Annotated in this window: 98 protein-coding genes and 1 pseudogene (2 of these 99 running past the window's edge); 42 read left to right on the top strand and 57 right to left on the bottom strand. The window is 68.8% G+C overall.

What is annotated here, in order from left to right; genetic code table 11:
* Positions 1-336, top strand: partial view of a ribosome small subunit-dependent GTPase A gene (rsgA, locus tag JRI60_RS42905; protein ID WP_204221847.1) — the final stretch only. It extends 720 nt beyond the left edge of the window; 336 of the gene's 1,056 nt are visible here — the last part of the coding sequence; the start codon falls outside the window, past its left edge; it ends in the stop codon at positions 334-336.
* Positions 337-347: 11 nt separating this feature from the next.
* Here rsgA and JRI60_RS42910 read toward each other — a convergent pair whose 3' ends face one another.
* The 8 genes from JRI60_RS42910 to JRI60_RS42945 all read right to left on the bottom strand — a co-directional run bounded on the left by JRI60_RS42910 (position 348) and on the right by JRI60_RS42945 (position 10,403).
* Positions 348-692 carry a hypothetical protein gene (locus JRI60_RS42910; RefSeq protein WP_204221848.1) on the bottom strand — a complete coding sequence of 115 codons (345 nt, stop codon included), beginning with the start codon at positions 690-692 and terminating at the stop codon, positions 348-350.
* Between the two features lie 457 nt (positions 693-1,149).
* Positions 1,150-2,532 carry a WS/DGAT/MGAT family O-acyltransferase gene (locus tag JRI60_RS42915; protein WP_204221849.1) on the bottom strand — a complete coding sequence of 461 codons (1,383 nt, stop codon included), beginning with the start codon at positions 2,530-2,532 and terminating at the stop codon, positions 1,150-1,152.
* Positions 2,533-2,549: 17 nt separating this feature from the next.
* Positions 2,550-3,341, bottom strand: a complete 792-nt coding sequence (locus JRI60_RS42920) for a hypothetical protein (protein WP_239470061.1) — start codon at positions 3,339-3,341, stop codon at positions 2,550-2,552.
* A 43-nt stretch (positions 3,342-3,384) separates the two neighbouring features.
* A complete protein-coding gene (locus JRI60_RS42925; protein ID WP_204221850.1) occupies positions 3,385-4,380 on the bottom strand; it encodes a methyltransferase domain-containing protein in 996 nt (331 codons plus the stop codon).
* A 172-nt stretch (positions 4,381-4,552) separates the two neighbouring features.
* Positions 4,553-5,509: a hypothetical protein gene (locus JRI60_RS42930; protein ID WP_204221851.1), complete on the bottom strand. Its 957-nt coding sequence runs from the start codon at positions 5,507-5,509 to the stop codon at positions 4,553-4,555.
* A gap of 106 nt (positions 5,510-5,615) precedes the next feature.
* Positions 5,616-8,693 (bottom strand): aminotransferase class I/II-fold pyridoxal phosphate-dependent enzyme, encoded by a 3,078-nt coding sequence (locus JRI60_RS42935; RefSeq protein WP_204221852.1) that lies wholly within the window; start codon positions 8,691-8,693, stop codon positions 5,616-5,618.
* Between the two features lie 9 nt (positions 8,694-8,702).
* Positions 8,703-9,875 (bottom strand): FAD-dependent monooxygenase, encoded by a 1,173-nt coding sequence (locus JRI60_RS42940; protein ID WP_204221853.1) that lies wholly within the window; start codon positions 9,873-9,875, stop codon positions 8,703-8,705.
* Positions 9,876-9,911: 36 nt separating this feature from the next.
* Positions 9,912-10,403, bottom strand: coding sequence for a hypothetical protein (locus JRI60_RS42945; protein WP_204221854.1), 492 nt, complete (start codon positions 10,401-10,403; stop codon positions 9,912-9,914).
* A gap of 276 nt (positions 10,404-10,679) precedes the next feature.
* On the opposite strand from JRI60_RS42945, the gene JRI60_RS42950 reads away from it, so the two are divergent.
* Positions 10,680-11,387, top strand: a complete 708-nt coding sequence (locus tag JRI60_RS42950; RefSeq protein ID WP_204221855.1) for a hypothetical protein — start codon at positions 10,680-10,682, stop codon at positions 11,385-11,387.
* Positions 11,388-11,394: 7 nt separating this feature from the next.
* Here JRI60_RS42950 and JRI60_RS42955 read toward each other — a convergent pair whose 3' ends face one another.
* Positions 11,395-11,808 (bottom strand): hypothetical protein, encoded by a 414-nt coding sequence (locus tag JRI60_RS42955; RefSeq protein WP_204221856.1) that lies wholly within the window; start codon positions 11,806-11,808, stop codon positions 11,395-11,397.
* A gap of 80 nt (positions 11,809-11,888) precedes the next feature.
* Entirely contained in the window at positions 11,889-12,443 is a 555-nt protein-coding gene (locus JRI60_RS42960; protein WP_204221857.1) for a VUT family protein, read from the bottom strand.
* Positions 12,444-12,536: 93 nt separating this feature from the next.
* Between JRI60_RS42960 and JRI60_RS42965 the strand changes: the two genes are divergently transcribed.
* Positions 12,537-12,959 carry a hypothetical protein gene (locus JRI60_RS42965; protein ID WP_204221858.1) on the top strand — a complete coding sequence of 141 codons (423 nt, stop codon included), beginning with the start codon at positions 12,537-12,539 and terminating at the stop codon, positions 12,957-12,959.
* A gap of 12 nt (positions 12,960-12,971) precedes the next feature.
* Here the strand turns inward: JRI60_RS42965 and JRI60_RS42970 are convergent, their stop codons facing one another.
* Entirely contained in the window at positions 12,972-15,104 is a 2,133-nt protein-coding gene (locus tag JRI60_RS42970) for a M3 family metallopeptidase (RefSeq protein ID WP_204221859.1), read from the bottom strand.
* A gap of 150 nt (positions 15,105-15,254) precedes the next feature.
* Between JRI60_RS42970 and JRI60_RS42975 the strand changes: the two genes are divergently transcribed.
* Complete coding sequence (locus JRI60_RS42975; protein ID WP_204221860.1) at positions 15,255-16,667, top strand: hypothetical protein; 1,413 nt, start codon at positions 15,255-15,257, stop codon at positions 16,665-16,667.
* 195 nt (positions 16,668-16,862) lie between these two features.
* Positions 16,863-16,999: pseudogene (locus tag JRI60_RS42980) on the top strand (IS5/IS1182 family transposase); the annotation flags it as partial.
* Between the two features lie 179 nt (positions 17,000-17,178).
* Here JRI60_RS42980 and JRI60_RS42985 read toward each other — a convergent pair.
* From JRI60_RS42985 to sitA5, 4 genes are all read right to left on the bottom strand, one after another.
* Positions 17,179-18,369: a restriction endonuclease gene (locus JRI60_RS42985; RefSeq protein WP_204221861.1), complete on the bottom strand. Its 1,191-nt coding sequence runs from the start codon at positions 18,367-18,369 to the stop codon at positions 17,179-17,181.
* A gap of 165 nt (positions 18,370-18,534) precedes the next feature.
* Positions 18,535-19,352, bottom strand: a protein-coding gene (locus JRI60_RS42990; RefSeq protein WP_430384330.1) for an IS5 family transposase whose coding sequence is annotated in 2 segments (ribosomal slippage) — positions 18,535-19,010 and positions 19,010-19,352 — 819 coding nt in all. Because the reading frame shifts where the segments join, the coding sequence is not laid out codon by codon here.
* Positions 19,353-19,741: 389 nt separating this feature from the next.
* Positions 19,742-20,095 carry a DUF2019 domain-containing protein gene (locus JRI60_RS42995; RefSeq protein WP_204221862.1) on the bottom strand — a complete coding sequence of 118 codons (354 nt, stop codon included), beginning with the start codon at positions 20,093-20,095 and terminating at the stop codon, positions 19,742-19,744.
* Positions 20,092-21,426, bottom strand: a complete 1,335-nt coding sequence (gene sitA5, locus JRI60_RS43000; RefSeq protein ID WP_430384349.1) for a SitA5 family polymorphic toxin — start codon at positions 21,424-21,426, stop codon at positions 20,092-20,094. Before sitA5 ends, JRI60_RS42995 begins: the two co-directional genes overlap by 4 nt.
* A 165-nt stretch (positions 21,427-21,591) precedes the next feature.
* On the opposite strand from sitA5, the gene JRI60_RS43005 reads away from it, so the two are divergent.
* From JRI60_RS43005 to JRI60_RS43030, 6 genes are all read left to right on the top strand, one after another.
* Positions 21,592-23,154, top strand: coding sequence for an acyl-CoA carboxylase subunit beta (locus tag JRI60_RS43005; protein ID WP_204221864.1), 1,563 nt, complete (start codon positions 21,592-21,594; stop codon positions 23,152-23,154).
* A gap of 111 nt (positions 23,155-23,265) precedes the next feature.
* Positions 23,266-23,907, top strand: a complete 642-nt coding sequence (locus JRI60_RS43010; RefSeq protein ID WP_204221865.1) for a hypothetical protein — start codon at positions 23,266-23,268, stop codon at positions 23,905-23,907.
* 114 nt (positions 23,908-24,021) lie between these two features.
* Entirely contained in the window at positions 24,022-25,536 is a 1,515-nt protein-coding gene (gene accC / locus JRI60_RS43015) for an acetyl-CoA carboxylase biotin carboxylase subunit (RefSeq protein WP_204221866.1), read from the top strand.
* Positions 25,537-25,556: 20 nt separating this feature from the next.
* Positions 25,557-26,066 carry an acetyl-CoA carboxylase biotin carboxyl carrier protein subunit gene (locus tag JRI60_RS54790; RefSeq protein ID WP_204221867.1) on the top strand — a complete coding sequence of 170 codons (510 nt, stop codon included), beginning with the start codon at positions 25,557-25,559 and terminating at the stop codon, positions 26,064-26,066.
* A gap of 21 nt (positions 26,067-26,087) precedes the next feature.
* Complete coding sequence (locus JRI60_RS43025; RefSeq protein ID WP_204221868.1) at positions 26,088-27,749, top strand: acyl-CoA mutase large subunit family protein; 1,662 nt, start codon at positions 26,088-26,090, stop codon at positions 27,747-27,749.
* Between the two features lie 91 nt (positions 27,750-27,840).
* Positions 27,841-28,356, top strand: a complete 516-nt coding sequence (locus tag JRI60_RS43030; RefSeq protein WP_204221869.1) for a YfbM family protein — start codon at positions 27,841-27,843, stop codon at positions 28,354-28,356.
* A 22-nt stretch (positions 28,357-28,378) separates the two neighbouring features.
* Here the strand turns inward: JRI60_RS43030 and JRI60_RS43035 are convergent, their stop codons facing one another.
* The 3 genes from JRI60_RS43035 to JRI60_RS43045 all read right to left on the bottom strand — a co-directional run bounded on the left by JRI60_RS43035 (position 28,379) and on the right by JRI60_RS43045 (position 31,095).
* The gene (locus tag JRI60_RS43035) at positions 28,379-28,771 is read right to left on the bottom strand and encodes an imm11 family protein (protein WP_239470062.1); all 393 of its coding nucleotides are present in this window, start codon (positions 28,769-28,771) and stop codon (positions 28,379-28,381) included.
* A 191-nt stretch (positions 28,772-28,962) separates the two neighbouring features.
* Positions 28,963-29,826 carry an AHH domain-containing protein gene (locus JRI60_RS43040; RefSeq protein WP_204221871.1) on the bottom strand — a complete coding sequence of 288 codons (864 nt, stop codon included), beginning with the start codon at positions 29,824-29,826 and terminating at the stop codon, positions 28,963-28,965.
* A 501-nt stretch (positions 29,827-30,327) separates the two neighbouring features.
* Positions 30,328-31,095, bottom strand: coding sequence for a TSUP family transporter (locus JRI60_RS43045; RefSeq protein ID WP_204221872.1), 768 nt, complete (start codon positions 31,093-31,095; stop codon positions 30,328-30,330).
* A 90-nt stretch (positions 31,096-31,185) separates the two neighbouring features.
* On the opposite strand from JRI60_RS43045, the gene JRI60_RS43050 reads away from it, so the two are divergent.
* The 3 genes from JRI60_RS43050 to yhbY all read left to right on the top strand — a co-directional run bounded on the left by JRI60_RS43050 (position 31,186) and on the right by yhbY (position 35,050).
* A complete protein-coding gene (locus tag JRI60_RS43050; RefSeq protein ID WP_204221873.1) occupies positions 31,186-31,989 on the top strand; it encodes a hypothetical protein in 804 nt (267 codons plus the stop codon).
* A gap of 76 nt (positions 31,990-32,065) precedes the next feature.
* Positions 32,066-34,705 carry a DUF4388 domain-containing protein gene (locus JRI60_RS43055; protein ID WP_204221874.1) on the top strand — a complete coding sequence of 880 codons (2,640 nt, stop codon included), beginning with the start codon at positions 32,066-32,068 and terminating at the stop codon, positions 34,703-34,705.
* A 54-nt stretch (positions 34,706-34,759) separates the two neighbouring features.
* A complete protein-coding gene (gene yhbY, locus JRI60_RS43060) occupies positions 34,760-35,050 on the top strand; it encodes a ribosome assembly RNA-binding protein YhbY (protein WP_204221875.1) in 291 nt (96 codons plus the stop codon).
* Between the two features lie 10 nt (positions 35,051-35,060).
* Here yhbY and JRI60_RS43065 read toward each other — a convergent pair whose 3' ends face one another.
* The gene (locus tag JRI60_RS43065; RefSeq protein WP_204221876.1) at positions 35,061-36,365 is read right to left on the bottom strand and encodes a neutral/alkaline non-lysosomal ceramidase N-terminal domain-containing protein; all 1,305 of its coding nucleotides are present in this window, start codon (positions 36,363-36,365) and stop codon (positions 35,061-35,063) included.
* A gap of 147 nt (positions 36,366-36,512) precedes the next feature.
* Here JRI60_RS43065 and purF point away from each other — a divergent pair, with 147 nt between their 5' ends.
* Positions 36,513-37,907 (top strand): amidophosphoribosyltransferase, encoded by a 1,395-nt coding sequence (gene purF / locus JRI60_RS43070; protein ID WP_204221877.1) that lies wholly within the window; start codon positions 36,513-36,515, stop codon positions 37,905-37,907.
* Between the two features lie 25 nt (positions 37,908-37,932).
* On the opposite strand, the gene JRI60_RS43075 is transcribed toward purF, so the two are convergent.
* From JRI60_RS43075 to wecB, 7 genes are all read right to left on the bottom strand, one after another.
* A complete protein-coding gene (locus JRI60_RS43075) occupies positions 37,933-38,481 on the bottom strand; it encodes a GNAT family N-acetyltransferase (protein ID WP_204221878.1) in 549 nt (182 codons plus the stop codon).
* Positions 38,482-38,540: 59 nt separating this feature from the next.
* Complete coding sequence (locus JRI60_RS43080) at positions 38,541-38,846, bottom strand: hypothetical protein (protein WP_204221879.1); 306 nt, start codon at positions 38,844-38,846, stop codon at positions 38,541-38,543.
* 3 nt (positions 38,847-38,849) lie between these two features.
* Complete coding sequence (locus tag JRI60_RS43085) at positions 38,850-39,248, bottom strand: hypothetical protein (RefSeq protein WP_204221880.1); 399 nt, start codon at positions 39,246-39,248, stop codon at positions 38,850-38,852.
* Between the two features lie 144 nt (positions 39,249-39,392).
* Complete coding sequence (locus tag JRI60_RS43090; RefSeq protein ID WP_239470063.1) at positions 39,393-40,571, bottom strand: phosphatase domain-containing protein; 1,179 nt, start codon at positions 40,569-40,571, stop codon at positions 39,393-39,395.
* Between the two features lie 31 nt (positions 40,572-40,602).
* Entirely contained in the window at positions 40,603-41,592 is a 990-nt protein-coding gene (locus JRI60_RS43095) for an RluA family pseudouridine synthase (RefSeq protein WP_204221881.1), read from the bottom strand.
* An 85-nt stretch (positions 41,593-41,677) separates the two neighbouring features.
* Positions 41,678-42,418, bottom strand: coding sequence for a hypothetical protein (locus JRI60_RS43100; protein ID WP_204221882.1), 741 nt, complete (start codon positions 42,416-42,418; stop codon positions 41,678-41,680).
* A gap of 29 nt (positions 42,419-42,447) precedes the next feature.
* Positions 42,448-43,575 carry a non-hydrolyzing UDP-N-acetylglucosamine 2-epimerase gene (gene wecB, locus JRI60_RS43105; protein WP_204221883.1) on the bottom strand — a complete coding sequence of 376 codons (1,128 nt, stop codon included), beginning with the start codon at positions 43,573-43,575 and terminating at the stop codon, positions 42,448-42,450.
* Positions 43,576-43,669: 94 nt separating this feature from the next.
* Between wecB and kdsB the strand changes: the two genes are divergently transcribed.
* The 7 genes from kdsB (at position 43,670) to JRI60_RS43140 (ending at position 50,655) form a co-directional block, all read left to right on the top strand.
* Positions 43,670-44,398, top strand: coding sequence for a 3-deoxy-manno-octulosonate cytidylyltransferase (kdsB, locus tag JRI60_RS43110; protein ID WP_204221884.1), 729 nt, complete (start codon positions 43,670-43,672; stop codon positions 44,396-44,398).
* 116 nt (positions 44,399-44,514) lie between these two features.
* The gene (locus JRI60_RS43115) at positions 44,515-46,221 is read left to right on the top strand and encodes an ABC transporter ATP-binding protein (RefSeq protein ID WP_204229342.1); all 1,707 of its coding nucleotides are present in this window, start codon (positions 44,515-44,517) and stop codon (positions 46,219-46,221) included.
* Between the two features lie 350 nt (positions 46,222-46,571).
* Positions 46,572-46,805, top strand: coding sequence for a hypothetical protein (locus JRI60_RS43120; protein WP_204221885.1), 234 nt, complete (start codon positions 46,572-46,574; stop codon positions 46,803-46,805).
* 94 nt (positions 46,806-46,899) lie between these two features.
* Positions 46,900-48,528, top strand: a complete 1,629-nt coding sequence (locus JRI60_RS43125) for a CTP synthase (RefSeq protein ID WP_204221886.1) — start codon at positions 46,900-46,902, stop codon at positions 48,526-48,528.
* Positions 48,525-49,355: a 3-deoxy-8-phosphooctulonate synthase gene (gene kdsA / locus JRI60_RS43130; protein ID WP_204221887.1), complete on the top strand. Its 831-nt coding sequence runs from the start codon at positions 48,525-48,527 to the stop codon at positions 49,353-49,355. Before JRI60_RS43125 ends, kdsA begins: the two co-directional genes overlap by 4 nt.
* Before the next feature lie 42 nt (positions 49,356-49,397).
* Positions 49,398-49,976, top strand: a complete 579-nt coding sequence (locus JRI60_RS43135) for a KdsC family phosphatase (protein WP_204221888.1) — start codon at positions 49,398-49,400, stop codon at positions 49,974-49,976.
* A gap of 85 nt (positions 49,977-50,061) precedes the next feature.
* On the top strand, positions 50,062-50,655 hold the full coding sequence (locus JRI60_RS43140; RefSeq protein WP_204221889.1) for a response regulator: 594 nt from the start codon (positions 50,062-50,064) through the stop codon (positions 50,653-50,655).
* A 173-nt stretch (positions 50,656-50,828) separates the two neighbouring features.
* On the opposite strand, the gene JRI60_RS43145 is transcribed toward JRI60_RS43140, so the two are convergent.
* From JRI60_RS43145 to JRI60_RS43155, 3 genes are all read right to left on the bottom strand, one after another.
* A complete protein-coding gene (locus tag JRI60_RS43145) occupies positions 50,829-51,275 on the bottom strand; it encodes an Hsp20/alpha crystallin family protein (RefSeq protein WP_204221890.1) in 447 nt (148 codons plus the stop codon).
* Between the two features lie 182 nt (positions 51,276-51,457).
* The gene (locus JRI60_RS43150; RefSeq protein WP_204221891.1) at positions 51,458-51,652 is read right to left on the bottom strand and encodes a CPXCG motif-containing cysteine-rich protein; all 195 of its coding nucleotides are present in this window, start codon (positions 51,650-51,652) and stop codon (positions 51,458-51,460) included.
* The gene (locus JRI60_RS43155; RefSeq protein WP_204221892.1) at positions 51,652-52,011 is read right to left on the bottom strand and encodes a DUF309 domain-containing protein; all 360 of its coding nucleotides are present in this window, start codon (positions 52,009-52,011) and stop codon (positions 51,652-51,654) included. The genes JRI60_RS43150 and JRI60_RS43155 overlap by 1 nt, the downstream gene beginning before the upstream one ends.
* A gap of 41 nt (positions 52,012-52,052) precedes the next feature.
* Here JRI60_RS43155 and JRI60_RS43160 point away from each other — a divergent pair, with 41 nt between their 5' ends.
* The gene (locus JRI60_RS43160) at positions 52,053-52,883 is read left to right on the top strand and encodes a general secretion pathway protein GspE (RefSeq protein WP_204221893.1); all 831 of its coding nucleotides are present in this window, start codon (positions 52,053-52,055) and stop codon (positions 52,881-52,883) included.
* Between the two features lie 6 nt (positions 52,884-52,889).
* Here the strand turns inward: JRI60_RS43160 and serB are convergent, their stop codons facing one another.
* From serB to JRI60_RS43175, 3 genes are read right to left on the bottom strand one after another with little or no spacing between them, the layout of a single operon-like run.
* Positions 52,890-54,089, bottom strand: coding sequence for a phosphoserine phosphatase SerB (serB, locus tag JRI60_RS43165; RefSeq protein ID WP_204221894.1), 1,200 nt, complete (start codon positions 54,087-54,089; stop codon positions 52,890-52,892).
* Between the two features lie 44 nt (positions 54,090-54,133).
* On the bottom strand, positions 54,134-55,630 hold the full coding sequence (locus tag JRI60_RS43170) for a serine/threonine-protein kinase (protein WP_204221895.1): 1,497 nt from the start codon (positions 55,628-55,630) through the stop codon (positions 54,134-54,136).
* Positions 55,631-55,689: 59 nt separating this feature from the next.
* Positions 55,690-56,445: a TIGR02266 family protein gene (locus JRI60_RS43175; RefSeq protein ID WP_204221896.1), complete on the bottom strand. Its 756-nt coding sequence runs from the start codon at positions 56,443-56,445 to the stop codon at positions 55,690-55,692.
* Positions 56,446-56,548: 103 nt separating this feature from the next.
* Here JRI60_RS43175 and nuoE point away from each other — a divergent pair, with 103 nt between their 5' ends.
* The 7 genes from nuoE (at position 56,549) to JRI60_RS43210 (ending at position 64,813) form a co-directional block, all read left to right on the top strand.
* A complete protein-coding gene (gene nuoE, locus JRI60_RS43180) occupies positions 56,549-57,037 on the top strand; it encodes a complex I 24 kDa subunit family protein (protein WP_204221897.1) in 489 nt (162 codons plus the stop codon).
* 26 nt (positions 57,038-57,063) lie between these two features.
* The gene (gene nuoF, locus JRI60_RS43185; RefSeq protein ID WP_204221898.1) at positions 57,064-58,398 is read left to right on the top strand and encodes an NADH-quinone oxidoreductase subunit NuoF; all 1,335 of its coding nucleotides are present in this window, start codon (positions 57,064-57,066) and stop codon (positions 58,396-58,398) included.
* On the top strand, positions 58,395-58,910 hold the full coding sequence (locus tag JRI60_RS43190; RefSeq protein WP_204221899.1) for an NADH-quinone oxidoreductase subunit J: 516 nt from the start codon (positions 58,395-58,397) through the stop codon (positions 58,908-58,910). The genes nuoF and JRI60_RS43190 overlap by 4 nt, the downstream gene beginning before the upstream one ends.
* A 61-nt stretch (positions 58,911-58,971) precedes the next feature.
* Positions 58,972-59,274: an NADH-quinone oxidoreductase subunit NuoK gene (gene nuoK / locus JRI60_RS43195; RefSeq protein WP_204221900.1), complete on the top strand. Its 303-nt coding sequence runs from the start codon at positions 58,972-58,974 to the stop codon at positions 59,272-59,274.
* Between the two features lie 41 nt (positions 59,275-59,315).
* On the top strand, positions 59,316-61,553 hold the full coding sequence (gene nuoL / locus JRI60_RS43200) for an NADH-quinone oxidoreductase subunit L (protein ID WP_204221901.1): 2,238 nt from the start codon (positions 59,316-59,318) through the stop codon (positions 61,551-61,553).
* Positions 61,550-63,238: a complex I subunit 4 family protein gene (locus JRI60_RS43205; RefSeq protein ID WP_204221902.1), complete on the top strand. Its 1,689-nt coding sequence runs from the start codon at positions 61,550-61,552 to the stop codon at positions 63,236-63,238. Before nuoL ends, JRI60_RS43205 begins: the two co-directional genes overlap by 4 nt.
* A gap of 15 nt (positions 63,239-63,253) precedes the next feature.
* Positions 63,254-64,813: an NADH-quinone oxidoreductase subunit N gene (locus JRI60_RS43210; protein ID WP_204221903.1), complete on the top strand. Its 1,560-nt coding sequence runs from the start codon at positions 63,254-63,256 to the stop codon at positions 64,811-64,813.
* Between the two features lie 1,401 nt (positions 64,814-66,214).
* Here JRI60_RS43210 and JRI60_RS43215 read toward each other — a convergent pair.
* The 5 genes from JRI60_RS43215 to JRI60_RS43235 form a co-directional block, all read right to left on the bottom strand.
* Entirely contained in the window at positions 66,215-67,606 is a 1,392-nt protein-coding gene (locus JRI60_RS43215; RefSeq protein WP_204229343.1) for a sigma-54-dependent transcriptional regulator, read from the bottom strand.
* Positions 67,607-67,647: 41 nt separating this feature from the next.
* Positions 67,648-70,167 (bottom strand): ATP-binding protein, encoded by a 2,520-nt coding sequence (locus JRI60_RS54795; protein WP_204221904.1) that lies wholly within the window; start codon positions 70,165-70,167, stop codon positions 67,648-67,650.
* Complete coding sequence (gene selB, locus JRI60_RS43225; protein ID WP_204221905.1) at positions 70,164-72,080, bottom strand: selenocysteine-specific translation elongation factor; 1,917 nt, start codon at positions 72,078-72,080, stop codon at positions 70,164-70,166. Before selB ends, JRI60_RS54795 begins: the two co-directional genes overlap by 4 nt.
* 24 nt (positions 72,081-72,104) lie before the next feature.
* Positions 72,105-72,689: a phosphoribosyltransferase gene (locus JRI60_RS43230; RefSeq protein ID WP_430384422.1), complete on the bottom strand. Its 585-nt coding sequence runs from the start codon at positions 72,687-72,689 to the stop codon at positions 72,105-72,107.
* A gap of 156 nt (positions 72,690-72,845) precedes the next feature.
* Entirely contained in the window at positions 72,846-73,745 is a 900-nt protein-coding gene (locus tag JRI60_RS43235) for an Hsp33 family molecular chaperone HslO (protein ID WP_204221907.1), read from the bottom strand.
* Positions 73,746-73,966: 221 nt separating this feature from the next.
* Between JRI60_RS43235 and JRI60_RS43240 the strand changes: the two genes are divergently transcribed.
* Complete coding sequence (locus JRI60_RS43240; protein ID WP_204221908.1) at positions 73,967-74,632, top strand: succinate dehydrogenase; 666 nt, start codon at positions 73,967-73,969, stop codon at positions 74,630-74,632.
* 130 nt (positions 74,633-74,762) lie between these two features.
* Here the strand turns inward: JRI60_RS43240 and JRI60_RS43245 are convergent, their stop codons facing one another.
* From JRI60_RS43245 to JRI60_RS43255, 3 genes are all read right to left on the bottom strand, one after another.
* A complete protein-coding gene (locus JRI60_RS43245) occupies positions 74,763-75,281 on the bottom strand; it encodes a single-stranded DNA-binding protein (RefSeq protein ID WP_204221909.1) in 519 nt (172 codons plus the stop codon).
* Positions 75,282-75,461: 180 nt separating this feature from the next.
* Positions 75,462-77,708 carry a D-alanyl-D-alanine carboxypeptidase/D-alanyl-D-alanine endopeptidase gene (gene dacB / locus JRI60_RS43250; RefSeq protein ID WP_204221910.1) on the bottom strand — a complete coding sequence of 749 codons (2,247 nt, stop codon included), beginning with the start codon at positions 77,706-77,708 and terminating at the stop codon, positions 75,462-75,464.
* A 287-nt stretch (positions 77,709-77,995) separates the two neighbouring features.
* Positions 77,996-78,820: a HEAT repeat domain-containing protein gene (locus tag JRI60_RS43255; RefSeq protein ID WP_204221911.1), complete on the bottom strand. Its 825-nt coding sequence runs from the start codon at positions 78,818-78,820 to the stop codon at positions 77,996-77,998.
* A 129-nt stretch (positions 78,821-78,949) separates the two neighbouring features.
* Between JRI60_RS43255 and JRI60_RS43260 the strand changes: the two genes are divergently transcribed.
* Genes JRI60_RS43260 through JRI60_RS43275 form a run of 4 tightly spaced genes read left to right on the top strand, consistent with a single transcriptional unit; the run spans position 78,950 to position 82,714 of the window.
* Positions 78,950-80,497, top strand: a complete 1,548-nt coding sequence (locus JRI60_RS43260; protein WP_239470065.1) for an ABC transporter substrate-binding protein — start codon at positions 78,950-78,952, stop codon at positions 80,495-80,497.
* Entirely contained in the window at positions 80,494-81,405 is a 912-nt protein-coding gene (locus JRI60_RS43265) for an ABC transporter permease (RefSeq protein WP_204221912.1), read from the top strand. Before JRI60_RS43260 ends, JRI60_RS43265 begins: the two co-directional genes overlap by 4 nt.
* Entirely contained in the window at positions 81,402-82,232 is an 831-nt protein-coding gene (locus JRI60_RS43270) for an ABC transporter permease (protein WP_204221913.1), read from the top strand. Before JRI60_RS43265 ends, JRI60_RS43270 begins: the two co-directional genes overlap by 4 nt.
* A 29-nt stretch (positions 82,233-82,261) precedes the next feature.
* Positions 82,262-82,714 (top strand): GNAT family N-acetyltransferase, encoded by a 453-nt coding sequence (locus JRI60_RS43275; protein ID WP_204221914.1) that lies wholly within the window; start codon positions 82,262-82,264, stop codon positions 82,712-82,714.
* Positions 82,715-82,883: 169 nt separating this feature from the next.
* On the opposite strand, the gene JRI60_RS43280 is transcribed toward JRI60_RS43275, so the two are convergent.
* From JRI60_RS43280 to JRI60_RS43290, 3 genes are read right to left on the bottom strand one after another with little or no spacing between them, the layout of a single operon-like run.
* Positions 82,884-84,437 carry a hypothetical protein gene (locus tag JRI60_RS43280; RefSeq protein ID WP_204221915.1) on the bottom strand — a complete coding sequence of 518 codons (1,554 nt, stop codon included), beginning with the start codon at positions 84,435-84,437 and terminating at the stop codon, positions 82,884-82,886.
* A gap of 9 nt (positions 84,438-84,446) precedes the next feature.
* Entirely contained in the window at positions 84,447-85,118 is a 672-nt protein-coding gene (locus JRI60_RS43285) for a hypothetical protein (protein WP_204221916.1), read from the bottom strand.
* On the bottom strand, positions 85,108-86,508 hold the full coding sequence (locus JRI60_RS43290) for a hypothetical protein (RefSeq protein WP_204229345.1): 1,401 nt from the start codon (positions 86,506-86,508) through the stop codon (positions 85,108-85,110). The genes JRI60_RS43285 and JRI60_RS43290 overlap by 11 nt, the downstream gene beginning before the upstream one ends.
* A 235-nt stretch (positions 86,509-86,743) precedes the next feature.
* On the opposite strand from JRI60_RS43290, the gene JRI60_RS43295 reads away from it, so the two are divergent.
* The 3 genes from JRI60_RS43295 to JRI60_RS43305 are packed head-to-tail and all read left to right on the top strand — an operon-like array spanning position 86,744 to position 89,162.
* Positions 86,744-87,265 (top strand): RNA polymerase sigma factor, encoded by a 522-nt coding sequence (locus JRI60_RS43295; protein ID WP_204221917.1) that lies wholly within the window; start codon positions 86,744-86,746, stop codon positions 87,263-87,265.
* Positions 87,262-87,561: a zf-HC2 domain-containing protein gene (locus JRI60_RS43300; RefSeq protein ID WP_204221918.1), complete on the top strand. Its 300-nt coding sequence runs from the start codon at positions 87,262-87,264 to the stop codon at positions 87,559-87,561. Before JRI60_RS43295 ends, JRI60_RS43300 begins: the two co-directional genes overlap by 4 nt.
* Positions 87,558-89,162 carry a caspase family protein gene (locus JRI60_RS43305; RefSeq protein ID WP_204221919.1) on the top strand — a complete coding sequence of 535 codons (1,605 nt, stop codon included), beginning with the start codon at positions 87,558-87,560 and terminating at the stop codon, positions 89,160-89,162. The genes JRI60_RS43300 and JRI60_RS43305 overlap by 4 nt, the downstream gene beginning before the upstream one ends.
* 69 nt (positions 89,163-89,231) lie before the next feature.
* On the opposite strand, the gene JRI60_RS43310 is transcribed toward JRI60_RS43305, so the two are convergent.
* The 8 genes from JRI60_RS43310 to JRI60_RS43345 form a co-directional block, all read right to left on the bottom strand.
* Complete coding sequence (locus tag JRI60_RS43310) at positions 89,232-90,779, bottom strand: hypothetical protein (RefSeq protein WP_204221920.1); 1,548 nt, start codon at positions 90,777-90,779, stop codon at positions 89,232-89,234.
* Between the two features lie 9 nt (positions 90,780-90,788).
* Positions 90,789-91,463, bottom strand: a complete 675-nt coding sequence (locus JRI60_RS43315; RefSeq protein ID WP_204221921.1) for a hypothetical protein — start codon at positions 91,461-91,463, stop codon at positions 90,789-90,791.
* Entirely contained in the window at positions 91,453-92,871 is a 1,419-nt protein-coding gene (locus JRI60_RS43320) for a hypothetical protein (protein WP_204221922.1), read from the bottom strand. The genes JRI60_RS43315 and JRI60_RS43320 overlap by 11 nt, the downstream gene beginning before the upstream one ends.
* 284 nt (positions 92,872-93,155) lie before the next feature.
* Positions 93,156-93,779 carry a TetR/AcrR family transcriptional regulator gene (locus tag JRI60_RS43325; RefSeq protein ID WP_204221923.1) on the bottom strand — a complete coding sequence of 208 codons (624 nt, stop codon included), beginning with the start codon at positions 93,777-93,779 and terminating at the stop codon, positions 93,156-93,158.
* A gap of 46 nt (positions 93,780-93,825) precedes the next feature.
* Positions 93,826-96,024 carry an SBBP repeat-containing protein gene (locus JRI60_RS43330; RefSeq protein ID WP_204221924.1) on the bottom strand — a complete coding sequence of 733 codons (2,199 nt, stop codon included), beginning with the start codon at positions 96,022-96,024 and terminating at the stop codon, positions 93,826-93,828.
* A 193-nt stretch (positions 96,025-96,217) separates the two neighbouring features.
* The gene (locus tag JRI60_RS43335) at positions 96,218-98,164 is read right to left on the bottom strand and encodes a fibronectin type III domain-containing protein (RefSeq protein ID WP_204221925.1); all 1,947 of its coding nucleotides are present in this window, start codon (positions 98,162-98,164) and stop codon (positions 96,218-96,220) included.
* 29 nt (positions 98,165-98,193) lie between these two features.
* Complete coding sequence (locus JRI60_RS43340; RefSeq protein WP_204221926.1) at positions 98,194-99,060, bottom strand: hypothetical protein; 867 nt, start codon at positions 99,058-99,060, stop codon at positions 98,194-98,196.
* A 32-nt stretch (positions 99,061-99,092) separates the two neighbouring features.
* Positions 99,093-100,961 carry a serine/threonine-protein kinase gene (locus JRI60_RS43345; RefSeq protein WP_204221927.1) on the bottom strand — a complete coding sequence of 623 codons (1,869 nt, stop codon included), beginning with the start codon at positions 100,959-100,961 and terminating at the stop codon, positions 99,093-99,095.
* 270 nt (positions 100,962-101,231) lie between these two features.
* Between JRI60_RS43345 and JRI60_RS43350 the strand changes: the two genes are divergently transcribed.
* Both JRI60_RS43350 and dtd read left to right on the top strand, forming a co-directional pair.
* On the top strand, positions 101,232-101,855 hold the full coding sequence (locus tag JRI60_RS43350) for a DUF2378 family protein (RefSeq protein ID WP_204221928.1): 624 nt from the start codon (positions 101,232-101,234) through the stop codon (positions 101,853-101,855).
* A 5-nt stretch (positions 101,856-101,860) separates the two neighbouring features.
* Positions 101,861-102,331: a D-aminoacyl-tRNA deacylase gene (gene dtd, locus JRI60_RS43355; RefSeq protein ID WP_204221929.1), complete on the top strand. Its 471-nt coding sequence runs from the start codon at positions 101,861-101,863 to the stop codon at positions 102,329-102,331.
* On the opposite strand, the gene JRI60_RS43360 is transcribed toward dtd, so the two are convergent.
* The gene (locus tag JRI60_RS43360) at positions 102,315-103,163 is read right to left on the bottom strand and encodes a hypothetical protein (protein WP_204221930.1); all 849 of its coding nucleotides are present in this window, start codon (positions 103,161-103,163) and stop codon (positions 102,315-102,317) included. The two genes, dtd and JRI60_RS43360, sit on opposite strands and share 17 nt — an antisense overlap.
* A gap of 23 nt (positions 103,164-103,186) precedes the next feature.
* Positions 103,187-103,648: a PTS sugar transporter subunit IIA gene (locus JRI60_RS43365; protein ID WP_204221931.1), complete on the bottom strand. Its 462-nt coding sequence runs from the start codon at positions 103,646-103,648 to the stop codon at positions 103,187-103,189.
* A gap of 160 nt (positions 103,649-103,808) precedes the next feature.
* Between JRI60_RS43365 and JRI60_RS43370 the strand changes: the two genes are divergently transcribed.
* Positions 103,809-105,608 carry a glycoside hydrolase family 3 protein gene (locus tag JRI60_RS43370; protein WP_239470067.1) on the top strand — a complete coding sequence of 600 codons (1,800 nt, stop codon included), beginning with the start codon at positions 103,809-103,811 and terminating at the stop codon, positions 105,606-105,608.
* Position 105,609: 1 nt separating this feature from the next.
* On the opposite strand, the gene hpf is transcribed toward JRI60_RS43370, so the two are convergent.
* The 4 genes from hpf to JRI60_RS43390 form a co-directional block, all read right to left on the bottom strand.
* Positions 105,610-106,263 carry a ribosome hibernation-promoting factor, HPF/YfiA family gene (gene hpf, locus JRI60_RS43375; protein ID WP_204221932.1) on the bottom strand — a complete coding sequence of 218 codons (654 nt, stop codon included), beginning with the start codon at positions 106,261-106,263 and terminating at the stop codon, positions 105,610-105,612.
* A gap of 229 nt (positions 106,264-106,492) precedes the next feature.
* On the bottom strand, positions 106,493-107,959 hold the full coding sequence (locus tag JRI60_RS43380; protein WP_239470068.1) for a sensor histidine kinase: 1,467 nt from the start codon (positions 107,957-107,959) through the stop codon (positions 106,493-106,495).
* A gap of 120 nt (positions 107,960-108,079) precedes the next feature.
* Positions 108,080-112,921, bottom strand: coding sequence for a PilC/PilY family type IV pilus protein (locus tag JRI60_RS43385; RefSeq protein ID WP_204221934.1), 4,842 nt, complete (start codon positions 112,919-112,921; stop codon positions 108,080-108,082).
* 143 nt (positions 112,922-113,064) lie between these two features.
* Positions 113,065-114,099, bottom strand: a complete 1,035-nt coding sequence (locus JRI60_RS43390; protein ID WP_204221935.1) for an AraC family transcriptional regulator — start codon at positions 114,097-114,099, stop codon at positions 113,065-113,067.
* Positions 114,100-114,210: 111 nt separating this feature from the next.
* Here JRI60_RS43390 and JRI60_RS43395 point away from each other — a divergent pair, with 111 nt between their 5' ends.
* Positions 114,211-114,365: the 5' portion of a pentapeptide repeat-containing protein gene (locus JRI60_RS43395; RefSeq protein ID WP_204221936.1), read on the top strand. Its footprint extends 631 nt past the window's final position; the window shows 155 of its 786 coding nt (coding positions 1-155); the start codon lies at positions 114,211-114,213; its stop codon lies off the right edge, out of view.

Here is a 114,365-nt window from a genome sequence, read left to right on the forward strand (position 1 = left end):
CACCGGGAGCTGTTCCTGCTGCCCCAGGGAGGCCTCGTCATCGACACGCCGGGCATGCGCGAGCTCGGGCTGATGGAGAACGAGGAGGGCGTGCGCACCACCTTCGTGGACATCGAGGAGCTGGCGGCCGGGTGCCGCTTCAGCGACTGCCGCCACGAGAAGGAGCCCGGCTGCGCCGTCCGGGAGGCGGTGCGCGAGGGGAAGCTCGCCCCGGAGCGCCTGGAGAGCTTCCACAAGCTCCACCAGGAAGTGGCCCGCCAGGAGCGCCAGCGCGATACGCAGACGAAGCGCCCCCCGCGCTCTTCCGCTGAAGCCCAGAAGAAGCGCGGGAGGTGAACGCGCCCTCTTCATCGGGCGCTCCGGGCGTACAGGGCCTGGTCCCGGAGCACCTCGGCCGCCAGGGCCAGCACGGCTCGCGCCTGGACGACCAGCAGCAGGGACAGCACCACGAGCACCACGAGGATGACGGGTCCCCGCTGCTTCCGCGGGAGTTGGGGAATCCCCCTGTGGAAGAACAGCCAGGCGAACAGGAGTGAGAAGCCGGTCGAGCCACCGATGACCGCCGTCTGGAATCGCTCGGGAGGCGCGGCGTTGACGACGAGCGAACCGGCGACCAGCAGGGCCACCGCCGTGGTTCTCACCCTCCGGGACGCGAGGGCATTGGCGATACGTGCATAGGTATCGGGGGGCATGGAACCCTCCTTGTGTCGGGGAAGTGGGGGGGGAAGTCGCGACTGCGTCTTCGCACCGCCCCAGGTCCACGCACGTGCACCGATGCCCATGCTCCCAACGGAAGGGAGAGCGAATCAGGGACGTGTGCCTCGGGCTGAAGTCAGCCGGGCACTGTCCCGAGATGGGAATGGGAGACGAGGGAGAGCCGACAGCCACCCGGCCGCGAGATCAACGGCGACGGTGGTGGGCCTGGGCGATGTCGAAGCAGGCAAGCGAGAGAGAGATACCACCTCCCGCGCCGCCCGCGACACCGAGCAGGTCGTCGAACATCCTGCCGTGGCGACGACCCGCATCAGCTCTCTGTTGCTTGCATGGCATGGCCATCGTCCTCAGGAGAGTCATCCATGAGGAAAGACGTGAAGGCCGGCGTTTGTGAGCGGACTTTTTCTCCGGCTCGCCTTCTCGGGGGAAGAGGGCTCAGTGCAGGGGAGGGGAATGTCCCATCGCCCTCACCGCCTCTGCCAGGGATTCGAGCTCCGCCTCGAAGTCCGCGATGAGCTCCCGCGGCTCGGGCACCAGGCCCGCGTCCGCCGCCACGCCCAGCGTCACATGGCCCGAGTAGCTGAAGATGCTCAGGCCCACCCCCAGCCGCGCCGCCATGGGAACCCAGAACATCACTCCCGCCAGCCTCGCCCCCGCCAGGTACACCGGCCGCCTGGGCCCCGGCACGTTCGTCATCACCAGCGAGGCCTTCCTCCGCATCACCTCCACCGCCGCCCGCTCCACCGGCGCCGGCGCCATCCCCGCCGCCGTCAGCATCCCGAACATCACCGCCGCTTCCGGCGAGCGCTTCAGCCTGTCCATCCGCCGCTTCAGCTCCCAGAGCCGCTCCACCGGCGCCTCCACCCCGAGCGGCAGGGGCAGGAACACCATGCCGAACCGGTTGCCCAGCTCGCGAGGGATGGGCTCGTTCATCGGCCGCAGGTTCACCGGCACCACCGCCCGCAGGTCCTCCGGCGATTGCCCCCGCGCCTCCACGTAGCGGCGCAGCGTGCCCGCCACCACCGCCATCACCACGTCGTTCACCGTGCTCCCGGTGCAGTGGCCGATCTCCCTCAGCTTCCCCACCGGAACCGGCTGGGACCAGGCCACCCGCTTCTCCGCTCCGAGCGCTCCCTTGAAGGGGGATGGTGGGTCCTGCGTCAGCGTCAGCAGCCTGCTCAGCGCCGAGGCCCCTCGGGCCCCCTCCACCGCCATGTCCATGAGCTGGATGGGCTCGGCCAGCAGCTCCGAGCCCCGCTTCCAAGCCGACCGTGTCGAGCCCACCACCGTCCGCGCACCCCGCAGCAGCCGCGCCAGCGCCCCCGGCGTCTCCTCCGCCTCGACCCCCGCGGACTCCGGGCCACCGCCCGCGCGCTCGTCCGTCAGCGACAGCAGCACCCTCGCCAGCGAGATGCCGTCCGCGATGCAGTGGTGCACGCGCATCAGCAGCGCGCCCCCCTCCTCGTACCCTTGGATGAGGTGCAGCTCCCAGAGCGGCCGCGAGAAATCCAGGGGCGTGCTCATGGACGCGCCCACCAGCGCCTCCAGCGCGGCGCGGTCTCCGGGCGCCCGCAGCTCCGTGTGCCGCAGGTGCGCCTCCAGCCGGAAGCCCGGGTCATCCTCCCAGCGGGGCGCCCCCAGCACGCCTCCCGTCACCACGCGCTGCCGGAAGCGCGGGTAGCGCTCCACCAGCCGCTCGCGCACCACCTCCGTCAGCCGCTGCCAGTCCACGGGCTCGTCGAACCAGAGCACCGCCGTGATGACCATCAGGCTCGTGGACTCCTCCATCTGGAGCCACGCCGCGTCCACATGGGACATCCGCTCGGACACTCTTCCTACCTGGTCTCTTCCGGCTTCTGCCGGCGGAACTGGAACGTCTGCTTGGAGGGCGTCTGCGCCGTGAGCGTCAGCGTGTCCCCCTCCACATCATATTTGTAGGGACGCCCTGGCCCGAAGCGCTGTTTCGACAGGCCGATGACGCGGGGCTTGCCACACACCGTCCCCACCGCCTGGCCCGCCTTCGTCTTCAGGTCCAACGTGTCCTTCTTCTCGTCCACCTGGAAGGCGCCCCAGGAGCGGACCTGCAGCTCGTTGCCCTTGCCCAGCGTGGCGTCCTCCAGCTTCGTGCTCAGGACGAAACAGCCCTGGGGCGTCACCTCCAGCCAGCGCTCGTAGTCCGGACGAGGGTTCACGTCCTCCGCGCTCTCGCCACCGATGACCCGGGCCCTCTCGCTCGGCCGCAGGCTCGCCGCCTCCAGCGTCCAACGGCCCACCACCTCCTCGGGCACCTTTCCCGAGCCCACCGAGGCGTCCGCGCACGGATCCGTGGCCTCCTTCTCGGGGCTGGGCGGCGCGGGCTCGAAGGTGCGTCCGCACTGCGACTCGCAGGCGCGGGCCACGCAGGCCGAATCATCCGGGCCGCAGCCGGACTTCTCGGCGCACTGTTCGAGCGACTTCAACGCCTCCTCGCACCCCTTGGCCAGGCAGCGGTCCACGCATGTCACGTCGATGCACCGGGACACGCAGACCCAGTTGGCCGAGCCACACCGACCGGCCAGGGTGCGCGGCTTGCTCGCGGCCGGCTGGCCGCCCTCGGGCGACTGCGCCCCGGCGGGCAGGCTCAGCAACAGGAGGAGCGGAACGAGGCTGGAGACACGCAGGTGGTTACCCTCACTGGAAGCTCCACCGCCATGTGGTGATGTCCGACAGCTCCGGCAACGAGAGCTCCACGTGAATCGTCTCGTAGCGGGCAAAGTCCCGCGGATCCATCCGCAGCAGTAGCACTGGCGTACATGCCCGCTGGCGCTCGGGGAAGGTGTCGAAGGACAGCTCCGAGTCGAAGCGGGACCGGTAGAAGAGGCACAGGCCGTCCATGCGCCCCTCGCGCACCACCGGCCGGGACAGGCGCAGGCGCTGCGGCAGCGCGCCGGCCCGCAGCGTCTCCAGGTCGAGGGCGAAGGCGGGCTCCGGATCGCACAGCGACCGCTCCACGTCCTGGGGCCGGATGAAGCGGGTGAAGTACGCGGGGTCCATCGTGTCCCGCAGCACCTGCAGGCAGCTGAAGTCCACGCTGGGCAGACGCTGGTTCCAGATGAAGGGCAGGCGCGCCTCCTCGCGCAGTTGCACCGGCTCGAAGAAGACCTCGAAGCGGTTGGGCAGGATGCGGCCGCCGCGCGCCAGCACCCGGTCGCGCAGGTTCAACAGCCGGGGCACCAGCCCCGTGTCGAAGAGCGCGTCCCCCACCTGGTCGTGCAGCAGGACGTCCGCCTTCTCCGAGGGCTGGAAACGCGAGCTGTCCGCGCGCACGAACTCGATGTCGGAAAGCCCGTTGCGCCGGGCCACCCAGCGCGCCGTGTCCAGGTTGCGCGAGGCGTCCACCGCGTACAGCCTCCGAGGACCGCGCTTCGCCGCGAGGAAGGCCCGCAGGCCGTTGCCCGTGCCCACGTCCACCACCACGTGGCCGGGCTTCACGTAGCGCTCGATGGCGCGCCGGTACGCCTCCACCCGCTCCGCGTCCACCAGGCCCGAGTCCCGGGGGACCGGGCTCGACAGCTCCGGTGGCGCGCTCACGAGCATGTTTCGCAGCGTCCCCACCAATGGCAGGTGACGCAGTCTCGATTGCAGATCCCCCAGGGCCTGACGCGGCAGATTCCTCAGGTTCGCCATGACATCCCCCCACGGCGCGCGGCGCCGGATTCCCGATCCTCACCAGACCGGAACCCCGGGATACCTGGAATGCACGGAGTCAGGAAGGGGCAGGGCCTCCGACGTCAGCCCAAGGACGTCGAGAGGTTTCGCCGATGAACACTGACGCGCCGCGACAGATTTTCGCGGAAGCTCAAATCCGCACGAGGTTGGTGTTGAGCCACCCCTGGCGCACCTCCGCTCCGCGGAAGGAGGGCATGATCGCATCCGCCCGGGGCCGAGGATTCCAGTTGGCCGGAGCCAGGAAGATGGCGGTCCCGCGCTTCTCACTGTAGGCGCAGGCCCCGTAGGTGGAGATGTTCCACTTGGTCCGGTTGTGCGTGTCGTAGTCCTGCATGTGACGGGATTGCCGGGCCCAGGCCGCATCATAGAGGGTCGTCTGGTCCGTGGTCGGCCAACCCTCGAGCTGGAAGAAGGAGCAGTACGGCTCGCGGCTGGTCGTCCCCACCAGCAAGGAACAGATGAACGGACAGGGATTGGGCGCCCGATCCGTGACGACGGTGTTGGGATAGGCCAGACCGTTGGTGCTCACGACCGAGGCATAGTGGGAGTTACTCGCCCCGCCCTTGAAATGACCGGCGCACGCGGTCTGGAACTCGCCCTGCAGCCGTTGGTTCGCCGTCAGCGCGCTGTCCACGACGACGATGTGCGCGCCGAAGAGGAAGTAGCGCAGGAACTGCCGCACGGCCTCGTAATCCCAGGCGTTGTTGGCACGCAGCGCCACGGTGCTGTACCTCATCAACCGGTACCGGGGGACGGTCCCCCCGTACATCCCATCGGCGATGAAGAGGGGCATGTAGAGGACGAGCTGCCGCTGGCGGATGTACGAGGCCAGGAAGTGGATGAACGTGCGATCGCTCTCCGGGCAGCGATTGTGGAACAGGTTCATCTTGCGGTCTTCGGCGTAGCGCCAGGTCGCGACGAGGCAGTCGAGGATCTGCTCGCTCTCTCCGTTGGTGAAGTCCGCGATGAATTGACCCGCACCGATCGCGGCGTTGAGGGCGGCGACCCCCCGGACACCCACGTTGAAGCAGCTATCCACGAACGCCTGGATGTTGGTGAAGTTGGCATTCAGGGATGTGATGGGCATGTGTCCGTCCCTCGGCCGCGCATGGCGCCAGCTGGCTTTCACCGGATTTTACCACGGGCGCGCCCCACCTGACGGGTTGCATGGCGGAAAGACGGAGGAGCCGCTCCTACTCCGGATCTCGCAGGTCGGCCGCGAAGGCGAGCAACCGCTCCCGTGCCTTCAGCAGCTTCTCGCGGGGAATGGAGAAGACCACGCGCATCCGCGCCGGGTCTCCACACCAGTCCCCGCCATTCACCACCACGTGCGTGCGCGCGTACACCACCGCCGGCAGGTTCTCCACGGTGAGCCGTTTTCCACCCACCTCCCGTCCCAGCCAGGAGGTCACCCTCGGCGCCAGGAAGAGGCCCCCGGCCTCCACCGTCTCGACCCGCCCGTCCTCCGGCAGCGCCTCGGCGATGAGCTCCCGCTTCTCCGCGAGGTCCCTCCGCATGCGCGCGAGGAACTCGCGCAGGGCCCGGTGCCGCTCCGGGTAGAGCAGCTTCCCCTCGGGGCTGCGCGCATAGGCCGCGTAGAGACGCGAGGCCGCCCGCGCCGTGGCCAGGTGCAATGCGCCCGGCGCGCTCTCCCGCACCGCCGCCGCGAGCGCCCGGTCCCGTGTCGCCATCCACCCCACGCGCAGGCCGCCCGCCGCGAACTCCTTCGACAGGCCCCCGAGCACCACCGTCCGCGCGCCGATGCCCGGCACCGTCGCCTCCAGCCCCACCGGACCCTGCACCGTCTCCGCCGTCGGGTTGGTGAGGTTCACCAGTCCGAAGATTTCATCCGAGACGAGCAGGCAGCGTTGCTCCACCACGTACGCGGCCAGCCCCACCAGTTCCTCGTGGGACAGGTAGTACCCGGCGGGGTTGGAGGGCTGCGAGATGACGACCACGTCCGGAGCGCTCGGCCCCCGCCGCGCCTGGAGGGCGGACAGGGGCGCCAGGTCCACCTCGGCCCCGGCGGCCCCCCACGCGGGCCGCAACACGCCGTAGCAAGGGGTGGCCACGAAGACGCGCGGAGCACGTCCCAACATCCGCCGCAGCGCCACGCCCAGGTGGTGCACCAGCGGCCACACCCCGGGCGCGAGCAATACCTCCTCGGGCGAGTAGCGCACGCCCCGCGTCTCCAGCAGGAAGGCCGCCACCGACTCCGCGAGCCCGTGCTGCGTCCCCGAGTCGCGCGGCGCCGCGCACGCCGCCACCAGCCCCTCCATCAACGGTTGCGGCAGGGGGTACTCGTTCTCCCCGTAGTCCAGGCGGATGAGCTCCGGGTCGTCCCCGCGGAACACCTTGGGCGCGAAGGCCGGGAAGCCCGCCAGCCGCGCGATGCGCTTCGAGCGCGGCAGGGGCACCTTCGACTCCGGGCGCGCGGGCGGGGGCCTCGGCTCCGCGAAGGCGATGCGGAAGGTGAGCAGCTCCGCGAAGGTGCGCTCGTAGAACCACTGCACCAGCGTGCTGATGCGCGAGTACGTCACCTCCGCCGCCACCTCCAGGTCCTCCCGCAGGCGCGCCGGCACCGGCAGCAGCAGCGTCAGCTCCCAGTCCGGGAAGACGGCGTTCTTGATGAGCCCGTACAGCACCACCAGGTGCGAGGTGTGCGGCTCGCGCGCGAGGAACTCGAAGAGCGTGCGCGGCTCCACCTCGGCGGTGATGTTGAAGAAGGGGCTCTCGTCGAGCACCACCAGGATGCCCCGCCGCTCCGCCTCCGCGAGGATGTCCCGCAGCTCCGCCATGTTGGCGCGCTCCCCGGGCTCCACCGACAGCAACACCACCTTCACGTCGAAGGCACCCAGCAGCCGGCGGATCTCCCCCAGCGTGTTGTGCGTGACGGTGACGTGCACTCCCGCCTTGGCCAGCACCGGCGCGTACACGCCATGCAGGTTGTGCGACACGAGCACTCCGTCCCCCTCGTCGCAGGTGGCCAGCAGCAGCGAGTACACCGCCTGCTCGCGCTCGGGCGCGACGAAGAGCTCCTCCTCGGCGAGCCGCAGCTCGAAAAAGCGTCCCAGGTAGCGCGCCACGAGCTGGCGCAGACTGAGGTCCCCGGACTCGTGCGCGTACGGAAGGAAGGGCGAGCGGGCCAGACGCTCGGCCAGTCCGGCCACGAAGCCGAGCTGCTCGGGCGGGGAGGCCGCCAGGTCCAGCTCCTCCTGCAACCGGGGCAGGCCCAGGGCCCGCAGGGCGGCGCGCAACGCGAGCGTCTCGCGCGGCAGGGCGAGCCTCGCCTCCCACACCGCCACCTCGTGCCAGATGGGATGACCCGCGGCCAGCCACCCGAGCGCGGTGGCGGCGCGCAGGGGCTCGGGGCTGTGCGCCTCCATGAAGAACTCGAACTCGCGCTGCGTGCGCTGCTCCAGCGCCACCAGGGGGCGGATGTCCGTGTCCGCCGCCTGCATCACCCGCCGCGCCACGCGCACCCGGGTGGTGAAACCGCGCCGGGTGAACATGCGCTCGATGATGGGCCGCCCGGGCCGCCCCGCCAGATTGAGCAGCAGCCGCCCGTCCGGCGCCAGGCGCTCGGGCACCTCGTCCAGCAGCCGCGCGATGAGCCCCAGCCCGAAGTGGTCCTCGTAGACGTTCTGGATGGCGCAGTAGTTGGACAGGTCGTACAGGGCCTGCTCGTCCGCCTGGGACACCTCCGCCGGCAAACCCTCGCCGCGCAGCACCTGCGGGATGCAGCCCACCACGAAGTCCCACGGCTCCGGCCCGGACACCTGGCGCAGCAGGTCGCTCTCCCCGAAGGAGAGCCTCGACACCAGCGCCTCGTCCCCATTGAGCCAGGCGTTGCACCACGCCACGGGCGCCGAGTGGGGATTGAGGTCCACCCCGAGGACGTGCGCCAGCCGGGTGAAGCGGGCCAGCGCGATGCACACCCACCCCGAGCCCGCGCCCACCTCCACCAGCCGCTTGCCGGCGTACTCGTCGAGGGGGACCTTCAGCAGTCCCTCCAGGAAGGTATGGGCCCAGGCCTCGGGCGAGAAGATGGAGGGCAGCAGCAGCAACTCCAGCCGCTCCTGGGAGGAGCCCATCGCCACCACCACCGAGCCGAGCCGCAGGGGCGAGCCCTCGGGCTTGTCCCGGGCGAGCCCGGCCAGCTCCCGCAGCTCGGCGAGGGCGCGCGGGCGACTCTCGGGCACCGCGAGCTGCTCGGACAGGGCGCGGAGCTGCTGGAACGCTTCCCGGGGCGACGCGGGGTAGGTGGCCATGGATGACTCCTAGCCCATGAAGTCGTGAGCCACCACGGGCCGGAGCTGGTTCAGTGCGACAGCGGGCGGAAGGGCCCGCATCAGGAGATCCCTCCCCCAACGCCCCAGCGGATTGCGCAGGTACCGGAGCGCTCCCGCGCGGAGGCTCAGCTCCGCCACGTGGGCCGTGCGGGGTCGACGTCTCGATTCGTAGGCCCGCAGCGCCCGGACCTTGTCGGTGTCCTCGCGCAGCCGTCTGGCCAGCACCAGCGCGTCCTCGATGGCCTGGCACGCGCCCTGGGCCATGTCGGTGACCATCGCATGCGCCGCGTCCCCCAGCAGCGAGACCGGACCGTCGCCCCAGCTCGGCAGCGGCGCCAGGTAGTGGATGTCCGTGCGCAGGATCTCCGCCTCGGGCGTGGCGTGGACCAGGGACTCCACGGGCGCCATCCATCCGCGGACGTGGCTCAGCACCGCCTCCTTGTGTCCTCCCTCGGGGTCACACCCTCCCTCGGGAGCGGCCGTCAGCAGGAACCAGTACATCCGCTTCGAGCCCGACGCACCCGGACCGATGTGACAGATGCCGAAGCGCGCTCCCGGACCGTAGATCTCGAACTGCTCCCCTTCGGGAATCGGGGTGGAGGTGACGTCCACGATGCCACGCCAGGACGTCCTGCCGCCGTACCGGACTCGCACGTCCGGGAACAGCTGCTGGCGCACGACCGAGTGCAGTCCATCCGCGCCGATGAGACACTGGCCACGCACCTGCCTGCCATCGGCGAAGTCGATCCGCACCCCGTCGCCCTCGCGATGGAAGCCCGTGCAGGCGGCGCCTGGGAACACACCGTCCGGCCCGAGCGCTTCGAGCAGCACCCGCATGAGCTCCGCGCGGTGCAGCACCAGGGTGGGCTGTCCCAGCTCGCGGCACAGCACCTCGACGGGGAGGCGGGAGAGCACCTTGCCATCCCAGCGGTGGATCACCGTCTGCCGCCAGGGAGCGCCCAGGGCGGCCACCTCCCCCGCCAGTCCCAGCGCCTCGAGCGCCCGCATCGCATTGGGCCAGAGCGACAACCCGGCCCCGGCGTGCCGCCAGGCCGCGGTCCGCTCGTACACCGCGACATCCAGTCCAGCCTGACGGAGCGCGATGGCGGCGCACAGCCCACCAATGCCTCCTCCAACGATGACGACTCCGTGTGATTCCATGGGTCCCCCCCAGGAACTTCGGAGCCCCACGATAGATCAGGCGCGGCGCAGCACCCGGACATTCACGCCGCCCTCGAGGGGCTGGCTGATGTCGACGCCGATATAGCCTCGCATCCGCAGGTGCGTCTCGGCTTCCGCGAGGGTGCGAAAGATGGTCCAGGGGCTCCTCGACAACGTGGCGACCGTATAGGCCATCATCCGAGGGATGGGACCCGGGATGGCGCACACCACCTCCGTCACCCGGTCCGCCAGCTCACGGTCCAGCTCCTTGAATACGTTCGCGTAGCCGATCCTCGCGTTCACCATCCCCATGCCGTCGTAGAAGAAGCAGAAGGTGCCCTGCTGGTGCTTCAGGGCCTGACGGATCTCATCGCAGAGCGCCTTGGCGTTGAGCTCGTCGCCGTGCTCGGGGTGCTTCACCCTCACCAGATTGCTGGCCACCGGTGGCAGCTTGAGGCTGCCTACCGCTGCTCGCGTCATGAGCGGCCGGTTGAACGCCTCGAGTTCTGACTTGGATGGAGCGGCCATGACATGGCGATTGTACCCACGAGAGCGACACGGACTAGAGCGACACGCGAGATACGAACGTCGGCGGCGGTCAGAACACGGCGAAGTTGGAAAGATGTGCTTGGAGAGGCATCGGTTTTCCAGCGTGCTCCGGGAGAACGGGAAGACACATGGTGGGTGCGTGACGCCACAACGCGACTGGCGTGCATGGAGCCCGCGTTGTGCGCACCATGACACCCGCCCTTCACCCAGCTGCCCTGAGCCCGTGACCACCACCCACTCCGGAGGGGAGGAACCATGAGAAAGAAGAAACAACGGGACGACGGCGCCTGGACCCCCATCCGCGAGAGTCTCGATGACTTCCATCCCGCGCAGCTCGCGGCGCGCCTGCGCGAGTACCTGGTCCCCCGCATCCCCCGGGGAGCGAAGCACCTGGACGAGCGGACGCGCCTGGCGCTCCTCGAAGGCGTCGGCGAGCTGCTCGCCGAGCACGCCGGGGCCTGGTACACGGAGGCCCACGTCCAGCTCGGCAACGAGGTCCTCGGGGACTACTGCCGCTGTCACGGCTTCTTCAACCAGGGCGAACCCCCCGATGTCGGCGTGGAGAGCAACATCCAGCGCATCCTCTCCGCGCTCGGCGCCGCCCATGCGTGGCTGTGCACGCTCGACACGTACTTCCGCTCCCTGGCCCTGCCCCTGGACGAGACGGACCGCGCGGCGGTGCTGTCGGACGCGGTGCGGCGGGTCATCGACCTCACCGTCGAGGCGACCCGCCGCGAGGAGGGCTGGTCCCGCTACGCCCACCAGGCCCTCGGCTGGCTGTTGGAGTCACAGGGCCTCCCCCGGACCCAGCGCATGGATCGGGCGCTGGATACGGTGCTGGTGGGCTTCACGAGCGCGTCCGCGCCCTCCTCCGACGAGGCCCGCCAGGCCGCGGACCTCATCGCCCTGGCGGCGGTGAAGGAGAACCTCCCCCGGAGCTACTCGGACGAAGGCGCCTCCTGAGCGGGACTCAGAGCGTGCTCGGACGCTCCACGTGGAAGGAGGTGGACGTCACCTCCTGCCGCTCCCCATCCCATTCCACATCGATGAGGTAGCGGTACTCGCCCTCCTCCAGGGACTCCCGGAGGATGCGGCGCTCGGTGGACTCCTCTCCCGGATTCAACCGGTTCTGGATGGCCAGGCAGAACTCGTTGTCGATGATCGGCACCGTCTCCCAGGCCGCGCCCTCGTGACGCTGCAGCGTGGAGTAGCAGAGGTTGTAGCCGAGTGGCTGGAGCGACTCGTTGCGCAGCCGCAGCACCACCTCCGAGCCGGCCACGTACGAGTCCAGGTCCGTCTTCAGGACCGCGTTGCCCACCACGGGCGCGCCACAGGCCATCAGCCCGAGCGCCACACTGCCAAGAAACATGTTCCAACGAGGCATGTCGCCCCTCCTCTTCGTTCTCCGCCCGTGAATACGGGTCGTGGAACGAGGACGATGCAAGGCGCGTGCACCCGCCTGTCTCAGGCCGGCTGGATGCCGAGCCGCTCGTCTCTCCGTCGGAGCCAGGCGACGAGCGGCAGCGACAGCAACACCATCCACACTTTTCCCAGCACCTGCCCCATCAGAAATTCGAGGCCGCCAAAGGCGAGCTGGAGGAAGAGGACGCTGTCGACGACGAGGCCCACCACACTGCTGGCGAACACGGCCAGCACCAGCCCGCGCCGTTGCAGCGGCGTGTAGACGGCGAAGTCGGCCAGCTCCGAGATGGCGAAGGCGGACCCGGAGGCGACGACCAGCGGGGGCGGAGCGAGCAGCGCCGAGAGCAGCGCTCCCACGGCGATGGCCAGCAGCGTCCAGTTCTTGCCCAGCCGGCGCTGCACCAGGTCGCGCAGCACGAGGGCGATGCCGACGACGAGGACCCCGCTCGGAGCCAGGATGCCAGGTCCCACGGGGAGCAGGCAGGGTCCGTTGTCCGGACACACCACCCCCACGTGGCCAATCATCCAGTTGGAGAGCGGGATCGAGGCACCGAAGCCCAGCAAGTAGATGAATCCCTCGACTCGACGCTGATCCATGTGCTTCTGCTCCACGACGAACGGATGTCCTGGCATCCGGGGCGCGCGCGGCATAACACGTTTCCCCGGCGCTGTCAGAATGCGCCCCCCCTTATGAAGAACGCGGCCCCGCCCATCTTCGACGACTCGCGCTGGCCCCTGCTGCACCTGCGGTTTCCGAGGGTGCTCTCCGCGATGGAGCACGAGACCTTCCTCGGCACCTTCGCCGACTACCTGCTGCGCTCCGAGAAGCTCTTCCTCTGCATCGACCTGCGCCGGGTCGGGATGGTGCCCATCGAGCAGCGCTGGCGCCAGGTCGAGTGGTTCGAGCAGTACGACCAGCGCCTGCGCGAGCAGGTGCTCGGAAGCGCCCTCATCATCACCTCGCCCGTCATCCGGCTGTCGATCAGCGCCATCATGTACTTCAAGCCCCTGCCCAACCCCTTCGCCATCTTCGCCCGGCCGGAGGAAGCGGAGGCCTGGGCGGCCGAGCGCCTCCAGGAGGCGGGGCTCACCCAGGCCAGTCAGGGGCACTGACGGCGGCGCGCGCTACATCATCGGCGCCGTCGTCTCGAGCTCCTGCGTCTCCAGCAGCCCCGTCTGCTTGAGCAGCGGATGGGTGCTGGGAGCGCGGCCTCGGAAGGACTGGAAGACCTCCAGCGGGTGGCGGCTGCCGCCGAGCGCGAGCACCGTGTCCCGGAAGCGCCGCCCGGTGTTGGCGACGGCCTGGGCGTCGGACAGGCCCGCCTCCTCGAAGGCGGAGAAGGCATCCGCGGAGAGGACCTCGGCCCACTTGTAGCTGTAGTAGCCCGCGGCGTACCCGCCCGCGAAGATGTGGGTGAAGCCGCACAGGAAGCGGTCCTCGGAGAGCGGCTTGAGCACCGTGTTGTCCGCGGCGATGCGCAGCTGCACGTCGAGGACGCTGGGGGCGTCATCGTCCCCGGCGGGGTAGCGGTGGTGCAGTTCCAGGTCCAGCGTGGCGAAGTACACCTGCCGCAGCGTCTGCGTGGCGGCGCGGTAGATGCGCCCGGCGCGGATCTTGTCCTGCAGGGCCTTGGGCAGCGGCGCGCCCGTGTCCACGTGGCGCGCGAGCCGGGAGAGCGTCTCCTCGTGGAAGCACCAGTTCTCCATGAACTGGCTGGGCAGCTCCACCGCGTCCCACTCCACGTTGTTGATGCCGGCGGCCTCGGGGTAGTCCACCCGGGTGAGCATGTGCTGCAAGCCGTGGCCGAACTCGTGGAAGAGCGTCTCCATCTCGCGGAAGGTGAGGAGCGCGGGCTTGTTGCCCACCGGCGGCGTGGCGTTGCAGACGAGGTAGGCCACCGGCAGGCGCAGGCTCCCGTCGGGCTTGCGCTTGCGGTCGATGGCGCCGTTCATCCACGCCCCGCCACGCTTGGTGGCCGGGCGGCTGTAGGGGTCCAGGTAGAAGGCGGCGATGTCCTTGCCCGACTCGTCCGCCACGCGGAAGAAGCGCACGCTCGGGTCCCACACCGGGGCCTCGCCGTCGGCGGCGCGCACCGTGACGCCGAAGAGGCGTTTGGCCGTGTCGAAGAGGCCCTCCAGCACGCGAGGCATCGCGAAGTACGGCCGGAGCTCCTCGTCGGTATAGGCGTAGCGCTCCTCGCGCAGACGCTCGGCCCAGAAGGGCACGTCCCACAGCTTCAGCTCGAGCGAGGCGTTGCCCGTCTTGCGGCGCGCGTACTCCGTCAGCTCGGTGTGCTCATCCCTGGCGCGGGCACGGGCGGCCTTGCGCAGCTCGCCGAGCAACTGCTCGACGGCCTGCACGCCGGGGGCCATCTTCGCCGCCAGGCTCACCTCGGCGAACGAGCCGTGACCGAGCAGGCGGGACTTCTCGCGGCGCAGGGTGAGGACGCGCTCGATGAGGGGGTTGTTGTCCGTGTCTCCCGAGGAGGCGCGGGTGACGAAGGCGCGGTAGAGCTTCTCGCGCAGGTCCGGCCGGCGCGAGTGCTCGAGGAAGGGCACGTAGCTGGGCGCCTCCAGGGTGATGCGCCAGGGCCCCTTCTCGGGGGTGGGCTCGGGGGCACCCTCGGCCAGTCCCTGCCTGGCCGCCTGGGCGGCGGCGGCGAGCGCGCTGGGTGGCAGGCCCTCCACCTCCTCGGGCTTCGTGAGCGTCATGGACCAGGCCTTGTTGGCGTCGATGACGTTGTTGGCGAAGCGGGTGGACAGCTCGGCCAGCTCGCGCTCGATCTCCTGGAAGCGCGCGCGGGCCTCGCCCTGAAGCCCCACGCCGGACAGCTCGGCGTCACGGATGGAGGACTCGACGATGCGGTGCTGGGCGTCGTCGAGCTTCTTCCACTCGGGCCCCTCGCGCAGCGCCTTGAGGGCCTTGTAGAGGGGCTCGCTCTGGCCGATGCGCATGAAGGCCTCGACGACCTCGCCCTCGACGGCGGCATGGGCCTGACGCAGCTCCGGGCTGTTCTGCACGCCCATGAGGTGGTTCACCACGCCCCAGGCCAGGCCGATGGGCTCGGTGATGGCGGACAGGCGAGCAACCGTCTGCTCCCACGTGGGGCGCACGTCGCGCTCGAGCGCGTCGAGGTCGGTGTGCAGGCGCGTCAGCAGCTCTCGGATGGCGGGCTCGACGTGCTCCGAGCGGATGCGGTCGAACTTCGGAAGCGCTTCGTTCTGAAGCAGCGGATTGTCGGATGTAGACGCAGTCATTGCCCTCTGACGTTAGGGCAGCGGCTCGCGGTTGGCAGCAACCGCGAAGGGGAGACCGGGCGGGGCGTCCGGGAGTGCACGCACGGGAACGGACATGGCACGGCACTTCACCTTGACAGGTCACCGGGCGCGCTGCTCTCACGAGTGGCCATGCTCTCCTTCGTTCTCGCGACCACGCTCGCCGCCGCCCCCGCGCCCCGCGCCACCACCGCCTCGGGAACCGTCGTCCACATTCCGCGGCTGGACGCGCTCAAGGGGGTCACCGCCTTCATGGACCGGGCCGGACAGAACGCCGCCCTGATGCGGCCCGTCGTCTGGTTCGCCGAGCTCCACCCCTACCTCTCGCTCGACCCCAGCCAGCCGGAGACCCTCACCCGTGCGGGCATCGACCCCACCGGCCCCATCACCGTCTCCCAGCGCAGCACCGGCCGCATCTCCTGCACGCGACTGACGGACCCCAAGGCCTTTCAGGAGAGGGCCGCCGCGATGCTGGAGTCCGCGGGGAGCAAGGCGGAGGTGAAGCCCACCACCTCTGGAGGCGTCACCACGGTGAGCGTCCCGCGCGAGTCCGGTGGCCAGGCCGGCTATGCCCTCAAGGGCCAGGAGGCATGTGCCTTCGCGAGCTCCGGCGGAGGCTTCGTCGACGATGGGCAGGGTCAGGTGCTGTTGAAGGAGGCCTCACGGCTGGTGAGCAAGGCGCCCAAGGCGGACGCGCGGCTCGCGCAGTTGCCCGGGGTCGCCTACGTGCTCATGCCCGAGCGCGGCATGGTGGTGGGCGTGGATGGCAGCGGCTCCGAGCTGCGGCTGGAGGGCACCGCCACGGAGCTTCCACTGCCGCCCTTCCAGACCGCGGGGACGAGCCCCTACGGCGCGATGAAGCCCGAGGGGATGCTCGTCTCCCGGGCACGGGTGGCACCGTCCGGGGTGGCCCAGGCCGTGGGCGGCGTGCGCGCGAGCATCCAACAGGTGTGCCCCGCCTGCCCTCCGGCCCAGGTCTCCGCGGTGGCTCGCGCGGTGGCCGAGCGCCTCACCGGCAACGTGCTGATGGTGGTGGACAGCGTGAGGTCTCGCCCCAACCTCCGTACGCCCGAGGGCCGCTTCTTCGCTCCGCGTCAGGCGCTCGCCGCCGAGGTGACGGACACCGCGGCGATGAAGGCCGCGCTCGCGCCACTGGCGAAGTTCCCCGGCGCGAGGACGTTGGAGGACGGGTATGCGCTGAACGTGCAGGGGGGTTCCGTCTTCGTCCGGTTGAAGGGCCGGCACCTCGTGCTGGGCAATGACGAGGCGGTGGCCCAGTCGCTCGTGACCGGCCTGCCCCAGGAGGGCGCGAAGCTGCCCCACGCGGTGGACTTCACGGTGGATCCGAAGCGGCTGTCGCGCGGGCTGAACCAGGTATCGCTGATGGACGTGGTCTCCCAGCAGGAGCTCGCCGCCATCTTCGCCGTGGGACTGGAGTTGGGGCCCCTGCTGGCCAACAGCGAGCGGATCTCCGGCTGGCTCGACAGCACCTCCGGCGGTGCTCACCGCTTCTCCTCCACCTGGACGCTGCCGGCTTCGCCTTAGAACGTATCTCGGTAACAGCCAGGAAGCTCGCAGCCTGGGATGTTGGCAGCAGAGCGCGGCTCCAGATAGCCCCTTCTCCAATGGGAAACGAGCGAGGACCTTCGGAGTTTACTTTGTAGAAGATTGGGAGCTGAAGAGTGGGACTGGTAAAGCAGGACGGCTGGAAGATGCCAGACAATCTGAGGGCCAAACAAGATGGAGCCTCTTCTGCCGCCGCGTCCGCCGCCCCCTGTGGGCTGCCACAACCCGGAAGTGGATGACAGACGAGCAGCGGGCGCCATCCCGTTGGTGCGGCGCACGGGCATGAGTGACAGGGGCTGAAGGCAAATGGTAACTGGGACGTCTTCTGTCGCCGAACAGCTGCTCTATCTACCCAGCCCCGTCGAGCCTACTCACCCGGTTAGGCATCCACCCTGGGGGCCTTCACATTCACGAGCGTCATTGCCCAGACCTACCCAGAACCAGTCAGCTCCACCGAGGTCACTATCGAGCAACCTCCAAGCATTAGACATCAGGGCTCATGACGAAAGCCCCTAGCCCAGTTGAGATTTCCAGCCTTTGCAGCTAGATTCTTTAACAACCAATCATACGTGTGAACATCTACCCCCCTGGGCAAAGTATTCGTCGTTTTGTCTGACCATTTATATTGTTCGCTGCCTTGCCGACCAATCAGGACCAGACCCGGCGTATCAATTTCTATGTCCGTGAGCCCAAGGCCGCTGTGTTCCTTAGGACGACGCGCGAAGTCGATGTTGCGTTTTAGCCAGCGCCGCCAGCGCCTTATCCTGGATACAGCAGATGCAAGAGCGGCCTCGTGCGATTCTCTGGCAAAATCTAGCTGTGGGTTTTCCAATTCAACCACAAACCACTCATGGCCCATTGTTGAGTTTTCGCTAATCAGGAAGTCCACTGAAGGAGCCACCGTGAGTTCGGCTCCAGGTATGACGTAGCGACCATGTCCTCCACGGAGATGCTCAATTAGAAGATGCCTATGCTCAACTACGTAATCGCACAATTCGTTTTCGGAACACCGGCTAATCGCCGCAGCAAATTCAGTCACGTCCTCTTCAGTGACACGATCCCACCACACATGGAATTCGCGAAGAGGATCTCCTTCGAGCAAGTCCAAGGCACTGACGATTGTGAAGGGGCTGCCTATTTGAGGGGTGAACTGGGCCGAAAAAGGAGCTTTCTCCAAGAAACGTTCGGGAAACAAATCCTTGGCAGACACAAAACCGTCACTTGATTCATCTGCCCTTCTCTTCTTGGCCTTGAGCAATTCAATAAGTCCAACCTTGCGCTCTATGATGGCGTAGATATCTTCTCTATCCATACCAATGAGCGCCGTGGGCCGACCGACAGGATACGCTTTCCGCGCATCTTCAGTAAACCCTGCGATGCTGACAAAGAGACCACGGGTGCTCTTGGTCTTTGCCTGTACCTTCCCATGAAGCACGAGCAGGTCTTTCAGGTCAGCCGAATCCTGTCGCCATCGCGCTTCGACAAGATACGTCTCGCTGCCCAGAATCAAGCTCCCATCGATTTGTTCGCCAATATTGCGGAAGGACTTGCGTGGCTTCAAGCCGCTCCACTTAAAAAGCTCGTGAAGCCATACCTCAAACAGATAGCCCCGCTTCTGCGTATTCTCCTCCAAGAGTAGTTGTAGAAAAAGATCTTTCAGCTCACTTATTGGGACGGTCATTTCGCGATGCGCTCCGACTCATCTACGCCACTCCAGAGCAGCGTAGTCTTGAAACGAGCCTGCATCAATCTCGTAACTCTCCCGCTTCCCATGTGGTTCAGCGACAACGGGCACGTAAGAGCTCGTTTCAAAAATGGACCTGAGAGGTCAGGTAACATGCCCTGCCTATTCAGGGCCATTTCGTAAATGGCGCTCAAGCACGCGATAGAGAAGGAGGCAGTGGCCAAGGCGAAGGAGTGCCAGGTGCATCTGTGGGTTCCGCTCTTCGCGAATCCGCAGGCGTTTCATCTGGTGGAACCAGTCCAGGGAGCGCTCCACCACCCAGCGATGGCGTCCCAAACGCTCCTTCGACTCCACGCCTCGGCGGGCGATGCGGGGAACGATGTGGCGCTTCCGTAATCCCCGGCGGGTATCGGCATAATCGTACCCCTTGTCGCCGTGCCCTTTCGCCGGACGCCTGCGTGGCCTGCCTCGTGGCCCCTTGATGGGGAGGATGGCGTCGAGGAGCGGCAGCGCCTCGCGCTTGTCGTGCACGTTGGCGGCCGACAGCAAGGTGGCCAGCGGCAGGCCCCGGCGGTCTACGACCAGGTGGTGCTTGCTGCCCGCCTTTCCTCTGTCCGTTGGATTCGGGCCTGTTTGGGCCCCCCTTTTATCGCCCGTAGGCTGCTGGAGTCGAACGAGGCCCGGCTCCAGTCAATGAGCCCCTTGTGCCCCAACTCGTTCAGCAACACCCGCTGGAGCTTCTCGAAGACTCCTGCTCGGCTCCACTTTCGCAGCCTCCTCCAGCACGTCGCCCCGCTGCACCCGAACACCTCGGCTGGCAGGTCTCTCCAGGCGATGCCCGTCCTGAGCACGAAGATAATGCCCCGCAGGCACGCCCTATCGTCGCGCAATGGACGACCTCTTCTCCCTTTGCGGCGATGTCGTGGCAGCAGCGGCTCCACCCTCGCCCACAGCTCGTCCGGGACCAGTTCGCGCCTCATGCTTGCGAGGATGAGCACCAGGTACGTAGAGGGAAGTCTGGATACCTCTGCGGTTCATTTATGAAACAATCCCGGGGAGGCAGGTCAGATGACCTAGGCTCCCTGGTCCATTTTTGAAACGAGCTCTAAGCAGCATCGCGCCACCATCCCCATGCGCTCAGGAACCACACAAAGTGCGAGAGAGCCAATTTCGTGGACTGCCCATATGGTATTACGGGATTACTTCCTCTACGGGCGAAGCACATCTCCAAGGAAAATCCCCTCGGAGCACCGTCCAAGTGACCGGGTAGTAACAGAGCCTGTTTCGGCAAGTGCTGCTCCTAACGGACGGCTCCTCAACAGACAAGGTAGATGGAAAACCTACCGAAACAGATTCCAAATAAGCTTATTCATTCAGGATCTAGCGCCCAGGTACCTTCCTCCCACCGCTTCAACGCTTCGGAGGACTCAAATGCGACCAGTCCCTCTCCCTTCGCGGCCTCCTCCAAGACCGCCTTGGCCTCCGCTGTCCGGTAGCGAAGAAGGAACGAGGCCGCCGTGGTCCTCACATCCACGTTGGGATGCATGAGCAGTACGGTGAGCGCATCTCGCCCGGCATCACCGTGGGCACGTAGCTTCTTGAACGCGGCGATGTACCGATCCGCGTGCTTGTTGCCGGTCTTGGCGTCCCCGCGAAAGATAGCATCCGACTGCGCGGCTACGCTTCGAGCGAACTCCTGGACCAGTTCTTCGAGCTTCGTCACCAGATACCTCTTCTTACGTAATCGATGGCTCGCAGTCCGAATTGACGCTGGGCTTCATAGGATTGCGTGCTCAGCCACTGCCTGACGGTCAGGGTATCCGAACCTGTGATCCTGGGCCGCTTGGACGAATAGAGCGCGCTGACATCCATGTGCAGGCCCTCTTCCAACCGAACGACGTTCTCGGTGTTGTGAATGGCCTCGGAGCCGAACCGGCCGACATTGCGCTGCTCGACAATGTGGTGCCATTGCTTGCCCTCGCCCGCCGGCCCCATGAAGTCCTTGAAGTCATCGAAGGACTTGAAGGCGCGGTGACCATTGGGAAGAACCCAGCCGTCCCTCCCTCCGTTCCGTGCGGCCATCGCAACGGCATTGAGAGGCAGGACAACGCGGATGGAGCCCTCGGCGGCCGAGATGACGACCTTTTCCGTCTCGGCAACGGCCGCGAGCATGCGCACGCCGCCATGTTGCGCCCCCGAGCCCGCGGCCTGCGCGAAGCCAGGCAGCTTCGGCGCCTTGGACATGAGCGCTGCGGTCTCCCCGAGCGCCGCCGTCCCTACCATGACGAGGATGCGCACACTGTTGGGCCCGATGCGCTGGCCGAACCGCTCTCCCGCCTCACGTAGTTCCGTGAAAGAGGTAGCTCGCGCTGAATCCTCCGAGAGCACCATCCATCCTTCGATGAGCTCCCACAACTCCATCCCCAGATAGCCCCACATGAGAACCGCGAAGGCAGCGGCGGCCCCCTTGGACACCGGTTCCGGTGCCACCAGTAGCGCCATGTAGGCCGTGAGGGTGATGCTCACCATGGCCGTCACACGCGCGGGGCTGAGCATGGCTCGCACCTCCGCATCCACACCCTCCAAGGCCGGGCCTACGGCTAACGCCAGCGCAATGCGACGCTTGTCGTCATCTCGCAGGTGTGGACCATCCTCGAAGAGCGTGAGGCAGTCGCCTGGAGTGCCACGCCTTTCGCAGAAGCGCCCGTAGGACCGGGCCAATTCTGACTGCCACGTCCCACCCACCAGGGGTCCAGAGGCCAGCGCCAACCTGCGGCCAGGAAGCAACGGAACATGAGAGGGCGCCAACCGCAGCGGCATCTCCAAAACCAGATGCGCCACGGCGTCCAAGAACTCCGCCTCGCCCACCCGCACCGGCCCGAAACTCGTAGGCAATGCGGCGAAGACCCGCTCATGCTCCCCGAGCGCCACTTCCCGCATAGAGGATGCCCCGGTGGCGCATCCCCCCAGCAGCACGAGCGCCGCCAGCACCAGGACGGGCATCCAGGGACACCGCTGCTGGCCCTCGGGGTATGAGGCGAAACGAGCGAACATGCCGCATTGTGCACTTCACTTGCGGACGTCCGTAAGCGGCGTACACATTTCCCCACATCGCTTGCGGACCTCCGTAAGTGATGCTCATCCATCGCCGTCAACGGCCTCTCGGCACATGCACCCCAGGTGCCCGGCACGGGCCCAATCGTGCTAGATGCGCGCACCATGGACGCAACCTCCGAGAAGGACCCTCTTCGCTCCCGGCTGCAGCAGATGGAGAAGCAGGCCGAGCTGGGCGGTGGCGCTGACCGCATCGCCAAGCAGCACGAGGCCGGCAAGCTCACCGCTCGCGAGCGCATCGACCTGCTACTCGACCCCGGCTCCTTCACCGAGCTGGACAAGTTCGTCACCCACCGCAGCAACGACTTCGGCATGGGCGACAAGAAGATCCTCGGCGACGGCGTCGTCACCGGCTACGGCACCGTCGAGGGCCGTCAGATCTTCGTCTTCGCCCAGGACTTCACCGTCTTCGGCGGCTCGCTCTCCGGCGCCTATGCCCAGAAGATCTGCAAGATCATGGACATGGCCATGCGCGTGGGCGCTCCCGTCATCGGCCTGAACGACTCGGGCGGCGCGCGCATCCAGGAGGGCGTCGAGAGCCTCGCCGGCTACGCCGACATCTTCCTGCGCAACACCCTCGCCTCGGGCGTGGTGCCTCAAATCTCCCTCATCATGGGCCCGTGCGCGGGCGGCGCGGTGTACTCGCCGGCCATCACGGACTTCATCATGATGGTGAAGGACACCTCCTACATGTTCATCACCGGCCCGGACGTCATCAAGACGGTGACGCACGAGGAGGTGAGCAAGGAGGACCTGGGCGGCGCGCTGGCGCACAACCAGAAGTCGGGCGTGGCGCACTTCGCCGCGGAGAACGAGCAGAACGCCATCCTCCTCACCCGCGAGCTGCTCTCCTTCCTGCCCTCCAACAACCAGGAGGACCCGCCCGTCCAGCCGTGCGAGGACGATCCGTTCCGCGCCGACGAGAGCCTCAAGACGGTCGTCCCCAGCAACCCGAACAAGCCCTACGACATCAAGGAGATCATCCGCGCCGTCGTCGACAACAAGCACTTCTTCGAGGTGCAGGAGCACTTCGCCAAGAACATGGTCATCGGCTTCGCGCGCATGAACGGCAAGCCGGTGGGCATCGTGGCCAACCAGCCGGCGGTGCTGGCGGGCGTGCTGGACATCGACGCGAGCGTGAAGGCGGCGCGCTTCGTGCGCTTCTGCGACTGCTTCAACATCCCGCTCCTCACCCTCGTGGACGTGCCCGGCTTCCTGCCCGGTACGGACCAGGAGTGGGGCGGCATCATCACGCACGGCGCCAAGCTGCTCTACGCCTTCGCCGAGGCCACCGTCCCCAAGATCACCCTCATCACCCGCAAGGCCTACGGCGGCGCCTATGACGTCATGGCCTCCAAGCACATCCGCGCGGACATCAACTACGCCTACCCCACGGCCGAAATCGCGGTCATGGGCCCCGAGGGCGCGGTCAACATCATCTTCCGCAACGAGCTGCTCAAGGCGAAGGACGCCAACACCGAGCGCACCCGCCTGGTGAACGACTACCGCGAGAAGTTCGCCAACCCCTACAAGGCGGCCGAGCTGGGCTACATCGACGAGGTCATCCGCCCCGAGGAAACGCGCGCCAAGGTCATCCGCGCCCTGGAGATGCTGAAGAACAAGCGCCAGGAGAACCCGCCGCGCAAGCACGGCAACATCCCCCTGTAAGCAGGCGAGCAGGCAAGGGTTTCTGACACAGAAGTGACAGAACGCCTCCCCGGGGAAATTTTAGGGGGGGCGTTCACGCTTTGAAGGAGCGCACCAGATAAGGAGCCCCTTTTGTCTCAACCCCGCCTCATCCTCTTCCTCGCTGACATCGAAGGCAACCTCACCGCCCTGCGCCAGACGCTCACCCGCGCCTGTGAGGCCGCCAACGTCCCCATGCCGGAGGTCCGCTGGGTCGAGTCCGCCACCTCCCTGGCCGATGCCGGCTGGCGAGTGGCCGAGCTGAAGCTGACCCCCTCTGGTGGCAAGGCCGTCCCCGAGGACCACCTGGACTCCCTCATCCGCTCCGTGGCCCGCGACTTCCGTGACCAGGCCGTCGGCCTCTACACCGACAAGGCCGGCAGCTATGGCCGCGCCTCCTTGAGCGAGCCCGGCCGTCCCTCCCGCTCCCTCGAGGGCGAGTACATTGACGTGGTGCGTCAAACGGCCCGCTGGCTGGGTGTGGAGGCTCCCCTGCTCGGCCGCCTGCTCGATGGTGGTGCCACGGCCCGCAACCTGCTCGCCGCGGCGGTGGACTTCGGCGGTGACGAGCCCCACTCCCCCGCCCCTGCCAAGGGCAAGGGCCAGGGCAAGGCCCGGCACCCGGCGGAGCAGCCCCCGGCGCCCCCCGAGCCGGACGAGGATGACCGCTTCGTCGAGGCCAAGCTGAGCGAGGCCCGCCGGCTGATGGAGCAGTACCTCAGCAGCCGCAAGTAGCCACCGCCGGAGCTACACGCTCCGAGTAGCGCGACGTATCGGCGGCCAGTGCCCGACACCGGGCACCATCGCGCTCGCCCGAGCATGCGCTCCCCTGTGCTAAAGGGAGCGTCCATGCCCAAGATCCGCAAAATCCTCGTCGCCAATCGCGGCGAGATCGCCGTCCGGGTGATGCGCACCTGCAAGGAGCTCGGCATCTCCACGGTGGCGGTCTACTCCGAGGCGGACCGCTCCGCCCTTCACGTCCGCACCGCCGACCAGGCCTTCCTGGTGGGCCCCCCGCCCTCGCGCGAGAGCTATCTCGTGCAGGAGCGGATTCTGGAGGCCGCCAAGAAGGCCGGCGCGGACGCCATCCATCCCGGCTACGGCTTCCTCTCGGAGAACGCGTCCTTCGTGCGCGCGTGCGAGAAGGCCGGCATCACCTTCATCGGCCCGCCCGCCTCGGCCATGGACGCCATGGGCGAGAAGACGCGCGCCCGGCAGAACATGATCAAGGCCGGCGTGCCCGTGGTGCCTGGTACCGCCGAGCCCATCGCCACCATCGAGGAGGCGCGCGCCTACACCGAGAAGATCGGCGTGCCGGTGATGCTCAAGGCGGCCGGCGGCGGTGGCGGCAAGGGCATGCGCAAGGTGGAGCGGCTCGAGGACTTCGAGTCCTCCTGGCGCGCGGCCAAGAGCGAGGCGATGAACGCCTTCGGCAACGACGCCGTCTACATCGAGAAGTACCTCGAGAAGCCGCACCACGTGGAGATTCAGGTGTTCGCCGACCAGTACGGCAACACCATCCACCTCAACGAGCGCGAGTGCTCGGCGCAGCGCCGCCACCAGAAGGTGGTGGAGGAGACGCCCAGCCCCATCCTCACCCCGGAGATGCGGGCGAAGATGGGCGAGGTGGCGGTGAAGGCCGCCAAGGCTGTGGGCTACGTGGGCGCGGGCACGGTGGAGTTCCTCGTGGACGTGCACCGCAACTTCTACTTCCTGGAGATGAACACCCGTCTCCAGGTGGAGCACCCGGTGACGGAGTGGGTGACGGGGCTGGACCTGGTGGCCTGGCAGATCAAGGTCGCCGAGGGCGAGAAGCTGCCGTACACCGAGGCGCCCAGGCCGAACGGGCACTCCATCGAGGTGCGCATCTACGCGGAAGACCCCGCGCGCAACTTCATGCCGAGCCCGGGCCGCATCAGCTACCTGCGCGTGCCGGGAGGCCCGTACCTGCGTGACGACTCGGGCGTGTTCCCCGGGTACACGGTGCCCAACACGTATGACCCGATGATCTCCAAGCTGTCCGTGTGGGCCCCCACGCGGCGCGAGGCCATCGAGCGGGCGAAGCGGGCGCTGAGCGAGTACGTGGTGAAGGGCATCACCACCAACGTGCGCTACCTGAAGGGAATCCTGTCGCACCCGGAGTTCGTCGAGGGTGACTACGACACGAGCTTCCTCACGCGCGAGCACGAGACACTGCTGGGCAAGACGGAGGATCCGCAGCTGACCGAGGCGGCGCTGCTGGCGAGCGTGGTGTACGCGTACCAGCGGGACCAGAAGCGGGCGAAGACCCTGACCCAGGCGCCGTCGCAAGGCGGCAAGGGCGGAATCTCCGCGTGGCGGCTGTCGAGCCGCCGCGGGCGCTAACACCACACGGGACCACTCCAATGCGTTACTTCGCGAAGCTGCAGGGACAGAAGGAAGCGGTGCCGGTGGACATCGAGCCGGCCGGAGAGAACCGCTTCAAGCTCACGCACGGCGGAAAGACGTTCCTCGTGGACGCGCTGACGCTGGACCACGGCGCGGTGTCGATGCTGGTGGACGGCACGTCCTACGGCGTCGAGTTCGACGAGCAGGGCGACGAGGTGCAGGTGCTGGTGCGGGGGCAGGTGACCCGCATCGACGTGGCGGACGAGCGCCGGTTGCGCCTGCGCGCGGGCTCGGCGGCGTTCTCGGTGGAGGGCAAGCAGCTCATCGCCGCCCCCATGCCCGGCAAGGTGGTGAAGGTGCTGGTGAAGCTCGGCGACGAGGTCAAGGAGGGCCAGGGGCTGGTGGTCGTCGAGGCGATGAAGATGGAGAACGAGCTGAAGAGCCCCAAGGCCGGCAAGGTGGTGGAGCTGCCCGCCAAGGAAGGCACCGCGGTGGAGATCAACGCGAAGCTCGTGGTGGTCGAGTAGACGCGACTCCGAGGAAGCGCCATGGCAGACACGAAGGCAGAGAAGGCCCGCTGGAAGCAGAAGACGTACGAGAAGGCCAAGGGAAAGGCCGGCGAGCGCCATCCGGAGTTCCGCACCTCGAGCGGCGTCACGATGGAGCCGCTCTACACCCCCGATGACGTGACGGGGGCGTACGAGGAGAAGCTGGGCTTCCCGGGCGAGTACCCCTTCACCCGTGGCGTGCAGCCCACCATGTACCGGGGCCGCTTCTGGACGATGCGCCAGTACGCGGGCTTCGGTACCGCCGAGGACGCCAACAAGCGCTACCACTACCTGCTCCAGTCGGGGCAGACGGGTCTGTCCGTGGCCTTCGACCTGCCCACGCAGATGGGCCGGGACGCGGACCACGCGCGTGCGCATGGCGAGGTGGGCAAGGTGGGCGTCTCCATCTCCTCGCTGCAGGACATGGAGGTGCTGCTCAAGGGGATTCCCCTGGACCAGGTGTCCACCTCGATGACCATCAACGCCACGGCGCCCATCCTCCTGTGCCTCTACGCGGCGGTGGGAGAGAAGAACGGCGTGGCGCTGGAGCAGCTCTCCGGCACGGTCCAGAACGACATCCTCAAGGAGTACATGGCGCGCGGGACGTACATCTACCCGCCGCAGCCCTCGCTGCGCCTCATCACCAACCTCTTCGCCTTCTGCGCGAAGCGGGTGCCCAAGTGGAACCCCATCTCCATCAGCGGCTACCACATCCGCGAGGCCGGCAGCACCGCGGCCCAGGAGATCGCCTTCACGCTGGCGGACGGCATCGCCTACGTGGACGCGGCGCTGAAGGCGGGGCTGGAGGTGGATGACTTCGCCGGCCGGCTGTCCTTCTTCTTCAACGTCCACAACAACTTCCTCGAGGAGATCGCCAAGTTCCGCGCGGCGAGGCGGTTGTGGGCGCGCATCATGAAGGAGCGCTTCAAGGCGAAGGATCCGCGCTCGATGATGCTGCGCTTCCACGCGCAGACGGCGGGCAGCACGCTGACGGCGCAGCAGGTGGACAACAACGTGGTGCGCGTGGCGCTGCAGGCGCTCGCGGCGGTGATGGGCGGAGCCCAGTCGCTGCACACCAACAGCCGGGACGAGGCGCTCGCGCTGCCCAGCGAGGAGTCGGCGCGGCTGGCGCTGCGCACGCAGCAGGTCATCGCCTACGAGTCGGGCGTGGCGGACATCATCGATCCGATGGGTGGCGCGTTCGCGGTGGAGCGGCTGACGGACGAGCTGGAGGCCAAGGCCGAGGACTACATCCGCCGCATCGACGACATGGGCGGCATGGTGGAGGCCATCGCGAAGGGCTACCCGCAGGGGGAGATCCAGGACGCGGCCTACGAGGCGCAGCGGGACGTGGAGCAGAAGCGCACGGTGGTGGTGGGCGTGAACCAGTTCCAGGTGAAGGAGCCACCGCCGTCGGGGCTGCTGCGCGTGGACGAGGCGGTGGAGCGCACGCAGCTGGAGCGGATGAAGAAGCTGCGGGCCGAGCGGGACAACGGGGCGGCGCAGCGGACGGTGGACGCGCTGCGCAAGGCGGCGGGGAATGCGGACGAGAACCTCATCCCGCTCATCCTGGACGCGGTGAAGGCGTACGCGACGCTGGGAGAGATTTCCGACGCGATGCGCGACGTCTTCGGAGAGCACCGAGAGCACGTGGTGCTGTGAGAGAGCCACTTCCCCTCTCCCTCCGGGAGAGGGACGGGGTGAGGGTATGTCGAATCCCGGGCTCCCCCCGTGACCCGAGCAGGAGAGACGGATGGAAATGCTCTGCACGCTGCGCAGCCTGACGGAGAACCAGCGCCAGAAGCTGCTGGAGCACCCCGACAAGCTCGAGGAGTTCATCGACGACGAAGAGGACTTCGGCGACGCCGAGGGTGCGCGCTTCCTGGACCTCGACATCGGGGAGACGTGGCACGGCCTGCAGTACCTGCTGACGGGCACGGCGTGGGAGGGCAAGGCGCCGCTGGACTTCCTGGTGCGAGGGGGCGAGGACGTGGGCGACATCCCCTCGGACGAGGGCACCGCGCGCGTCTTCACGGCGGACGAGGTGAAGGCGCTCGCCAAATCCCTCGGAGCCCTCACCGAGAAGACGCTGCTGGGACGTTACGACCCGGCGCGGATGCAGGAAGAGGACATCTACCCGGGCTTCTGGGAAGAGCCTCCGCCGGACCTCGACCCGAAGGAGGAGCTGTCGTCCTACTTCGAGGAGCTGAAGAAGTTCACGGCCACCGTGGCGAAGCGTGGCCACGGCCTGCTGGTGTTCATCGGCTGAGCGGACGCGGCGGTGGCCGACGTCACACCTCGACGAAGCGCGTGCCGCTCACGTGCTCGCGCTCCAGTGCCTCCTTGATGTCCTCGGAGACGACGAGGGTCACCACCCAGCCCCAGGTGCGGAAGATGCGCGCATCACCCACCTTCGTCGGGTCGATGCGCAACCGATGGACGGCCCGGTAGGTACCGACCTTGGCGGGCTGACCATCCTCGGGCTTCCAGTAATTCACCTGACCGCTGCGGGCGTCATCGATGCACTTCACCACCCGGGTGGCGTTGAGGATGAAGTAGCGGTCCGGTTGGGATTCAATCTCGACAGGGATGAACTGGACATCCTTCACTCCGAGCCGCTCGAAGATGTCGACGACTCGGGCGTGAGCGACAGGAATGGCGAAAGACGCCTGATCGAGCTCCAAAGGTGTTCCCTGCTGAAGAACTGGAAGGCGGAGTTCCTCGTCGAGATCGAGCCGAATCCCTTCTGTGAATTGCCAGGGGTTGAGTTCTTGCCCTCGCGCGTCAACAGGAGCACCCAGAAACCATCTGTCAGGCACGTACTTGTCATCTACCAGGTCGAAGTATCTCAGCATGGGTTGCGATCACCTCAGCATCAGCGCTTCCGCATCAGAAGCTCGCTCAGCACGGTTCCGGGAGTACAGATCTCCGCTGCAAGCGCCTTGAGTTCTGAGCTCAGGACTCTTCGACACTCATCCACACCATTGCATCCTCGAAGCGCGGTCGAGATCCGTCTGAAGACCTCCGAATGGTACTCCTCGGAATGAGGGCCCTTGTGTCCTCTGACCCGAACGATGTTCTCAGGCGCATCGAGACTCATTCCGGCCTTTTTGAAGAGGGGTTCGAAGACCAATGTCCAGGGTCCTCCACGTACGTTGGAAGCCCTGTTCCGGATGGTGGCGATGTGGTGTCCCGGAACTCCGTCGTCCTCTGAGCCGTCGCTGCAGAGGCTTTCCTGGCGTGCGGCTGAGGCCGCGGTACCACTCGCGATCCCCGTCATGACGAGACTGCCGTCGGCGACTACCTGACCGGAGGAGATGAGGCTGCCATCAGGGAGTCTCGGACCCGAGGGTGCCATGAGCCGCCCTCCCATACCTCCGCGAGGTACAGGAGGCAGTGCTTTCCCCACGGTCCAGCCCGCCACCATCACCAGAATCCGCAACAGCGTCGCTCCCGCTGCCCGGCCGAAGCGCCCCGCGACCGCCTCCAGTTCGGCCAGGGTGCGTGCCTTCCGCGCGTCACGCTCCAGACGCAACAACACGACAGCTGCGTTCCGGATCTCCGCCACCGTGAAGCTCATCATCAGGACGAAGGTCAGAGTTGCCGCCGTCGCCTTGGAGAAGAGCGGTTCCGGCATGGCCCACGCAGCCATGTAGAGGGTCATCGAAACGATGACGCCCGTAACGAAGAGCGGATCGGTGAGAAGAGCCTCCGCGGCATCTCGCACGCCCTCGCCCATGTATCCAGGCGCGAGACGCAATGCGAGACGGAGACGCGCATCCGCCAGTTCACCCAGTGGAGGTAGAGAGGACGCACCGTACCTGGCCGCATAATCGGACCACAACCGGCGCTCCCAACCGGACGGTCCGTCCTCATCGTCCAAGCCATTCGTTTTCTGAGTGAGCTGAAAGACAGCGGGCTGTGCACGAGGCTGGGTGCGGCCGTCATGGAGCACGGAGAGCACGCTCCGCGCCTCTTGAAGGGTGAACTCCCTGGAATGGGGCGCATCCGGAGGGGACTGCACGACGAGCCGCCATCTCCCATCCGGAAGCGGCGTCAGCGCGAAGGGCGCGGGAGACGCTCCCGCCCGGTGCTCCTCCGTGACGGGGCGCACCCACTCCGCTCGAGGCGGCCCTTGCACCCGAGGCCCCGTGCACGCGGACAACACGAGGAGCACCAGCAGACCCGCCCCCACGCGCGAAGGCACACGGCGTTCCTGCCTCGACATGCGGCCTCCCGCCTACCCGACGAGCACGTCTCGGCCCAGCTTGATGACGAGCGCCACCACCACCAGAAGCACCACCTTGCGCACCAGCTTGTCGCCTCCTCGCACGGCCATATGCGCGCCGATCCACGCGCCGGTGAACTGGGCCGCGGCCATGGGCAGGGCCACGTGCCACAGCACCAGGCCCCGGTACGCGAAGAGGCCCACCGCCGCGAGGTTCGTCGCGAAGTTCACCACCTTCGCGTCCGCCGAGGCCTTCGTCAGGTTGTGCCCCAGCAGCCCCGAGAAGCAGATGATGAGGAACGTCCCCGTCCCCGGCCCGAAGAAGCCGTCATAGGTGCCGATGATGAGCGCGATGACCGCGCCCAGCGTCATCATGCGCCGGGCCGGCGGTTCCGGCCTCTCGCCCGGCGGCGGCCCTCGGCGGAAGGCCAGGAAGGCGGCCACTGCCACCAGCAACACGAGCACCACGGGCTTGAGCACCTCGGGGCGCAGCAGCAGCACCAGCGCCGCCCCGAGCAACGAGCCCACCAATCCCATCGGGAAGGTGATGACCGCGAGCTTCCCCTTCACCAGCCCTGCCCGGGAGAAGCGCACCAGCGCCGCGAAGGCGCCGAACACGGACTGGCCCTTGTTGGTGCCCAGGACCACGTGCGGCGGCAGACCGGTCGCCAGGAGGGCGGGCAGCGTCACCAGCCCTCCTCCTCCGGCGATGGCATCCACCACACCGGCCGTGAGGGCCGCGACGCACAACAGGACGATTTCGAGCGGGGTGACGTCCACGAGCGGCCACCTACCACGTCCAAAGCTTGCGCGCGCGGCGACTCTGGGCGTCAATCGGGGTCCCCGCCCCCCGTCGAGGTTCCATCCATCGTGCTCGCGTCCCTCGTCTCCGTGATGACCCTCGCGCTGCTGTCGGCGGCGCCAGTGGACCCGAAAGGACCCACCTGCCGCTCCATCGACGGTCACGTGGCCTGCGGATACCAGTGCAAGTCGGATGGACAGCGCGTCCGGTGCGCCCAGACCCCCCAGGGGTATTGCCAGGTCGTCGATGGCCAGGCCGTCTGCTTCGACCCTCCCCCCCACATCGTCCGCATCTACGGCGACGCGCTGCCCCAGCCCGAGTGCAAGACCATCGACGGGCAGGTCGCCTGCGGCTACCAGTGCGCCACCCAGTTCGGCAAGGTGAAGTGCGCTCGCACCCCGGCGGGCATCTGCTCCGGCCGCAACGACGAGATCGTCTGCTTCGACCCTCCCCCCGAGGTGTACGCCGTCTACGGCCGGGAGACGCCCAAGGCCGAGTGCCGCGGCAATGGCACGGAGCTCGCGTGCGGCTACAAGTGCACCCTCGGCGCTGGCAAGGTGGCCTGCGGCAAGACGCCTGTGGGCATCTGCAAGAGCGATGGCCTCCAGCTCAGCTGCTTCGACCCACCCGCCCAGGCGTTCTGCGCCTGGGGCAAGTCGCTGCCCCCGCTGCAGTGCCAGCTCAGCGACAACCAGCCGGTGTGCGGCTACGGCTGCACCAAGGCCTATTCCAAGGTGGCCTGCGCGGCCACCCCCAAGGGGATCTGCAAGGTGTTCGACACGGAAGTCCACTGCTTCGACCCACCGAGCATCCAGGACGCCGACCCCGCCTGCTTGAGCCTGATCGGCCTGGCCGCGATGGAGGCGCCCTAGGGCGCCCGGCAGCTTGCTTTCCCATGACCCGAGACAGGGGTAGGGTGGCTGACGCACACAAGGAGTGACATCGGAGATGGCGGAGGGAGACGTCCGGCAATATTTCGTGCGGAACGAGACGGGGATGATCTGGGGTCCGCTGGCCCTGCCGACCATCGAGCTGCTCATCGATAACGGCAGCATCCAGGGCCGGCTCCAGGTCTCCGAGGACGGCATCAACTTCGCCTTCCCGGGGCGCTTCCCGCACATCCGCGATGCCTTCCCTCGCGAGATGTGGGGAGACGTCGTGGTCCCCGGCCCCACCACTCCGATGGCTCCGGCCGTGGCACCCGCGCCCACCACCGCGCCCACCGGACCCCAGCCCGCCAGGCCCGCCACTGGAGCCGCGCCGCGAGGGCCCGCCGGAGCGCCCATGGCCGGCCCCGGGGCCGTCGCCGCCTCACGCCCCGGTGTCCCCGTCGCGGGTCCGGGTGTCCGGCCCGCCGCACCTTCAGGAGCCGTTCCTCCCGGGGCTCCCCCGGGGGCCGCCCGCCCGCCTGGCACGACGCTCGCGCCCGGAATGCCCGGAGCGGTCCCCACCGTGGCTCCGCGTCCTGGCGCTCCCGCCGCCGCGCCCCAGCGGCCTCCCGCGCCCGCCACCACCGCGCGTCCCGTCGGGCCCGGAATCCCCACCCAGCCTGCTCCTGGCACTCCTCCACAGGCCGCCGCTCGTCCCGTACCTCCCGGCGCCGCGCCCCAGCAGGCCCCCGCGCCCGCCACCACCGCGCGTCCCGTCGGACCTGGCATCCCCACCCACCCCGCTCCCGCGGCGGCCACGGGCCCGGCGGAAGTGCCTCCCAGCAGCGGACAGCTCGAGACGCACTCGCTCGTGCGCCTCTACGGCCTGCTCGCCGCCGGCAACCACACGGGTCTGCTCACGCTCACCCTCGCCGACGGCACCGTCAGCATCCACTTCCGCAAGGGCAATCCCGAGTTCATCGACTCCTCGCACCCCGAGGACGCGCTGAGCACCTCGCTCCTCCAGGCGAAGCTCGTCACCCCGGAGCAGCTCCAGCAGGCCGAGGCCGCCCGGGGCCGCTTCGGTGGTGAGTTGCTCGCCGCCCTCTTCGGCCTGGGCCTGCTCCAGCCCACCTCCGCCTTCACCCAGCTGGCGCACCGCGCCCAAGCCATCCTCCTCAAGGGCCTGCGCGCCGAGTCCGGCGCCTTCTCCTTCGAGCCCAAGGACCTGCCCCCCGCCAAGGCCATGCCCCTGGGCAACAAGTGGGCGGTGCTGAGCGACCTCGTGCGCCGCCTGCCCAGCGCGGACCTCCGGCGCAGGCTCCAGCCCATCCTTGGCCTGCCGGTGATGAAGTCCAACGGACGCGTGGCCACCGGCGACCTGCGCCTCACCCCTCACGAGGTGCGCGTGCTCGCCCTCATCGACGGAGTGCGCTCCACCGGCCAGCTCCTCACCGACGTCCCCCAGGACGCCGACCACGTGCTGCGGCTCGTGTTCCTCCTCAAGGATCTCGACGGGGTGTCCTTCGCGGCCGTGGCCCAGCGCGCGGCCCCTCCTCCGCCACAGGCCCCTGCCTCGGCGCCCCAGGCCGGCGCGCCCGCGCCTGGACGTGCTGTCACTGCCCCTGGTGTCACCCAGGCCGGCGCACCCGCGCCTGGACGTGCCGTCACCGCTCCTGGTGTCGCCCAGGCCGGTGCCACGCCCCAGGCCGGTGCACCCAACGCTGGACGCGCGGTCACCGCTCCAGGTGTCGCTCCGGCCGGCGCACCCGCGCCTGGACGCGCTGTCACGGCTCCGGGTGTCGCCCAGGCTGGCACCACGCCCCAGGCGCCACGCCCGGCGGCGCCCGCCCCCACCACTCCCGCGGCGAAACCGGCTGCTCCCGCGGCGAAACCGGCCGCTCCCGCGGCGAAACCAGCGGCCCCCGCTCCCGTGGCGAAACCGGCCGCTCCCGCTCCGGCCCCCGCCGCTCCCGCCGCCAAACCAGCCGCTCCCGCACAGGCTCCCGCCGCCTCGGGAGCCACTCCGGGTGCCGACGAGATTCCCGTCCTCCGCGAGCTGGCCGAAAAGCTCAAGGAGCAGAACCACTTCGAGCGCCTGGGCCTGGGGGCGGACACCAACGGCCCGGCGGTGAAGATCGCCTACTTCAAGCTGGCCAGGCAGTACCACCCGGACACCCTGCCGCCCGGCGCGCCTCCAGAGCTGGAGAAGCTCAAGGCCGACGTCTTCGCCTACATCGGCGAGGCCTACCGGACGCTCTCGGACGACAAGGGCCGCGCCGCGTACATCGAGGAGCTCAAGCACGGCGGCGGCAAGCAGGAGCAGCAGGTCGACGTGGAGGCCATCCTCAAGAGCGAGGAGCTCTTCCGCAAGGCCGGCCTGCACATCAAGGCCAGGAAGTTCGCCGAGGCGGTGAAGATCCTCGACGAGGCCATCCAGCTCAACGGCGAGGAACCCGAGTTCTACGCCTGGCGCGGCTACGCCCGCTTCTTCACCTTCGAGGACAAGAAGGTGGCCTACACCGAGGCCTTCAAGGACATCCAGTTCTGTCTGAAGAAGAACGAGAAGGTCGCCTCGGCGCACTACTTCCTGGGTGTCATCGCCAAGCTTTGCGGAGACAACAGCGGCGCGCTGAAGCACTTCCAGAAGACGGTGGAGATTCAGCCAAATCACATCGACGCGCAGCGGGAGATCCGCATGGCGGCGCAAAAGAAGTAGGGTGCGCCACCTCGGGAGCGCCACCGTGGGCTCCCCCACACGAGGAGAAGAGTCTTGCCGTTGACCGGAAAACAGCGCCGCCAGCTTCGCGGGCTGGGACACCACCTGGAGCCGGTGGTCATCGTGGGCCAGTCGGGCGTCACCGAGGGCGTCATCGCCGCCGTCGAGCAGGCGCTGCACGACCACGAGCTCATCAAGGTGAAGATCCACGAGGGTCCAGAGGACCGCCACGAGGCCGCCGAGAAGCTGGCCCAGGGCACCAGCGCCGAGCTGGTCCAGCTGCTGGGCCGCACCGCGCTGCTCTTCAAGAAGCGCGCGGAGGACTCGGAGTTCGAGGACTACTGAGGCAGCGCCCTCAGCGGGTGAAGCCCGCGGCCTGGGCCGCCACTTCCACCCCCGCGCCCAACCTGTCGAGCAGCGCGGGGCCGAAGTACTGGTGACGGGCCTCGCCCTGTCCCGCCGTCACCAGTTCCGGCGTGTCCACGTACCCCACGTAACCGTCCGCCAGTCCCAGCACCCCCGTGGCGCCCGTGCGCCGCAACAGCGCCGACCCCGCCGCCACCGTGGGCTCGCCCGGCAGCAACAGCAGCTCCAGCGGACCCAGCACCAGCGCCCCCACCTCCGCCGTCCGGGAGGACGACGCACACAGGAAGTTGTCCCCCGCCGCCCGCGAGTACGACGGCACCAGCCGCGAGGCGTCTGGCCTCGGCAGCGCCACCTCCGCTCGCGCAAAGGCCAGCCTCGACGTGCCGGCCGCCACCGGCGCCGCTCGCTCGGCCAGCCCCGCCACCGCCCGCGCGTAGGCCGCCGCCTTCTCCACGCCCTCGCCCTCGTCGAAGGACACCGAGACGTTGCCCGCCGCCCCCTGCAGCACCAGCGCCACCCCACCCTTCTCCTCGCGCAGCAAGCTCAAGCGCCCCGGCCAGTCCGGATCCACGAAAGCCCTCTTCCTCGGAACCACCGTGGGGTGCGAGGAGAACACCAGCAGCTCCGCCACGGGCCCGGACGCGCTCCTCAGCACGGCGCGGGTGAGCGTCCCATCCGGGTCCTCTCCACCCGAGCGCGAGCGCACCAGCCCCGGCTCCCGGGCCTCCCCCACCTCCAGCGTGACGTCCGTGAGCTTCGCCGCGGCCTGGTGCAGCGCCTCGCTGGCTCCGGCCACCGCCGCCTCCAGCGCCTGCTTCCGGTACCGCCCGGTACCGGCGAGCTGCGACACCAGCCGCGGGTCATACCCTCCGAAGGACGAGTGCGAGTGCGTGGCCACCACCACCAGCCCCTGGAGCCCCAGGTCGGCGGCACGCTCGCGCACCGCGGCCACGAGCGCGTCGGGCACCAGCAGCAGCTCCAGCGACACCAGCCCCACCTTCACGTCCCCCACGGCCAGCACCACCGCGCGGGCCCTCGGCGGGAGGTCCGCCTGGCTGGCCTCCGGACGAAGAGGCCCATAGCCAGCCACCACCACTGGAAAAGGCGGCTCCAGGTCCACCCTCGCCGCGCCGGCGCGCAGGAGGCCCTCGGCGCGCGCCTGCCCTCGCACCACGGGGGTGCGCTCGCCCCACCGCCCGCACCAGTTCCATGACGCCAGCGCGTACGCGGACCCGAGAGTCAGCACAAACAGGGGAAGCAGGGAACGAAGGAACCGCCGCCAGCGGGGAGACATGGGGGGTGGAAGCCTACCTCCAAGCGGGGAATTCCGGGTGCCCGGCTGCTCGTCCGTTCCTCACATCCCCTGTGGGCGGAATACCTTTGGACGAGGCAACCGTTCTCCAGTTCCGTTCGGCACCCGAAGGGGATAAGGGCAACGCACATGTGCGGGATCTTCGGAATCGTCGGTCACCCGGAAGCGTCCAACCTGGCGTACCTCGGTCTGCATGCGCTCCAGCATCGCGGCCAGGAGTCAGCGGGCATCGTCGCATCGGATGGCCAGAGTCTGCGGGCCCATCGTGAGATGGGGCTCGTGGCGGACATTTTCACCGCGCCGGTGATCGAGCAACTGCCGGGCGGCGCGGCCATCGGCCACGTGCGTTACTCCACGGCGGGCGTCAGCCAGCTCAAGAACGCCCAGCCACTCACGGTGGAGTACGTGGGAGGCCACCTGGCCGTGGCCCACAACGGCAACCTCGTCAACGCGCAGGAGCTGCGCACCTCGCTCGAGGCCGACGGCGCCATCTTCCAGTCGGACTCGGACACCGAGGTCGTCATCCACCTCATCGCCCGCTCCCGGCAGCCCACCTTCGAGAAGAAGGTCGTCGAGGCGCTCTCCAAGGTGAAGGGGGCCTACAGCATCCTCTTCCTCACGGAGAAGAAGCTGGTGGCGGTGAGGGACCCGAACGGCTTCCGCCCGCTGGTGCTCGGCATGCTGAAGAACAGCTGGGTGCTGGCCAGCGAGACCACGGCCCTGGACCTCATCGAGGCGGAGTTCATCCGCGAGCTCGAGGCCGGGGAGATGGTGGTCATCGACGAGACGGGCCTGCACGCCAGCCATCCCTTCCCGCCCACGCGGCTGGGCCGGTGCATCTTCGAGCACGTGTACTTCGCCAAGCCGGACTCGGTGCTGTTCGGCACGAGCGTGTACGAGACGCGCAAGGAGCTGGGACGGCAGCTCGCCAAGGAGCAGCCGGCGCCCGGAGCGGACCTGGTCATCGCCGTGCCGGACTCGGGCGTGCCCGCGGCCATCGGCTACTCGCAGGCCAGTGGGATTCCGTATGACGTGGGCCTCATCCGCAGCCACTACGTGGGCCGCACCTTCATCGAGCCCCAGCAGTCCATCCGCCACTTCGGCGTGAAGCTGAAGCTGTCCGCGGTGCGCCAGGTGCTCAAGGGCAAGCGCGTGGTGGTGGTGGACGACTCCATCGTGCGCGGTACCACCAGCCGGAAGATCGTGAAGATGCTCAAGGCCGCTGGCGCGGTGGAGGTGCACTTGCGCATCTCCTCGCCGCCCACGCAGTGGCCGTGCTTCTACGGCATCGACACGCCGAGCCGGCAGGAGCTCATCGCCTCCAGCCACACCGTGGAGGAGATCGCCCGCTACGTGACGGCGGACTCGCTGGGCTACATCTCCCTGGAGGGCCTGGGCACCGCGGTGGGAGACCGGGAGCGCAACACCTTCTGCACCGCCTGCTTCTCCGGCCAGTACCTCACAGGCAACCTCACGGCGAGCGCTACGACGGAGTCCGCCGGGCCCAAGCTCGTCAGCGCCTGAGCATGCGAGGCCCCGAGAAGGGGCCTCACCCCGTGTTCACCCCCTGTGTCCGGCGCGCGAAGTCCCGCCGCCGGAGCCGGTAGTACGTCGCCGGGAGTGCCTGGGGACCCACCCGCCACTCGCCGGCGGAGGACATTCCGAGCCGCTCCATCACCTGGATGGACGCGGCGTTGTCGAGGTCCGCACCGGCGAATACCTCCTCCAACCCCACGTGCTCGAAGCCGAAGCGCAGCACGGCCCGGGCGGCCTCGGTGGCGAGGCCCCGCCCCCAGAAGTCCCGATAGAGTCCGTACAGGAGCTCCACGTCCTCACGGCCCTCGATGCGCCGCAGCCCGCAGAAGCCGATGAGCGCTCCAGGCCACTCCACGAGGGAGAGGACGAACTCGCCGTAGCCCCGCTCATGGAAGTCCCGCTCGCTCAGGGCGATCTGCTCCCGCACCTCCTCGCGCGACACGAGCCGGTCATCCCAGAGGTAGCGGCGGACGTACGGGTCGTTCCAGAGTCCGAGGAGCGCCTCCTCGTCCTCCGGAGCGAAGGGACGGAGCAACAGTCGGTCGGTGCGAAGCTCCTGCACGGGTATTCCCTCCTTCATTCCGCGCGGAAGGAGTGGCGTCCGTGGCGTTGTGACAGGGCTCAGAGCACCTCGGCTCCGAGGGCGCGCACCAGGACGCGCTCCTGCCGGAAGCGGCGCTCCAGCTCCGCGCGGTAGCCGCTCCACCACGCGCGGTCGAGCGCCTCGACCATCACCTCGAAGAGCAACATCTCGTCACGCACCGTCTCGCCCTCCTCCTTCCAGGCGCCCGAGGCCGGGGATTGGAGGAAGGCGGTGACGCCACCGAACCGCTCGGTGAGCTCGGCGCGGACCTTCTCGAAGTCCGCCCGGGCGAAGGGGCGCCGCTCGTTGTCACGCAGCGGCAGCAGGAACTGGACGATGTGCATGCCCTAGTAGTGCGAGGGCGCGTTCGGATCGAAACCGATCGGGCGCTTCGCCTCGGCTTCCTTCTCGCTCTCGGTGCGCACGTCGTACTGGTCATGGTCCTGGAACTTGGCGCTGTCCATCCGGGCCTCGGACAGCGAGTCCGGCCCCATGTCCAACCTGTCGGCCGCCTCCAGCACCTCGCCCAGGCTGGCCTTCTGCAGCTGGTCCTTGTCCAGCGAGAGGTGGATGTCGTCCCCCTCGAGCCGCTCCACGGACCGGAAGGGAACCCGGTAGTCCCTGGCGTAGAACACGCCCTTCTCCACGACGAAGGCGTCCTCCGTCAGGCCGATGACCTTGCCCAACCGGTGCCCGTCCCTGCTCTTCACATCCATGCCAACCCGAACGTCCATCCGCTGCGCCATGGCTCGCTCCTCGCTGCGGTGAGAGAACGGGGGCGGCCGGGCCTTCCCCGGGTGACCCCCGGGGGGAAGATGGGAATCCGGGCATCCCCTCGCAGGCGGCCCTCGCCCGCTCCCCCGCACCTCGGGGAGCCAACCTTCCCTCCTCTAGATGTCCGCGCGCCGCAGATCTCTCGACAGCTCGGCCAGCCGGGCCTGCCGCTGGGCTTCGGAGCCGAACGGCACCCGCGCCATGTCCTCCTGGGCGGCGCGGGCGACGCGGGCCACCCCATCCAGGGCGATGACCCCCACCTCGAAGGCATCCATCGCGGCCCCCACGTAGGTGTCGAAGAAGAAGATGCGCTTGTCGCGCCACTGTTGGCGCACGGGCTCGGGGGTGTCGACCACGTCGTGGATGAACACGGCGCGCACCTGCTCCGGGTACGCCGAGAGCATCTGCTCGCCGAAGGCCACGTCGCCCTGGCCGCTGTCGCCCGTGAAGACGAAGCCGTACTCGGGATAGAGCTGGATGTAGCGGCTGAAGTTCTCGAACTTCATGGCCGCGATGCGCGCGTTGCCGAGCAGGTGGGTGAAGGCGCCGGAGAGCATCACCGAGGGGCCCACCCCATGCTCGCGCAGGGTGGCCAGCGTGCGATCCTCGATGAAGCCGAGCGGATCCGCCGGCCGCGCGCTGACGAAGGTGAGGTCGCCCTCGCGCCCGGGGATGACGCCCGGCCCGCGGTCCAGCTCGCGGTAGAACTGGAGCACGCCCGGGTACACCGTCTTCGGCGGGTAGCGCGTGTCCTTCCAGTTGGCGAGGAAGGTGTCGTCGATGTCGCTCAGCACCTTGTTCTCGCCGCTCGGGATGGCCTCCCGGAAGATGTGCGCGAGGATGTCCTGGCGGAGGGCGTCGTCATCCACGTCGTGGAAGAGGAGCTGCTGCAGGTCGTGGTAGCTGCCGCGGCCGTCGAGCAGGTTCTTGAACTCCGTCAGCTCGCGGCCATGGAGCCCGAGGAACAGCTCGCGCACCCGGCGTTCGAAGGTCTGGGGGGTGTAGCCCCTCTGGAGCGCCGCCACGAGTGTGGCGCGCAGCGGCAGGCTCAGCTCGCGCGCCCGCTTCACGCACAGCAGGTCCAACAGCGTGGTGAGGTTGTCCGGGCCGACGACGCGGTCATCCACGTCGGAGAGCAACCGGTTCAGGTCCACGTTGAGGAGGAGATGGTTGAGCTCGGCGGTGGTCGCGTCGGCGAGCAGGTCCAGGATGCGCCGCTCGTCGTTCCGGTCGGTGTGACCGGTCATCAGGGAGCGGAGCGTCTGAAGTTTCAGGGCCACGGCTGTGATGTCCACGCCGCGAGATTACCGCGATGAGCGCGTGCCATCACCTTCTGGCGATGAAGTCCTGGAGGTCCGCGGGCAGGGGCGAGTCGAAGGACACGGTCTGCCCCGTGCCCGGGTGGGGGAAGGAGATATGCGCGGCGTGCAGGGCGTGGCGAGGCAGCCGCAGCTTCACCCAGGCCTCGGGCTCCAGGCAGTGCTTGCTGAAGCGATCGAAGTAGCCAGGGTCCGGGCCGTACATCTTGTCACCGACCAGGGGGAAGCCGACCTCGCGCAGGTGGATGCGTATTTGATGCTGGCGCCCCGTCTCCGGGTAGCAGCGCAGCAGGGAGAAGGGCTGGCCGTCATGGGAGAAGCGCTGGAGCACCTGGAAGCGGGTGCGGCTCTCCTTGCCCTCCACGGGGTCGATGCGCACGGCGATGCGGATGAGCTCGGTGCCCTCGGCGATGGGGGCGTCCACGCGGAAGGAGTCCTCGGGGGGGTGGCCCTCGCAGATGGCAAGGTACTCCTTGTGCACGTCGCGGGAGACGAAGAGGCGCCCGAGGACGCGGCAGGACTCGGTGGTGCGCCCGCAGACGACGAGGCCGCTCGTCTCGCGGTCCAGGCGGTGGGCGGGTTCCGCGAAGGCCTCGCCGAAGCGCTCGCGCAGGAGGGAGACGAGCGTGCCCTTGTGATAGCGGGCGGTGGGGTGGATGGGGAGCCCGGCGGGCTTGTCGAGCACGAGCAGCCAGTCGTCCTGGAAGAGGGCGGTCAGCTCGGTGGGCGTCTCCGGCTCGGTGCTGGCGGGGCGGCGGATGCGGAAGGTGAGGCCCGGGTAGACGGGTGTGGAGGGCTTGAGGCGGCGCTCCTCGCACAGGACGCCGCGCTGGATGATGCCGTGGAGGCGCTCGCGCGGGAGGCGTCGGATCTTCTCGGAGAGGTAGCGATCCAGCCGCCAGCCCGCGTAGTTGGGCTCGACGACAAATGGAATGTCGACGTAGCCCTCGGGTGCCTCGCCGATGGCCTGGGAGATGTCCTCGCTCGTGTCTCGCATGCGACAGCGCGGGCTTAACACAGAGGGAGGACCGCTTCCTCCCCCCGCCCGGCTGCTCCCTGCTCGGGAGGGAGGGGCGAGCCCCTCAGCGATCGACGCGCGAGGACACCTCGAGGGTGAACGGGTCCACGGCCTGTCCGCCCGCGGCGGTGCCCACCACCCGGAGCACGAGCGGCCCGGTGGAGACGCTCTTCATCGAGTGGAGGGTGAGTGTTCCCCGGGTCTCTCCGGCGGGCACGGTGAGCGGCTCCGCGGAGATGCCCTCGGGGAGAGGGTCGACCGTCACGCGGACCTCCTGGGTGAAGCCCTCCGCGCGCACGAGGGACACCGGCACCGAGCTCTGGCCCCCCGGGAGGATGGACACCTGCTGGGGGACCGAGAGGGAGAAGTCCGGGGTGGCCACGGGCGGCTCGAGCACCACGAGGAAGCAGGGCTGGCCGGCCATGGCGCTCGAGTTGTCGGAGTGGGCCTCGACCATCAGGAGCGTGGGCCCCCGGAGCGCGACACCTGGCGCCGCGGAGAGGACACCGCGCGCGGTGAGGCGCCCCGTGCCGTCCATGATGATCTCCTCGGGGGAGAGCGAGAGTCCCTCGGGAAGCGCGGGCAGACGGACCCGCATCCTCCAGAGCTGCTCCTCCTCGCTCTGCCCCATGCGGAGGAAGCCCGCGGAGAAGGCGGTGGAAGAGCCGGGCTCCAGTGACACCGTGTGACAGCGCTCGGTGGTGATGACCTCCTGGAGCGGGGGCGGTGCGCAGGCCAGGGAGGCCCCCAGCAGGACCGCCCCGAGCAAACACCTGGACGACGAGAGCACGCGCGGCCCTGCCATGTGAATCTCCCGGTCTTCGACTGTCGCCTCTAGCCGGCGGCGCGCCGAGGCGTCCGCCCCACCCCGAGGAACTCCTCGTACACCTGGGCGATGCGCTCTCCGGAGCGCCCGTCCCACAGGTCGGGGACACGGCCCTTCTTCTCCTGACCATCGAGGATGCGCTCGGCGACCTGCTGGATGCGGGCCGGCTCGGTGCCCACCACGAGGTTGGTGCCGACATCCACGGTGATGGGACGCTCGGTGTTCTCGCGCACGGTGAGGCAGGGAATGCCCAGCACGGTGGTCTCCTCCTGGAGGCCACCGGAGTCGGTGAAGACGAGCCGGGCCTGCGAGGTGAGCGCGAGGAACTCCAGGTAGCCCATGGGGTCCACCAGGCGCAGGCCCGGGGTGCGCGCCAGCGACGCCTCCAGCCCCGTCTCCGCGATGCGCTTGCGGGTGCGCGGGTGGACGGGGAAGACGACGGGCAGCCGGTGGGACAGGTGGCCCAGCGCGGACAGCAGCCCCCCGAGCACCTTCGCGTCATCCACGTTGGAGGCCCGGTGCAGCGTGCACACCGCGTAGCCGCGCGCGGTGAGCCCCATGTCCGCGAGCGTGGAGAGCTTCAGCGCCTTCTCCCGGGCCGCCAGCAGCGAGTCGATCATCACGTTGCCGACGAGCCGGATGCGCTGCGGCTCCACGCCCTCCCGGATGAGGTTGGCGTCCGCGTCGGACGAGGGCGTCAGCAGCAGGTCCGCGATGCTGTCGGTGAGGATGCGGTTGATCTCCTCGGGCATGGCGCGGTCGAAGCTGCGCAGGCCCGCCTCCACGTGACCGATGGGGATGCCCATCTTCACCGCCACGAGCGCGGCGGCCAGGGTGCTGTTGACGTCTCCCACCACGGAGACCAGCTCCGGCTTCTCGCTGGCGAACACCTTCTCCAGCTCGATCATCAGCCGGGCCGTCTGCTCCGCGTGACTGCCGGAGCCGATGCCCAGGTGGATGTCGGGAGCGGGCATGCCCAGGTCCGTGAAGAAAACGTCGCTCATCTTCACGTCGTAGTGCTGGCCGGTGTGCACCAGCTTCTGGGCGAGCACGCCACGCTCGGAGATGGCCCGGTGGATGGGCGCGACCTTCATGAAGTTGGGGCGCGCCCCAACGATATGGAGAACCTTCTTCATGGTGGCGGGAAGCTAGGCATGCCCCCCCGACTGCCTAGTGCCCCCCGCCCGCGGGTGCCTGGTGGCGTCTTGAATCTGATAGACAGGCGACGCCATGTCCTCGCACCGCACCCTCGCCGTCATTCCCGCCCGCTACGCCAGCACGCGCTTTCCCGGCAAGCCCCTGGCCCTCATCGCCGGCCGGCCGATGATCGAGCACGTCTGGCGCCGCTGCCAGGAGGCGCGCGTCTTCGACGAGGTGGTGGTGGCCACCGATGACCCGCGCATCCAGGAGGCGGTGGCGCGCTTTGGCGGCACGGCGGTGATGACGTCGCCGGACTGCGCCACGGGCACGGACCGGGTGGCCGAGGTGGCGCGGGCCCGTCCGGAGGTGGACGTCTGGGTGAACGTCCAGGGCGATGAGCCCCTGGTGGATCCGGATTCACTCCGGGTGCTGGCGGGCCTCTTCGCCGACCCGCAGGTGGGGATGGGCACGCTGGTGCGTCCGCTGGATGCCATCGAGGCGGAGAGCCCACATGTGGTGAAGGCGGTGCTGGCGCTCAACGGGGACGCGCTCTACTTCAGCCGCAGCACCATCCCCTTCCTGCGCGAGCCGGGGGTGGTGGAGCGCTGGGCGCACCTGGGGCTGTACGGCTACCGGCGCGAGACGCTGCTGCGGCTGGCGGGCCTGAGCGCCACGCCCCTGGAGCAGGCGGAGAAATTGGAGCAGCTACGAGCCCTGGAGCACGGCATCCGGATCCGCTGCGGGAAGGTGGCGGGACGCACGGTGGCGGTGGACGTGCCCGAGGACGTGGCCCGGGTGGAAGCGGTGATGCGCGGCTGAGCCCGCCCGCCTACCGCGCGGGCATTCGTGCGGCGAGTCGCGTCCCGCGCTAGTCTGCGTCCGTGTCCGACGCCCCCAAGAAACCCCAGTTCTCCCGCGTGACGTTCCGCCGCCTCATGGGCCTTGCCCGGCCCCAGGCGCGCAGACTTCTCGCCGGCACCTTCTTCCTGCTGCTCGCCAGTGGCATGGGCCTGCTGTACCCCAAGGCCATCGGCTACATCGTCGACGAAGCGCTCGGCGCCAAGGACCACGGCATCATCGACAAGGCCGCCATGGCCATGGTGGCCGTCTTCCTCCTCCAGGGCGTGGCCATGGCCCTGCGCTTCTACCTCTTCACCACCGCGGGCGAGCGCGTGGTGACGCAACTGCGGCAGGACCTCTTCGCCAGCCTCATGGGCCAGGAGGTGGCCTTCTTCGACGAGCGCAAGACGGGTGAGCTCACCAACCGCCTGGCCTCGGACACCACGGTGCTGCAGAACACCGTGAGCGTGAACATTTCCATGGGGCTGCGCAACGCGGCGCAGGCGCTGGGTGGCATCGCGCTGCTCTTCTACACCTCGCCGGTGCTCACGGGACTGATGCTGGCCATCGTGCCGGCGGTGGCGGTGGGGGCGGTGACGTACGGGCGCAAGGTGCGCGGGCTCTCCAAGGAGGCGCAGGACGCGCTCGCCGCCGCCAACGAGGTGGCCGAGGAGAGCCTCTCCGGCATCCGCACCGTGCGCTCCTTCGCCGCCGAGCGCCACGAGGTGGAGCGCTACCGCAGCACCACCGAGCGCGCCTTCGACGTCGCGCGCCGCCGGGTGAAGCAGTTCTCCTTCTTCCTGGCCGGGGCCTCCTCGGCCGGCTACATCGCCTCGGCGGTGGTGCTCTGGTACGGCGGCCGGCAGGTGCTCGATGGCAGGATGTCCGTGGGCAGCCTCACCTCCTTCCTCATCTACTCGCTGATGGTGGCCTTCGCGTTGGGCGCCCTGGCGGACCTCTGGGCGGACTTCATGCGCGCCTCCGGCGCCGCCGAGCGCGTCTTCGAGCTCATCGACCGAACGCCCGCCATCCCCTCCTCGGGTGGCCAGCGCCTGCCGTCCGTCCAGGGCCGCGTCGACTTCCAGGGCGTGCGCTTCGCCTACCCCACGCGCCCGGACGCCCCGGTGCTCCAGGGCATCGACCTGGCGCTCGCCCCGGGCGAGGTGGTGGCCATCGTCGGCCCCTCGGGCGCGGGCAAGTCCACCCTCGCCGCGCTTCTGGCGCGCATGTATGACCCGCAGAGCGGGCGCGTGCTGCTGGATGGACAGGAGCTGCGCTCGTTGGATCCCGAGTGGCTGCGCCAGCAGGTGGGAACGGTGGCGCAGGAGCCGATGCTCTTCGCCTCCTCCGTCGCGGACAACATCCGCTACGGCCGCATGGACGCCACGGACGCGGAGGTAGAGGCCGCCGCGCGCGCCGCCAACGCGCACGACTTCATCTCCCGCTTCCCCGAGGGCTACCGCACCCTGGTGGGCGAGCGCGGCGTGCAGCTCTCCGGTGGGCAGAAGCAGCGCATCGCCATCGCCCGCGCGGTGCTCAAGAACCCGCGCCTGCTGGTGCTGGACGAGGCGACGAGCGCGCTCGACGCGGAGAGCGAGCACCTGGTGCAGGAGGCCCTGGAGCGGCTGATGAAGGGCCGCACCACGCTCATCATCGCCCACCGCCTGTCCACGGTGATTGGCGCGGACCGCGTGCTGGTGCTGGAAGGGGGCAAGGTGGTGCAGAGCGGCAACCACGCCGCGCTCATGGGCCAGGAAGGCCTCTACCGCCGCCTGGTGGAGCGTCAGTTCGTGGCCGCCTGAGGAGCGCCCGCCCTCCCGCCCGCTCCCCTTCCGGATTCACTTTGTGGGGCAGCCCACATGGCGCCGCCGAAAATCCCTCATTAAGTAAGGGGCCGCAGAAAGGAGGTGATGCCTTGACCGACAGCAAGAGTCAGGCGTCCACCTCCGCTCGTATGGCGCGCTGAAGAAGCCACCGTGCGGCGGAAGTGAGATGCCATGCAGTTCGGGCCCGCCCGTTTCGCGCACCCCACCAAACACTGGGGCCGCGGGACGGGCGGGTCCTTTTTTGCCCGAACCTCGGGAATGCGCATGCAACGGACCTGTTGCACGCCGGGGGGGAACGGCCCGTTCATCCGCAGGAGGCCCTGACCTTGTCCATCACACCTTGCCCGAGCCCTCTGCCCTCCGCGCTGCGTGACGAGTCGGCGGTGGAGGCCCAGCGCAATCTGTTCTGCTTCAGTTACGACGCCTGTCTGCACCTCGCGGTGAAGCGCGGCTGGGACGGCTGGACGTGCCGCCACTGCCCGCTGCGCGAGCAGCGCGACAGCGAGCCCAGGGCCCGGGACTACGCCGAATCCCGTCCGCGGACCCAGGGGCAGGATTGAGATCCGTCCCTTGCTGGACTTCCGGGACCAGGCGGCCGTCCGCGCCGCCTGACAGAATCATTGACGCACCCGGGGTCTCTTGGCAGGAAGGGTCATGCGCTCCAAGAAGACCAAGTTCATCTTCGTGACCGGCGGCGTCGTGAGCTCGCTGGGCAAGGGGCTCGCCTCTGCATCCATTGGCGCCCTGCTCGAGAACCGCGGGCTCGACATCACGCTGCTGAAGCTAGACCCGTACATCAACATCGACCCGGGCACGATGAGCCCGTTCCAGCATGGCGAGGTCTTCGTCACCGACGACGGGGGCGAGACCGACATGGACCTGGGTCACTACGAGCGCTTCACCAACGCGAGGATGTCCCGGCTCAACAACTTCACCTCCGGGCGCATCTACCACGCCGTCATCCAGAAGGAGCGCCGGGGCGAGTACCTGGGCAAGACGGTCCAGGTGATTCCGCACATCACGGATGAGATAAAATCCTGCATCCGCCAGGCGGCGCAGGGCATGGACGCCGTCATCGTCGAGGTGGGCGGCACCGTGGGCGACATCGAGTCGCTGCCCTTCCTCGAGGCCATCCGGCAGATGCGCTACGACGTGGGCAGCGGCAACGCCGTCTACATGCACCTGACGCTGCTGCCCTACATCGGCGCGGCCGGCGAGGTGAAGACCAAGCCCACCCAGCACTCGGTGATGAAGCTGCGGGAGATCGGCATCCAGCCCGACTTCCTCATCTGCCGCACGGACCGGGAGATTTCGCGGGAGCTCAAGGACAAGATCGCCATGTTCTGCAACGTGGACAACGGCAACGTGTTCACCTCGCCGGACGTGAAGAGCATCTACGAGCTGCCGCTGGAGCTGCACCGTCAGGGCCTCGACGAGCGGCTGGCCGAGACGCTCAACATCTGGACGCGCGCCGCCCGGCTGGACCGCTGGGAGGACATCATCCGCAAGGTGTACTCGCCGGGCCGGGGCGAGGTGAAGGTGGGCATCGTCGGCAAGTACGTGGACCTCAAGGAGAGCTACAAGAGCCTCAACGAGGCCCTGCTGCACGGCGGCATCGCCAACGACGTGAAGGTGGACCTGCACTTCGTGGACTCGCAGGACGTGGAGGACAAGGGTCCCGAGGCGCTGCTCTCCGGGGTGGACGCCATCCTGGTGCCCGGCGGCTTCGGGGTGCGCGGCACCGAGGGTAAAATCACGGCGGTGCGCTATGCCCGGGAGAAGCGGGTGCCCTTCTTCGGCATCTGCCTGGGCCTGCAGATGGCGGTGGTGGAGTTCAGCCGCAACGTGCTGGGCCTGGCCGGGTCCAACTCCCTGGAGTTCAATGAGCACACCCCGCATCCGGTGGTGACGCTCATGGAGAGCCAGGTGAAGGTGCAGGACAAGGGTGGTACCATGCGTCTGGGCAGCTACGCCTGCGCGCTCAAGCCGGGCTCGCTCGCGCACAAGCTGTACGGGGAGGACGTCATCCACGAGCGGCACCGTCACCGGTACGAGGTCAACAACGCCTACCGCGGCCGGCTGCAGGAGGCGGGCCTCGTCGTGTCCGGGCACAACCCCGAGCTCAACCTCGTGGAGATGATCGAGCTGCCGGACCACCCCTACTTCATCGGCTGTCAGTTCCACCCGGAGTTCAAGAGCAAGCCCTTCGCGCCCCACCCGCTCTTCTCCGGCTTCATCCGCGCGGCCCTCACGCAGCGTGACGCGGGGAGGACCCAGGCATGAACCAGAGCATCAACCTGTGCGGCTACAAGGTCGGCCCCGGCCAGAAGCTCTTCGTCATCGCGGGCCCGGACAGCATCGAGTCCGAGGACATGGCGCTGCGCCACGCGAAGCTCCTCAAGGAGCTGACGAGCCGGCTGGGCGTGCCCTATGCCTTCAAGTGCTCCTACGACAAGGCCAACCGCACCAGCGGCAAGTCCTTCCGGGGGCCCGGCCTGAAGGAGGGCCTGCGCATCCTCGACCGGGTGAAGCGCGAGGTGGGCGTGCCCATCCTCACGGACGTCCACGAGACGAGCCACGTGGGCCCCGCCGCCGAGGTGGTGGACATCATCCAGATTCCCGCCTTCCTCTGCCGCCAGACGGACCTGGTGGAGGCGGTGGCCCGCACCGGCAAGGGCGTCAACCTCAAGAAGGGCCAGTTCGTGGCGCCCAAGGACATCGTCCACTCGGCGCGCAAGGCCGTGGAGGTGGGCAACCCCAACGTGCTCGTCACCGAGCGCGGCGCCACCTTCGGCTACAACAACCTGGTGGTGGACATGCGCGGCTTCGCCCAGATGCGCGAGGCGGGGCTCGTCGTGTGCTTCGACGCCACCCACTCCGTGCAGCTGCCCTCCTCCGGGGATGGGCAGACGGGCGGGGAGCGCAAGTTCGTCTCCCTGCTGGCGCGCTCCGCCGCCGCCGCCGGAATAGACGCGCTTTTCACGGAAGTGCATGAAGACCCGGACCGTGCCCTGTGTGACGGTCCCTGTTCGCTCAATCCCCAGATGTTCGAGGACGTGCTACGTCAGGTGCTGGCCATCCGGCGTGCGCTGGGGCACGAGCCGGGGTGAAGTGAAACGAAACCGTGGGGAGGGAGTCCGAGGGGACACGACATGACGGAGCTGCCGCCAAAGCCGAACAAGGACGAGCTGACGGAACGCGCCTCCCGCGTGCGTCTGCTCGTGTTCGACGTGGACGGCGTGCTCACGGATGGCGGCCTCTACTACGGTGATGGCGGCGAGGTGATGAAACGCTTCGACGTCAAGGATGGTCACGGGCTGGTGATGGCGAGGCTGGCGGGGTTGCGCACCGCCATCCTCACCGCGCGCTCCTCCTCCATCGTGGAGGTGCGCGGCCTCGAGCTGGGCGTCACCGCCGTGCTCCAGGGTCGGAAGAACAAAGCAGCGGGTTTTCGTGAACTGCTGGCGCAGCTCGAGGTCTCCCCTGAGGAGTGTGCCTATATGGGGGATGACATCAACGACCTGGGTCCCCTGGGGATGGCGGGTCTCTCGGCGTGTCCCGCGGATGCAGCACCCGAGGTACGCCAGGAAGTGCATTATGTGGCTCGGAGCCGGGGAGGACACGGCGCCGCGCGTGAGCTGGTGGAGCTCTGCTTGAAGGCCTCGGGCCAATGGGAGGCCACCGTTCAACACATGAGAGACCCTGATGCCCTACAAGCTGTCAAGTTGTGAAATCGAAGAATTTTCGCTTCCCGCTTAGGTGTCTTATCCTATGAAGGCCGGAAGCCAGCCAGCAGTGCAGAGTGAGGGGAGTTCGATGACGGATCAGCTCTACACGACCCACGACATCAGTCGGTTGCTCCAGGTGGACCCGTCCACGGTGAGCAAGTGGATCGACCGCGGCATCCTCATGGCGTTCCGGACGCCGGGTGGTCACCGGAGGGTCCGCTCGGCCGACCTCCGCACCTTCCTCATCACCCACCAGATGCCGGTGCCCGAGGAGCTGGGCAGCAGCACCGTGCGCCTGCTGGTGGTGGATGACGAGCGGCAGGTGCTCGATGCCATCAAGCGTGCCTTCAAGCCCTACGCGAACCAGGTGGAGCTGCAGACGACCACCAGCGGCGTCGAGGCGCTGCTGCTGGTGAGCGAGCAGAAGCCGCACGGCATGCTCATCGACCTGAACATGCCGGACATCGACGGTATCGAGGTGTGCCGCCGCATCCGCGCCCGCAAGCAGATGGAGGGCGTGCGGCTCATCACCATGACGTCCGCCCACTCGCCCGAGGTGGTGGAGCAGTCGAAGCAGGCGGGCGCCGTGGCGTGCCTGCCCAAGCCGCTGGACGTGCAGCAGGTGCTCGACCTGTTCCGCGTGCCGCTGGCGCTCGGGGCCAACACCGCCGTCAAGCGCTAGCGCGCCAGACGACGGAAGCGGCGAGGCGTCTCCACGGGGCCCGTTCCCAGGCTCCGTGTGAGGGCGCATCGCCGCTCGTGTATGCCGCGTGCATCGTCAACGGCTCGGGGACGAGTCCCCTCTCGGGAACCCGTCCCCACCGGCTGGGATGCATCACCTCTCCGCGTCACATCTCAGCTGTTGACCTTCACCTCGACCACGCGGGGGCGGGACTCCTCGCGCCGCGGCAGCGTCAGGGTGAGCACGCCATTGTCGTAGCGGGCCTCCACCTTGGACGCGTCCACCGTGCGGGGCACCACGAAGGTGCGGGCGTACACGCCGAAGCTGCGCTCCAGGCGCCGCGCGCCCTCCTTGTCGGAGCGCTCCGTCTTGCGCTCGGACTTGAGGGTGAGGGTGTCGTTCTCCACCTTCACCTCGATGGCCTTGGGGTCATGCCCCGGCAGGTCCACCTGCAGGGTGATGCCCTCGGCCGTCTCGTAGATGTCCGCCGGCGGCACGAGCTCGCGCGAATCAGGGCGCAGGGACAGGTCACGGAAGAGCTGGTCGAACTCCCGCGCCATCAGGGGGCCCAGGGCGACGGCACCATTGCTCACGGCGAACGGATTCCAACGGGTCTGCATGGACGTCTCCTCATCGCGTCGCACTCCGGACGGAGTGACGGCGCGTCTCTCGACTGGGTTTGAACGGTTGTTTCCACCGCGCCGAGCCCTCGTTGCTTCGGGCCCGGCGCCTCTCACAGCTTCAAGAGAACCATGCTTTGAAACGTGTCAAGGCGACGCGCCGCGGGCCCATTCCGGCCGGCTCAATCGTCCTCGCGCCCCAGGTGGACGGACACCTCTTCCCCCTCTCGGCAGACGTACACCACCCATGGCCGGCAGCACACCGGGCAGTCCTCCACGTACGTCTCCGAGGAGGGCCCACCGGGGTCCACCGCCACCTCCACCTCCTCGCCGCAGTAGGGGCACAGCTGCGTCTGCTCGTCCGCGAAGGGCTGCATCAGAAGTCTCCTCCCTGGTTGGGGGCCGGCCAGGCGAGCAGGGGCCGGTCAGCGGCCTCGCCCTGTCGCCAGCGATCCACCCGGGGACGCAGGCCGCCCACGTCCACGCCCTCGCAGACGGGAGGCAGGGACGCGAGCCGGTCCAGCGCGCGGGAGAAGAGCGTCCACGCCCCCCGGGCATTGCCCGCGTCCCGCTTCAGCCAGCCCGCCGCCACGAGGATGAGGCCCTGGAGGAGCAGCCGGCGTGGGCCGCTCTCGTGTGTCCAGGCCTCCTCCCAGGCCTCATGGGCCTCGAAGAAGTGCCCGGCGTTGAAGAGCGCCACCCCTTCTGCCAGGCAGGTATCGAATCCTCGCGGCATCGAACGCGACTCCGGGCTCCTTCCTCCGTAGACTGGCGAGCATGGCCGCACCTCGCAACCGTATCGGAGAGATTCTCGTCAAGGCCCGCGTCATCGACGAGATGCAGCTTCGCAGCGCGCTCGCCCAACATGACCAGTGGGGCGGACGCCTGTCGCGCATCGTCACCGACATGGGGCTCGCCGCGGAGGACACCCTCACCGAGGCCATTGCCCAGGGCCTGGGCGTGCAGCGCGTCCAGCTGGGCACCGCCAAGGATCCGGGCGCCCTCGCGAAGCTGGACGTCACCTTCGCCGAGCAGAAGGGCGTCTTCCCCGTGGCCCTGCGCGACAACGGCAAGACGCTCGTGCTCGCCATGGCGGACCCGTCCGACCTGCAGACCATCGATCAGGTGGCCGCACGCAGCCGCACGCGCGTCATCCCCATGGTGGCGGGAGACCGGGAGATCGAGAACGCCATCATGCGGCACTACCGCAACATGGAGCCGTCCCTCACTCCGACGGGCACACGCAGGGACAAGCCCTCGAGCGACGAGGACGAGTTCAAGATCGTCGACATGAGCGGCAAGACGGTGAGGAAGTCCCTCGCCGACATCTCCCCGAAGCTGGCCGAGGAGAACGCCCAGCGCCAGGCGGCGGCCGCCGCGTCCTCGCGTCCCGGTGGGGGGTCGAGCGCCGCGGATCTGCTCGATGAGATCCTCAGCGCCTCGCCCTCGCCGGCCGAGGTGTTCTCCCCCGAGGAGATGCAGCGGCTGCAGACGGTGCAGGTCAACCAGGAGAAGAGCTCCAAGATTCTGCGCGCCCTGCTCGAGCTGCTGCTGGAGAAGGGCGCCCTCCAGCAGAAGGAGCTGGCGGCGCGCATGCGCGCCTCGTGAGCCGCCCTACCCGAGCACCTCCTGGAGCTCGCGAGCGGTGAGTCCCAGGAGGTAGAGGATGGTGTCCAGGCCTCCGGCGGAGATGGAGGTATCGGCCGCCTGACGCAGCTTGGGCTTGGCGCGGAAGGCGATGCCCAGACCCGCGCGCTCCAGCATCAGCAGGTCGTTGGCGCCGTCGCCCACCGCGATGACCTGGTCGAGAAGGATGCCCTCCGCCTGGGCAATGCTCTCCAGCAGCTCCGCCTTGCGGCGCGCGTTGACGATGGGTCCGAGCGTGCGCCCGGTGAGCTTGCCATCCGCCTCCTCCAGCATGTTGGAGTGGGCGTAGTCGATGCCCAGCCGCGCCTTGAGGGCCTCGGCCGCCACGGAGAAGCCGCCGCTGATGATGGCGGTGCGGTAGCCCAGCCGCTTGAGCACCCGGATGAGCGTCTCCGCGCCCTGGGTGAGCGGGAGGTTGGCGGCGATGTCCCGCAGCACCTTCGCGTCCATCCCCTTCAGCAGCGCCACGCGCTGGCGCAGGGACTCGTCGTAGTCCATCTCCCCGTGCATGGCGCGCTCGGTGATGCGCACCACCTGCTCGCCCACCCCGTACGCCCGCGCCAGCTCGTCGATGACCTCGATGCGGATGAGCGTGGAGTCCATGTCCATCACCACCAGCCGCTTGCTGCGCCGGTAGAGGCTCTCGCGCTGCAGCGCCACGTCGAAGGCGCTGGTGGACATGGCCAGCTCCAGCAACGAGCGCTTGAGCTCCTCTGGATCCCTCTCCGGCGGCAGGGCGATGTGGATCTCCACCGAGCCGAGCTCCGCGTCGGACAGGCGGTTGATGCGCTCGATGTTGGCCCCGTGCCGGGCCAGGCGCTCGGCGACGGCGTGCAGCTCGCGGGCCCCCAGGGAGCCCACCACGGTGACGACATGGCGGCTGCGGCTCGGGCCGACGGGAGTGCTCGGCCCTTCCACCGGCTTGAAGTCCAGCGACATGCCGAGCTCCTTCGCCGCGAAGAGCAGCTCCTTGAGGACGCTGCGCGTCTCGGGCAGGCGCACCAGCAGGGACAGGGTGAGCTGGCCATGCACCACCACCTGCTCGATGTCGAGCAGTACCGCGCCCACCTCGGAGAGGATGCCGGTCAAGCGGGCCAGGATGCCGGGCTCGTCCCGTCCGGTGACGGTGACGAGCACGGAGTCTTGCGAATTCGTGCTGTTGCTCATGGAGGACGAGTTTTACAGCCTGGCCCGTCCACCGCGAGCACTCGTTACTGCGGCTCGGAGGACAGGATGAGGTCGCCCCTGGCGAGGAACTGCGCCTCGGTGAAGGACTTGTAGAAGTCCTCCAGCATCGTGTCGATGTCCGGGTAGCGCTGGTCCACCCGGTCATGGGTCATCTTGTCGAAGATGGCGTCCAGGCCAGCGGGGGCCTCGGGGTTGACCTCGGAGGGCAGCGGCGAGCGGCGGCCGGGAATCTGCCCGGTGAGCATCTCGTAGAGGATGATGCCCAGCCCGTAGACGTCCGAGGCGGGGCCGGCGTCCTTCGCGCGCTGCGGCTGGAGGAGCTCGGGGGCCAGGTACGCCATGCCACCGGCGCCCACGAAGACCTGGGGCAAGCCCTTGGAGGCGTCCTGCTCCACCACGCGGCTCAGGCCGAAGTCGCCCAGCTTCGCGTTGCCGTAGAGATCGAAGAGGACGTTCTCCGGCTTGAGGTTGTGGTGCGTGAGGCCCACGGCGTGCGCGGCGCGCAGCGCGTAGGCGAGTTGCAGGAAGCAGCGCATGGCGAAGGGCACCGGCACGCCCCTGCCCCCGCCCTCCTCCAGCTTGTCCTTGAGGCTGCCGTGCAGCAGCTCCAGCACGTAGTACGGCCGGGCGGCCTCCGCGTTCTGGTCCAGCACCTGGATGATGCCCGGGTGGCGCACCTGGGCCTGCGCGCACAGCTCCTTCTTCAGCCGCTTGAGCACCTCGCCGCGCTGCAGGAAGGAGAAGTAGCCGAAGATGTCCTTGAGCTCCTTGACGCAGATGTCCAGCCCGAGCGCGTTGAAGCGGCCCTTGTAGGCGGTACCGAGCGGCCCGGAGCCGATGGCCTCGAGCTTCTGGTAGCGCTGGTCCAGCACCTCGGCGGCGGCCTTGGGAGCGGGAGAGGTGGCCAGCGGAGGGACGGGCGCGGGGGCGGGAGCGGGCATCGGAGCGGGAGGCGCGACGGGAGCGGCGGGGGGAACGGGCACGGCGGGCGGCAGGGGGACGGCCTCGTTGCGCATGCTCGCCACCGGGGGAGGCACCGGCACGGACGGAGGCAGCGGCACCTCCAGCGCCACGGACGCACGAGCCCTCGGCAGCGCGGGCGGCTGCTCCACGGGCGGCAGCATCTCGTTCTCCTCCAGGAGGATGTCCGGCGGGGGAGGCGGCATGCTCGGGTCGTCCTCCTCCTCGCCGGTCACGACGGAGTCGTCGTCCCCGAGCAGCTGCTCGGCGAAGAACTCGTCCACCTCCAGGGAGAACTTCTCCTGCAGCTCGCCATCCACCACGCGCTCACCCGGCTCGGTGAGACGCAGCTGCGCCTCCCGCGGGTCCAGCGCGATGTAGAGGTACTTGCGAAGGAAGAGATAGTAGCTGTCGAACTCCAGCGAGACGGAGGGCTCGAGCGAGGCCTTCACATCGGCCAGCTTGTTCGAGCGCCCCAGACGGCCGTTCTCCCTCAGACTCTGGAGGATGAACAGCGCCTCGCCGCAGACGGTGTCGCGGTGGATGGCGGGCTTGGGCATGCGAGCCGGACTCTAGCCGTCCCGGCACCCCGCCTCAAAGCGAGCCTCCCCGCCGACTGTCAGGGAATGTGAAGCAGCTGCTTCACGGTCTCCAGCACTTCCTGGAAGCGCACGGGCTTGCGCAGGTAGATGTCCACGCCCAGCTGCATGGCGCGCTCTCGCGCCTCGGGACCGCCCGCGGAGATGGCCACCACGGGAATGGACTTGAGCGGCTCCTCGGCGCGGATGCGCTCGATGAGCGCGAAGCCGTCCATCACCGGCATGTACAGGTCCGTCATCACCAGGCTGAAGCGGCTGGAGCGCAGGGCCTGCAGCGCGTGGTGCCCATCCGGGGAGAAGTGGACCTCCAGCGGCACCTTGCCCGCCAGCTCGCCGCTCGCCAGCTTCTTGAGCACGTAGCTGTACATCTCGACGATGTGCGGGTTGTCCTCGACGATGAGGACACGGTAGCCCTCGGCGGGGAGCGCCTTCGGGTCCGACGCGCGGGTCTGTCCTGCCGAACTCAAGATTTCACCCAATCGCTGCCGGTCCTGATCGCGCACCACCCGGATGCCGACACCACCCGGCGCCTCGGCCGACGCTGGCCGTATCCAGGCCACCGTCCCCACGACTTCTACCGGATTCAGCAGCCCCGGGAAAGAAAGTGCCAACCCCACCTCTTCACCGGCCGTGAAGGCACGGTCCGTCTGCACGAAGATCCCCCCCTTGGAGAGGTTCTCCGTCACGGCCGCCATCCGAGCCTGATCCGGGAAACGCACCCGCAGCACGAGCGGCACTCGGGGCTCATCTCGCTTGTCGTCTGATCCCCGATTCATAACAAGGGGTTGAAATCGCTCGGCATTTCGCTGATGGGACGGAGTGTAGCTCCGAGGGTTTATGTTGACAACGCGGCCATTCGAGCCTTACGAAGCGCCCGCCATGGCGGAGCCCCTGTTCACCCCCGAAGAGCAGAAGAAGTTCGACGCGGAGATCGCGGAGATCCTCTCGCACTACCCCGCGGATCGGAAGAGCGCAGCGATGCTACCCGCGCTCCGACTGCTGCAGGAGTTGAAAGGTTGGCTGCCCCCCGAGGGACTCAAGCTGGTCGCCAGCCGGTTGAACGTCACGCCCGAGCGCGCCTACGAGGTGGCGAGCTTCTACGTGATGTACCACCTCAAGAAGCCCGGGAAGTACACCGTCGACGTCTGCACCAATCTCTCCTGCTCCCTCTGGGGCGCGGAGAAGATGCTCGCCTACCTGGAGCAGAAGCTCGGGTTGAAGGCCGGTGAGTCGAACGAGCGCTTCTTCCTGCGCGAGACCGAGTGCCTGGCCTCTTGCGGCACCGCGCCGTGCCTGCAAATCAACGAGGAGCACCACGAGAGCCTGACGAAGGCCAAGGTCGACGCGATCTTCGACAAGCTCCCCTGAACTCCTGCATCAAGGAACCTGATTCCATGGCGACAACGGCATTTGAACCGATCATCTCGAGCGCCTGGGGGAAGCCCAACTCCTGGACGCTGGATGAGTACAAGAAGCGCGGGGGCTACAAGGGGCTGGAGAAGGCCCTGGAGCTGGCGCCGGCGCAGATCATCGACGAGGTGAAGAAGTCCAACCTCCGCGGGCGCGGCGGAGCCGGCTTCCCCACGGGCCTCAAGTGGAGCTTCGTCCCCAAGGACAGCCCCAAGCCCAAGTACCTCGCGGTCAACGGCGACGAGTCCGAGCCGGGCACCTTCAAGGACCGCTACATCCTCGAGAACGACCCGCACATGATGCTGGAGGGCATCGCCATCGCGTCCTACGCGCTGGGCGTGCACACCTGCTACGTGTACCTGCGCGGTGAGTTCAAGCTCCAGGCGGAGCGCGCCAACGCGGCCATCAAGGAGGCCTACGCCGCCGGCATCTTCGGCAAGAAGATGCTGGGCAAGGACTACCAGCTGGACTGCTACGTGGTGCGCGGCGCGGGCGCCTACATCTGCGGCGAGGAGACGGCGCTGCTCGAGAGCCTCGAGGGCAAGAAGGGCTGGCCCCGTCTCAAGCCGCCGTTCCCCGCGGTGGTGGGCCTGTTCGGCTGCCCCACGGTGGTCAACAACGTGGAGACGCTCGCCAGCGTGCCCCACGTGTTCACCCGCGGCTCGGCCTGGTACGCCGGCCTGGGCACCGACAAGTCGGGTGGCACCCGCCTGGTGTGCCTGTCCGGCACGGTGAACCGGCCGGGCGTCTACGAGGTGCCGCTGGAGGCGACGTTCACCCAGCTCATCTTCGACGACAAGTACGGCCGGGGCCTGCCCGCGGGTCGCAAGATAAAGGCCGTCATCCCGGGCGGCTCGTCGGCACCCATCCTCAGCCCGGACGAGCTGGACATCGCCATGGAGTTCGAGGCCGTCAAGGTGAAGCAGACCATGGCGGGCTCTGGCGGCGTCATCGTCATGGACGACACCACCTGCATGGTGCGCAGCCTGTGGCGCGTGGCCCGCTTCTACGCCGAGGAGTCGTGCGGCCAGTGCACGCCGTGCCGCGAGGGTACCCCGTGGCAGACGCGCCTCCTGCGGAAGATCGAAGAGGGCCGCGGCGAGCCGGGTGACGTGGAGATCCTCAGCAACGTGGCGTCCTCCATCGCGCCCTACCCGCCCATCGGTCTGGGCAACACCATCTGCGCGCTGGGCGATGCCGCGGCGCTGCCGACGCATTCCTTCCTCATGCGCTTCCGCGACGAGTTCGAGGCGCACATCCGCGAGCACCGCTGCCCGTTCGGCGACAAGCCCTGGGGCGCGTTCGGAGAGTGGTCGTGAACATCGAGCTGATTCTCTTCGGAGCCTTCGCGCTCCTGACGCTGCTGTCGGCCGGGCTGGTCATCTTCGCCAAGAGCCCCATCAGCTCCGCCATGTCGCTGGTGGCCACGTTCTTCTTCCTGGCCGGCATCTACGTGCTGCTGTGGGCCCACACCGTGGCGGTGCTGCAGGTGCTGGTCTACGCGGGCGCCATCATGGTGCTCTTCCTCTTCGTCATCATGCTGCTCAACCTGGGCGAGTCCACCTCGACCGGGCCGCGGCTGACGCTCTCGCGGATTGCGGGCGGGGCGGCGGCGGCGGGGCTGCTGGCGGTGCTGGTGGTGGCCATCTGGCGGATTCCGGAGCGCGTCGAGACGTTCACCGGCCCGCAGGCGGTGGCCAACGGCTTCGGCACCCTGGCGGTCATCGGCCAGACCATCTACACCAAGTGGCTGCTGCCCTTCGAGGCCGTCAGCCTCCTGCTGCTGGTGGGCATGGTGGGCGCGGTGGTGGTGGCCAAGTCGCGGATTTGAGCCCGTCCCCTTCAACCCTCTGCTAGAAGGCGGGCGGCGCTCGCCCTCCCCAAGTCCGGCCATGGTCCCGATCTCGTACTACCTGATCCTCGCCGCAGCCCTGTTCTGCCTCGGCATGTTCGGCGTGCTCATCCGCCGCAACGCCCTGGTGGTGTTCATGTGCGTGGAGCTGATGCTCAACGCGGCGAACCTGACGTTCCTCGCCTTCGCCAAACAGAACGGCAACCTGACGGGCCACGTGTCCGCCTTCTTCGTGATCGCGGTCGCGGCGGCCGAGGCTTCCATCGGCCTGGCCATCGTCATCGCCGTGTTCCGCAGCCGAGGCACCGTCAACATCGACGAAATCCGGACGATGAAGCACTGACGGCCCGGCCCCTCCTTCCGCCCTAGAGAGCCCCTCTGCCCATGGAAGCCCTCAAGCAATTCTTCATGACCGCGCCGGTGGAACCCGCCATCTTCGCGCAGTCCCTGTGGCTCATCATCGCGCTGCCGCTGTTGGGCGCGTTCGTGTGCGGCGTGTTCGGCAAGATGCTGGGCCGCGGCAACGTCCACCTCATCGCGTGCGCGACGGTGGCCGGTTCCTTCGTGCTGTCCGTGCTGGCCTTCTGGTGCGTCAGCCACGTGCAGGGCGGCTCGCCGGTGGCCATGGAGAGCGTCTACTCGCCCAACGCCATCCGCTACGCCATCGGCTACGACTACGGCACCTGGTTCTCCGTCGGCACCTTCCGGGTGAACTTCGGCCTGCTGGTGGACCACCTGTCCGGAACGCTCCTGCTGGTCATCACCGGCGTGGGCTTCCTCATCCACCTGTACTCCACCAGCTACATGGAGCACGACGACGGGTACTGGCGGTACTTCGCGTACCTCAACCTGTTCGTGGCGGCGATGCTCACGCTGGTGCTCGCCGACAACCTCGTCCTGCTCTTCGTGGGCTGGGAGGGCGTCGGTATGGCCAGCTACCTGCTCATCGGGTTCTGGTACACGGACGCGGCCAAGGCCTGGGCGGGACGCAAGGCGTTCATCACCAACCGCATCGGTGACTTCGCGTTCCTCATCGCCACCTTCCTCATCGTGCTGCTGGTCAGCGCCTTCAACAGCCAGGCGAACGTGGCCAACTTCACCACGGTGAGCGGTGCCGCCGAGACCGCCCAGGTGCGCTTCCGCGAGGGCCAGCAGCTCAAGGGCCCCGTGGCCTTCCAGGGCCTCGAGGTCCTGGCCAACGCGCTGCCGCAGAACGCGGAGGTCAACGCCCAGGCGGCCGTCACCCTGCAGACGCCCATCGCGGAGGGGCCGCTCGCCGGCCGCACCTTCGGTGGCGTGCTGACGGTGGCGCTGCTGCTGTTCCTGCTCGGCGCGGCGGGCAAGAGCGCCCAGTTCCCGCTGTACGTCTGGCTGCCGGACGCCATGGCCGGTCCGACTCCCGTCTCCGCCCTCATCCACGCGGCGACGATGGTGACCGCGGGCGTCTACCTCTTCAGCCGCATGAGCTTCCTGCTGGTGCTCAGCCCCACCGCCATGACGACGGTGGCCATCATCGGCACCATCACCTCGCTGCTGGCCGCGCTCATCGCCTTCGCGCAGGACGACATCAAGAAGGTGCTCGCCTACTCCACGGTGTCCCAGCTGGGCATCATGTTCATGGGCGTGGGCGCCGGCATCTTCTGGGCGGCGGTGCTGCACCTCGTCACCCACGCGTTCTTCAAGGCCTGCCTCTTCCTCGGCGCCGGCAGCGTCATGCACGGCAACGCGGACGAGACGGACATCAAGAAGCTGGGCGGCCTGCGCCACGAGATGAAGTGGACGTGGGGCACCTTCCTGGTGGCCACCCTGGCCATCACCGGTATCGTCCCGCTCTCCGGCTTCTTCTCCAAGGACGCCATCTTCCACGGTTTGCACCACAACCACCTGCACGGCTACGAGAGCGTCACCCACGCGCTGTACTACGTGGGCCTGCTGATCGCGGCGAGCACGGCGTTCTACATGTCGCGCGCCTACCTGCTCACCTTCGAGGGCAAGCGCTCGCCGGAGGCGAAGATCGCCCACGCGCACGAGAGCGCCTGGCAGATGACGCTGCCGCTGGTGGTGCTGGCGGTGCTCAGCGTGGTGGCACTGGTGTACGCGCTGCCGCTGATGCCGGGCCGCAACGGGCCGCAGCCCGTCATGGAGAACTTCCTGGGCCCCGTGTTCGCCAGCGCCGAGCGCATCGCCGGCCGCGCGGACCTGGTGAAGCTGGACCACAGCGTGCCGGGCCTCGGCGACTACGTCTTCGCCTGGCTGGTGGCGCTGGCGGGCGGTGCCGTGTCGGCCTTCCTGTACATGAAGTACTTCCCCGCGCAGGCGGGCAAGCCGGCTCCGGCCTTCGCCCGCTCGGTGCGCCGCTTCACCCAGAACAAGTTCTACGTGGATGAGGCCTACGAGTTCCTGGTCATCCGGCCGGTGAAGAACGTGAGCGGCATCCTCTACAAGCTGGTGGACACGCTCCTCATCGACACGGTGGCGGTGCGCGGTACCGCGTGGGTCACGGCCCGCGTGGGCAGCGCCCTGCGCTACGTGCAGACGGGAGATGCACAGGGCTATGCTGCGGTGATGGCCCTGGCCCTGCTCGGCGGCGCGGTCTACGCGCTCATCCAGGTGCTGCAATGAGCTTCTTCGATACCCATCTGCTCAACATCGTCGTCTACCTGCCGCTGCTCTTCGCGGCCCTCATCTGGCTGATTCCCGGCACCGAGCGCGGGCAGATCCGCACCCTCACGTTCATCGGCATGCTGGTGGACCTGGTGTTCGGCGTCTGGGCCTACATGCGCTTCGAGCCGAGCGGTGCCGAGTTCCAGCTCGAGTACCGCACCCGGTGGCTCGAGCAGCTCGGCGTCAGCTACCACATCGGCGTGGACGGCCTGGCCGTCAGCCTGCTGCTGCTGACCGTGTTCCTCGGGCCCCTGGTGGTGATGGCCTCGCAGACGTACATCACCGAGCGCGTGAAGGAGTTCCACCTGGCGCTCCTGGCGCTGCAGACGGTGATGCTCGGCGCGCTGGTGTCCCTGGACGTGCTGCTCTTCTACGTCTTCTGGGAAGCCATGCTCATCCCCATGTACCTGCTGGTGGGCGTGTGGGGCAGCGAGGACCGCCAGATGGCGGCCGTGAAGTTCTTCCTCTACACCCTGGTGGGCTCGCTGCTGATGCTGGTGGCGATCGTCGCCGTGTACTTCATCAGCAGCACGCCGGGGAACCGCTCCTTCGACTACGCCGCCATCTACAACAACCTGGTGGCCGCCAACCGGGAGATCTCCACCTGCATGGCCACCGGCGGTGACTGCGGGCAGCTCGCGGGGCTCGCCGGAACGCTCTACCGCTGGGGCCCCTGGATGTTCGCCGCCTTCGCGCTGGCCTTCGCCATCAAGGTCCCGATGTGGCCGGTGCACACCTGGTTGCCGGACGCCCACGTGCAGGCGCCCGTGGCGGGCTCGATGATCCTGGCCGGCGTGATGCTGAAGATGGGTACCTTCGGCTTCTGGCGCTTCGCGATTCCCTTCTTCCCGGCGGCGACGCACCAGGCCCGGCCCATCCTGGCGGCCCTGTCCGTCATCGGCATCGTCTACGGCGCGCTGATGTGCCTGGCGCAGCGGGACATCAAGAAGCTCATCGCCTACTCCTCGGTCAGCCACCTGGGCTACTGCATGCTGGGCATGCTGGCGCTCACCGCCGAGGGCGCCACCGGCAGCGCCTACCAGATGCTCAACCACGGCGTGTCCACGGGCGCGCTGTTCCTCCTGTTCGGCTTCCTCTACGAGCGGCGCCACACCCGCCTGATGTCCGATTACGGCGGCATCGCCAAGGTGGTGCCGGTGTACACGGCCTCCTTCCTCATCATCACCTTCTCGTCCGTGGCGGTGCCGGGCACCAACGGCTTCGTGGGCGAGTTCCTGGTGCTGCTGGGCACCTTCAAGAGCAACCTGGGTCTGGCCGTCGGTGTGCTGGCGGCTCTGGGTGTCATCCTCGGCGCGGCGTACATGCTGTGGATGGTGCAGAAGGTGTTCTTCGGCCCCCTCACCCACCGCGAGAACCAGCACCTGTCGGACCTGAGCCTGCGTGAGTTCGCCACGGTGGTGCCGTTCCTCATCCTGGTGGTGGTGATGGGCCTGATGCCGCAGCCCTTCCTGGACCGCATCAACCCGTCCACCGAGCGTTTCATCACCCGCGCCAACCTGGGCGCCCCCGGCAGCAAGGTGCAGCCCGGCGACGTGCAGATCACCGTGATGCCCCTGCCCCCCTCCGGAATGGCCGCCGCCCCCACCGCCCAGCCGTCGGGCCAGCTCGCCGACCGGCGCTAGTCGAGAGTCCCCACCATGAACATTCCCAACCTCACCTCGGCGGACTTCCTGCCGCTCATCCCCGCCATCATCCTGGTGCTGGGAGCGTGCGTCCTGCTGATATCGGAGGTGTTCCTCTCCGCCACCTCGTCGCGCGGCTACCAGGCGGTGCTCACCACCGTCACGTCCGTCATCGCCGGCATCGTGTCGCTGTCGCTGCTGGCCGAGCCGGCGCGCGAGGTATTCCTCGGCTTCGGGGCGATGGACCCGTTCTCCAGCTTCCTCACCTTCATCGTCTGCGTGTCGGTGGGACTGGCGGCGCTCACCTCGGCCGGCTTCCTGCGCAAGCGCGGGGCCGAGCGCGGTGAGTTCTACGCGCTGATGCTCTTCGCGGGCGCGGGCATGAGCCTGCTGGGCCTGTCCAACGAGCTCATCACCCTCTTCGTCAACATCGAGGTCCTCTCCATCTCCACGTACGCGCTGACGTCCTACCTGCGGCGCGGCACGCGGCCGAGCGAGGCGGGCTTCAAGTACTTCATCCTCGGCGCGTTCTCCTCGGCGGTGCTGCTGTACGGCTCGGCGCTGCTGTACGGCGCCACCGGCACCACGCTGCTCGGGGACATGGTGGCCCCGCTGAAGAGCGCGATGACCGTCAACCCGGCGCTCGTCTACGCGGGCGCGGTGCTGGTGGCCGCCGGCTTCGCCTTCAAGGTGGCCGCGGTGCCCTTCCACATGTGGACGCCGGACGTGTACGAGGGCGCGCCCACCCCCGTCACCGCGCTGATGAGCGCCGGTGTGAAGGCCGCCGCCTTCGTGGCCCTGGTGCGCGTGTTCGTCTCCGTGGGCACCGGCATCAGCCCGGAGCTGCCCTTCGCGCTCTTCTCCACCCTGGCGCTGCTCACCATGGTGGTGGGCAACCTGATGGCCATCCCGCAGCGCAACGTGAAGCGCATGCTGGCCTACTCCTCCATCGCCCACGCCGGCTACGTGATGCTGGGCGTGGCGGCCCTCTTCGTGTCGCAGCCGGGCCAGGAGTTCAGGCTGCTGGGCCCCACCGCGCTCGTGGGCGCCAGCCCCCTGGACGTGACGCGCGTGGAGGCCCTGCGCGGCATCCTCTTCTACCTGCTCGCCTACACCGTCACCGCGGTGGGCGCCTTCGGCATCATCTCCATGCTGGAGCGCCGCGAGGACGAGGAGAAGGGCACCGCGTGGGATCTCGAGCGCTTCAGCGGCCTGGCGCAGCGCCGTCCGGGCTGGGCCTTCGCCATGGCCGCCTTCATGCTGTCGCTCGCCGGTATCCCCCCCACCGTCGGCTTCATCGGAAAGCTCCTGCTCTTCCAGGCCGCCGTGGACGCGGGCCTCGTGGGCCTCACCATCATCGCGGTCCTCTCCAGCGCGGCCGGCGCCTACTACTACCTGCGCGTGGTGGTCTACATGTACATGCGGCCCGTGCCCGAGGGCGCTCACACCCTCGAGCGCAACTGGATGACCGAGCTGGCCCTCGTGGTCTCCACCATCGCCGTGGTGCTGCTGGGCATCATGCCCGGCCCCGTCGGCGAGTGGATCGTCCAGGCCGGCTCGCTGCTCAGCCGCTGAGCTCCCAGTCCACTGGATTCACCGACGCCCGGGCGACTCCGCCCGGGCGTTTTCGTTTCCGGGCACCCTCGCCCCCGCCGGTGCGGCCCGGGCGCCTGGCACGGAGGCGGACGCAGAGCCCCAAAAAAGAAGGCGGCCCGGCATCCTCATGAAGGATACCGGGCCGCGGGTTCTTCTCAGGAAGCTCACCGGAAGCGCTGAAGGCGGTGGGGGGGAACCACCTTCTGCCTACTTCGACGTGCTCCGTGTCTTCTCTTTAGCACTCCCCATGCCAACCCCACGGGATGCTGGGGGCCAGTCTTTCCGGGCACTTGGCACCGCCTGGCCTCGGCACGCCCTCCTGCTTTTCACCCCTGCATTGCAACCTTGAAATCGCCGTGCAGAAGTGCAAACGCCCGCCTCCGTCGCCGCCACTCCCGAGGCCCAAAAAGAAGGCGGCCCGGCATCCTCATGAAGGATACCGGGCCGCGAGTTCTTCTCAGGAAGCTCACCGGAAGTGCTGAAGGCGGTGGGGGGGAACCTCCTTCAGCCCACTTCGACGTGCTCCGAGTCTTCTCTTTAGCACTCGCCATGCCAACCCGGCGGGGCTCTCGGAGGCCAGTCATTCCAGGTGCTTGGCGCTTTCAAGCCCCGGCACGCCCGCCTCCCCTTTCATCCCTGCATTGCAGCCCTGAAATCCGCCTTGCAGGAGTGAAAAACCACTCCGACCGAGAGCTGGAGCCGGAAGCAGAGCCCCAAAAAGAAGGCGGCCCGGCATCCTCATGAAGGATACCGGGCCGCGGGTTCTTCTCAGGAAGCTCACCGGAAGCGCTGAAGGCGGTGGGGGGGAACCACCTTCTGCCTACTTCGACGTGCTCCGTATCCTGTCTTTAGCACTCCCCATGCCAGCCGGGAGGGGTCCTCGACACCCAGTCCTTTCAGCCACTTGGCGCGTTCAGGCTCCCTCGCGCCCTCCTGCATTTCACCCCTGCATTGCAGCCTTGAAATCCACTTTTCAGAAATGAAAGGGCTTTCAGCAGTGAACGGGGTTGAGGACCCGAGGCCCAAAAAGAAGGCGGCCCGGTACCCTCATGAAGGGGACCGGGCCGCGGGTTCTTCTTCAAAAGCTCACCGGAAGTGCTGAAGGGGTGGGGGGGAACCACCTTCAACCTCGCTTCGATGTGCTCCGGGTCTACGCTTTAGCACTCGCCATGCCACTGCCCCCAGACTCTCAGAGGCCAGTAATTTCAGGCACTTGGCACTTACCCGGGCCTTCGGTCTCCCCTTCCGGGCATTGCAGCGCTGCAATCCCCTTGCAGATCTGAAAATCCGGCCTCATCTCGGGCACTTCCGCTTTTCAGGATTGAATACGCATTTTCAATTCTGACGGGGAGTGCGGCGAGAAACACCGCCCGTGAAGACTCAGTCCCGGTGATCGCCCCCGGGTGGACGCAGGTTGAGGCGCTTCATCTTCCGCCACAGCGTGGTCGAGGAGATGGCCAGCTCCTCGGCGACCCGGCCCAGGTCCGTCCCGTGCCGCTCCAGGGCCTGGGCGATCGCCCGGCGCTCGGCCTCATCCACTGCCTCGGCCAGCGTGGGCATCCGGGTGCTGGTGTCCGCCGACTGGGGCGTGAGCGAGGCCCCCATCGGGCCCGCTGCATCCACGCGGGCCTCCAGGCGCACCGGGAAGTCCTCGGGCAGCAGCTCCTCCGACTCGGCCAGCGCCGCCGCCTGCTCCACCAGGTTCTCCAGCTCGCGCACGTTGCCGGGGAAGCTGTAGTTCATCAGGTGCTCCACCGCCGCCTTCGACAGGCGCTTGGGCTCCGGGCTGCGGGCGTTGGCGCGCTTGAGGAAGTGCTCGGCCAGCGCCGGCACGTCCTCCAGGCGCTCGCGCAGGGGCGGCACGCGCAACGACACCACGTTGAGCCGGTAGTACAGGTCCTGCCGGAAGCGCTTCTCGCGCACCTCCACCTCGATGTCCCGGTTGGTGGCGGCGACGATGCGCACGTCCACCTTCACCGGGGTGGACTCGCCCACGCGCCGCACCTCGCCCTCCTGCAGGGTGCGCAGCAGCTTGGACTGGAAGGCGGGCGTCGTCTCCGTCACCTCGTCGATGAAGAGCGTGCCGCCGTCCGCCTCCTCGACGAGGCCACGGCGGGCACGCACCGCGCCGGTGAAGGCGCCCTTGGCGTGGCCGAACAGCTCGCTCTCCAGCAGCGTCTCGGAGATGGCGGCGCAGTTGACGGGGACGAAGGGCTTGTCCTTGCGCCGGCTCTGCGCGTGCACCGCGCGGGCGACGAGCTCCTTGCCCGTGCCGCTCTCGCCCTGCACCAGCACCGTGGCGTCGCTCTGCGCCACGCGGATGAGCCGCGACTGCAGCTCCTGCATGGCCGGGCTGCGGCCCACCAGCGCGGACAGGCCGTAGCGCTCGTTGAACTCGCCGGCGAACATGTCCACCGCCGCCAGCAGCCGGGCCCGCTCCAACGCGCGCTCCACCCGGTAGCGCAGCTCGCCCTCCTTGAAGGGCTTGGTGACGTAGTCGAACGCCCCCTGGCGCATGGCCTCCACCGCGCTCTCGATGGAGCCGAAGGCCGTCATCATGATGACCTGCAGGCGCGGGGTGACCTCCAGCGCCTTCTTGAGGAGGGTGAGCCCGTCCATGGGCTCCATCTTCAGGTCCGTCAACATCAGGTCCACCCCGTTGCTCGCGAGCGTCGCGAGCGCCTCCTCGCCGTTGGCGGCCTCGAGGACGGAGTAGCGCTCGGAGCGCAGGAGGAGCGCGGTGGTGGCCCGCATGTTGCGCTGGTCGTCCACGACCAGGATGCGTCCGCGATGGAGCTGAGTGGGTGCGTCGGTCACGGCAGGCTCGTCGTCAGCTGGGTGAGGGGAAGGCGGAGGGAGAAGGTGGTGCCACGGCCCGGAGCGCTCTCCACGGAGAGCTCTCCGTGGTGCTCCTCGATGATGCGTTTGACCACGGCGAGCCCCAGGCCCGTGCCCTGGGCCTTGGTGGTGAAGAAGGGTTCGAAGACACGGTGGACGAGCTCGGTGGGGATGCCACAGCCCAGGTCCGTCACGTCGACGCGCAGCACGTCCTTGCCGGCATGCGGCTCGCGCCGGGCGCGCACCTGGATGGGGCCGCCCTGTGGCATGGACTGCATGGCGTTGATGAGCACGTTGACGAGCGCCTGGCGGATGAGGCGCCGGTCCATCGGCACCCGGGGCAGCTCCGGGTCCGCGTCGACGGAGAAGGTGATGCGGCCGGAGCCCCCCTGCTGGGCCCGCGCGGAGTCCACCGATTCCTGCAGCACGCGCGGGACTTCCTCCAGGTGCAGCATGGGCTCGCGCGGGCGGGTGTAGTCCAGCAGGTCCCCCACCATGCGGTTGAGCCGGTCGCTCTCCTCCGCGAGGATGTCCAGCAGCATGCCCGCGTCGCCCTCGGCCTTGAGCATGCGGCGCAGCGAGGCCACGGCGTTGAAGATGACGCCCAGGGGGTTGCGCACCTCGTGGGCCACGATGGCCGACAGCTCTCCGAGCGCGGCCAGGCGCTCGCGCTTGACCATCTCCGCGCGCGCGGCGGCCAGCTCCGCGTAGGAGGCCCAGAGCGACTCGTAGAGGCGGGCGTTGGCGATGGCCAGGGCGATCTGCCCGCATGTGGCCTCGGCCAGCTCGATGAAGGCGGGCGGGAAGGTGCGCGGGTGGCGCGTGTCGTCCAGCAGCACCACGCCGATGAGCTCCTCGCGCGAGGTGAGCGGCAGGGCCAGCACGGCCTTCTCCTCGAAGCGGCGGACGAGCTCGCGGTGCGCCAGCTCCGCGACCTTCGACAGGTCCGGGACGGCGATCGGCCGGCGCTCGCGGGCCACGCGCGCGGCGATGCCCACGGGCTCGTCCACCGGAATCACCACGCCGCGGAAGAAGTCGCGGTGGGTGGCCGAGGCGGCGGCGCCGCGCAGCACCCCGGCCTGCTCGTCATGCAGGAGGATGAAGCAGTTGGAGACGTCCAGCAGCTTGACGAGGAAGTCCGAGGCCACGTCCAGGATGCTGGCCACCTCCAGGGTGGCGGTGGTGGTGCGGGCCAGGTCCAGCAGCAGGCGCGTGTCGGCGAGCTGCCGGGCGGACTCGCTGCGCAGACGGCGCTGGTCGAGCAGCGTCATCATCAGCTCGGACAGCGGCACCAACAGCCGCAGATCTCCCCCGTCGAAGGAGCGCCCCGGGGCTCGCAGCACCTGGAGGAGCCCCCGCGGGTGGCCGCCATGGGCCAGGCGGACCGCCGCGCCACAGCCCAGGCGCCCAGCGGTGGCCTCCATCAACGCGCGCTCCTCGGCCTCGCTGGAGAGCACCGCGCCTCGGGCCGTCACCAGGGCGGGCGACATGCGCCCGAGTGGCGCGGCGAGCACGGCGCTCAGCTGGCCGTCCAGTCCCACCTGCGCCGTGAGGACCAGCTCGCCCTCCGGAGACTCGGGGGCATACAGCAGGGCGGCATCCGCGCTGAGCAGCGTGGACAGGCGCGAGAGGAAATCCTCGGGCGAGGGCGGCTCCGGCTGGGCGACGAAGCGCGCCAGCTCGGCCACCGCTCCCAGCTCCAGCCGGCCCCGCTCCACTTCCGCCAGCAGCCGCGCGTCGGTGAGGGCGGCCCCCACCACCTTGGCGAAGAGCGCCAGCACCGAGCCGTACGAGGCCGACAGCCCCTCCCCGGACACCCACAGCACCTCCGACAGCGTGGTGCCCAGCGGGAGGTAGACGTGGCTGGAGTCCAGTTCGGGCAGGTGGCCGAAGGTGGGCCGCCCCTCGGCGAGCGCCCGCAGTCCCAGCGCCATGTCCTCCGGAGGCAGCGCCCCGTCTCCGTCCCGGATGACGAAGCGCTCGCCGTCGCGCACCAGGAAGTGCGCGGAGAACCCCGCGCCCGTGAGGCCCGCCAGCGCCACCCGCCGCACCGCCGCCTCCGAGCGCGCCGCGACGAGCTCCGCGGACGTCTCCACCAGGCGCTCGGCCACCACCAGCTCCGCCGGCCGCTCGCCCAGCACCAGGAGGTTGATGAGCATCGCGCGGCCGCTCTCCTCCAGCTCCACCTCCTGCACGTAGGTGGCCACCTCGAGCGACCCTCCGCCCGCCCGGGGCAACAGGTAGCGCTGGGGACCCGTCTCCTTCAACACCCCCTCCTCGCGCTTGCGGTAGCGCGCCTCCAGACGTGCCCGGTCCTCCGGACGGACGAAATCCAGGAACAGGCGGCCCTCCACCTGCGCCCGGCCCAGGCCCAGCATCTCCAGGTAGGCCTCGTTCGCCGCCCACACCCGGCCCCCCTTCGCGACGTACATGGGGTTGCCAAAGGACTCGATGAGGGCCCGCAGGGCCGTCTCGCTGAAACGCTTCGTCGTCATGCGCGCCGCAGCACCCGCTTCTCTCCGACCCGGAGCGTTACCTTCTCGCGGTCGAAGTACTCCGAGAGGGGAATGACGAACTTCCGGCTCTGACCCACCAGCTCCTTGAAGGCCTGGGTGGAAATCTCCTTCTTCTCGCGCAAGTGGGCAACCAGCCGCTCCTTCAGCCCGGCCAGCGCCCCCGCGTCGAAGAACAGCTCCTCGCTCACCCGCACCACCCTGCCCTCCGCCATTGCCACCTTGAGCAACTCCTGCACCCGGGCCGCCGGCAGCTTGAGCCGCTGCGCCAGCTCGTTGAGCGTGGGCGGCGAGAGTCCCGCCGCCGACAGGTCGGCCACCAACCGCGTGCGCGCCGCGTCCTCGTCCAGGGTGAGCGTCCGGCCCCGCCCCTTGAGGCGCACCACCTCCTTCTCCACCTCCACCTTCCCCGCGTCCGTCAGCGCCTGCACCACCCGGGCGAAGAGGCGCGCGTCCAGCTCGCCCGACAGGCGCTGGCGCAGCTCCTCCCGCGAGAGGCCCTCGCGCAAGGGCTCGCGCTCGTGGAAGGTGGCGAGCAGCGCCAGGGCCCGCGCCTGCAGGCCCTCGAACACCTCGCCGGAGACGTACAGGCGCCGCTCCCGGTCCACCAGCAGCACCGTGCCGCGCGAGCCGAGCAGCTCCAGGGCTCGCGACAGCACCCTGGGCGCCAGCGCCGAGCGCGCGAAGAGCTCCTGCTGCGTGAGGCCCCGGTAGCCCGACTGGCGCAGCAACCACGCCACCTGGCCGCCCGCATCCGCCTCCAGCAGCGGGGCCACCACCTCGGAGCCTCCCTTGCGGCGGCGCGGCGGGGTGATGGACAGCACGCGCCCGCCGGCCAGCGTGGCGCCCCGGCCCGGCAGCGCGCGCGAGCCCCGGAGGATGAAGCGCTGACCCGGCAGCGCGGCCATGGGCTCGGAGAGGCGCAGCTGCGCGAGCGCCGTCTCCCCCGGCTCCAGCTTCTCCAGGTCCAACAGCGCCACCGTGGCCTCCACCTGCGCGGTGCCCAGGTGCAGCAGCAGCTTGCGGCGCCGGGGCAGGGCCTCCTCCGCCGCGGGCAACAGGCTCAGCTCCACGTCCAGCATGCGCGTGTCGGGCACCTCGCCGGCCTTCACCAGCACCATGCCGCGCGAAATCGCCTCGGGCTCCACGCCCGTCAGGTTCACCGCGGTGCGCTGGCCCGCCGTTACCTTCGACACCGCCTCGCCGTGCATCTGCACCCCGCGCACGCGCAGCGGCCCGGGCAGGCCCGGCAGCAGCGACACGGTGTCCTCCACCGCCAGGGCCCCGGACAGCAGCGTGCCCGTCACCACCGTGCCGAAGCCCTTGATGGTGAAGGCCCGGTCCACCGGCAGGAAGGCCGGACCCTCGGAGGGACGCGAGGGCAGCCCCTGGGCCACGCGGGTGAGCGCGGCGCGCAGCCCGTCCAGCCCCTCCCCTGTCCTCGAGGAGACGGGCACCACCGGCGCGCCCTCCAGGAAGGTGCCGGCCACCAGCGTGGACAGGTCCGCCTCCACCAGCGCGCGCCACTCGGCGCCCAGCTCCGCCAGCAGGTCCGACTTGGTGAGGGCGATGACGCCGGCCTTCACGCCCAGCAACCGGCAGATGTCCAGGTGCTCGCGCGTCTGGGGCATCACGCCCTCGTCCGCGGCCACCACCAGCACCGCCACGTCCACCCCGCCAGCGCCCGCGGCCATCGCCTTCACGAAGCGCTCGTGGCCGGGCACGTCCACCACACCGGCCACGGTGCCATCGTCCAGCTTCAGGTGCGCGAAGCCCAGCTCCAGGGTGATTCCCCGGCGCTTCTCCTCCTTGAGCCGATCCGTGTCGATACCGGTGAGCGCCTTGACCAGTGACGTCTTGCCGTGATCGATGTGCCCCGCGGTACCGATGATCATCTCGCCCCCCGGCTCTCCGTCGGTTCAGGCCCCCGCCTTGTCCGGGTCCACGTCGAACCGCCCGTCCTCGGTGACCGCCTCGTAGTCCCACGGGAAGACGACGAGCGCCTCGGTGGTCAGCGCGCAGAAACCCGGGGCGAAGCCGTCGGTACGGGCCACCAGCGTCGCGGTGTGCACCTCCTTGGCGCCCACCTTGAGCGCCAGGGCGCTGGCCAGCTCCAACGTGTCCCCGCTGGAGGCCACGTCGTCCACGATGAGCACGCGCTTGCCCTTGAGCTCACGCGGCATCTCCCCGGTCAGCTTCGGCTTGGCCGCGCCCTTGTCCCGGCTGCGGCGGCTGATGCGCACCGGGAAGAACTCGCAGCCGAGCGCGCTGGAGAGCGCCCCGCCCACGAACACTCCCCCGTGCGCCACGCCCACCACCGCCTGGGGCTTGTAGCTCTTGCCAATCTCCCGCGCGAGCCCCTGCACCGAGCGGTCGAACTGCGCCCAGGACAGCTCCTGGACCCGGGTCTTCTTGTGGGACTGGTCGCGTCCGGTGAGCTGGCGCGGCGCCTCCACCTGAGGCGCGAGGATCAGATCCGACGGGATGGAGACGAGCGTCTCCACCTGCTGCTTCTGGGAAGGCTTGCCCTTCGTGCCCTTGGGCGTTGCCTTCGGCGTTGCCCGCTTGGTGGCCACGGCGAGGACTCCAGTGTGGGGTACGGTGCCGTCATACCCTGGGGAGCGCGGTATCGCCACTCCCGACGGAGCCTGCCTGCCCCTTCAGCTCATGGCCTGGGTCATCTCCGCCAGGAGCTCGCGGATCTCCTCCCCGGAGACCACGTAGTGAGTGGTGCAGAAGTGACAATCCGCCTCGGCCTGGCCCTCCTTGGCCAGGATGTCCTCCAGCTCCTCGCGGCCCATGGACATCAGGGCTCGCTTGACCCGGTCCTTGCTGCAACTGCACGTGAAGGACACGGGGTAGCGCGACATCACCTCCAGATCCGCCTGGGGCACCAACGTCTTGAGGAGCGCCGTGGCGCCCTGGGCCGCCTGGGCCCGCACGGTGGGCTCGAAGTCCCTGGCGAGCCTGTCGCCGAGCGCCTGGAAGGCCTCCCGGTCCCCGTCGGGCAGCGGCTGGATGAGCAGGCCCGCCACCAGGCCCAGCGGCTCGGAGGTCCCATCGGACTTCTCCGGTAGCACGGTGAGGTAGACGCGCGAGGGCAGCTGGTCGGAGATGGTGAAGTAGCGCTCCAGATCCTTCGCCAGGTCGAAGCTCTCGAGCTCCACCGAGGAGCGGTAGTACTCGCCCCCGCCCAGGTCGCGCAGCACGGAGAGGAAGCCCTTGTTCCCCAGGGCGGGACGCCAGTGGTACTGGCCCTCGGCGCCCACGTGGGACACGAGCGGGTTCTTCACGTAGCCGCGCAGCACGCCCGAGGTGTCCCCATCCACGAAGAGGCCCCGGAGCGGCCCGTCGCACTCGAGCTGCAGGTTGACGCGCGAGTCGCTCTTCTGCAGGGCGGCGAGCAGGGCGCCGGCGGTGAGGCCCTGCGCCATCAACGAGGCCGAGGCCGTCGCGGAGCGGTGCAGCTCGCGCGCCCGGCGAGCGAGCTCGCTGGCGGTGACGAGCACCACGCGCAGGTCGGTTTCCTTCAACAATCCACTGACGAGTTCATCGGCCATAGGTCGTGGAACTAGCGTGCCCACCCGCGCGCCGCTCGCCAATGACAATGAGCGCGAGGGCTCCCCCGTCCGGGGTCCGGGCGGAGGGGCCTCCTCGGAAGCATCGTCCTACCTAATACCTCCGTGTGCCCCGGCTGCCGTCCGCTGATGGAGGAAAGTGCTACCGCCGGGCGGGACCGGGCTATAACCCACTGTCCGTCCGTCCGTCTTCCGGAGTACCGATGAGCACCCACGCCGCAGCCGCCCCCGTCCAATCGCAGAAGACGCCGCTCCTCCAGTCCCGCCTGGGTTCGTTCCTCGCCGTGGTGCCGCTGAGCATCTGGGTGGTGAACCACCTGTGGGACAACCTCGCCGCCTGGCAGGGCGCCGAGGCCTGGCAGTCGGCGGTGACGCAGTACAAGCACCCGTACGCGCAGGCCGCCACGTTCCTGGTCGTCATCCTCCCGCTGCTGCTCCACACCGGGTGGGGCATCGTGAGGCTGCTGAGCTTCAAGCCGAACAACGCGGCCTACCCGTACTACGGCAACCTCAAGTACATCGTTCAGCGCGTGGCGGGCCTCGGCGTGCTCTTCTTCCTGGGCGCGCACATGTGGCTGGCCTTCCTGCACCCGCGGCTGGTGGAGGGTCACGCGGAGCCGTTCTCGGACATCGCGCGGGAGATGCACTTCCACGCGCCGACGATCATCGTCTACGTGCTGGGCGTGCTGGGCACGGCGTACCACATCGCCAACGGCCTGCAGGGCTTCGCCATGGGCTGGGGTCTGCTGGCCTCCGAGCGCTCCATGCGCCGTTTCGAGCCGTGGTCCATCGCCATCTTCCTGGTGCTGCTGGCCATGGGTTGGGGCGCCATCTTCGCGCTGTACAAGGCCGGCGCCGCCTACGGGTGAGCCCCTGTCCCCCTTCCTCCCTCTCCCCCTGGGAGAGGGTCGGGGTGAGGGTCTTCGCCGAAACAACCCCGCAACGACAACGGCCGCCCCGAACATCCGGGAGCGGCCGTTTCGCTTCCAGGCGGTCGGCCTAGAACGGGATGTCGTCGTCCCCGCCGCCGTTGCCGCCACCACCGCCGCCCATGCCGCCGCCGTCATCCATCGGAGGCGGGCCGTAGTCCTCGTAGCCACCGCCCTGCTGCTGGCCACCCCCGCGCTGCGAGTAGCCACCACCGCGGCCGCCACCACCACCGCCACCACCCGCGCCGGCGCCGTCACGGCCGCCGAGGAAGGTCACTCCGTTGGCCACCACCTCGGTGGTGTAGTTCTTGCGGCCTTCCTTGTCCGTCCACTCGCGCGTCTGCAGGCGACCCTCGACGTAGCACTGGCGGCCCTTCTTCAGGTACTCGCCGCAGAGCTCCGCGAGCTTCCCCCACACCACGATGCGGTGCCACTCCGTGCGCTCCTGCTTCTGGCCGTTCTTGTCGGTCCAGGTGTCGCTGGTCGCGATGCGGAAGTTGGCTACCGCCTGGCCGCCCGGGGTGAAACGCACCTCCGGGTCCGCGCCGAGATTGCCGATGAGGATGACCTTGTTGACTCCTCCAGCCATGACGCCTTCCTTTCTCTTCGAGGACCGACCCACCACGGGCCGGTCACATGCGTCCGATGCGGGAACAGAACCCGCATCGAGCTCGCCCTATAGCATACCGGGTGAGTCCCCACCTGAACAGGGATTCACCCGGTCATCCGTTGGCTGACAGGCGGACGAGCAGACAGCGGACCGAGCGCTTCACCCGCCCGGACGGGTCTCGGCGGTGCGCTCGGCGGGGCCGGGGCCCATGGGCACGGCGGCGGCCGGGGCCACCACCTGCGTGGGCACCAGCTGCTGGGGCTTGGGCGCCTTCTCCTCGGCCACCTTGCGCGACAGCGAGCCCTCCAGCGAGCGGGCGAACTCCACCAGCTTCGTGTCGGTGGAGCCCAGGCTCTTCTTCAGCGCCTTCCAGAAGGGGTGCTCCGCCTCGCCGGCCTGCACCAGCCCGCGCGCCAGCAGCGAGGTGGCCGCCTCGCGATCCTTCGCCGAGGCACCGCGCAGCGCCTGCACCAGTTCCTCCGGGGCCGTGCGCGCCACGGCGCCCAGACCCTCGACCATCTCCGACTCGGAGCCGACATCGCCCGAGGAGGCCCCGGACAGCTCGACGATGCGCGAGAGCGCCTCGGCGTTGCCGCTGGCGGCCAGCTCCACCATGCTGCCCAGCCCGGGCACCTCCACCGACAGCTCACGCGCCACCGAGCGCAGCCGGCCATACACCTCCGTACCGGCCGAGTAGCTGTCCAGCAGCGTGCGCACCCCGAGGTAGTCCTGCGGGTTGGACTGGTAGAGGCTCTCGGCCAGCACCGCGCGCACCGCGGGGTCCCTCTCGCTGCGCCACGCCGTGCGCAGGAAGCCGATGTTGCGCGGATCCCTCTGGCTGCCCAGTGCCAGGTACGTCTTCACCCGGCTGGTCACCTCGGCCAGGGGGCTGCTCGACTTCTCCTCGCTGGCGAGCTCCGCCACCGCGCGCCCGGGGCCCATCGTGGAGCCCATCGAGGCCACCGCCGCGCCCAGCGCGTCCAGCCCGCGCACCACCGGTCCGGAGCGGCCCGGGTAGTCGTTCACCATCATGGAGAAGATGAACTTCTCCCCACCGGCCGCCTGCACGTAGCCGCTGAGGGCCGACACGTTCTCCAGCGTGCCCGTCTTGGCGCGCAGCCGGCCCACGGCCTCGGTGCCATCGAAGCGGTAGCGCAGCGTGCCGTCCTTGCCGGCGATGCCCAGCGAGGACAGGTACTCGGGCGCCAGCGGGAAGCGCTCGTACATGTAGCGGAGGATCCGGTCCATCTGCGCGGCGGAGAAGCGGTTGGCGTCATTGAGGCCGCTGCCGTTCTTCATCACGTAGGTGCCGCGGGGGATGCCCACCTCGCGCGAGAGGAAGTCCTCCACCACGTCGATGCCCTTGGCGAAGGTGCCCGGCACCCCACGCGCCTCGGCGCCCATCGTCTTGAGGAGCGTCTCGGCGATGAAGTTGCTCGACACCTTGTTGAGGCGCTTGAGGATGACGTCGAAGGTCTCCGAGTGGGCCACGTACACCAGCCTGGCCTTCTGGGGCGTGACACCCGGCTTCACCTTGCCCTTCACCTTCACGCCACGCGCGTTCAGCATCTGCTTGAGCGTCTGGCCGAAGTACATGGGCGGGTTGTCGATCTTCTTGTACACGCTCATGTAGCCGCCACCCTGGGCCACCTGACCGCGCACGACGATCTTCTGCTGGGCACCGGAGGCATCCGAGGCCACCGAGAAGCGGCGGGCCCGGTGGTTGCCGGTGGTCAGCTGGTTGTCCACCGCGAAGTAGTCGCTGGGCGGCTCGAGCTCCACCACGCCCTTGGCGCCCACGACGTCACCCGGACGCAGGTACACCCCCACCGCGTTCCAGTTGAGGCTCAAAGCACCGGTGGGGGCCATGTAGGCCCGATCCGAGTCCTCCTGGTCATAGCCGGGAGGGGTGCGCTCGGGGTCGAACCACGCCTCGTCCACGACGATGTCCTGCACCTCGCGCAGGCCGGTGTGGAAGAGGTCGGCCACCATGCCGTAGAGGCGCTCGGTGTTGATGGAGGGGTCGCCCTTGCCGCGCACGTAGAGCGTCTTGGCCTTGAGGCCATCGGACTCGGGCTCCACGAGGAACTCGGTCTCGAAACGGTACTCGGGCCCGAGCGTGACGAGCGCCGCCGCCGAGGTGACGAGCTTCACGTTGGAAGCGGGGTTGAGCAGCTCGTCGGCGTTCTGGCTGAACACCACCGTGCCGTCGTCGAGGCTCATCATGTGGATGCCCACACGGCTCGCGTTGAGGGGCTCGCGTTGCAGCACCTGCATCAACGAAGCCTTGAGTGCCTCGCGCTCGGCGCGCTTCTTGTCGTCCGCGGCGGCGACACCCGCGCGCGGAAACGTGACGAAAATGGCGAACGTCACGGCCAAGAGGGATCTGGCTCGGTGAACCTGCACGTGCTCTCCGGGGAAGGTGGCAGCCATTATGGGAGGGGGAGTCAGGGGCGGCAAGGGAGACACTCGATCGGAGAGTGCGTACCGGGTGCCCGGTCTTCCACCAGGCGGCAAAGCATCTCGGCTCGTGTGGACTAGTGCTCGATTTCAGAGAAGGACGACCAGGCGGGCATGCGTGTGATATCGCCCCGAATCCTACCCACCCGGGCCGACATGGCGGAGGTGTTCCCACGAGGGTGAGAGACACTCCGACAGGAGAGAGCCGGCGAGGGCCCATCCACCGGCGGCGGTCATTCGGTGGACAGCGGCGACTCGTAGCTGCGGATGGCTTCATCGAGGACACTGCGGAAGTAGTGCTCCGCCTCACCGGGGCCGTCGCGGAGCGCTATCAGGTGGGGGTACACGCGCGCGTCCTGGAGCTCCATCGCCGCCTCGACGACCAGGACCATGACGTTGTTGGCGGAAAGCGCCGCCAGGAGGGGCTCCAGCACCCGGGGGTCCTTCCTCCGGGCGAGCCCCACGAGCGCCTCGCCCCGGGTCTCCTCGTGGGGATCCGAGAGCCGGCGCAGCAGGGCCTCCCGCAGCTCGGGCGTGTCGATGTCGAGCTGGGTGCCCAGATTGAAGGTGGCCCAGTTGCGGACGTCCTCGTCGGGGTCACCCGACAGCGCGATGAGCGCGGCGATGGCCTCCGGGTCCTGCTGGCACATCAACCCGTGGACCACCCCCATCCGCACCTCCGCGCTCGGGTGGGTCTTCAGCGTCACGAGCTCCGGCACCGCACGCGGATCTCTCAGGTGACCGAGCGCGGTCGCGGCGGACTCGAGCACGGCGGGCTCGGTCTCCCGGCGGAGCAGGTCCAGCAGGAGTTGGAGGGACTCCTCGGGGAAGGTCCGCTTGGGGATGCCCAGCTGGCCGAGGATGTCCGCGCCCCGGCCGCGCTCGCGAGCCAGCGGCGACTGCACGAGCCGCTTCGCCGCCTCGAAGACCTCGCGGGTGCCCCGCCAGTGGAGCAGGGCGATGGCATCCCAGGCCTGTTCGTCGTCTTCCTCGCCCCGCAGGGAGAGGGCGATGAGCTCTTCGGTGCTACGGGGATCCTCGGGTCTGCGGTAGTCCATGGCGCATCCGTGCAATCGAGCCCCCCGGGGAGCCCTGAAGTAATGACTCCCCGGCTTCCAGGATAGGCCTGGAAGTGATTCTGATTGAGTTCCGAACAGGTGAGTGCTGTGTCACAAATGAGGGGCCCGATGCCACCGCCACTCCGCCATGCGGTCCTGGCGCTCCTCGTGGCGCTCGTGCCCGGCTGCCGCGCCGAGCGCCCACCGCCGGCCATCACCGTGCTCATCGAGGCTCCTCCCGAGAGTCTGGACAGCCGGCTCACGCTGTCGGCCACGGGCCAGCGCATCGCACAGCTCATCACCCCCGGGCTCATCACCTTCGACGACAGCAGCACACCCGTGCCGGACCTCGCCGAGTCCTTCCGCGAGCTGACCCCCACGCTCGTGGAGCTCACCCTGCGTCCGGGGCTCACCTTCCACGACGGGAGCGCCCTCACCGCCGAGGACGTGAAGGCCACCTACGACAGCATGGGGGACGCGGCCATCGCCAGCCCGCGGGCGGAGCGGTACGCGGCCGTCGAGCGCGTCACGGTGGTGGACGCGCGCACGGTGCGCTTCCACCTGCGCCGGCCCTACGCGCCACTGCTCGCCGAGCTGTCCCTGGGCATCCTCCCCGCCGAGCGCGCCTCGGCCGCCGGCAAGGAGGCACAGGGCCGGGCTCCCATCGGCGCGGGCCCCTTCCGCTTCGAGTCCCAGCCGGACGAGGAGCACCTCACGCTGGTGCCCTTCGCGGGCCACTACCGCGGCGCGCCCGCCATCCCCCGGCTGCACTTCCGCGTGGTGCGAGATGAGACGACGCGCGTGCTGGAGCTGCTCAAGGGCCGCGCGGACCTGGTGCTCAACGCGCTCTCCCCCGCCGTGCTGCCGGCGCTGAAGCGCGAGCCCTCGCTGCGCGTCCTCACCAAACCGGGCACCGGCTTCGCCTACCTGGGCCTCAACCTGCGCGGAGGGCCGCTCACGGACGTTCGGGTGCGCCGGGCCTTGTGTCACCTCGTCGACGTGGGGCCGCTCGTCACGTACAAGTTCCACGGCCTGGCCGAGCCCGCCCAGTCCATGCTGCCGCGCACGCACTGGGCCTGGGCTCCCGTCACGGGCTGCCGGTACGACCCGAAGGAAGCCGCGCGGCTGCTGGACGAGGCGGGCTACCCGGACCCGGATGGGCCCGGAGGCGCGCCCCGCCTCCGGCTCCAGCTCAAGACGAGCACGGACCGATTCCGCCGCTCGGTGGCGCTCGTGCTCCAGGAGCAACTGGCGCGCGGCGGCGTGGCCGTGGAGGTGCGCTCGCTCGAGTTCGGCACCTTCTTCAACGACATCCGCCGGGGCAACTTCGAGCTCTTCACCCTCAAGTGGGCCTCCGTCATCGAGCCGGACCTGCTGCGTGGCGCGTACCACTCGGGCAACGTGCCCTCGGAGACCAACCACTGGGGCGGCTTCAACCGGGGCGCGCTGAAGGACGAGGCGCTCGATGCCCTGCTCGACGAGGCCAGCCGCGTCTCCACCCCCGAGCGCGTGGTGCTCTACGCACGGGCACAGGAGCGGGTGGACGCGCTGATGCCCGTGGTGCCCCTGTGGCACGAGAGCTCCGTGGCGGTCGCCTCCCAGCGGCTCCAGGATTTCGAGCCGAGCGCCCACGGCATGTTCACTCCGCTGGCGCGGGCGAGGATGGTGGAGCCATGAGGCGGCTCGTCTCCGCGGGGGTGGCGCTGGTGGGCGCGCTGCTGCTCGTGTCGCTCTTCCTGCACCTCGTGCCGGGAGATCCCATCGACGTGATGCTCGGCGAGCAGGCCACGCAGGTGGACCGGGAGGCACTGCGCCGCGCGGTGGGCCTCGACCAGCCCGTGCACCTCCAGCTCTGGAGCTTCACCCGGGACTTCCTCACCGGCGAGCTGCGCACCTCGCTGCCGCCCTTCCAGAAGAAGGTGCTGCCCACCATTGGCACGGCCCTACCCCACACGCTGCTGCTCGCGCTCGCGTCCATGCTCATCGCCGTGGTGCTGGCCATTCCGCTCGGCGTGTTCGCGGCCTCGCGCCGGGGCACGGCGGTGGACGCGGCGGCCATGAGCGCGGCCGCGGCCGGCGTGGCCCTGCCCCGCTTCTGGCTGGGCCCGGTGCTCATCATCCTCTTCGCCCTGAAGCTGGACTGGCTGCCCGTGTCCGGCGCGGACTCCTGGCGCCACCTCGTGCTGCCCGCCTTCACGCTGGGCACCGCGCTCGCGGCGTTCCTCGCGCGGATGACCCGGGCCTCCATGCTGGAGGCGCTGCGCGAGGACTACGTCACCGTGGCCCGCGCCAAGGGGCTCCACCCGCGCGCCGTGCTGTGGCGGCACGCCTTCCGCAACGCCCTGCTGCCCATCCTCACCGTGCTCGGGCTCGAGTTCGGCGCCCTGCTCGGCGGCGCCATCGTCACCGAGAAGGTGTTCGCCTGGCCCGGCATGGGCACCCTGCTCCTCTCGGCCATCGAGAGGCGCGACTACAACACCGTGCGCGCCACCGTGCTCGTCTTCACCTGCTGCTACGTGCTCGTCAACACGCTCACCGACATGGCCTATTCGCTCGTGGACCCGCGCGTGCGGAGGCGCGCATGAGGAGGCTCCACTTCCGCTCCGTGGGCGGGCGCTTCGGCCTCGCCGTGGCGGGGCTGCTCGTCCTCACCGCGCTGCTCGCCCCCGTGCTCAGCCCCTACGCGCCGGAGCGCATCGACCTCGCCGCCGAGCTCACCCCGCCCGGCCCCGGCCACCTGCTCGGCGCGGGGGAGAATGGCATCGACCTGCTCACCCATGTCCTCCACGGGGCGCGCCTCTCGCTCGTGGTCGCGGTGTTCGCCGTGGCCCTCTCGGCGCTGGTGGGCACCGTGCTCGGCGGGCTCGCGGGGTATGTGGGCGGGCTCGTGGACGAGGCCCTCATGCGCCTCACGGACGTGCTGCTCGCCTTCCCCGGCATCCTCCTGGCCATCTTCATCACCGCCGTGCTGGGGCCCTCGCTGACGCACGTCATCTTCGCCCTGAGCTTCACCGGGTGGACGGGCTACGCCCGGCTGGCGCGGGCCCAGGTACTCACCCTGCGCGAGCGCGATTATGTGCAGGCCGCGCGGGCGCTCGGTGCCGGCAACGCGCGCATCCTCTTCCGCCACCTGCTGCCCAACGCCGCGGGGCCGCTCGTCATCCAGGCCACCTCCGCCCTGCCCGGCGCCATCCTCGCCGAGGCCTCGCTCAGCTTCCTCGGGCTCGGCGCACCTCCTGGGACGCCCTCGTGGGGAGCGCTGGTGGACCAGGGCACGCAGTACCTCCTCGTCGCGCCCCACGTGGCCCTCTTCCCCGGGCTGGCGCTGGCCCTCACGGTGCTCGGCTTCCACCTGCTCGGAGACGCCGTGCGCGATACGCTGGACCCGAAGCACCTGGAGCACCGGCCCTGAGTGGCCGCTCGCCGCCCGACAGGAGAGCCATGCCGCACTGGAAGTGGAAGACATTCCCGGAGCTGACGCTCGACGAGCTCTACCGCCTGCTGGCGCTGCGGCAGGAGGTGTTCGTGGTGGAGCAGCGCTCCATCTACCAGGACGCCGATGGCTACGACCGCGGCTCCCACCACCTGCTCGGGACCGAGGAAGGCCCGGACGGCGCCCAGCTCGTGGCCTACCTGCGCGTGCTGCCGCCGGGGCTGAAGTACCCGGAGGCGAGCCTTGGCCGGGTGGTCACCGCCCCGAGCGCGCGCCGCTTCGGCTACGGCAAGGTGCTGGTGGAGAAGGGGCTGGCCTTCCTGGAGGAGCACCATCCCCGGACGCCCATCCGCATCGGAGCGCAGAACTACCTGCGGCGCTTCTACGAGGGCTTCGGCTTCCGAGCGGTGGGGGACGTCTACGACGAGGACGGCATCCCCCACGTGGACATGTACCGTTGAATGCTCCCTCTCCCTCCGGGAGAGGGCGGGGGGTGAGGGTATCCGCCCCCGTGCTCCCCACGGTGGGCCAGGACGAGAGAGCAACCTGGTTGCTCCAGCTACCCTCACCCCGTCCCTCTCCCTTCGGGAGAGGGGAAATCACTACACGTTCCCCCCGGTCCCGGGCAGCTCAGGTGCGCACGAAGGCGCTCGCGTCGGGCAGCCCGCTGCCAGAGGTATCGACACCCATCGCGGTGAGGATGCCCGAGAAGATGTCCGCCTCGTTCGACTCCATCTTGCTGGGTTGGGGCGCACCGGTGCGCGGGTCGAAACCGTAGGTCAGCGTGGTCTTCGGATCGACGCCTCCGAGCACCGTGTTGCCCCGGACCATCGGCGAGAGGATCATGAAACCGTTGTTGAGATCATGCCCGGTGCCGAACCTGGTGGCCCCCTCCTGCCGTGTGCGCGAGCGCCCGAACTCGGTGGCCATGTAGATCAACGAGCGGTCCCACAGGCTCTCGCCGCTCGAGTCGAAGGGCTCCGACTTGAGCAGCTCGATCAGCTTGTCGATCGTGCCCATCAGGCGCTCCCACATGAAGGCCTGGACCGAGCGGTGCTCATTGTGGCTGAAGTCGAAGGCCAGCGGCGGGTTGGTGAACTGCTTGGATGAACTCAACGCGATGTTGAACGACGGGCCCAGTGTCACCGACACCGACACCCGGTTCTTGATCAGCAGGAAGGCCAGCGCCGCCTGCCCCTCCACGGGATCCGTCAGGTAGTTGGGGAAGACCGCGCGCAGCCGCTCCGCATCGGGGGAGCTCGACAGGCCATACTCGGAGAGCGGCGTCTCCGACGGATTGTCGGGCATCACGTTGAGGCGGCTGATCAGATCCTGCGCCTCCAGCGCGGCCTGCCCCGAGGCGCGCTGCTCGTTCCACAGCTCGAGCACCGCCGCCTCGTCGAAGGTCTTCCCGAAGACCGACTGGGCATCGAGCGAGTTGCGCACGACCCGGGCCAGGTTCACCACGTCGCGGGAAGGCACGTCCTTGAGGCCCTTCATGCCATCCAGGCCCAGGGGCCAGAACGAGGGTTTGGCCACCACCTCTCCGTAGCAGTAGGCGGGAAGGGAGCTGTCGGCGCCGCGCTCGGCGAAGCCCGAGTTGGCCATGTTCACGTTGGGAATGGGAAAGCCCGCGCCGTACTGGAGGGCCACACACTCCTGCAACGTGCGGCCGCGCCAGGCGCCGCTGCCTGTCAGGCTCCGCTTCTGGGCGATGACATGGTTCACCGAGGTGCCCACCGAGGTGGCCACTAGCATGGAGTCCTTGTACTTCCTCACGAAGGGCAACTGGTCCGTCTTCACCTTCGTGGGGATGCTGCCCAGATAATCGACTTCCATCTTCACGGCACGGAACGGAGAGCCCTCCACGTCCTGCACCTGCGCGTCGGCGAAGGTGTTGAGCTTCGCGGGGTTGCCGCCCACCGCCGTCGTCTCCGAGGCCCGTACCGCCAGCATGCTGTCGACGATGGAGGCGCCTCCTATCGCGCCCACCACGATGAGGAAGCGGGGCTTGCCATCCAGGCGCGCCTGGCGCACGCCCCCGAGTTGCTCGAGTGCCGCCGGAGTATTGAGCCCGTCCCGGCAACCCGTCAGCAGGGGCCCCATCGCGGAGCCCGCGGCGCACATCGACAAGGCCTTCAAGATTTCCCGGCGTGAGAGCCGTCCATTGCTACGCAGTGACATGACGTTCCCTTAGAAGAAGATGGATTCGGCGGAGGAGAGGACGGCGAAGCAGGAAGCGGCCATCCAGTCGCGGCCCGGTGTCGGGCTGCCCGAGGCCTCGATCTGGGTGGCCAGTTGCGACAGGGCGCCCACCTCGGCCTCCGTGGGGGCTCGCAACAGGGTGCGCTGGTAGAGCAAGGTGATGGCGTCGCGGACCGGCGCGCCGTCCCGGCTCGCCAGACGACCCTGCGCGTCGAGCTCGAGGCCCTTGAAGAGGACGGCCTCCCCAGGGGTGGTGACGTCGAGCGAGACGCGCCGGGCGCAAGCCGCCAGCGCTACGCGATCGATGACGTTGGGAGTCGTCGCGCCCGTGACCTTCAGGGGCTCGTAGAGGCCGACGACATACGGATCGACGCCGCCCAGGACCACGTTGTGCACGTTCGTAGTGCAGGCGTACCGGCCCAGCTCGTTGCACACCTGCTCCGGCGGCAGGGCCAGCGCCGAGGCGAAGTGGGCCGTCAGCTGCTCCGGATTCAGGGTGCGCAGGTTGTTGCGCGAGGAGCGGGCCACGTCACCGGAGGAACCCGTGCCGGCATCGGCGGGCGGCGTACCGGCATCCGGCTCCGAGGGCGAGGGAGCGGGGCACGCGGAGAGGACACAGGCGGAGGACAGCAGCAACACGCGAATGAAATCAGGGCGCACCGTAGGCCTCCGTGCGGATCAGGTCGTGAAGCATGCGCTGCACGCTGTACTGGTGCGTGCCCTTGAAGCGCTTCCAGGTGGCGACGAACTCGGAGTTCTCCTCGGGAGTGGGGGGATGGCCCACGAGCAGCTTCCAGTAGTCGGTGACGGCGGCGATGGCGAAGGCATCGCTGTTGGCCCCGACCTGCGCCCACTCGACGACGTTGTTCACCTTCTGGCCGAAGAGATAGCCGGTCTCCGGTGTCTGGGTAATGATTGGAGAGACATAGGAGTAGAACTTCTCGAGGCGGTTGGGGACGTAGCGAGCCCAACTGCTGAGATCATAGATGTTGATCCCCTGGTAGTTGCGGAAGGGATAGGTCAATGGGTCGAGCGTGGCATGGCAGGCCGCGCAGGCGGGCGCGGTCACGCCCGCGTGATCGTAGTCGCGGGGCTCGCCGGGAACGCTGAAGAGGCCCTCCTGTTTGGCGATGTCGAGGCCCAGGTACGCCCGATAAGCCTGCGACGCGGCGTTGCGCGGCATCGCGCTGAACATCACGAAGTAGAGGAGGCTCCACCTGGAGGTGATGTTGCCCGCGCGGTACGCCTCCTCCATGGGTTGCGTTGGCAGCGTCGGCACCGCCGTGTAGCGGGTGGGGTGGGTCTCCCGGCGCACGAAGTACTTCGCCGTCATCACCTCGCGCGCGTCGTGATCGTCGAGCTGCGTGTAGGCGTAGAGCGCGTAGTCGTCATAATAGTCGCCGAGGGGATTGCTGCCTTTGTCCTCCTCGCCAGCCTTGAACGTGCCCACCGGGCGGATCTTCGGGTGCGCCAGCTTCCACAGCTGCCCGTTCTTGCCGCGCCAGAACTCACTGGTGGTGCACCGATCCAGCTCGGCATCCATCCGGGCGAGCTGGTCGTCACGGCTCAACGCGCTGAGCTCCTCGAGCTGCGCGTAGGTGGGCGGCACGCCGCAGAAGTCGAGCAGCAGGCGCTTGTACGCGAAGCGCGCGTCGTGGCGGCACACGTCGTACCGGGGATTCTCGCCCGCCTGGCAGAGGCCGGTGTCCGCGGGCACGCTGGTGGGATCTCCCGGGAAGGTGCCGCGCTGGATCTCCACGAGGTTGGACACCCCGTCACCGTCGGCGTCCTCCAACTCGACGGCCTTCAGCGCCGTGGGGAGCGCGTACGCGAAGTCAGTGTCTGACAACGGGCGTGGTGCGTTGGGGGCCAGGTGGGGCCCCAGCCCGGCTCCGAAGACGTTTCGCTGAGGGGGCGCGACATGACAGTAATTGCAGGACGGCTGCTGTCCCGTGCACGCCGGCGCCGAAGGATAGGTGGAGCAGAACACACCTCCCGCGGGAGGCTTGGCCAACGCATCCCCCGCGAGGCAGAGGGTGGCTGCCAGAATGAGTCGTCGAAGCACCAGTGCTCCTCATGAGTGGAAGAGGGTTCTGGTGGAGAGACACAGCAGAGGCATTTAAATGAAAATCGGCTTTTCTGTTTCCGGGCCACTGCGGTGTCCCTACGGGTGAACGAACAACCCGCAACGGGAAGAGCGGCCTGGCGCTCACTCCCGAGGACGAGTCCATGGGCTGTAACAGGGAGAGACAACACGAGTGCTGGGACGCCAGCCCCATCCCGCCTTGAAGGCCATCACCGCAGGGCAGAAAGACAAGGACCGGAGCGAGTTCCTGCGCGAGCTGTACACGGCGTATGGCGGCAGCGTGTACGAGCGTTGCCGCTATCTATTGAAGGACGCCACGAAGGCCGAGGACGCGATGCAAGAGGTATTCGCCCGCGCCCTCTCCCATGCGGACGAGCTCCGCGCCAGTTCCTCACCGCTGGCGTGGTTGATGAAGAGCGCCACCCACCTCTGCCTCAACCAACTGCGCGCGGAGCGGGCCCCCTGGCGGCGCTGGTTCGAACGGGACGCGCTGGCCCGTCCGGAGGGGGATGGAGGAGAGCAGAAGATGGAGACACGGGCGCTGCTGCGGTCGTTGCTCTCCCGGGTGGACCTGGAGACGCAGGCGGCGGTGGTGCACTATTGGGTGGATGGAATGACGCTGGGAGAGGTGGCCTCGATGCTGGAGCGCTCGGTGCCCACGGTACGCAAGCGGCTGGAACGATTCGCCGCCCTGACGAACGAGGAGTTGAAGGTCCCATGAGCGCTCACCCGTCGGAATGGACGCTGCGGCGGCTGCACGCCGGCGAGATTCCCGGCCCGGAAAGGCAACGGCTCCAGGCGCATGTGTCCTCGTGCGCGGAGTGTCACGAGGTGATGAAGGGCCTCGAGGCCAACCAGGTCCGCTTCGAGGAGGAGGTTCCCTTCGGGCGGTTCGCGGCCGGCGTGGAGGCAGTGCAGGCGGCGGCACGGCGGGCCTGGGATTCCGCGGGAGGCAAGGGGCAGGCCATGTCCACACTGGGTGTGGAGGCCCACTGGTTCCTGCTGCGCAAGCCATGAGACGCCTGACGGACCTGGCCCGGGTGCTCGTCCTGGGGTTGTTGCTGGCAACGGCCGTGCAGGCCCAGCCGCTGCGCCGCTTCGCGCTGGTGGCTGGCAACGACGAGGGCGGCGCGAACACCCGGCCCCTGCGCTTCGCGAAGGACGATGCGCGCAAGATGCACGAGCTCCTGGTGCGGCTGGGCGGAGTGGAGCCTGGCGATGCGCGGCTGCTGCTGGACGAGAACGCGGAGGACTTCCTCCAGGTGCTCACCAGGCTGGAAGCGCGCGCACGAGAGGCACGGACCCGGGGCGAACGCACCTCGCTCATCGTCTACTACTCGGGCCATGCGAAGGACGACTCGCTGCGGATGGGAGACAGCGCGCTGAGCCTGGAGGCGCTCAAGCGCCGGCTGGCGGCGGCGCCCGTGGACATCCGCATCGCCATCCTGGACTCGTGCCGCTCCGGGGCGCTCACGCGGAGGAAGGGAGCCCGGCGCGCTCCGGCCTTCGTCATCGACACGGACGCCAGGCACGAGAGCCGGGGGCTCGTCATCCTCACCTCCAGCGCGGCGGACGAGGACTCGCAGGAGTCGGATCTGCTGGGCGGCAGCTATTTCTCCCACCACCTGGCCAGCGGGCTGATGGGGGACGCGGACCGCTCGGGCGACGGGCAGGTGACGCTCTTCGAGGCCTACTCCCATGCCTATGCCCGCACCGTGGCGGACACCGCGGACAGCAGCGCAGGTCCCCAGCACCCGACCTTCAGCTACGACCTGGCCGGCCAGGGCGACCTGGTGTTGACGGATGCGCGGGGGAGCAACGAGGGAATGCTGGTGCCTCGCACCGCGCCCGCGGGGGCCTACTACTTCGTGAACCCTCGTGGTCTCGTGGTGGCGGAGCTGCACAAGGCCGCGGACTCCGAGCGGAGGCTGGCCCTGGCCCCGGGCACGTATACGGTGAAGCGGCGGATGACGGACCGGCTACGCGTGGGCGAGGCCGAGGTCCGGCGCGGGCTCACCACGGTGCTCGACGAGTCGCGGCTGCGGGACACGCCCTTCTCGGATGATCCGGTGAAGGGTGTGCCACCCCGGGAGCGCGAGCCCCGCTCGTATTGGACACTGGGCCTCACCGGCGGACATCACGCCTTCTTCAATGCCCCCGCCCTCGAGAGCCTCTTCCCCTACGCGCCCCTGGTGGGCCTGGAGTTGGGCCTGCACGACTACCTGCGCGAGGGGTGGAGCTGGAAGTTCGACCTGGCCCTGGGCGCGCGCGACATCACGCAGGCGTTCCCCGACCTCCCGGGAACGCGCTACCAGTATACGCTGCTGACCGCGGGCACCACGCTGGTGGCCGAGTGGCGCCTGGGCAGCGTGCACCTCTTCATCGGACCACGGCTCGCCTACCTCGGCATGCGCAGCGACTTCAAGGACGCGAGCATCCCGGATCAACAGTACGGGATGATCACTCCAGGTCTCGTGGCCGGCGTGCGGTGGCGACTCTGGGGCGGCTTCGAGCTCACCGCGAGCCCCCGCATCCACTACTTCTTCTACAACGACGATCATCAGCAGCGCTCCCTGGGGTACTGGGAGTTCCTGGTGCTCGTGAAGCACCGCCTCTGAAACCCACCGTGCTCCCCACGGTGGGCCGAACCCCGTCCCTCTCCCGCAGGGAGAGGGGAAGAAGCTCCATCAGGTGCGCACGAAGGCGCTCGCGTCGGGCAGGCCGCTGCCAGAGGTGTCGACCCCCATCGCCGTGAGGATTCCCGAGAAGATGTCCGCCTCGTTCGACGCCATCTTTCCTGGCTCGGGTGCTCCGGTGCGCGGGTCGAAGCCGTAGGTCAGCGTGGTACTCGGATCCACGCCGCCCAGCACCGTGTTGCCCCGGACCATCGGCGAGAGGAGCATGAACCCGTTGTTGAGGTCATGCCCGGTGCCGAAGTTCTCCGTGGCCCCCTCCCGCGTGCGCGTGCGTCCGAACTCGGTCGCCATGTAGATCAACGAGCGATCCCACAGGCTCTCGCCACTCGAGTCGAAGGGCTCCGACTTGAGCAACCCGATCAGCTTGTCGATCGTGTCCATCAGGCGCGACCACATGAAAGCCTGGATGGAGCGGTGATCATTGTGGCTGAAGTCGAAGGCCAGCGGCGGGTTGGTGACCTGATACGAGGGAGTCACCGCCATGTTGAACGACGGCCCCAGCGTCACCGTCACCGACACCCGGTTCTTGAGCAGCAGGAACGCCAGCGCCGCCTGCCCCTCCACGGGATCCGTCAGGTAGTTGGGGAAGACCGCGCGTAGCTTCTCCGCATCGGGGGAGCTCGACAGGCCGTACTCCGAGAGCGGTGTCTTCGGAGGCTGATCGGGCAGCACGTTGAGACGGTTGATCAAGTCCTGGACCTCCAGCGCGGCCTGCCCCGAGGTGCGCTGCTCGTTCCACAGCTCGAGCGCCGCCGCGTCGTCGAAGGTCTTCCCGAAGACCGACTGGGCATCGAGCGAATTGCGCACGCTCCGGGCCAGGGCCACCACCTCGCGGGAAGGCAAGTCCTTGATGCCCTTCATTCCATCGAGGCCCAGGGGCCAGAGCGAGGGGTTGGCCACCACCTCCCCGTAGCAGTGCGCGGGCAGGGTGTTGTCGGTGCCGCGCTCGGAGAAGCCCGAGTTGCCCATGTTCACGTTGGGAATGGGGAAGCCCGCGCCGTACTGAAGGGCCACACACTCCTGCAACGTGCGGCCGCGCCAGGCGTTGTTGCCGGTCAGGCTCCGCTTCTGCGCGATGACATGGTTGACCGACGTGCCCACCGAGGTGGCCACCAGCATGGAGTCCTTGTACTTGCGCACGAAGGGCAGCTGGTCCGTCTTCACCGGCACGGGGATGTTGCCCAGCTGGGGGCTGTCCACCTTCACGGCACGGAACGGAGAGCCCTCCACCAGTTGCACCTGCGAGTCGGCGAAGGTGTTGAGCTTCGCGGCGTTGGCGCCCGCCTCCGAGGCCCGTACCGCCAGCAGGCTGTCGATGATGGAGGCGCCTCCCACGGCGCCCACCACGATGAGGAAGCGGGGCTTGCCATCCAGGCGCGCCTGGCGCACGCCTCCGAGTTGTTCGAGTGCCGCCGGGGTATTGAGCCCGTCTCGGCACCCCGTCAGCAGCGGCCCCAGGGTCGCGGAGCCCGCCGCGCACATCGACAAGGCCTTCAGGATTTCCCGGCGCGAGAGCCGTCCATTGTTACGCAGTGACATGACGTTCCCTTAGAAGAAGACGGATTCGGCGGAAGAGAGGACGGCGAAGCAGGTCGCGATCATCCAGTCGCGGCCCGGCGTCTGACTGCCCTTGGACTCGAGCTGCGTAGCCAGTTGCGACAACGTGCCCACCTCGTTCTCCGTGGGCTCTCTCAACAGGACACGCTGGTAGAGCGCGGTGAGGGCGTCGCGCACCGGCGCACCTTCCCGGTTCGCCAGGCGTCCCTGGGCATCGAGCTCGAGGCCCTTGAAGAGGACCGCCTCCCCAGGGCTGGTGACGTCGAGCGAGACGCGCCGGGCGCAGGCCGCCAGCGACAGTCGATCGATGGCGACGGGAGTCGTCACGCCCGTGGATGTCAGGGGCTCGTAGAGACCGACGCCATACGGCTCGACACCACCCAAGGCCACGTTGTGCACGTACGTGGTGCAGGGGTACTGGCCCAGCTCGTTGCACACCTGCTCCGGCGGCAGGGACAGCGCCGAGGCGAAGTGGGCCGTCAGCTGCTCCGGATTCATGAAGCGCAGGTTGTCGCGCGAGGAGGATGCCACCTCACCGGAGGAACCCGTGCCAGCATCTGCGGGCGGGGGTGTGCCGGCATCCGGCCCCGAGGGCGAGGAGGACGAGCACGCGGAGAAGACACAGGCGGAGGACAGCAGCAACACGCGAAGGAAATCAGGGCGCACCGTAGGCCTCCGTGCGGATCAGGTCATGAAGCATGCGCTGCACGCGGTACTGGTGCGTGCCCTTGAAGCGCTTCCAGGTGGCGACGAACTCGGTGTTCTCCTCGGCGGTGGGGGGATGGCCCACCAGCAGCTTCCAGTAGTCGGTGACGGCGGCGATGGCGAAGGCATCGCTGTTGGCCCCCACCTCCGCCCACTCGACGAGGCTGTTCACTGGCTGGCCGAAGAGGTAACCGGTCTCCGGCATCTGGGTGATGATGGGCGAGACGTTGGGGAAGCGCTTCTCGATGCGGTTGGGCACGTAGGTTCCCCAGGGCGCATCGGGGTTGATGGGGAAGGAGAGGCCCTCGTAGTTGCGGAAGGGGTAGCTCAGCGGATCGAGCGTGGCGTGGCAGGCCGCGCAGGTGGGTTCGGTCACACCCTTGGCGTCGTAGTCACGGGGCTCGCCGGGTACGCTGAAGAGACCCTCTTGTTTGGCGATGTCGAGGCCCAGATACGCCCGGTAGGCCTGCGACGCGGCGTTGCGCGGCAGCGCGCTGAACATCACGAAGTACAGGAGGCTCCACCTGGAGGTGATGTTGCCCGCGCGGTGCAACTCATCCATGGACTGCGTCGGCAACGACGGCACCACCGTATAGCGGGTGGGGTTGGACTCCCGGCGCACGAAGTACTTCGCCGTCATCACCTCGCGCGCGTCGTGGTCGTCGAGCTGCGTGTAGGCGTAGAGCGCGTAGTCGTCATAGTAATCGGCGAGGGCAATGGTCCCGGGGTCCTCACCCTCCTTGAGCGAGCCCACCGGGCGGATCTTCGGGTGCGCCAGCTTCCACAGCTGCCCGTTCTTGCCACGCCAGAACTCGGTGGTGGTGCACCGGTCCAGCTCGGCATCCATCCGGGCGCGCTGCTCGTCGGCGCTCAGCGCGCTGAACTCCTTCAGCTGCGCATAGGTGGGCGGCACGCCGCAGAAGTCGAGCAGGAGGCGCTTGTACGCGAAGCGCGCGTCGTAATGACAGACGTCGTACTGGGGATTCTCGCCTGCCTGGCAGCGGCCGGTGTCCACGGGTACGCTGGTGGGATCAGCCGGGAAGGTCCCGCGCTGGATCTCCACGAGGTTGGACACACCGTCACCATCGGCGTCCTCCGCCTCGACGGCCTCGAGCGCCCAGGGAAGCGCGGACGCGAATTCCCCATCGGACAGGGGGCGCGTCGCGCCAGGCGCCAGGTGACGCTCCAGCCTGGAACCGAAAGCGTTGCGCTGTGGCGGCGCGACGTGACAGTACGTGCAGGCCGGCTGTTGCCCCACGCACGTGGGCGCCGAGGGATAGGTGGAGCAGAACACCCCGCCCGCGGGAGGCTTGGCCAACGCCACCCCCGACAGGAATACGGCGGCCCCCAGAATGAGTCCTCGAAGCACGAGGACCCCCGGAGCCACCGGATGAAGGAGCCGTATCAGGTTGTCTTTTCGTGCTTCGGTCCGCGTCGTTTCGTTCCTTGGCGTATCCGTCCCGTCACTCTTCATCGGATCCATTTCCCCGGCCCAGGCCGCCTCGTCGGCGACCCGGATGGTTTGTCATCGCGAGAAGACGGGAACAACCGACGCTCCCGGGCGGAGCGCCGCTTAATCGACACGCACGCGCGAGTGTCGAAGAAGTCCGCCGGTCCAGACCGGGAGCCGTGGCCTGCTGAGTGGAGGGAGGACTACCCGCGCCGGGGCGCGTGGGACGAGGTGGCCGGTGCGTGGTTCCCCAGCTGGGAGGTGAGGGCCCCCAGCCACCGCGCCATGTCCTCGGGAGAATGGAGCGAGCGTCGATCCAACCACCACTCGAGCACCCCCATGTAGGCCGAGGTCAAGAAGCGGTTCACGACGGGGACGGGAACCCCCGCGCTCAGGAGAGGGTTACCGGCTCTCTCCAGATCGAGATTCATGAGCTGCTCGAGGAGGTTGCGCAACTGGACCGCGAAGGCGCGCATGCCGCTCCGGCCGAGCATGAGGTGATACAGCTCGTGGTGCTCGGCCGCGTGCTGGAACCACTCCAGCAGGGTTCGATGGAGACGATCGGGTGAGTCACCCAGCTGATGACTCCTCCGCGAGAGTTCGAGGATCATGTCCTTCATGACCTGCGTGAGCAGCTCGTCCTTGTCGCGGTAGTGCAGGTAGAAGGTGCTGCGGTTGAGCTGGGCGCGCTCGGTGATGTCCTGCACGCTGATGGCGTCGAAGCCCCGCTCACGAATCAACCCGAGGAGCGCATCGCGGAGCATGGCGCGGCTGCGTTGGACACGCGGATCCACGGGGCGTGCCTGTCTGTTCGATGGCTTGGGCATGGGACAGAGGAGTGAACAGCAGGAGCCCCATCCCATTCCACTCCCATCAGGCGCGAGTCCTCCTCCGGCGCGAGGCCAGCAGCGCGAGCCCCACGAGCGTCCCGAGCGCGAGAGCACCCGGCCCACCGTTGGTGGAACCACAGGACCAGCCGAGCGGAGAGCGCTGTGGTCCCGTGCCCGCATCGGGTGCACCCCCATCCGTTCCGCCGCCCGTCCCACCATCCTCTCCGCCGCCCGTTCCCGCGTCCGTCCCACCATCCTCTCCGCCGCCCGTTCCCGCGTCCGTCCCACCACCCGGAGAGGCATTCAGGTCCACCGACATCAGGAACATGTTCTCGCCACTCGAGCTCGGGGCGTAACCACCATGGGAGTAGTTCAAGTCCTTCGAGGTGGTGGAGCCACCGATGAACAGGCGTGACGCGTTCTGATTGTCACTCCACAGCGCGTGGACACGGTCCGCTCCGTTCCCACCAACGAACGAGCCCCATGCCACCGGAGGCCGCGAATCCAGTTCCACCTTCGCCACGAAACCCTCAACCCCCCCCTGCTCCATGGAGGTATCGAATCCCCCAGCCACGGGAAAGTCAGGCGAATCCGTCTGCCCTCCCACGTAGAGCTGCCCGGACCCATCGGTCGCCAGGGCGAAGAGCTGATCACGCCCGCTCCCCCCGATGAGGAAGGTCTGCTTCAAGGGCATGTCGCCGGTGGCGCTCAGACCACTTCCGAAGACAGCCGCGAAGACGTCGGATGGGCCCCTGACACTGCCAGCGTTCGGGAACCGGGTGGCCGCCGTGTTCCCCCACACCACCACGTCTCCCGTGAAAGTGAGGCTCACCGCACGCGCCTCGTCGTTCCCATCATTTCCACCCAGACGGATGATCTGCTTGCGGCTGGGATCGTTATTGGTGATGGGGAAGATGGGCACGACGAAGGCGTCCGTCGTGCCCGCCGTGGCACCACTCTGCGCGGCGGGTTCCCCGCTCCCCACGACGTAGAGAACGATCTCGTCCTGAGCGATGGCATCGTACGCCACATCATCCCCCGCGCCCTGGATGAGCACGGTCCAATCCACCTTGGGCTCGCCGAGGTCGATGCGAGACACGAACCCCTCGGAGCCCTGGAAGCCGGCATCCGTGGGGGACTTGATGTCCGGGATGTCTTTCGACCAGGTCCGCCCGACGACGAACGCCCGGGTGTCCGAGACCCGGCGCAGGTTGTGGACCTCGTCCCTGTCACTCCCACCGAAGCGGACGAATCCGTCGATCCGCTTCCCGGAGGGATCGAGTCTGGCCATGAAACCATCACTGGCACTGGGGCCCGTGCCTCCCAGCGATCGACTGATGCCGACCCCGCCATCGGGCAGGTTCCACTGGACCTCATCGGTGGTCGTGCTGCCCGTGACGAACACCTCGCCCGTGTCATTGACCGCGAGCGCCTTGCCCTCGTCGGTTCCGTTGCCACCGAGCTGCGTCGCCCAGACGAGCCCACCGTCATTGCTGAACCTGGCGACGAGCACATCGGTTCCGCCGCCCAGCTCTCCGATGACCCCTCCATCCGGAGGGGCGCCCAGGGAACCGCCATAGGTGCCGACGATGAAGATGTCCCCCGCCGCGTTCTGCTCGATGTCCCAGAGCGTGTTGGTGAGACCCGTGCCTCCGAGATAGGTGTCCCAGAGGACGAGCGGATCCACCACCACCGGGCGCGCCGGATCCTCCACGTCCACCAGGATGGCGTACTCCCATCGCTCCTGACCCACCGGGCGTGCATCCGCGAAGCGGCAACCCACTTCGCGCGAGTGGCCATCCGCCGCTTCCTGCACACACCGCAACCCCTCCTCTCTCAGCACGCCCTCACCCAGGTCTACCTCCAGCGCGCGCCCCTCCTCCACGACCCGCACCTCCCGCGCGCCGTCGTATTCCAACTTCACCCGGCGCAGATCCGCTCCGCGCTCGGCCCGGAAGCCGTACTCCACGCCCTCGGCGCGCTCCTCGAGCCACAGGTCCACTCCCGGCAATACGCCCGGGTAGCGCAGCCCTCCATAGGTGGGCACCTCCCGCTGCCAGGCCTCGCGCGGCCCCACCAACCGATGGAGCTTCGCCTCTCGCGGCTTCTCCGCCCGGGGCTTCACCGCGCGTCCGCCGGCCACGCTCCACCCCAGCTCACGCGTCCGCTGGGTGCGCGAGGGCAGGCGCAGCGCCAGGCCCTTGTCGGTGAAGAGGGCACTGGCATCTCGGCGCTGAAGCACGAAGTGCCCCGCGGAGCCCGTTGGTGCGGGGGCGATGCCCGAGCGGAAGAGAGGCACAGGGAGAGAGGCCGGCCTGACTGGAGCCGAGAACTCGGGAGAAGGCCGGGTCTGACTCACCGCCCCCCACGACACGAAGCAGGCACCAGCGACTGCCAGCACCCCGAACACGCGACGGAACACAAGACACTCCTCTTCAGGCCAAGAGACGTGCGCGACGTACCACCAGGGCCAGGGCCATCAGCGCGAGCGCACCCGCCCCACACCCATCCGTTCCCGTGCTGCCACAGCCCCAACCCAGCGGGGATTGAAGCGGCGAGTCCGGATCGGAGTCGGGTGGCGACGTCAGGACGACCTCCGGCGAGCTCTTCTCCGCGCTGCAACCCGCGCCATTGGTCGCGCGCACCGTGACGAAGTAGGGCGTCCCCACCTGGGGCAGGAACTCACTGGCGGTCGCGGTCGTGCCCTCCACGGGCTGGAAGTCGCGCACCACGCCGCCCGCCGTGCGGATGGCCCACTCGTAACGGGCGATGAGGGTCTCCGGGTCCGAGAAGCCATTCCACGTCGCGGTGATGCGACCGCGCGAAGTGACCCCGGCCTCCACGGAGCCCATCACCGGCTCGGTGGTGTCCAACGCCACGCGGAGGACGAACGCGTCCTCCCCTCCGCGGGGTGAGCGCTCGTAACCGACGTTCGTGGAGAAGAAGCTCGTGGACGCGGAGGAGAACCCTCCGAGGGTGAGCCGCCCCTGCGCGTCGATGGCCAGCCCCGTGACCCATTCGGGACTGGAAGCATTCCCTCCCACATAGGAAGACCAGCGGGTGTTCAGCGCTCCATCCAGCATCATCACGAAGCCGTCGGTGGAGGGCTCGAAGGCATTGTCGAAGCCGTTGAGGGCGAGCCCCGCCGAGCTCACCAGCCCACCGATGAAGAGGTTGTCTCGCGTGTCGAGCGTGGCGTGGCCCACCCCATCGTCACCCCGTCCGATGAATCGCCGCTTCACGCCGACGTCCCTGCCCTCCGCGTCCAGCCGGAACACGAAGAGGTCACTGTCCTCCTCCGTGGTGGGCGTGATGAACCCGGTGGACGTCGTAGAGCCCACGGTGACGAGCCCTCCATCGGACCGCACCAGGATGTCGTGAACCTCGGTCGACCCGTTGCCGTACCCCAGGTTGGTGAGCCACACGACCGAGGAGTCGGTGGAGCTCAGCTTCGCGACGAAGCCGTCGTCATCCCCCCTGTGGAACTTCTCCCGGACCACCGTATCGGACACGTCCAGCATGATGGAGCCCGCGATACCTCCCACGAGGACCGCATCCGCCGTGGCCACCACCGTATAGGCCTCGTCATCCGCATCGAAACCGAAGAAATCGTCCTTCGAGCCCAGGAGCCGGGTCCACACGGGCCTCGGCGAGGTGGGATTGGAGACATCCACCTGGATGACGAACGAATCGAAGCCGTCTCCGCGCACGCCGTATCGCGTCCCCAGGCCCGTCAGGTCCGACGTGGTGCGCCCGATGACGTACACCTTGTTGTCCGGGCTCACGGCGAGCCCGAATCCCTCGTCCTCCCCGCTGCCCCCCAGGAACATGAACCAGTTCAGCTCGCCGGTCGCGGACAGCTGCGCGAGGAAGGCATCCTTGCCACCCGCCTCCCCCTGGTGCGTCAGCACGGTCTTCGCGGCACCCGAGGCGATCAGGAGCTCGGACGACTGGGTCGTCCCCACGACATACACCTCGCCGGAGTTGCCGAGCGCCACCCGCATCCCCGCCTCGTCCTTGACGCCGCCGAACACCCGTACCCAATCCAGGCGCGTGCCATCCGCGCTGAATCTGGCGACGAAGGCATCCTGGGCCGAGCTGGTCGCGGGCAGCTCCGTGCCGGAGGGAAAGCCGACGGAGTTCGTCTGGCCCGTCACGAAGACCTCGCCCTTGTCGTTCACCGCGAGGCCTTGCAGCTTGTCGGTGGTGCGGGTCGTGCTGGTGCCGCCACCAGGCAGGGTTCCGCCGCCCAGGTACGTGTTCCAGGTGACGACGGGCTTCCAGGACGGGCACTGCCCGAGAGCCGGGGCCGGCAGCGCGACGAGCGCGAGCGCAACGAGGGCGGCGGCCACGAGGGCGCCACGAGACATGAGAGCGGACACGACGGTTCTCCCCTTCACGGGCGAGCGGATCAGAACAGGTTGAAGCCCACGCCGGCCGAGGCCACCAGCACGACCCCTCGATAGAGCGACGCGTCGCTTACCTTGAAGCCCTCCACTCCCACGTCGGCCATCAAGGTGAACAGGGGCACGGGCGTCAGCCGCACGCCCACCACGCCTCCGCCTCCGACGCCCACGCCCATGACTCCCGTCCCCCGCAGGGCCAGGCGCGGCTGGAGCATGCCCTTTCCGAAGAGGACACCCAGCTCCAAACCCACGCCCCAGTGGTTCTCGGGACCGGGCAGCAGCCGCACACCGGCCTCCAGGGCCCCGTAGCCCGCGGTGGCTCCCACGGCGAAACCTCGGGACCCCTGGCCCAGCATGTCGACATAGCCGGTGACCTCCGGACGCAACCGGAACGACGCGGTGGCCTCCGGCTCCGCGGGCGTCCGCACGTCCGCCTCCGGCCTGGAGCGCCGCGCCTCGGCATCACGTCGGCGCTGCTCGGCCTCCTCGGCGAGCCGCTTCTCCTCGGCCTCCTTGGCCTCGGCCTGGGCCAGCTGCTCGGCCTCCACCGTCTTCCGTGCCTGCGCCGCCAGCTTCACGAAAGCCGGCGGGAAGCGGTTCGGATCCACCCGCTGCTCGGGATGGAGCCGCGCGAGCTCCTCGAGCTGCGAGGTGGCATCCACCTGCATCCCGAGTGAATACATCGAGGCGGCGAGATAGATGCGCGCCCGCGCCCGCTCCTTCTCGGTACGGCGGGGGTTCGCCATCTCCTCGCGGAACACGGGAAGCGCCTTCTCGAACTCACCCCGTGCGTAGAGATCGAGCCCCCGGATGTCCGCCCATGCGGCCATCGGAACGAGCAGGAGCAGAAGGAAGAAAGAACGCAAGGACATGGACAAGGCGGTTCCTGGTGAGGAAGAGCGGCTCAGCCTTCGGACGGACGACAGCGGGCCACGTACTTGTTCTTCCCCGGATTGATGGAGACTTCCGCCCGTGGGTTTTCGATCGCGGGGCTCTCACGTAGCTCGAGCTTGTGAGCGCCGACGGACAGAATGATGGGGGTCGACCTGGGCACTTCCCCCTTGAACTCGCCGTTCACGTACACCTTGGCCCAGCATTCCGACACGATCTGAAGGCTCCCGGTCTTCGCCATGACGGCAGAACGTCGCGTCCCGTCGGAAGTCGCATTCTTTTCTTCCGATTCTTCCGGAACCGTCTTTTGCGGCGTCGGCGCCTCGACCTGAGCCGGGGGCTCGGGCTGCTTCTGGGGGGCAGGCGGATTCGCAATGGCCTGGGGTGGGGCGATGACCGGCGCGGGAGTCACGGTCGGAACGGTCGGGCCACCGTCGCGCTGGTACACCACTCCCACTCCCGCGCCGATGAGAACCGCCGCCACGCCCAGGCCCGCCACCACCTTCGTGCCCAACGAGCGCCGCGGGAGCGCGAGCTCATGGGTATCGGGAGCCTGCACCTCGGGACGCGTCTCCCTGACGATCGTCTCGGTGGTGGGAGGAGGAGGACGGGGAACCGGGCGCGCGGCCTGGGGACGAGGCGCCGGGCGCGCGGCCTGGGGGCGAGCGCTGATCCGGGCCGCCACCTCGGGTGAGGGGGCCGCGAGCGCCGGACGCCCATCATTCACCCCGGTGCGAGCAGCGGCGGCCGTCTCCGGAGCGGACGCCGCGGCCGCCGGGCGTGCGCCTGCCCCAGCCCGCTGGGGAGCGGCGCCGGCGGCCTGCTGCCGGACCTGGGGACGCGCGGTGGGGTTGGGCTGGGGAGCGGGCGCGGACTCCGGCACGGCCCGGGCGAACCCGGACAGCTGGGTCATGTCCACGGCCAGCATCTTGGCGATGCCCTTCAGCTCGCGAGCCACCGCATCGGCCGAGACGGGCCGCTGGTCGGCATCCTTCGCCAGCATCCGGAGGATGAGGGCATCGAGCTCCGCCGGCAGCCCGTCCACGAGGGACGACGGCGCGGGCGGCTGCGCCTGCACCTGCATGATGGCCACCTGCATGGGCGAGTCCCCCCGGAAGGGCAGCCGCCCGGTGAGCATCTCGAACATGATGATGCCCACCGCGTACAGGTCGGTGCGCGGGCTCACCGGCTGGCCACAGGCCTGCTCCGGCGCCATGTACTCGGGGGTGCCGACGATCATGCTCGCGCGCGTCTGCGGCGTGGCGCTGTTGGGCGCCGCCCCCTGCTTGGCGAGCCCGAAGTCGAGCACCTTCACGTACTCGGAGCCGTTCGACTCCAGCACGACGAAGATGTTGCCCGGCTTGAGGTCGCGGTGGATGACGCCCTCGGCGTGCGCGGCCGCCAGCGCGCCCAGCACCTCCAGCATCAGCCGGATGACCTCGGCGGGCGGCATCGGCGCCCGATCCAGGATGACCTCGTCGAGCGGCCGGCCGTTGAGGTACTCCATCACCAGGTACTGGCCGATGCCCGGCAGGGTTCCGAAGCCGAAGATGTCGATGATGCCGCGGTGGCGGATGGCGCCCGCCGCGCGGGCCTCGCCCACCAGCTCTCGCGAGCGCACGCCCTCCGAGGAGTCCGGGCGGATGATCTTGATGGCGACCTTGCGGCCGATGACCGGGTGCTCGCCCTCGTAGACGACGCCCATGCCGCCGCTGCCGATGCGCCGGCGCACCACGTACTCACCGATGCGCTGCCCCACCAGCACGTCCTTGCGAACGGTGGACTCCCACGCCATCTCCTCCATCTCCGAGCCCGCTCCAGGCGCCGTCCGCGCCACGGGTTCCGCCGGAGATGGGTCGTGCACCACCGTCTTCTCTTCCACGAGGGACTCCAGGTCGGCGGGCGTTCCGTCCCGGGGGCACTCCTTGGCTCCCTCCGGTACAGTCCCCCCGCAAACGCGACAACGCCGCTGAACAGCCATCCGGTTTCCCATTTTATGCGACTGTCATCAACTGGTCATCAGCCCCTCGGGGAGGGATAGGACGAGGGGGGCGAGGACAGGAATTTGCATGGGAGGCGGCCGCACGGATACGTTGGCCCTTCTGCCCGGCGCCCCCCTCGACGACCCTGCCGGCAACCCCTGGCCGCACCCATGAGCACGAGCCGAGAAGCCAGCACGCAGGGGGGAGTACCGTCCGATTGGGCGTGGGAGTTGAAACAACGGGGGGAGCTGACCACCCCCCGGGACACCGCGCGAGGGCTGTTCTTCACCAGCATGTTGGAATCGGTGCGGACCCTGGGGAACGAGGCCGCGCTGGCACGCTGCCAGGGGGTGCTCGAGGGGCAGCAGCTCGTGCCCTTCTTCAACTACCCCATCCCCCTGCTGCTGCGGCTGACCGCGACGGCGGCGGAGGAGCTGAGCGGCCGGTACGGAGGCCCCGAGGAGGCGATACGGGCCATGGGACGCCAGGCAACCCGGGACTTCCTGTCCTCCGCGATGGGCAACGTGGTGAGCCTGCTGGCCGGCAGGGGCATCAAGCAGATGCTCGGCAGCATGCAGACCGTCTACCGGATGACGTCCAGCTACGGGGAGCGCCGGGTGGAGTGGTTGGGGCCCACCCGTGGCCGCATCGTCATGCGCCGCTGCTTCATGCCCCTCGCGTACCACGAGGGCGTGCTACTGGAGAGCATGGAGTACCTCGGCGGCAGGGCCGTGTGGGTGCGCGGCCAGAGGGTGGCTCCGCTCGACAGCACCTTCGACTTCTCCTGGGAGTGAGCACGATGAAGGCAGTGGTCCAACGGGTCCTCGAGGCCTCCGTCACCGTCAACGGCGAGCGCGTCAGCCAGGTGGGGCCGGGCCTGCTGGTGCTGCTCGGCGTGGGCAAGGGCGACAGCGAGGCGGACGTGGCGTGGATGGCGGAGAAGCTCGCCACCCTGCGCATCTTCGAGGACGCCGCGGGCAAGATGAACCTCTCCCTGGAGGACACCTCCCGGCAGCTCATCGTGGTGAGCCAGTTCACCCTCTATGGAGACGCGCGCAGGGGCCGGCGCCCCAGCTTCACCGACGCCATGGAGCCGGCCGGAGCCAAGGCCCTCTACGAGCGCGTCTGCGACACCCTGCGCGCCCGCGGCCTCACCGTGGGCACCGGCATCTTCGCCGCCGACATGAAGGTGGCGCTCGTCAACGACGGCCCCGTCACCCTCCTCCTGGAGAGCCCGGGGGCGGCCGCACCGCCTACGGCTGGACGCTGACGGGCCGGGTCACCAGCGTCACCAGGCCGGCCTGCTCCCGGGCCGCCTCGCGCAGGTGCGACGTCAGCACACCGAGCTCCTGAATCCACGAGGCCGAGCGCTGACCCAACCCGGAGAAGGTCACCGTGTGCGACGGCGGCTGGGGCGCCTGGCCCAGCCAGTACGCCAGCACCGCGTGCGTCTCCGGCGACTCCACCGGCGCGAGCCGCTCCCGCTCGCGCTCCAGCAGCCGCTCCAGCTTGGACGCCAGGTCGGCGTGCCACTGCTCCACCACCCGCGCCGACCGCCACGCCCAGTCCGCGAAGGCGTAATGATCGCGCGACATGTACTCGCCCCGCCCCTGGGTGGAGAAGATCCGGTCCGGAGGGAAGTCGGGGAAGGGCTCCCAGTGCCCGCCGATCAACGAGGCCAGCCCCAGGCCCGCCACGGGATGCAGGCGGAAGCCCTCGCGCCGCCCGTACGAGGCCCGCGCGTCCCAATACGGGTAGGTGGGGTCCTCCACCATCAGCGCCAGGTGCAGCGCCTCGTCCCAGTTGCCCGCGTAGCCCACCCGCTGCCCCACCACCTCCCACCCGCCCGTCGAGCACGGACCCCACTGCAGGAAGGTGAGCCGATCCACCAGCTCGACCCAGGGCGCCTGCTCCACGCCGCCCAGACCCCCGCCGATGTGCGAGGTGATCAGCCGCGCGCACAGCTGGAGGGCGCGCTCGTCCACCAGCTGCTCGTGGAGCGCCTGGAGCGCCCTCGCCGAGTCGCTCATGGCGAGCGACAGGAAGGGCAGTACCTGTTCATGGAAGAAACGGTCGTTGACCGGCCGAAGGACCAGTTCCATCCGACCCACCCTATCACGACCCGTCAGGGCCGGGCGTCTTCCTGCACGATGAGGGCGTGGATGTCCGCGGCCGTGGGCGCCTCGAGGATGGCGGCACGGAAACGCGGGTTCTTGAACAGACGCGAGATGCGTGCCAGGGCCTTGAGGTGCACGCCCGCGCTGTTCTCCGGGGCCACCAGGGAGAAGAAGAGGTGGGTGGGCTTGCCGTCGATGGCCTCGAAGTCCACGCCCTGGCGCGACACGCCGAAGGCGGCCACCAGCTGCGACAGCCCGGGCAGCTTCCCGTGGGGAATGGCCACGCCCTCGCCGATGCCGGTGGAGCCCAGCTTCTCGCGCTCGCGCAGCACCTCCACCAGGCGCTCTTCCTTCAAATGAGGATGGGCCCGGGCCAGCGCGGCACTCAGCTCGCGCAACACCTCCTGCTTGTCTCGAGCGTGGAGGTCCGCGATGACGGCTTCTGGGCTGAGGAACTCGGAGATTCGCAAGCTGGCGCTCCCTGCGGTGGCGCTCCCTGGCGGGCAATTACTCCTGGCCCTTGTTTCGCGCAAGGGTCGCCTGCCCTCCCTGTCCTTCTCCAGGCGTCTTGCCTCCTCGCTGGCCAGAAGATGGAGGGGTCTGGAGGGCTCGTCTAGGCTCCACCCCAACGTGCCCCCCCGGTCCCTTCGCGCACTCACCGTCCTGATCGTCCTTTGCTCCGGGGCATGTGCCACCGCCCCCGGCGGACCCCAGGCCTCCCGCGACACTCCGGAGACGCCCGCCCCCGCCCAGGTCGAGGCCGACCCCTCTCCCACCCCCCCGGCCTCCGGGGACCCCGTCCTGGAGGCCCGGGTGGAGGACCTCCTGGCCCGCCTGTCCCTCGAGGACAAGGTGGGGCAGTTGATGATGGTGGGCTTCGCCGGCACAGAGGTGGACGAGTCCGTGGAGGCGCTGGTGCGGGGCCGCCGGGTGGGCGGGGTGTGCCTCTTCAAGCGCAACATCGTCACCGGCGAGCAGGTGGCCCGCCTCAACGACGGCCTGCGCCGGCTGCTGGCGGACGCCATCCCCCCCTTCCTGGCGTTGGATCAGGAGGGGGGCAACGTGGTGCGGGTGAACGACGACGTGGTGGTGCTGCCGGGCAACATGGCACTGGGGGCCACGCGCTCGCCCGAGCTGGCGTACGCCGCGGGCCACGCCCAGGGGGAGGACCTGGCGCGGCTGGGCTTCAACATGAACCTGGCGCCGGTGCTGGACGTCAACCTCAACCCGCGCAACCCCGTCATCGGCATCCGCTCCTACGGGGACTCGGTGCCGCTCGTGTCCGAGCTGGGGCGGGCCTTCGTGCGCGGCCAGCAGGACGCGGGGCTCGTCACGGTGGCCAAGCACTTCCCCGGCCACGGGGCCACGGACGCCGACAGCCACACGGCCCTGCCCGTCATGCGCGAGTCCCGCGAGGAGGTGCTCGCCCAGATGGAGCCCTTCCATGCCGTCATGCGCGACGGGCTGGACGGGCTGATGACGGCGCACGTGGCGGTGCCCGGCCTCACCGGGGACGACGTGCCGGCCACCCTCCACCCCCAGGTGCTGGGCGGGCTGCTGCGCCAGCGGCTCGGCTTCCAGGGGCTGGTACTCACCGATGAGTTGGAAATGGACGCCATCGCCCAGCGCTATGGCGTGGGCCGGGCCGCGGTGATGGCGGTGAACGCCGGGGCGGACATGGTGCTCATCCCCTGGCGGCCGGAGAAGAAGACGGAGGTGTACGAGGCCCTGCTGGCCGCCGCCCACGACGGAGCCATTGCCCGGGAGCGGCTGGACGAGGCGGTGCGCCACATCCTCACCGCCAAGGTGCGCCGCGGCCTCTTCGAGCCCCCGCTGCTGCTGGAGGAGCGCCTGGCCACCCCGCCCTCTCCGGAGCACGCCGAGGTGGCCCACCGCATCGCCCGCGCCGCCGTCACCCTGCTGCGCACGGACGGCAAGCACTTCCCCCTGGCGACGGACGCGCGCCTGGCCGTCATCACGGCCGAGGACTCACTGGGCGAGGCCATCCGTGCCCGGGCGCCCCACGCCCAGGTGCTCAACGTGCCCGCCTACCCTTCCAAGGCACGCCGCTCCGTCCTGCGGCAGCAGGCGCGCCGGCTGGCGCTCTCCGCGGACGTGGTGGTGGTGGGCGTCATCAACTCGCGCCAGCTCGAGCTCGTCACCATGGCCGCCGCCACCGGCCGCCCGGTGCTCGTGGTGTCCATGGGCCTGCCCTACCTCGCCGAGCTCGCCGACGAGGCACGGGCCGTGCTGGCCATCTACTCCTACCAGCCCGTGGCCACCGAGGCCGCCGCCGCCGCCCTCTTCGGGGAGATCGGCACACCGGGCCGGCTCCCCGTGGGGCTGAGCCGGCTCGCCTTCGGTCACGGACTGGACGCTCCGCGCGGGGGCGGAAGCGGGGCGCTGCGCACGGAGCGCAGCGCCCGCTGACTCAGCCTCCGGTGGGCGGAGCGTGCGCGGCGATGAGGCCGTACTGCCCATCCTCCTTGCGCCGGTACACCACGCAGACCTCGTGCGTGGTGGCGTGCTGGAAGACGTAGAAGTCCTGGTTCATCAGGTTCATCTGCATCACCGCCTCATCCACCGGCATGGGCTTCACGGTGATTTCGGAGGTGCGCACGATGCGCGTGGTGGACGGGGCCGCCGGAGCGCCCTGCGCGGACGGGGCCGCGGGCGCCTGGGCGGGGGCCTCGGCGGAGGACTCCTCCTGGAGGAACTCCTCGGGCAGCTCGAAGACCTTGTGGCGCACCTTCAGGTGGTTCATCAGCTCCTGGCGGTGGTGGACCCGCTCGCGCCCGTGGTGGTTCTTGATCTTCTCCTTGTACTTGCGGAGCTGGGCTTCGATCTTGTCCATCGCCATGTCGATGGACGCGTACATGTCCTCGCTCTTGTCCCTGCCGCGCAGCACCCACGAACCGGAGTGGATGGTGATCTCCGCGTGATGCAGGTGCCGCTCGAGCGACAGCACCACATGGGCCTCACCGGCTCGGTCCAGGTACTTGTTCACCCGCTCGACCTTCTCCTTCGCGTACTCCTTGAGGGAATCGGACGAGCCGAACTGGCGGAAGGTGATGTTGAGCTGCATGCGTGACTGCCTCCCATTTGGGCTGGGGTGTGACGACCGGAGCTCCGTTACAGATCAGAAACGCTCTGAAGGGCCGAAAGCAACCCACCCACTCAAAAGGATGGCTGTTCGCACTCCACTCAACAGGCAGTGCCGTCTTGACTTTCCAGCTCGGCTGGATTGCTGCGACGCACAGTGCGAGCGGAGGAGCGACCGGGAATGGAATCGCGAGCCGCGCTGTAGAACCTCATTACAGCGGTAGCTCGATGACGAAGGCGGCGCCCCCCCCGCTCGGTCCCTGCTCCACGTGCACGCGGCCGCGGTGTCCCTCGACGATCTGCCGCACGATGAAGAGCCCCAGGCCGAGGCCTCCCGCGCGCGCCGGACCGTTCACCTGCTCGTAGCGAGCGAAGACGCGCTCGCGATCTGCCTCGGGAATGCCCGGGCCCTCGTCACTCACCACCAGCCGGGCGCCCGTGGGGGTCCGCTCCAGCCGGACCTCCACCGGACTGCCCCCGCCGTAGCGCAGCGAATTGGATAGCAGGTTGAGCAGCACCTGCTCGATTCGCAGCCGGTCGAAGCTCCCCACCAGCGGCGCCTCCACATGAGCGGTGAGGCGCACGCCGGCCTGACGCGCCTCGTCCGCGGTGCGCGTCACCAGCTCGGACACCACCGTCGACAGGTCCTCGGTGGCGAAGTCGAAGTCCAGCTTGCCGTGCCGGACGCGGCTGACGTCCAGCAGGTTGTCCACCAACACACGCATGCGCCGCTGCGCCCGCTCGGTGGCCTCCAGCCGCGCCTGCACCTTGGGAGAGGACAGGGGCATGGAGGCATCCGCCGCCTCCAGCCGCCGCAACATCTGCATCTGGAGCAACAGGCTGGCCAGCGGCGTCTTGAGCTCGTGACTGGCGAGCGACAGGAAGTCGTCGCGCACGCGCACCGCCTCCTGCAACGCCAGCTCCGCCTCCTTCAACTGGGTGATGTCGAGGATGGCGCCGCGCACCACCAGGGGACGTCCCTCGGCATCGCGCATCACGCGCGCGCGGCTGGTCAACCAGTGCCACCGACCATCCAGCCACCGGACGCGGAAGGTGGAGGTGTAGGCCAGCACCCGGGTGGAGAAGAGGGCCGTCACCTGCGCCTCCACGTCCGGGAGATCCTCCGGATGCACCGAGGCCAGGAACTTCTCGTGGGTCCACTCCGGAAGGGGCTCGGGGTAGCCGTAGAGCCGGTCATGCCCCTCGGAGCGGAACACCTGTCCGGTGGCCAGGTTCGTCTCCCAGACGGCCATCTGCGCGGAGTCGAGCGCCACCTGGAAGCGCTCGCCCAGCAGGCGGAAACGCTTCTCGGTCTCCTCCACCAGCGCCTGGGCCTCCTCGCGCTGGGTGATGTCGGTGGCGAGCACCCACAGCTCGTCGCGCACGGGGGAGGCCGACACCTCCACCCAGGCCCGCGACGGCAGCGCGGCCAGGAAACGCGTGGGCTGGCGCGAGTCGAGCACCACCAGCAACCGCTCGTGCAGCGTGCGGCCCATCAACGCGGGCACCGCCATCCACGGCTCCCGGCCCCGCAGCCGCTCGAGCTCCACGCCCAGCAGCGCCGCCGCCCGCGCATTGCACTCCAGCACCCGCCCGCGCGCATCCAGTGAGAGGAAGGCCTCGGACATGTGCGCGAGGAGCAGCCGCAGCCGCTCGTCGGCGGGAAATGCCGTGCTCACTCCCCCAAGGTCGCTGGCGGGGGCCGCTCCGTCAAGGACGGCACGGCCCCCACCCATGGAGGATGAACAGGCGGTGATTGTGAAAGGTCACATTCCGACAACACCCCACATACGCTCGGGTCACTCCAGACAGGCCTGTGCGTTCTCGTGACGACAGACGTGCAGGTTGCGCGGCACCTCCAGCCAGTAGATGTCCGGAGCGGAGTTCTCGCGCTCGCGCAGCGTCTCCGTCACGGGCGCCGAGCCCACGCCCGGCATCACCACCTCGTAGCGCACGACGCCCGAGGCGGACACCGAGACGACCGCCGCGGGCTCGGGAGGCGGAGCCCACGCATCACGCGTCTTGGAGGGAAGGAACCCGAGCGGATTGCCACTCGCGTCCACCAGCTGGAAGCCGGCCGACTGGTCCGGCAGCCCGGTGATGACGTCCGCCTGCCACGAGCGGCTGATGTCCCCCGAGCCCACCAGCTTGCAGGCCGACACGGTGGCGCCAGCGGGGGGCGAGAAGCTGGGCCAGAACACGATGCCCCCCAGCACGGCCGAGCCCGCCGCCGTCTTCTCCTGCGGGCCCCCGTACCGCATGAACCAGCCCGGTCCCTCTGGAGTCCCCCGCGAGAGCGACGCCAGCGTGCTCGTGGGCACGTAGCGCACGGGGCCCTGCGTCGGGTGCACGTAGGTCTGATAGGCGCTGTCGGGGATGGTGACATCCACCAGCGAGCCGTCTTCCGTCAGGCGTCCGCTGTCGAACACGAGGGCCTCGGCCGCGTCGTGGAAGCGGCGCTGCCAACCCCCATACGCATGGAAGCCGAAGTAGCGGTTGTGGGGCACCTTGTCGGCATCCGCGCCCAGGTCCAGGTCGCCATGCGAGTCGGTGGGCAGCCGTGCCAACGCGCACGACCACTCGCCGCCCGCCTTGGAGCACTCGGCGTCGGTGCTGGCCGGAGCCGTCCCCGAAGCGGGGAAGCGATAGGAGCCATTGCCCAGGGCCGTGCTCTTGTCGCACCGGATGCGGAGACCGGTCAGCTCCATCCGCGTGGACGAGCACGTGGCGCCCACCGAGCCCGAGAGGGATCCGGTGTCCTCCACCAGTACCCCATCGTCGTACTCGAGCACGGACGTGCGCAGCTGGCCGTTGAGGTCGGCGGTGAGCTCCGCCCTCACGTCACACTTCATCCGCACGCAGGCCAGCAGGTCGTCCGGGCCGCAGTTCGTGCCCTCCTTGGAGCGCAGATGCTGCCGGTCACCGGTGCCCAGGAAGGCGCGCAGCCAGCCCGTCTCCGGCTGACGCACGGTGGAGGCGAGGTGGAAGAAGGGCTGCTTCTGGTGGGCCTTGCCCTCGCGCGCCATCTCCAGCGAGCGCGCACCGAACCAGTTCGTCACCTGCCCGTCGCTCCCCAGCACGCCCGGCTCGTGGAAGCGGAACGTCCACACCTGGCCGCCCAGGTCTCCGACGACCAGGGTGTCGAAGAAACCATCCAGGTCGATCCGCAGATCCTCGGCGCGGCCGATGTCCACCAGGGCCGGAGCGGCGGCGATGGGCATCATCCGGTGGAGGACCTCGTCCGTGTACGACCACAGCTTCTGTCCCGTCCAGGCATCCAGCATGTACACACCGCGGCCCCGCGAGAGGTCGGCGCTGTAGCCGCCGTTGAGCATGGCGATCCACCGCTCCTCCCAGCCGCGCGAGTTGCCCTTCGCGAGCCGCACCGGACCCATCGGCGGAGGCTTGGGCGCGAAGTTCGTCCAGGACTGGCCCATGGCGCTCGACTCCGCGTCACACGAGTTGGGGAACATCCAGCGGAAGGGCTTGCCATCCGGCTTCAGCATCTCGCGCGGGTTCGTCACGTCCAGCGCGACGAAGCGCTGTCCGCCGGAGCGCTCGGTGAGGATGGCGAGGGTGTGGAACTCATTGGCCTCCTTCACGTCGTTGGCGGCGCTCCCCGCGGAGCCGTCCGCCCAGAGGTCGCGCACCATGGCCGTGCCATCCACGTAGAACTCATGGCCATTCATCATCAGGCCCAGCTTGGGCAGCAGATCCGGCGGGATGAAGGCCCACAGTTCCTGGCCGGTGCCCAGGTCGTGCACGTCGTCGAAGGCGTTCTTCTTCTCCCGGGAGGAGATGGGCGCGCCCGCGTGCACGGCGTGGAGCATGCCGCCATTGGAGCCCACCAGCACGATGCGCTCGCGCCCGGCGTACGCCTCGCGGAACACATCATAGGCCCCGTACCTGTTGGGGCTGGAGCCAGGAGGCGGGTTCATCGGCGTGGCCGCGTAGCAGGGCTTGCCCGCGGCCGGCGTGGAGCATGACGTCTCGGAGGACACCGACGCGGTGAAGTCCTCGTAGAGGGTGGACAGACACTGACCGCTCAGCCCCAGCGAGCACAGCAGGGGCTCGACGGGCGGGTCCACCGTCACCGGCGCGGAGTGGAAGATGTCCGCGAGCTTGCAGGAGCGCGAGACATCGTCCGAGCACGGCCGGTCCTCGTCGGTCACGAGGTCCCCGTCGTAGTCGAAGACATCCGCGCCGCGCACGAAGGCGATGAGCAGATCGACACACGCGTCCTGCTGCGCGGCCGTGCCCGTCCAGGCCTTCCGCAGCCTCGCGAAGGCCCCGGCGCAGAAGCCATCACCCGCCGCCAGCAGGTACTGCTTCAGCTCGGCCCGGTGGGCCAGGTCGAAGGGAAGGGGCGGGTTGTCCGCCGCGGTGAACCGGCCATCCTTGTCGCGGTCGATGAGCGTGAAGACGCAGCGGCCCCCGGTGGAGTCGAGCGGGGCATCCGGATCACACGGGACGCTCGCGCTGCGCTTGCCGAGCGTCTCCGCCAGGTCCCAGAAGGGCTGTGCCGGGGTGCCTCCCACCAGCCGGCCCTCACTGTTGACGGTGGCCGTCTTCACCTTCACCCAGGCACCGTCCACGTTCTCCTGGACGATGTTGTCGCTGGTGAAGCTGGCGACGTCCGGCAGCGCGCCCGGCACGGTCGTGAAGCCGGCCGGCCTGTCCATGAAGAACGTGTCATCACAATCCTTGTCGCCATTGAGGTCGTGCACATCTCCCGCCGGGCTCTTCGCGCGGGCCGGCACACAGCCCTGGGTGAACTCGCTGTAGAGGAAGAAGCGGTAGAGGTGACCCTCGTACGGGCGGCCCTGGCGCGGGACGAAGCGGGGCACGTAGGTGGCGGACTGCATTCCGCCGGCCTGCACCGCCGAGAGGTTGGCGGCGGAGAACGAGGTGGAGACCTCCTTCACCTCTCCGAGCGCGGCGAGGACGGCGTCGCGCAGCTCATCCACGTTGTTCGCGCGGAAGAACCTGCCCTTGCCAGCCATCGCGATGCTCTGGAGCATCGGGCTGTTGTCGCCATAGCCGATGGTGTACGTGGTCACCGACTGGTCGCCCGCCAGGTCATCGCGCAGGTCCGCGTTGGCGAGGAAGAAGGCCACGTCGTCCATGAAGTTCTTGTTCGTCTTCGCCAGACCCGTGGGCCAGTTGGCGTAGTCACAGTCCTCCTTCGTTGCGCCGAACTTGTCGCAGTAGTTCACGCCGCCCGGGTTCGTGTTCGTCTCGGGGTTGCTCGGATCGAACGTGAGCGGCGTGCCGTCCGGGTGCCGCGCGCCCCGCGCCTTCAGCAGCTCCATCATCTTCGTGATGGGCACCGAGTTGTCGTACCGGGGCGAGCCGTCCGTCAGCACGATGACGGAGCTGGCCTGACAGGCGACGCAGACGGAGCGGTCCTGCCCCCCCACCTCCCACGGCTGGGTGTCCTTGAGCCACTCATCGGGCGATTGAGCGCCCCAGGGCGCGCCATCCTGGCCGCCCACGGGGTTGTCGTAGGTGCCACCATTGCAGCACCCCGGCCAGCCCCAGCCTGGTTGGATGGGATTGGAAAACCAGCTCGCCCACCGGCCATCCACCCTCTGCGAGGAGAAGTACCCACCGAGGCCGAAGAGGGCCTCGCCGATGGAGCGCTCGTCGTTGCGGAAGGCGATGGAGTTGATGGCCTTGTACAGCTCGGGCCTGGCGAGCGCCGACTCGTCCATGAGGGGATGGACCTTGTCGCAGCCCGGCTTCAGGGGCCGCAGCAGCACCGGCGGATCGAACCAGCCATGGTCCGGACCGAACGTGGCCACACCGAGACGCATGCCACTCACGGAGGCGATGACGTCCTTGAGCACCTTGCGCGCCGCCACGAACTTGGGCGGGTTCACGTTGAGCACGCGGCCACTGAGGATCCACCTGCGCCGCGCCTCGACGGGGAGCGGACCGGTGCTGGGATCCGAGGGAGTCGTGGCCAGGGGCCCGCGCCACCAGCCCTTCTCCGTCAGGCACTTCTGGCACTCCGCGTAGACGGGCGAGCCCCACGGTTCGCTCCAGCCCACCGCGTTGCCACAGACCTGCATCGTGTCCGTGAAGCCGAACGTGCCGCGCATGTCGATGTCGAGCGAGAACGGATCATCATCCCTGCGCCACGACAGGCGCCGGCCGCGCGAGTGGTAGAACTTGTCCGGATCGAAGAAGTGCTTCTCCGTGGAGGAGAACTCCGGGTCCGGATCGATGGGCACGGAGCCATTGAGCTTCGGGTCCGGGCTGCTCGGGTCGAACCACTTCATCGCGTCGACCAGCGTCGGATCCGAGCACCCCATCTTCGAGGTGTCGCCCACCTCGGGCAGGAACGCGACGTAGTCCAACATGGACTCGTTGTTGCCCAGCAGGAAGATGGCGCCGGGCGGACTGGACGGCACCTCGAAGAAATCCTTGTCGCCTCCTCCCGAGGCGTTGATCATCGTGTCACCCAGGGCGGTGGCACCCGTGCAGCACGCGGCCATCTCCGGCACCGGCACGGTGCCCGAGCGGCCCGGCAGGGCCAGCAGCCCCGCGGCCCCCACCACCGCCAGTCCCGCCACGAGTCCCACGCGACGATCGAACGATCGACGCCCGTGTCTCGAGGCCTTGAAATCGATGCCCATATCGCAGGCTCCTCGGAAGCCGGATCGCACCACGGGCTTCCCGCCCCGAGCAGAAATCAGGCGTCTGACACGTGAGGCACTGCCTGGGAGCAAATGTGCTGTGAGGACGGAAGACGCGTCCGAAGCGGGTGTGCTTCGTGGCGTTAGTCCGACACCCGGGGCTGCTTCAGCAGCCGGTAACGCCCGGGCGACACACCCGTCCACCGTCGGAACGAACGGCTGAAACTGCTCACGTCCGAGAAGCCCAACCGGAAGGCCACGTCGGCCAGCTCGAGGCCCTCGTCGCCCACGAGTGCCCGTGCCTTCTCCGCGCGCACCCGGTCCACGAGCTCCTGATAGGACAGACCGTCCTCCTCCAACCGGCGCTGGAGCGTGCGCTTGCTCATGTGCAGCCGCGCGGCGATGTCCTCCGCGCTCGCACCGGACCCGAGCGCCTCCTCGATGCGCGAGGCCACGGTGGCGGTGAAGTCCTCCGCCGGGGCCCGCGCGCGCAGGGCCGAGTCGGCGAGGTGCTCGGCCGTCGCGAGCAGGCGCGCATCCGCCGTCGTCAGCCGTGCCTCCATCCACGCCCCATCGAGCAGCAGCCCGTTCTCGGCGCGGCCGAAGTCGATCTCCTCCGTGCCGAAGAAGCGATGCAGGGTGTCCACGAGCTTCGGGCGCGCGTGGAGGAACCACACCGACCGGGGCACCACCTGGAGCCCCGTCAGCGTGCGCACGTGCGTGAGCACCGAGGCCAGGGCGTACTCGTGCACGTACCGGGTGAGTCCCCGGGGATGTCCGGCCACGCGGCAGGTGAACGCCACCTCCGTCCCGCGCTCCTCCAACTCGAAGACGAGCCGCTCGTTCTCCAGCGGTGCGTAGCGCACCATCCGGAGCAGGGCCTCGCGCACCGTGGGGCTCGCGCGCATCGCCAGCTCGCCCAGCCCGTAGCGGCGCGGCTCCAGCTCCACCGGCAGCCGCAGCGCGAGGAAGGGGTCGCCCAGCTCACCCGAGGCCGCTTCCAGCAAGCGGCCGAAATCCCCGGCGGTGATGGGCGCCTCCGCGAGCTCCTCCACACCGGCCGGAAGCTCGAAGCGGCGGACGAGCAGCCCCGCGTCCCCACCGCGCGAGCGCACCAGGCGGAGGAGCGCGGGCACCAGCCCGGACTTGAAGGGAGTCTCTTTGCGTGCGCGAGCCACGGAGCACGGATTATGGCACGCTGGGTCATGCTTCTCGGCGTCCCCGGTCATACCGGCGCCCGGGGCCGCCCCGTACATTGGTGCGCGTCACGTCACCGAGAGGACAAAACGATGAGGACGCAGATTCGCAACAAGGAAGGGACGGAGCTCTTCAGCCATGACGGGGACCTGCGAGAGACCCTGGAGGCGGCGAGCGAGGCGCGGGTCGATCTCACCAAGGCCGTGCTCGACGGGGCGGACCTGTCCGGGGCGAACCTGGAGGACCT

It is taken from the genome of Archangium violaceum (assembly GCF_016887565.1).
GTDB classification, from domain to species: Bacteria; Myxococcota; Myxococcia; order Myxococcales; family Myxococcaceae; genus Archangium; species Archangium violaceum_B.

What these genes read in the sequence shown, in the direction of transcription:
- purF (WP_204221877.1), top strand. Translation starts at nt 36,513, where the DNA reads ATGTGCGGGATCTTCGGAATCGTCGGTCACCCGGAAGCGTCCAACCTG.
- JRI60_RS43305 (WP_204221919.1), top strand. Translation starts at nt 87,558, where the DNA reads ATGAGACGCCTGACGGACCTGGCCCGGGTGCTCGTCCTGGGGTTGTTG.
- JRI60_RS43125 (WP_204221886.1), top strand. Translation starts at nt 46,900, where the DNA reads ATGCGCTCCAAGAAGACCAAGTTCATCTTCGTGACCGGCGGCGTCGTG.
- JRI60_RS43055 (WP_204221874.1), top strand. Translation starts at nt 32,066, where the DNA reads ATGGCGGAGGGAGACGTCCGGCAATATTTCGTGCGGAACGAGACGGGG.
- JRI60_RS42910 (WP_204221848.1), bottom strand. Translation starts at nt 692, where the DNA reads ATGCCCCCCGATACCTATGCACGTATCGCCAATGCCCTCGCGTCCCGG.
- JRI60_RS43245 (WP_204221909.1), bottom strand. Translation starts at nt 75,281, where the DNA reads ATGGCTGGAGGAGTCAACAAGGTCATCCTCATCGGCAATCTCGGCGCG.
- selB (WP_204221905.1), bottom strand. Translation starts at nt 72,080, where the DNA reads ATGATCATCGGTACCGCGGGGCACATCGATCACGGCAAGACGTCACTG.
- dtd (WP_204221929.1), top strand. Translation starts at nt 101,861, where the DNA reads ATGAAGGCAGTGGTCCAACGGGTCCTCGAGGCCTCCGTCACCGTCAAC.
- JRI60_RS43235 (WP_204221907.1), bottom strand. Translation starts at nt 73,745, where the DNA reads ATGGCCGATGAACTCGTCAGTGGATTGTTGAAGGAAACCGACCTGCGC.
- JRI60_RS43310 (WP_204221920.1), bottom strand. Translation starts at nt 90,779, where the DNA reads ATGTCACTGCGTAACAATGGACGGCTCTCGCGCCGGGAAATCCTGAAG.
- JRI60_RS43325 (WP_204221923.1), bottom strand. Translation starts at nt 93,779, where the DNA reads ATGCCCAAGCCATCGAACAGACAGGCACGCCCCGTGGATCCGCGTGTC.
- wecB (WP_204221883.1), bottom strand. Translation starts at nt 43,575, where the DNA reads ATGAAGAAGGTTCTCCATATCGTTGGGGCGCGCCCCAACTTCATGAAG.
- JRI60_RS43145 (WP_204221890.1), bottom strand. Translation starts at nt 51,275, where the DNA reads ATGCAGACCCGTTGGAATCCGTTCGCCGTGAGCAATGGTGCCGTCGCC.
- JRI60_RS43280 (WP_204221915.1), bottom strand. Translation starts at nt 84,437, where the DNA reads ATGTCACTGCGTAGCAATGGACGGCTCTCACGCCGGGAAATCTTGAAG.
- JRI60_RS43065 (WP_204221876.1), bottom strand. Translation starts at nt 36,365, where the DNA reads ATGTCTCCCCGCTGGCGGCGGTTCCTTCGTTCCCTGCTTCCCCTGTTT.
- JRI60_RS42935 (WP_204221852.1), bottom strand. Translation starts at nt 8,693, where the DNA reads ATGGCCACCTACCCCGCGTCGCCCCGGGAAGCGTTCCAGCAGCTCCGC.
- hpf (WP_204221932.1), bottom strand. Translation starts at nt 106,263, where the DNA reads ATGCAGCTCAACATCACCTTCCGCCAGTTCGGCTCGTCCGATTCCCTC.
- accC (WP_204221866.1), top strand. Translation starts at nt 24,022, where the DNA reads ATGCCCAAGATCCGCAAAATCCTCGTCGCCAATCGCGGCGAGATCGCC.
- JRI60_RS43140 (WP_204221889.1), top strand. Translation starts at nt 50,062, where the DNA reads ATGACGGATCAGCTCTACACGACCCACGACATCAGTCGGTTGCTCCAG.
- JRI60_RS43080 (WP_204221879.1), bottom strand. Translation starts at nt 38,846, where the DNA reads ATGCACATCGTCCAGTTCCTGCTGCCGCTGCGTGACAACGAGCGGCGC.
- JRI60_RS43115 (WP_204229342.1), top strand. Translation starts at nt 44,515, where the DNA reads ATGGGCCTTGCCCGGCCCCAGGCGCGCAGACTTCTCGCCGGCACCTTC.
- JRI60_RS42985 (WP_204221861.1), bottom strand. Translation starts at nt 18,369, where the DNA reads ATGACCGTCCCAATAAGTGAGCTGAAAGATCTTTTTCTACAACTACTC.
- JRI60_RS42965 (WP_204221858.1), top strand. Translation starts at nt 12,537, where the DNA reads ATGAAGAACGCGGCCCCGCCCATCTTCGACGACTCGCGCTGGCCCCTG.
- JRI60_RS43385 (WP_204221934.1), bottom strand. Translation starts at nt 112,921, where the DNA reads ATGGGCATCGATTTCAAGGCCTCGAGACACGGGCGTCGATCGTTCGAT.
- JRI60_RS43040 (WP_204221871.1), bottom strand. Translation starts at nt 29,826, where the DNA reads ATGGGCGAGGGCGTGCGAGATGCCGCGGAGGCTCTTCTCACCGATCCG.
- JRI60_RS42950 (WP_204221855.1), top strand. Translation starts at nt 10,680, where the DNA reads ATGAGAAAGAAGAAACAACGGGACGACGGCGCCTGGACCCCCATCCGC.
- JRI60_RS43085 (WP_204221880.1), bottom strand. Translation starts at nt 39,248, where the DNA reads ATGGCGCAGCGGATGGACGTTCGGGTTGGCATGGATGTGAAGAGCAGG.
- JRI60_RS43300 (WP_204221918.1), top strand. Translation starts at nt 87,262, where the DNA reads ATGAGCGCTCACCCGTCGGAATGGACGCTGCGGCGGCTGCACGCCGGC.
- nuoK (WP_204221900.1), top strand. Translation starts at nt 58,972, where the DNA reads ATGGTCCCGATCTCGTACTACCTGATCCTCGCCGCAGCCCTGTTCTGC.
- JRI60_RS43095 (WP_204221881.1), bottom strand. Translation starts at nt 41,592, where the DNA reads ATGCGAGACACGAGCGAGGACATCTCCCAGGCCATCGGCGAGGCACCC.
- JRI60_RS43340 (WP_204221926.1), bottom strand. Translation starts at nt 99,060, where the DNA reads ATGTCCTTGCGTTCTTTCTTCCTTCTGCTCCTGCTCGTTCCGATGGCC.
- sitA5 (WP_430384349.1), bottom strand. Translation starts at nt 21,426, where the DNA reads ATGTTCGCTCGTTTCGCCTCATACCCCGAGGGCCAGCAGCGGTGTCCC.
- JRI60_RS54790 (WP_204221867.1), top strand. Translation starts at nt 25,557, where the DNA reads ATGCGTTACTTCGCGAAGCTGCAGGGACAGAAGGAAGCGGTGCCGGTG.
- JRI60_RS43155 (WP_204221892.1), bottom strand. Translation starts at nt 52,011, where the DNA reads ATGCCGCGAGGATTCGATACCTGCCTGGCAGAAGGGGTGGCGCTCTTC.
- JRI60_RS43240 (WP_204221908.1), top strand. Translation starts at nt 73,967, where the DNA reads ATGAGCACCCACGCCGCAGCCGCCCCCGTCCAATCGCAGAAGACGCCG.
- JRI60_RS43210 (WP_204221903.1), top strand. Translation starts at nt 63,254, where the DNA reads ATGAACATTCCCAACCTCACCTCGGCGGACTTCCTGCCGCTCATCCCC.
- nuoL (WP_204221901.1), top strand. Translation starts at nt 59,316, where the DNA reads ATGGAAGCCCTCAAGCAATTCTTCATGACCGCGCCGGTGGAACCCGCC.
- JRI60_RS43100 (WP_204221882.1), bottom strand. Translation starts at nt 42,418, where the DNA reads ATGGCAGGGCCGCGCGTGCTCTCGTCGTCCAGGTGTTTGCTCGGGGCG.
- JRI60_RS42915 (WP_204221849.1), bottom strand. Translation starts at nt 2,532, where the DNA reads ATGTCCCATGTGGACGCGGCGTGGCTCCAGATGGAGGAGTCCACGAGC.
- JRI60_RS43170 (WP_204221895.1), bottom strand. Translation starts at nt 55,630, where the DNA reads ATGCCCAAGCCCGCCATCCACCGCGACACCGTCTGCGGCGAGGCGCTG.
- JRI60_RS42925 (WP_204221850.1), bottom strand. Translation starts at nt 4,380, where the DNA reads ATGGCGAACCTGAGGAATCTGCCGCGTCAGGCCCTGGGGGATCTGCAA.
- JRI60_RS43025 (WP_204221868.1), top strand. Translation starts at nt 26,088, where the DNA reads ATGGCAGACACGAAGGCAGAGAAGGCCCGCTGGAAGCAGAAGACGTAC.
- kdsA (WP_204221887.1), top strand. Translation starts at nt 48,525, where the DNA reads ATGAACCAGAGCATCAACCTGTGCGGCTACAAGGTCGGCCCCGGCCAG.
- JRI60_RS43260 (WP_239470065.1), top strand. Translation starts at nt 78,950, where the DNA reads ATGCCACCGCCACTCCGCCATGCGGTCCTGGCGCTCCTCGTGGCGCTC.
- JRI60_RS43175 (WP_204221896.1), bottom strand. Translation starts at nt 56,445, where the DNA reads ATGAATCGGGGATCAGACGACAAGCGAGATGAGCCCCGAGTGCCGCTC.
- nuoE (WP_204221897.1), top strand. Translation starts at nt 56,549, where the DNA reads ATGGCGGAGCCCCTGTTCACCCCCGAAGAGCAGAAGAAGTTCGACGCG.
- JRI60_RS43265 (WP_204221912.1), top strand. Translation starts at nt 80,494, where the DNA reads ATGAGGCGGCTCGTCTCCGCGGGGGTGGCGCTGGTGGGCGCGCTGCTG.
- JRI60_RS43160 (WP_204221893.1), top strand. Translation starts at nt 52,053, where the DNA reads ATGGCCGCACCTCGCAACCGTATCGGAGAGATTCTCGTCAAGGCCCGC.
- JRI60_RS42930 (WP_204221851.1), bottom strand. Translation starts at nt 5,509, where the DNA reads ATGCCCATCACATCCCTGAATGCCAACTTCACCAACATCCAGGCGTTC.
- serB (WP_204221894.1), bottom strand. Translation starts at nt 54,089, where the DNA reads ATGAGCAACAGCACGAATTCGCAAGACTCCGTGCTCGTCACCGTCACC.
- JRI60_RS43150 (WP_204221891.1), bottom strand. Translation starts at nt 51,652, where the DNA reads ATGCAGCCCTTCGCGGACGAGCAGACGCAGCTGTGCCCCTACTGCGGC.
- JRI60_RS54795 (WP_204221904.1), bottom strand. Translation starts at nt 70,167, where the DNA reads ATGACGACGAAGCGTTTCAGCGAGACGGCCCTGCGGGCCCTCATCGAG.
- JRI60_RS42960 (WP_204221857.1), bottom strand. Translation starts at nt 12,443, where the DNA reads ATGGATCAGCGTCGAGTCGAGGGATTCATCTACTTGCTGGGCTTCGGT.
- JRI60_RS43005 (WP_204221864.1), top strand. Translation starts at nt 21,592, where the DNA reads ATGGACGCAACCTCCGAGAAGGACCCTCTTCGCTCCCGGCTGCAGCAG.
- JRI60_RS43350 (WP_204221928.1), top strand. Translation starts at nt 101,232, where the DNA reads ATGAGCACGAGCCGAGAAGCCAGCACGCAGGGGGGAGTACCGTCCGAT.
- JRI60_RS42975 (WP_204221860.1), top strand. Translation starts at nt 15,255, where the DNA reads ATGCTCTCCTTCGTTCTCGCGACCACGCTCGCCGCCGCCCCCGCGCCC.
- nuoF (WP_204221898.1), top strand. Translation starts at nt 57,064, where the DNA reads ATGGCGACAACGGCATTTGAACCGATCATCTCGAGCGCCTGGGGGAAG.
- JRI60_RS43275 (WP_204221914.1), top strand. Translation starts at nt 82,262, where the DNA reads ATGCCGCACTGGAAGTGGAAGACATTCCCGGAGCTGACGCTCGACGAG.
- JRI60_RS42940 (WP_204221853.1), bottom strand. Translation starts at nt 9,875, where the DNA reads ATGGAATCACACGGAGTCGTCATCGTTGGAGGAGGCATTGGTGGGCTG.
- JRI60_RS43135 (WP_204221888.1), top strand. Translation starts at nt 49,398, where the DNA reads ATGACGGAGCTGCCGCCAAAGCCGAACAAGGACGAGCTGACGGAACGC.
- JRI60_RS42945 (WP_204221854.1), bottom strand. Translation starts at nt 10,403, where the DNA reads ATGGCCGCTCCATCCAAGTCAGAACTCGAGGCGTTCAACCGGCCGCTC.
- JRI60_RS43255 (WP_204221911.1), bottom strand. Translation starts at nt 78,820, where the DNA reads ATGGACTACCGCAGACCCGAGGATCCCCGTAGCACCGAAGAGCTCATC.
- JRI60_RS42955 (WP_204221856.1), bottom strand. Translation starts at nt 11,808, where the DNA reads ATGCCTCGTTGGAACATGTTTCTTGGCAGTGTGGCGCTCGGGCTGATG.
- JRI60_RS43270 (WP_204221913.1), top strand. Translation starts at nt 81,402, where the DNA reads ATGAGGAGGCTCCACTTCCGCTCCGTGGGCGGGCGCTTCGGCCTCGCC.
- JRI60_RS43205 (WP_204221902.1), top strand. Translation starts at nt 61,550, where the DNA reads ATGAGCTTCTTCGATACCCATCTGCTCAACATCGTCGTCTACCTGCCG.
- JRI60_RS43360 (WP_204221930.1), bottom strand. Translation starts at nt 103,163, where the DNA reads ATGGAACTGGTCCTTCGGCCGGTCAACGACCGTTTCTTCCATGAACAG.
- kdsB (WP_204221884.1), top strand. Translation starts at nt 43,670, where the DNA reads ATGTCCTCGCACCGCACCCTCGCCGTCATTCCCGCCCGCTACGCCAGC.
- JRI60_RS43030 (WP_204221869.1), top strand. Translation starts at nt 27,841, where the DNA reads ATGGAAATGCTCTGCACGCTGCGCAGCCTGACGGAGAACCAGCGCCAG.
- JRI60_RS42970 (WP_204221859.1), bottom strand. Translation starts at nt 15,104, where the DNA reads ATGACTGCGTCTACATCCGACAATCCGCTGCTTCAGAACGAAGCGCTT.